Genomic DNA, 115,343 nt, shown 5'->3' with positions numbered 1-115,343 from the left:
CATTAGTATCATGACAAGTTTTGCTGTTTCTGATTCTTTGCAAGCTATTATTAGTAAAAATTTTGGTGCACAATACTTTAATAGAATGAAAAGTTTTTTAAAATTAGGATTAGTAAGTATTTTATGTGTAGAGATAGTTTTAACCCTGTTTGCAATAATCACACCAGAGACATTAATTAATATATTTATAAAAGATAATGATATAAAAACAAAACAGATAACAATAGATTTTATCTCTTATGTATGGCCTGCATTTATTTTCTCAGGATTAAATTTGTTGGCAAGTGCATATCTAACATCAATACAAAAACCACTTTATTCAGGACTAATAGCCATAATGAGAAGTTTGATTTTTCCTATAATATTTATTTTTATATTGCCTCTTATTTTTGGAAATGTGGGAATATTTATAGCTTTATCGTGCGCAGAGATATTAACTTTTATTTTTGCTTTTAGGTTTTTTATGAAAAATAGACCAAGTGTTCTTTCCAAAATTTCTACGTAAAACTTATAATTTACATCATTTTTTTAAAAGAGCAATATCTTACTATTTTGAGAACTTTTAATTTGATATAATATGAAATGAATAGCTTATTAAATAATACACTTATAGAAAATGTTAAACTTTCAAATAATGAGTTTAATAAACATTACCACGATACTTATACTATTGGCTTAACCTATAGTGGTGTAATAAAACTTAATTATATGAAAAAAAGTATAGAATCTTACAAGTATTCAATAAGAGTGAATAATCCAGGTGATGTACATGGTGGAGAAGCTAAACAATGGTCTCATTCAAACTTTTATCCAACAGTTGAATTGATTAGTAGTTTGTATGAAGATATATATGATGAAAAGAAAGTACCTTTTTTTGAAAACTTTATAATTAATGATAAGGTTCTTTTTTTTAAGCTTCATAATTTTTTTAATTCATATTTTAAAAAAGAAGATATTTTAGTAATTGAATCAAATCTTATTGATGCTACTTCATATTTAATCACTAATCATACAATTTCCACTAAAAAATATAAAGATATATATGCTGATAAAAGAATTATAAAAGAGACATATGCTTTTATAAATGATTCAATAGAAATGAATTTTTCCCTTGATATTTTAGCTTCAAATGTTAATTTAAGTAAGTATCATTTTTTGCGAACTTTTAAAAAACAATTTGGTTTAACTCCTTATGATTTTATACTTAATGAAAGGGTAAATCGTGCTAATAGTCTTATTCAAAAAGGCTTATCTATTAGTGAAGCTAGTTATACAGTTGGATTTACTGATCAATCTCATTTTTCAAAAAATTGTAAAAAATTCTTCAATCATACCCCCTCATACTTACAAAAAAATAGCAATATCCTCCTATAGATAAAATACCAAAGAAAATATACTTCAAATAAAAAGAGTATATTATGAAATCTACAAATAAAAATATTTTTTATCTATTATTAGTTTTAGGTATGGTTGGATGGGGAGCATCTTGGGTAAATGTAAAAGTATTATCAAACTATATGAATGAATATGAAACTATGTTTTTCAGATTTTTAATAACATCTATTACCTTATTACCTGTAATTATCTATTTGAAAAAATCTTTTAAAATCACTCTAAAAAGTTTCATACTTATATTTACATCTTCTATAGTATTTATAGCTTATATGAAATATTACTTTTTGGGTACAAAGTTTGGTACAGCTGGTCTTGGTGGTGCTTTTGTAATGACACTTATTCCAATAAATACTTTTATAATATTAGCAATATTTACTAGTAGAAAAATTTCAAAAAAAGACACTTATGCTTTAAGTATTGGAGCAATTGGAGTTTTAACTATGTTAAATGTTTGGAGTTTTAATATTGATGATATTTTTGCACTTCATAATATTTATTTTATTTTAGCCTCAATTCTTTGGCCACTTGTAACAATAATAAGTTCAAAAGCAACTGATGTTTCACCTATTGTATTTACCTTTTACCTATATATTTTTACTTGTATTTTAAACTTGATATTTTTTGTAGATTTAACTAGTGTAAAATATAATAATTTTGACTCTATCTTTTGGATAAATATGCTGTGTTTATCTATTTTTGCTTCAACTTTTTCTTATACAATTTATTTTTTAGGAATTGAAAAATTAGGAGCAAGGGATATTAGCTCATTTTTATTTTTAGTTCCATTCTTTGCAATTATATTAGGTGTAATATTTTTAGAAGAGAAAATCAATTTTTCAATAATTATTGGAACAATATTAACTATATATTCTGTGAAAATGTTAAATAATATAAAGTTATTTAACAAATTTAATTGTTAGTATACAAATTTTGTTGAGATTTTTCTTTACGTGATTTTGGAAATGCTAACATTTTTTTGTCTTCAATATAACTTTTCTCTTCCAACGCAGAAGATGCGTGAAAGATTAGATTTTAAGAACTGCCATGAAAGCTTCTTGTGGCACATTCACTTTTCCTATGGCCTTCATTCTTTTCTTACCAGCTTTTTGTTTCTCTAAAAGCTTTCTTTTTCTTGTAATATCCCCACCATAACATTTAGCAGTTACATTTTTACCTGTAGATTTTACAGTCTCTCTTGCAATAATATTACTTCCAATACTTGCTTGTATTGCTACTTCAAATAATTGTCTAGGAATTAGTTCTTTTAGGGCTTTTATAAATTCTCTACCTTTGCTAAGGGCTTTATTCTCTGGAACAATAATCGATAAGGCATCAACAACATCTCCAGCAACTTTAATATCAAGTTTTTGTAAAACGCCTGGTCTAAAACCTATTGGTTCATAATCAAAAGATGCATAACCTTTTGTTGTAGATTTTAATTTATCATAAAAGTCCATTACTATTTCATTCATTGGAATATCATAGTCTAAAAGTACCCTTTTACCTAGATAATCCATTTTATTTTGAACAGCTCTTTTATCATTTAAAAGTTTAATTACATTTCCTAAAAATTCATCTGGAACTAATATTGTAGCTTTTACATATGGTTCAAAAATAGTATCAATATGGTTTGGTTCAGGTAGTTCTGATGGGTTTTGAATAGTGATTTTTTCACCATCATTTTTAAGTACTTCATAAATAACTGTTGGCGCTGTTGCTATTAAATCAAGATTAAATTCTCTTTCTAGTCTTTCTTTAATAACTTCCATATGAAGCATACCTAAGAAACCTGCTCTAAATCCACTTCCAAGCGCAGCAGAAGATTCTGGTTCAAAAGAGATAGAAGAGTCATTTAGTTGAAGTTTAATTAAGGCTTCTCTTAAGTCTTCAAATTTATCTGTTTCTATTGGGTAAAGTCCTGCAAATACAAATGGTTTTGCAGGTTCAAATCCATCAATAGCTTCTAGTGTTGGATTTTTTGCATCAGTCATAGTATCACCAACTGCAATTCCATCAAGTGTTTTAAGTCCTAATACAACGATACCAATTTCACCAGTTTCAATCTCTTTTGTCTTTTCTCTTTTAATAGGATGAGGATACATTAAGTCTAAAACAGGGTGTTCAACTTTTGTATTCATCATCTTAAGAACTTGACCTTTTTTGATACTTCCTTCATAAACTCTTACAAGTGCTAAAGCCCCAAGGTAGTTATCAAACCATGAATCATAGATAAGTGCTTTTGTTGGAGCATTTTCATCACCTTGAGGTGCTGGTACTCTATCAACAATTGAGTCGATTAAGTTTCTTACTCCAAGACCTGTTTTAGCAGAGATTAAATTGTGTTCTGTACAATCTAGACCAATTGCTTCTTCTGTTTCTTCTAAAACTCTCATTGGGTCAGCACTTGGCAAATCAATCTTATTTACAACAGGTAATAGTTCTAAGTCATTATCAAGTGCAATGTAAACATTTGCGATAGTTTGTGCTTCAACACCTTGTGTTGAGTCAACAATAAGTAAAGCACCTTCAGATGAAGCTAAAGATCTACTTACTTCATATGAAAAGTCAACGTGACCTGGAGTGTCAATAAGATTTAAGACATACTCTTCACCATCTTTTATATATTTTAATCTTACACTTTGAGCTTTAATCGTAATTCCACGTTCTTGTTCAATATCCATTGTATCCATCATTTGTGAAGAAAGTTCTCTATCTGTAACAGCTCCACACTCTTGAATTATTCTATCTGCAAGAGTTGATTTACCATGGTCAATATGAGCAATTATACTAAAGTTTCTAATATTTTTTTGCAAGGTTATTCCTATATGTTTATTAAGTTCGCGATTATATCTAAAAAAATGTTAGTAATGAGTTAAGAAAAAAAAGTAAGTTTTTTCAGATTTTAAGCTTTTGCCTAAAATCTGAAATTTGAAATAAATTATTGTTGAATAGAACCTTCAACTCTTCTGTTTTGTGCTCTACCTTCAGCAGTATCATTAGATGCTTTAGGTTTAGTTTCACCATAACCAATTGCATTTAATCTATCAGTTTTTACACCGTAAGCTTCAATAGCTTTAACTGCAGATGTTGCTCTTCTTTCTGATAATTTTTGGTTATATTTTTCAGAACCAACTGAGTCAGTATGAGCTTCAATTTTTCCTTTTACAGATGGGAAAGCTTTCATAAAGTCAGCAAATTTTTTGATTTTTGAATCATAAGAATTGTTAATTACTGCAGAGTCAGTCTCAAAGTTAATATTTAAGTCAACTTTTAAAGAACAACCATTTTCATCAACAATATTACCTTTTGGAGTATCTGGACATTTGTCTTTTGAATCAACTACACCATCTCCATCAGTATCAATTTCACAACCTTTTGCATCAACAACTGCACCTACAGCTGAATTTGGACATTGGTCATTTGCATCAATTACACCGTCATTATCAGAATCCATTGGTTTTGGTTCTGGTTTTGGTTCTACTGGAGCAGGTGCTGCTTTTTTACCAAATGGAATTGCTAAACCAACTGTATAAAGAAGGTTGTTGTCTCCACCATCAAAAGAAACTAAGTGTCTTACGTCAGCTTTTAAAGCCATTTCTTCAGAAATTTTATATTTGATACCAACACCGTAGTTAGCAAATAATCCATTTTCATTATTAAATTGTTCATCATCAAACCATTCAACACCAGCACCAACTAATGCGTATAAAGAAGTTGAATCATTTAATCCATAATCTTTTACTAAGTTTGTAAAGAATCTAGTAACACCAGTATCATCACCATTATCATAATCAACATCTTCAAAAGATCTTAAAAGACCTAATTCAACTTGATCAAACATAGAATCATCTAAATTGAACCCTAATCCGATACCTGCATTTGCATAATTTTGATCATCAAAGTTTAAGTTACCCTCTGAATAAGTTCCACCTATCATTGGAGTGATTTCATACTTATAATCACTGTTTGCTGCGAACATCATAGAAGCACAAAGTGCTGCTGATAAAACAATTTTTTTCATAATTTGCCTTTGTTTTTTTGTGTGTTTTATTATTATAACTAAAATAAATTAAATATTAATTTATTATTAAAATTAATCTATAAAAATAGAATTTACTGATTCATTATTAGTGATCCTTCTAATTGTTTCACCAATAATTTTTGTTGCACTTAAAATAGTGATTTTATCACATTTCCCATGCATAGGTATTGTATCAGTAATTATTAACTCATCTAATGTCCCGTTGTTTATTCTTTCAAAAGCTGGTCCACTTAGTACACCATGTGTACAACATGCCATAACTGAAGTTGCACCTTTTGCTTTTAAAACTTCAGCTGCTTTAACTAAAGTTCCTGCTGTATCAACCATATCATCAACTAAGATAACGTCTTTACCTTTTACTTCACCAATGATATTCATAACTTCAGCAACATTAGCTTTTTCTCTTCTTTTATCAACGATAACTAAGTCATATCCTAATTTCTCAGCATAAGATCTAGCCCTTGCAACACCACCAATATCTGGAGATGCAATAATTGGATTTTTTAAGTTTTTTGCTCTTAGGTAATCAACAAATAAAACTGAACCATAAAGATTATCTACTGGGATATCAAAGAAGCCTTGAATTTGAGCAGCATGTAAATCAATAGTAATAATTCTATCAATTCCTACAGTTTCAAGCATATCTGCAACTAATTTCGCCGTAATTGGAACTCTTGGTGCTGCTTTTCTATCTTGTCTTGCATAACCAAAATAAGGCATAACTGCAGAAATAGATTTTGCACTTGATCTTTTTAATGCATCTACTATAATTAGTAGTTCCATTAAATGATCATTTGTTGGTGCACAAGTTGGTTGTACGATAAACACATCTTGTCCCCTAACACTTTCATGAATTTGAACAGATATTTCTCCGTCACTAAACTTATTTATAGATGCCCCACCAACATTTACATTAAGATACTTTCCTACTTTTTTAGCAAATTCAGGATTGGCAGTACCACTAAAAAGTTTAAATTTCGCCATTAGATTATTCCTTGTGTGATTGTGTGATTCCGGTGATTTTATCTAAATTTATCTTATACAAAATTTAGTTGCTTTATTTTGTACCTTTGATCCAACCACTACCAATTACTTTTTCACCTTTATAAAACACTGCAAGTTGACCAGCAGCTACACCAAAAGCGGGTTCTTTTAAGTAGATTGTTCCATTGTTTTCTTCAAGTTTAACTTTACATGCAGTTGAAACTGCTCTATATCTTAGTTTTACAGTACAGTTAAACTCTTTTTCATCAGTAAACATATTTAGATTTTCAATTTTAACTTCATTTATCTCTAATGCTTGTTTTTTACCTACCACAATAGTGTTATTTTTGGGATTTAGTTTTGTAACAAAATGGGGTTCTTGTGCACCACGAATTGTAAAGCCTCTTCTTTTCCCAATTGTATAATGCATATATCCTTTATGTTCACCAATCTCATTGCCATCTTCATCTAAAACTTTCCCTGGAATATCAATATTTGCATGTCTTTTTACAACATCTGTATAAACTGTTTCAACAAAACATATCTCTTGAGATTCATTTTTTTCTGTTATTCTTTTGTAAGCAGAATCTAGTTTAGCTGCAAATTCAATAATATCTTCTTTTTTTCTTTCGCTTAATGGAAACATCATATAGGGCAATGCTTCTTTATCAACTTGAGACAAAAAATAGCTTTGGTCTTTTGTTTTATCTTCTGCTTCATAGAAAAATTTACCATCGGTTTTTACATAATGACCTGTTGCTAAATAAGAAGCTCCATGTTCTTTTGCAAAGTCTAACATCTTTCCAAATTTGATTTGTCTATTACACTTAACACATGGATTAGGAGTTGTTCCTTCTAAATATGAGTCTACAAAATATTCATAAACTTCTTTAGAAAAATTATCTGATAAATCTAAAATATGATATTTAATCCCAAGAAATTTTGCAACATCTTCAATGTATTGTATATTTTTTTCATGATAACCATCTGTTCTATCATGAAGTTTTAAATAACAACCTTCAACATCATATCCATCTTTTTGTAACATATAAGCAGTAACAGAAGAATCAATTCCTCCACTCATACCTACCATTACTTTCTTTTTTTTTACACCCATTTTAATCCTAATTAATTATAGTCACTTATAAATCCACCACCTAGACAATAGTCACCATCGTATAAAACTAGACTTTGTCCTAATGTTACAGCCCTTTGTGGAGTATCAAATTTAACAAGCACTCTATCCTTACTAGCTTCAATTACAGTACAAGCTTGTTTGTGTTGTCTATATCTAATTTGTGCCATAAATTTATCACCAACTTTTGGTGCTTCTTCTAAAACCCAATGCATATGACTAGCTTCTGTATATTCACTCATAAGTAAAGGATGATTTGTATCTTGTACAACTGTTAAGGTGTTGTTTTCAATATCTTTTTTAGCAGCAAACCATGGTTTATGAGTATTGTTTTCACCTTCGTTATCTTTTATCCCACCAAGACCAATACCTTTTCTTTGACCTAATGTGTAACAAATAAGACCTTTATGTTTTCCTAAAACTTTTCCATTTTCATCTATCATATCACCTGGAATTGCTTTTAAATGTTGTGTGATAAAATCATCAAATCTTTGATTACCAATAAAACAAATTCCTGTACTATCTTTTTTATCACTAACAGGAAGATTATGTTCCCTAGCTATTTCTCTAACTTCTTTTTTAGTTAAATCTCCAAGGGGGAACATAGAATGACTTAATTGCTCACTTGATAATGCATGTAAAAAGTAACTTTGGTCTTTTGAGCTATCTTTTGGAGTATCAAGAACATAGTGGTCTTTATAAAAGGCAATTTTTGCATAGTGTCCAGTTGCAATCATATCTGCACCCATTTTTTTAGCCTCATTTAAAAATACATTAAATTTTATTTCTCTATTGCATAAAATATCTGGATTAGGAGTAAGCCCTTTTTTTAAACCTTCTAAAAATACATCAAAAACTTTTGTTCTATATTCTTCGACAAAGTCTTTACCTTTTACTTCGATTCCAATAAGTTCACCAACTTTTTTTGCATCTTCAAATTCGATACGATTAGGGCATTGGCTACCTTTTATTCCATATTCCCAATTTCGCATAAATAGACCAACTACATCATATCCTTGTTGTTTTAATAATAGTGCTGTAACCGAAGAATCAACACCTCCTGACATTCCAACAACAATTTTCTTTTTATTCATTTTTTACCTTTAAAAAAGTTCTATTTTAAGAACTGTATTTACAACAATAAGTTGTTTTTTATAAATGTTTTAAAGGAATAAGCACAGACTCTCTATTTGCCCAATCTTTATGAGGGATAATAAGTTTTTTAGTATTAATTTTTTTATTATCAAAAAAGATTATATCTATATCTAAGGTTCTAGGCGCATCTTGAAAGGATCGCTTTCTTCCAAATCTTTTTTCTAATCTATGCATGTTTTTTAAAAACTCATTTGGTGATAGATTAGTTTTAAGTATTATTATACCATTTAAAAACTCATTTTGCTCTAGATAACCAAAAGGAGGATTAAAAAGTAAGGGAGAGGTTATAAGTAAATCAAATCTTGAATCACCTTTTAGGCATAAGATTAGCTTATCAAATATTTTTTTTGTATCTCCAATATTTCCCCCAATCCCAATAGTTACACTATATTTTTTATTTGATTGTGATTTAAATTTTTTTGGAAAATTAGAGGTCTTAAAAAGAGTTAAATCATCTCGTAATTTTTTTTTCAAATTTCTCCTTGAAAAGTAAACTTATTTAATAAGTTGGGTATAAATACTGTAAATTTTAAATTTACAGTATTATTGCTTTACCATTTTTCATAACAACAGTATCTTCTATTCTAACACCAAATTCTTTTGGTAAATATATACCTGGTTCGATAGTAAAAACCATATTATCTTCGATAATTACATCACTTCTAGAGTTGATATTTGGAAACTCATGAATATCAAGTCCAACTCCATGTCCTGTGCTATGAACAAAATATTTTCCAAAACCTGCTTTTTCAATTACATCTCTAGTTAATGCATCTATTGTGGAAGCTTTCATTCCAACTCTTGCATTATTTATAGCATTTAATTGGGCTTTATAAACTAAATCATAGATTTTTTGATGTTTTTTATTTTTGAATTTTTGCTCTCTTTTAAAAGAAATTTTTTCAAAGTTTACATTCGAAGTACATGTTCTATCTGAACAATATCTTTTGTACTTTACCCCTGCATCAACAAGTATTAAGTCATTTAATTTCAATTTTTTTGAAGTTGGTAGGGCATGAGGTTTTGCTGCATTTTCATTTATTGCAACAATTGGATCAAAGCTTAAGTCATATTTTCCAAATGAACTCATTTTTTCTATAGCTTTAAAATGTAAAAAGTTCTCTTTTCCATTAAAGCCATTTTTAGCAATATATTTTGCAAGTTGATTAAATCCATCTCTTCCAATAGACGCAGCTTTTTTTAAGTATTTTATCTCTTCATCTGTTTTTATAATTCTTTTTAGTTTGGAAAAGTTCTCTTTTGCTTTAAACTCAGTTTTTAAATCATTAGACAATTTTTGGTAAAAACTTAGTTTAAAATCATTTGGATCAAAAACAATTTTTTTGATTTTATTTTTCTTTAGCAATAATCTTGTATCTTCAATTAAATTTGAGCTTTCAATCACTTCACAATTTTTTGTGAATTCTTTTGCTTCAACTGTATATCTTGCATCTGTTATAAAATATTTTTCATTATTTAAATTTAAAAATACAACATTGTCACAAGAAAAACCACATTCATAAAAAACAGCATTTTCATTTAGTAATATATAGTTTTTCATAGTATTCCTTTTAAATAGTCCCTATTTAAAAGGGACCTTATTTGTTTAACTTCTTTTATCAGCAAAAGTAAATTTTGCTTAAAGAAGGAAATTCTAAAGAGAACAACGAGTTGTACTTGTGTTACTTTAACTAAAATTTCAATATAATCTTACCTAAAATTTATAAAAGGAAAATATAAAATGAAAATTGCAGTTATCCAAGGTCCAAATCTTAATATGTTAGGTGTAAGAGAACAGCATATTTATGGTCCAATGACTTTAGAACAAATCCATGAACAAATGAAAGGAAGTGCACAACAAAACGGTGTAGAATTAGAGTTCTTTCAATCTAATTTAGAGGGTGAAATTGTTGATAGAATCCAAGAGTCTTTAGGTACAGTTGATGGTATTTTAATTAATCCAGCAGCATTTTCTCACACATCAATTGCTATTAAAGATGCTTTAAGTGCAGTAAACCTTCCAACAGTAGAAGTTCATATTTCAAATATCTACAAAAGAGAAGAGTATAGACAAAAATCAATTACTGCAGGTGCAGCAACAGGTGTAATTACAGGTTTTGGACCTTTTAGTTATCATATGGGTCTTATTGCATTAACTCAAATCATCTCTGAAGTTAAGGCTGTTGAAGCTCAACAAAAAGAACAAGCTGAAGCACAAGCTCAAGCTTAATCCTTTTTTTAATATAAAAAAATGAAAATATTAAGTGCATCTTGGGTTATTACTTGTGATGCAAATAGCACCATCATCAAAGATGGTGCCATTGTTTATGATAAAACAATCATAGATATTGCTTCAAAAAAAATTATCCAAGAAAAATATAAAAATATTGAAATTGAAGATTTAGGTGAGAACTCTGTGTTAATGCCAGGTCTTATTAATTCTCATGTTCATTTAGAATTCTCATCAAATAGTACAACATTAAAATATGGTAATTTTATGTTGTGGTTAAACTCTGTTATAAAAAATAGAGAAACATTGATTGAAAAAGCAAATACAAAACTAATAAGCAAAAAATTAGCAAGGATGAAAAAAACTGGAACTACAAGCATTGGAGCAATCTCTTCATATGGATTGGAGATAGATGCTTGCCTTAAAAGTTCTATTAATACTGTTTTTTTTAATGAGGTTATTGGAAGTAAAGCAGAGATGATTGATAATCTTTTTGCAGATTTCAAAGCAAGATTAAACTCTTCTAAGAAAAATAAAAAGAAAAATTTTATTCCTGCAATTGCAATACATTCACCATATTCAGTTCATCCAATATTAATTAGAGAAACATTAAAAATTGCAAAAGAAGAAAATCTAAGTGTTAGTGCTCACTTTTTAGAATCACCAGAAGAGTTTGAATGGTTACATAAAGACGAGGGTGGTTTTTTAGATTTTTTTAAAAATTTTTTAGGTCAAGAAAAAGCTGTTACTAAGCCAATGGATTTTTTAGAACAATTTAAAAATCTTGATAATCTTTCTTTTACTCATTGTGTAGAAGCAAGTGAAAATGATTTAGAGAAAATTAAAAAATTAGGGGCAATTATAAATCATTGTCCAACATCAAATAGATTTTTGAATAATAATAAACTTGACTTAAATAAGTTAATAGATAAAGAGATACCTTTTTCAATAGGTACAGATGGACTTAGTTCAAATAACTCTTTATCTATGTTTGATGAGTTGAGAAATGCTCTAATGGTTCATGAGAATATTAATATACTAGAGTTATCGAAAATATTAATTAAAGCTGCTACAAAAAATGGTAGTGATGCTTTGGGTTTAAATAAAGGTGTTTTAGAAAAAAATAAAGATGCAGATATGATTTGTATTAAATTACCAGATATGATAGAGGATGAAGAGGACTTATATATGAATGTGATTCTTCATACTAAATTTGTGGAAAAAACAATTATTGGAGGTTTAGATGATTAGTATAATAAAAAAACTTTTTTACCCGATTATTGCTATATTAGATTTTATTACTAAATATTTTAAAACAGTAGTATTTTTAACTATAGTTTATTTCTTTGTTTCAAGTTCAAATGAGTCAGCAATAAACGGTGAAAGCTTTGAGATGGCAAATCTACAAAAAATAGAACTTGTTGGACCTATTTTAAATGTTGATAAAGTTTTAGAACAAATAAATCAGGCAAAAAAGAATGACAATATAAAAGGTGTTCTTTTAATAGTAAATTCTCCTGGTGGTGCTGTTGCTCCTTCTGTTGAATTAGCCTATGCAATTAAAGAATTAAAACAATTGAAACCTGTTGTGGCATATGCAAGTGGAGTTATGGCAAGCGGTTCATATTATGCTTCAATTTGGGCAAATAAAATTATTGCAAATCCAGGAGCTATGATTGGATCTATTGGTGTGATTTTTCAAGGAACAAATGTAGAAGAACTTATGGAAACAATTGGTGTTAAAACACAAACTGTAAAAGTTGGAAGATACAAAGAAGTAGGAACCCCTACAAGAGCTTGGAAAGATTATGAAAGAGAAGAGTTAGAAAAAGTTATAAATGATACATATGACATGTTTATAACTGATGTAGCAAATGCAAGAAAATTGAAAAAAGAAAATCATACTCAATTTGCTGATGCTCATATTTTTACTTCAGGACAAGCAAAAAAACTTGGATTAGTTGATGAGGTATCAACCCTCAATTTTGCGAGAGAAGAGATAATAAAACTTTCTGAAGTTGAAAATCCAATTTGGAAAAAACAAGATAAGTTTGATAAATTCCTTGATAAAATAATGCAAGAAGCAGTAACAAATTTTAGTGTTTTATTTACAAGTGGATTAAAAGCTTATTAAAAAGGTTAATTGTATATGAGAAAGCAAGATATAATTGCAAATAAATTTAAACGTGAAAATTTAATTAATATAATGGCTAAATATCAATTATATTATCAAATTGCCTTGGGTGAGATAATTGAAAAAAGTAGTTTTGACAAAGAAAAAGTTGAAGATTTAAATTTAGATATTGATCCAGAAAATGTGTTAAATACTATGACTGAAGTTATTAATACATTTAGAAAAGAAAAAGATTTTGATTCTATTTTTGAAGATAATATGAAAGTCAATGCAATGATTCATGCTTTAAAAGATTTTACATTAAAGTATGAAGAATTAAATAAAAAAGAGAGTATTTATGATATTTTTTATGAAAAAATTATCAATGATCAGTTTTTTACTTTAAGTATGCAAGTGTTTTTTTCTGAAGAGTTAAAAAGTAGAATCGATTATTGGAAGAAATTAATTAGTAGTGAAACTGCTAAAGAGTTAAAAGAATCTGCTTTAAAAATTATATAAAAAAAGGGGCAAGTTTTTCACTCCTTGCCCCTTTGTCTTTCCCTAGATTAGATATTGAGTAATTTTTACTCAACACCCTTAACGATTTTATAAGTATCGTTTGCAATAACATATTCCTCATTTGTAGGAATAACAAAAATTCTACCTCTTGAACCATTTGTTGAAATATCTCTAGCATTACTAGATCTTTTGTTGTTTTTTACTGGATCAATATTTAATCCCATATAATCTAAACCAGCACAAACTTTTTCTCTGATTAATGCAGCATTTTCACCAATACCACCTGTGAAACATAATGCATCAACACCATCAAGTGCTGCTGCGTATGCTCCTACATAATGTTTGATTTTATAAGCAATCATATCAACAGCTAATCTACATCTATCATCACCAGCTTCAGAACCTTCTAATACTTCTCTTAAATCTGGAGATTTACCAGAAATTCCAACAATACCAGATTTTTTGTTTAATACATCTAGCATTTCTTTGATATTCCAACCTTCAGTTTCCATCATATATTGAATAGCACCAGCACCAATATCACCAGCTCTTGTTCCCATCATTAAACCTTGAACAGGAGTAAGACCCATTGATGTGTCAATACATTTACCATCAAATACAGCTGAAACAGATGAACCATTTCCTAAGTGACAAACAATAATTCTTGTATTGTGTTTTTTATCTAACATTTTAGATGCTTCATTTGATACGAAGAAGTGTGATGTACCATGGAAACCATACTTTCTTACACCATTTTTAGTGTATTGATCATGTGGTAATGCATACATATAAGCATAATCAGGCATAGTTTGGTGGAATGCAGTATCAAATACAGCTACATTTGGTTTTCCTGGCATTAATTCTTGACAAATTTCCATACCCATAATATTTGCAGGGTTATGTAAAGGAGCAAGTGGAATAAGTTTTTTCATAGTTTCAATAACTCTGTCACTTACCATAACAGAACCAGCAAATTCTTCCCCACCATGAACAGCTCTGTGTCCAATTGCCTCAATATCATCAATTGAGTCAATAACTTTACCTTCCCCATCAGTTAAAGTTTTTAAAACTAATTCAATAGCTTCTTTATGAGTTGGTAAATTAGATTCAATTTTAATTTTTTGATCTTCACCAAATTCATGTTTTAATACACCATCAATACCAATTCTTTCACAAATACCTACTGCTAAAACTTCTTTATTAATTGGATTCATTAATTGATATTTTAATGATGAACTTCCCGCGTTTAAAATAAATACTAACATATGTCTTTTCCCTCTTTGAAATTAGTTTTTTTAATTAACATTGTGTTGCAGTAATAGCAACTAAGTTTGAAATGTCTTCAACTGAACAACCTCTTGAAAGGTCATTTACAGGTTTATTTAATCCTTGTACAATTGGTCCATGAGCTGCTGCTCCTGCAAATCTTTGAACTAGTTTATACCCAATGTTTCCTGATTGTAAATCAGGGAAAACTAGTACATTTGCTTTTCCAGCAACTGAAGAATCTGGTGCTTTTTTAGCTCCAACAGCTTCAACGATAGCAGCATCAGCTTGCATCTCCCCATCATATGCAAAATCAACTTCTCTATCTTCTAAAATTTCGCAAGCAAATTGTACTTTATCTACTAATGGATGTTTTGCACTTCCCATAGTAGAAAATGATAACATTGCAACTCTTGGTTCTAATCCAACAACGCTTTTTGCAGTTGCTGCTGTTGCACTTGCAATGTCAGCTAATTGTTCAGCATTTGGTTCTGGATTTACTGCACAGTCTGCAAATAAAATTAAACCATTGTCTCCAAATTTACCATCTGCAGTTTCCATAATAAATGTAGATGATACTGTGTTAATACCAGGTGCTGTTTTAATTACTTGAATAGCAGCTCTTAAAACATCTGCAGTTGGTGAATTTGAACCAGCAACTAAACCATCAGCATCCCCAAGTCTTACCATCATACAACCAAAAAATCTTGGTTCTGTTGTCATAATTTCAGTTGCTTCTTCTTTAGAAAGACCTTTTTTCTTTCTAAGTTCAACTAATTCATCAATATAAGCATCAATTTTATCAAAAGATTTAGGGTCTATAATAGTTGCACCCTCAATGTTTGCACCACATGAAGTAGCATCATTTTTGATTGTATCTTCATTCCCAATCAAAATAACATTTGCAGTTTTTTCCTCTAGAACAATTTGAGCAGCTTTTAATACTCTTTCGTCCTCAGATTCTGGTAGAACTATTGTTTTTAGTTCTTCCCTTGCTTTCTCTTTTATACTCTCAATTAAACCCATTCAAGCTTCCTTTTTTGTAAAAATCATAAAATTATATTATTCAAACATAGCAAAAACATAGCATTAGTGTAGCATTTTGTGAAAAAAATTGTTCATATTATAAGACTATGTATAAAAGTGGTACATATCCAAGTAGTTAAGTATAGAATTTGGATATTATTTGTATTTACCTATTTTATAAAAAGTTTTTTTTGTCAATAATATGATTCTATAAAATAGCTATATTTTAGTCATGATTGATTAGAAAATATAAGAAATAAAATTGAAGAAGTTTTCTCCAATTTTATTTAAATAAGTTTTTTAACTCAGCGGAAAATGGAAAAACAATTGTATTTGTTTTATCATTTGAAATATCACTTAATGTTTGAAGATATCTTAATTGAATCCCTTGAGGATTTTGACTTAATATATTAGCTGCTTCTAGCAGGTTTTTACTAGCTTCTAATTCCCCTTTAGAATTTATTACTTTTGCTCTTCTTTGTCTTTCTGCTTCAGCTTGTCTTGCAATAGCTCTAATCATACTTTCATCTAAGTCAATATGTTTTATCTCAACATTTGAGATTTTTATACCCCAAATATCTGTTTGTTTATCTAATATTTCTTGAATATCAGAATTAAGTTTTTCCCTTTCCCCTAGCATCTCATCTAAGTCATGACCACCTAAAACAGAACGTAATGTAGTTTGTGCAAGTTGACTTGTAGCATCATGGAAATTTTCAACTTGAATTATCGCTTTTTGAGAGTCTATAACTCTAAAATAAACAACAGCATTAACATGAACGGATACATTATCTTTAGAGATTACATCTTGAGTGGGTACATCTAAAACTATAGTTCTCAAATCAACTTTTACAGCTTGTTGTATCAATGGAACTATAATAATTAATCCAGGGCCTTTAATACCTGAAAACCTACCTAAGGTAAATACTACTCCTCTTTCATATTCTTTTAGAATTCTAATTGAAAGAGCAAGTATAATTATTAAAAAACCTATAATATATAAAATTGTAAATGAAATCATTTTTAACTCCTTATATTTAGAGTAAGTCCTGAAACTGACTCTATTTTTGCTATATCATTTACACAAAAAGTTTCATCACTTTTTGCATTCCAAATCTCTCCTTTGTATTCAACTTTATAACTATTTTTTATTATTTTTAGAACTTTAACTTTTGATCCAGCCATGTTGTTAAAATCAATTATTGATTTTTGTTTTCTTACTTTAATTAAATATCCTAGAAGATAAATAAAAAATCCAAATGAGACTAATGAAATAGCTAAAACTAAAGGTATTGAAATAGATGTTCCTAAAGTTTTTTCATCAAATAACATAATTGAGCCAAAGGCAAAGGAGACAACTCCAATTATCCCTGAAATACCAAATCCAACAATAAAAACTTCTAAAAGCATTAGAGCTATACCTAAAAAGATAAAAAGAAGTCCAGCATAATCAAAAGGTAGGATATTTAATGAGTATAAAGCTATAGAAGCTGAAAATAATCCAAGTACTCCTGGAAAAATTGCTCCTGGGTTCATCATCTCAAAAAGTACCCCATAAATTGCAATAATTAAAAAAATATATGCAATATTTGGATTTGCAATTGTTCTTAAAAGTTCAATTTTCCATGAAGGATTATAAGGTACTATATTGGTATTTTGTGTGTCTATGATAATCTTTTTCTCATCAATTATAATCTCTTTTTTATTTATCTTTTTTAGTAGTTCATCTATATTATTTGCTATGAAATCAATTACATTTTTTTCTTTTGCTTCTTTTGCTGATATACTATTTCCCTCTTTTACTGCACTTATTGCCCAGTTGATATTTCTATCTCTTAGTTCGGCAATACTTTTTAAATATGCTATAGAATCATTTAAAACTTTTTTTTCCATTTTAGATTCTGATGTTTTTTTATTTGGTTCTTCATTAATCTTTGGATTAGGTATTAAATTAACTGGAGTGGCTGCACCTATATTTGTTCCAGGAGCCATAACTGCAATATGGGATGCATACATTAAATATGTTCCTGCACTTGCAGCTCTTGCTCCTTTTGGATAAACATAGATTATTATTGGAATTTTACTTTCTAAAATTTTTTGTATCATTTTTCTCATGGAAGAGGATAATCCACCAGGGGTATCAAGTTTGATTAAAATTAAGGATGAATCTATTTTTTTTGCATAATTAAAACCATCATCTAAGTATTTAACACTTGCAGGTGAAATGGCATTATCTATTTGTAGCTGAACAATACTCTTACCAGATGCAAAAGTATATAAGATTAATAAAAGGAATAAAGAAAAAAACTGTTTCATTACACATCCTTTTGTTGTACCTATGATACAACAAAAGGGAGTATAAATCAAGTTTAATAATTAAATAAATTTTTTAATTAAAATTATAAATAAATACTTAAGTAAAATAAAAAGTTTATTAACCTTTTACTAACTCATAAGTGTCATGAGCGATTACATATTCTTCATTAGTAGGGATTACATAAATTTTAACATTAGAATCAACACTATTTATCTCTCTTGCTTCACCTGATCTAATTGCATTTCTTTCATCATCAAGTTTTATTCCCATAAATTCAAGATTTTCACAAACTTTTTCTCTAACAAGGTTTGCATTTTCTCCGATACCTGCAGTAAAGCAAATTGCATCAACTCCACCAAGGATTGCAGCATATGATGCAATATATTTTTTAATTCTATTTGTCATCATCTCAATTGTTATAATAGCTCTTTCATTACCTTCTTCTGCTTCTTCAATAATCTCTCTTAAATCTGAACTAATTCCAGATACTCCTAAAAGACCTGATTTTTTATTTAGATAATTATTAACTTCATCTCCAGTCATACCTTTCTTTTCCATTAAGAAATTTACAACTGTAGGATCTAAATCACCAGATCTAGTACCCATTATTAAGCCTTCAAGTGGAGTAAGTCCCATTGATGTTTCAACTGATTTACCATTTTTAATCGCACAAACAGAAGATCCATTTCCTAAATGGCAAACAATAATTTTAGACTCTTCTTTATTTAATAGTTTTTGTGCTTCATTTGAAACGTAATAATGAGAAGTTCCATGGAAACCATATTTTCTTATTCCAAAATCTTTATAATCTTCATATGGTATTGCATACATAAAAGAAGAAGCAGGCATTGTTTGGTGAAATGCAGTATCAAATACAGCAACATTAGGTTTTGTTGGCATTAGCTCTCTAGCTATTTTCATACCCATGATATTTGCAGGATTGTGTAGTGGTGCTAAAGGAATAATTGATTCAAGTTTTGCAATAACATCTTCATCTACTATCACTGATCTATCAAAGAACTCTCCACCATGAACAACTCTATGTCCAATTGCTTGAATATCATCTATTGAGTCAATTACTTTATCATCACCATGAGTTAAGATATTTACAACATTTAAAATAGCTTCTTTATGTGTTGGCATATTATAATCATTTTTGGTTTTATGACCATTTGCTATATGAACTATTTTACCATCTATACCAATTCTTTCACAAAGTCCAGTTGCTTTTACCTCTGCTGTTTGTGGATTCATTAGTTGATATTTTAGGGAAGAACTACCCGAGTTAAGTACTAAAACTAACATTTTCCTACCTTTAAAAAAATTTAGAATTATTATATCACAGAAATACTAAATTAGTATATTAGTTTGAAATTTTTATTTTATTTTAACTTTTGGTTGATTTTTCAGTTTAAGGAACATAAGCGCAGTCATAGTTGCATCATTATAAGCATCATGTTTGCCCATAATAGGGATTTTTAAGTCATTCATTATAGTATCAAATCTCAAGTCAATATTACTTTGAGGGATCATTTCCATTTTATAGTCATGATATATAGCTGAAACTTCATATGCTTTATTTGGTAATTTTATACCTAATTTTGGCTTAAGGTATTTATTAATCATTGCAATATCAAACTCTAAATAGTACCCAACTAGTTTTTTATTTCCTATAAATTCTAAAAAATCTTCTATCACTTTATCAATATCTTCTGCATTTTCTAAATCTATTTCTCTGATGTGATGAACTTTAATAGCTTCAATTTGAAGTTTTGTTTTGGGTTTAACAAATCTAACAAATTTTTTACTTGTTACTATAGTATTGTCCTTGATTAATACTGCACCAATAGATATTATATCATCCTCTTTAGGATTTAAGCCTGTTGTTTCACAATCAAAACAAATATACTCATTTTCCATTGGCTTATCAAAAAGATATTGGTATTTTAAGTCTTTTAAATTTTTTTTATTAAAATGATTTTTGATTTTTCTAAACATAGTTCAACTTATAATGCATCTCTAATTTTTTCTTTAATTTATTTACAATTTTAAAACTATCTTTCAATAGATCTTTTTCCATTGTTGTTAAATTATCAGGGTTTATAAAGTTATCTATTTTTTCTCCACTATCAAGTTTTTGTAAATTTGATTTTAATTTAATTGTTAGAAAAAAGTTAAATGCTTGACTAAGCTCTGAGGCAAACTCATCATCTAAAACATTAAGTTTATTTAACTCTTTTATTCTTTTTTGTGTACTTGATCTTAAAACTTTATTCTCTAAAGATAAACTTCTAATACTTTGAACAAGTATAAATATTCCACCTTTTTTTATATCAATCTCATTTTTATGCTCTTTATCATCTGAGTTAAAAACAAAGCCATCAAAAAAACCTAAAGGAACATCAAAGTCCATGATGATTTTTGCAAAATGCATATAAAATGTTTTTGATGTAGATCCTATTTTAAATAGGTACTCTTTTAGATTATCCAATAAACTTCTGTCATCTGTTACAGCTAAAGCATCATAAAAAATTGCAAGATTCATAAAGTTATCACCACTTGGTTTCATAATCCATTCATAAATCAAATCTTTGAAATCTTTTTCTCTTCTACACCAATAAGGGTTTGAAACCATAATATTACCTTCACATCTAGGAAAACCAAAATCAACTAAATGTTCAGTATATTCATGGGTGTATTTTAAAATCTCTTCATCACTTAAAGTACAATCATCTGAAATAATAAGTGCATTATCTTGGTCAGTTTTTAAAACCTGTTCACCTCTACCTTCACTTCCCATTACTACTAAGCAGGCTTTCTCTCTTAGTTCATCAGGTGCAGTTATTTTAAAAAGTTTATTCATCATTTTTCTATTTAATTGATTAATTAATTTAGAAATAAACTCTACTTTTACCCCTTTTGCATTTAAAGATTTAATAATCTTAATAAATGACTTAGAAGCATTTCTTAATTCTTCAATAGTTTCAGCTTTATCAATTTCATTTGAAACAGAAAATGTATGTGTGGCAAAAAATGATGATAAGGAAATCTGGTCAATTATTCCAACAATCTCATCATTATTGTTAACAACAACTAATCTTTTTAATCCATGTTGGGACATTATTAATTGGGCATTAAATAAAAAATCATTTTCATTTACATATTTAATTCCTGAATTTGAAATTTTACCAACTATTTCATCAAAGTCCATTCTATTTAATATTACTTTTTCTCTAAAATCTGAATCAGTAACAATATGAATTTGTCCCCCATTATCTCTTAGAAGTAAGGTAGGGACTTTTTCTTTTTTTATGGTTTTAACAGCTTCAAAAATTGAAGTTTCAAAGGGAACAACTACTGCTCTGTGAACATTTGCATCTTTAACCTTTGCAACCATAATATTTGCAAGTTCTTTATTCTTTTCATAATTTATATTTGCATTTAATTTCTGAGAAATAGATTGGAAGAAAAAACTCTCTAAGTTTCTATTTTTTCTAAGGGTTTTAATAAATATATCTTTTGGTAGAGAATAACAAATAGTTTCTTGTGCAGTTACAAAACTATGTTTTGAGAAGTTCTCAATTAATGAAATAGGGTCAAAAAACTCTTTATTTGAGTATATTGAAATAACTTCATCTTCATCAAGTTCTTGAATTAAACCTTTTATAATAAAGTATAAATTTTTAGGCTCCTCTTTTTCTTTTTGAAGAACTTCACCTTTTTTTAAATATATAATATCAATATTATTAGAGAACTCTTCAAGTTCAGCTTTTGTTAGATTTTCAAAAGGGTGTATTTTTTTTATAAAATTACTTTGTTCATGTATACTCATACTGACTCTTTATATGTAGATGATAAATTTTAACAGATTATTTATAAAATTATATTATTGTTAAGTTTTACTAAAGGGAGTAAATCCCTTTAGTGTTTAAAGTTTTTAGTAAAAGTACTAAAAATTTAAGTTTAGTGATCAACTGCTCCAGCTGAACCAATACCTGTATTTGCTCTAACATTTTGAGCTCTAAATAATTCTTTTTCGTTTTTTCCTCTTTCGCTATTATCAATTTTAGAGAAGAACCATATTGAAACAAAAGCAACTGTTACAGAGAATAAAGCAGGGTGCTTATAAGGGAATAATGCTTGCTCATTTCCTAAAATTTGTACCCAAACAATTGGTCCAATAATTACAAGTGTAACTGCAGTTAATAGTCCACATAATCCACCTAAAAATGCACCTCTTGTTGTTAACCCTCTCCAATAAATTGATAAGAAAAGAATTGGGAAGTTTGCCGATGCTGCAATACCAAATGCTAATCCAACCATATATGCGATATTTTGTTGTTCAAAGGCAATTCCAAGTGTAACTCCAACAATACCAACAACTACAACTGTAAATCTAGAGATTTTAACAACTTGCTCATCAGTAGCATTTGGATTAATTACATTTGAATAAAGGTCATGGGCAATAGCTGATGAACCAGCTAATGTAAGACCAGATACAACTGCTAAAATTGTAGCAAAGGCAACAGCTGAAATAAATCCTAAGAATGCATTTCCACCTAACATATGAGATAAGTGAATTGAAGCCATATTGTTTCCACCAAATAATTTACCATCTGTGAAATATTGAGCACCATCTGCACTATTTAAAAATGCAATTGCACCAAATCCAACGATTGTAATAATAACCCAGAAGTAACCAACAAAACCTGTAGCATAAACAACAGATTTTCTAGCTTCTTTTGCATTTCCAACTGTAAAGAATCTCATAAGAACATGAGGTAACCCTGCTGTTCCTAGCATTAAAGCCATACCAAGTGAGATTGCTGAAACTGGGTCAGAAATAAAACCACCAGGTGCTAGAATTGATTCTCCTGAAGCATGACTTTCACTTGCTTTTACTGCTAAAGATTCAAAAGAAAAACCAAAGTGATATAAAACCATGATTGCCATAAAAGTTACACCAGTTAACAGTAAACATGCTTTGATAATTTGAACCCAAGTAGTTGCAAGCATACCCCCAAAAGTTACATATATAATCATCATTACACCAACTAAGATAACTGCATATTCATAGTCAAGTCCAAATAGTACTTGGATAAGTTTTCCAGCCCCAACCATTTGTGCAATAAGATATAAAACAACAACAGAAAGTGTACCAAATGCAGCTAAGGTTCTAATCTCTTTTTGACCAAGTCTATAAGCTGCAATATCTGCAAATGTAAATTTACCTAAGTTTCTTAACTTCTCAGCCATAAAGAAAAGAATAATTGGCCATCCAACCAAGAAAGAAACAGCATAAATTACTCCATCATAACCTTTTAAATAAATTAAACCAGAAACACCAAGGAATGCTGCTGCTGACATGTAATCCCCAGCAATTGCTAAACCATTTTGAAATCCAGTGATTCCTCCACCAGCTGTATAAAAGTCAGATGCAGATTTTGTTTTTCTTGCAGCCCAAACAGTTAAACCTAAAGTAAAAACAATAAATGCAAAGAACATAACAATAGCAGGAACGTTAAGTTCTCTTTTTGTTGCTTCAAATGTAGCATCTCCCGCTGCAAATGCACTTAGTGCAACAATAAAAATCAGTGCTAATATTCTCATTATATTAGATCCTTTACATCTTCTTTAATCTCATTATTTAAGTCTTCAAACTCACCATTTGCTCTTCTAACATAAATTAATGTTGTTAAAAAGCTAATAATTAAGATTGCAAGTGCAATAGGAAATGCTATTGTAGTAACACCTTCACCAATTTTTGTAGCTAATACTTCTTTATTAAATGCAATTGTTAAAATATATGCATAAAACATTACAAGTACAAAAATACCTAACTTAATTCCAAAGCTATTTTTCTTTGAAACAAGCTCTTGATACTTAGGATTGTTTTCAATCCTTTCAACTAGTTCATCCTTCATCTTTTCCCCTTCTATCTCTTATATTTTCACACTACAAGAGAGCTTTTGATGATATAAGTCAAAATATAAGCTATTTTTCTGCGACTATATAGCACAGAAATAGCAAATTAGACAAAGTATTATTGCATAAAAAAATCAGTTATGAACAAAAATTATACGGAATATGTAAAAAATATGTAAAATATGTAAAAAAGTAACAAGTAATAATATTTATAAGTAGCCCTAATAATGGGGCTTTGTGAGCATTTTTTGTTCAAAGAGGGTAGCTTTACCCTCTTTGATGTACAATAATTGTACAAAATGTATTTTTAATGGTCAACTGCTCCAGCTGCTCCAAAACCAGTTTCAGCTCTAATGTTTTGAGCTTCGAATGCTTTCTTCTCATCTTTTGCTCTTTGTGAATTATCAGTTTTAGAAAAGAACCAAATACCAATAAATGCAACAGTTACAGAGAAAAGTGCAGGGTGTTTATATGGAAATAAAGCTTCTTCATTTCCTAAGACTTGAACCCATACAATTGGTCCAATAATTACTAGAACTACAGCTGTAATAAGACCTAATAAACCACCTAAAAAAGCACCTCTTGTAGTTAATCCTTTCCAATAAATTGAAAGGAATAGAATTGGAAAGTTTGCAGATGCAGCAATAGCAAAGGCAAGACCAACCATAAATGCAATGTTTTGTTGTTCAAAGGCAATACCTAAAATAACTCCAACAATACCAATAACAATTACGGCATATTTAGAAATTTTAATTTCTTGTTCTTCTGTACAATCTGGATTAATAACTGATGCGTAAAGGTCATGCGAAATTGCCGATGCTCCAGCTAATGTAAGACCAGACACAACTGCTAAAATTGTAGCAAAAGCAACGGCTGAAATAAATCCTAAGAAAATATTTCCACCAACCACATGTGACAAGTGAATAGCGGCCATATTATTTCCACCAAATAGTTTCCCATCTACAAAATATTGAGCTCCTGCATCAGAATTTAAAAATACAATTGCGCCTAAACCAATTACGGCAATTACTAAATAAAAATATCCAATAAATCCAGTGGCATAAACAACAGATTTTCTAGCTTCTTTTGCATTTCCAACTGTAAAGAATCTCATAAGTACGTGTGGTAAACCTGCCGTTCCAAGCATTAATGCTAGTCCCAATGATATAGCAGAAATTGGATCTGAAATGAAACCACCAGGTGCCATAATATCTTGACCTAACTCGTGGCTTTCTACAGCTTTTGTAGCAAGTGCTTCAAAACTAAATCCAAAATGACTTAGTACCATGAACCCCATAAATGTAACACCTGAAAGAAGTAGTATAGCTTTAATGATTTGAACCCAAGTAGTTGCAAGCATACCACCAAAAGTTACGTAGATAATCATCATAATACCAACTAATATTACAGCATATTCATATTCTAAACCAAATAGTACTTGAATAAGTTTTCCAGATCCAACCATTTGTGCAATTAGATATAAAGTTACAACTGCTAATGAACCAAGTGCGGCTAATGTTCTAATCTCTTTTTGAGCAAGTCTATAAGCTGCAATATCAGCAAAGGTAAATTTACCTAAATTTCTTAATTTTTCTGCCATTAAAAATAAAATAACAGGCCATCCAACTAAAAACCCAACTGCATAAACTAAACCATCATATCCTTTTAAATAAACAAGTCCCGAAAGTCCTAAGAATGATGCTGCTGACATGTAATCCCCAGCAATAGCCATACCATTTTGAAATCCACTGATTCCTCCACCAGCTGTGTAGAAATCACTTGCAGATTTTGTTCTTTTTGCTGCCCAATAAGTGATAACTAAAGTACCACCAACAAAGATAAAGAACATAATAATTGCTGGTATATTAAGCTCTCTTTTTGTAGCTTCAAAAGAAGCCTCACCTGCTGCAAATAATGCAACAGAAAATATTGTAATAAGTGTTATTAATCTTATCATTATAATTCGTCCTTTACATCATTTCTTACTTTTTCTGTTAATTCTTCAAACTCACCGTTTGCTCTTTTTACATAAATAAGTGTAGTAATGAAACTAATTACAATAATAGCTGCTGCTATTGGAAAAGCAATTGTCATAACACCATCACCTGTTTTAATACCTAAAATACTTGGTTCAAATGCGATAGTTAAAATAAATGCATAAAACAAAACAAGTACAAAAATACCAAGTTTTACTGCAAAACCAGTTCTTTTTTTTACTAATTCCTGATAATTAGGATTAGCTTTAATTTTTTCAACCAATTGGTCATTCATATACGCCCCTCTTTTAATAAATTTTCACCTACTTTAATACAAAAATAGCATTAAAGTAGCACCTAGAAAACATTTGTGATTATAACAGCAATTAGTTTTGTTTATAGTGAAAACGAATAGTTATTCATTAAATAATAAGAGAGATTTTTTCATAAAGTAACAGTTATGAGAAAAATGCTACGTTAATGCTATTTTTCCCTATTCTTAGCCTGTATAGAAGGTAGAATTAGCTGGGGACATATCCCTAAGTTTTAGAAAAATCATTGAGGTCATAAGTGCGTCATTTAATGCATCGTGTTTTCCTAATTCTGGAATATCAAGTTCTTTCATAATAGTATCAAATTTTAAATCTACAAATTCATAATCAGAACTTCTTTTTCTTGTTTTAAAATACATAGAGCTGACTTCAACTTGATGGTTTGGTAATGAAATACCAATATATTTTTTTGTATATTTTGAAATTATAGCAATATCAAATTTTATGTAATAACCAACTATTGGTCTATTTCCTATAAATTCAAGTAGTTCCATAATAGCAACTTTAGGTTCAACTGCATTTTCTAAATCTATGGGTCTTATTTGATGGATTTTTATTGATGCTTCTGTCACTTTTTGTGAAGGCTTTACAAAAATATTAAGTGTCTGTCTCATTAATATTTTGTTCTTTTTTATTATAACTGCTCCAATTGACAAAATCTCATCTTTTTTGGGATTTAATCCTGTTGTCTCGCAATCTAAACAAACATACTCATCAACTGGTGGCTGATTAAAAAGATAAAGATATCTTTCATCTTTTAGATTTCTAAGACGCCATTTGTTCATTATTTTCTTTAACATTATGAAATCTTATCTATTTTAAATGTGTAAGTTATAAATTTTTTAAAATCGTTAACTATTTTAAAACTATCTTTTAGTAAATCCCTTTCAATTTTACCAAGTTTATGGGTATCTATTTCATTATTTATTTTTTGATTATCTTGAGCTTTTTGTAAATGGGCCTTAAGTCTTAATGTATTTAATACATCAAAAGCTTCTAGTAGTTCATTTGCCATTTCAGATTCTAAAATTTTCTTTTGTTCAAGTATTCTTATTCTATTTGTTGTTCTTGTTTCTCTAATTCTTTCTCTTAAAGCTAAACTTCTAATACCTTGAACTAAAGGAAAAACACCAGTTTTTTTGATATCAATAGTATGGGATTTTGTCATAAAATTAGCAACTGTGCTTGGGGTATCAAAGGTTAAAGTTGCCTTTGCAAAATATGCCATAAATACATCTTTATCATGAAGTTTATTAAACAAATCATCTTTTAAATTAATTAAAAGTTCTTTATCCCCTGCAACTGCAAAGGCATCAAAGAAAATTGCTAAATCCATATAGTTTTGCATATCGGGACTTTCAATCCATTTTTTAGTTTCTGCTTTGTATTCACTAACAGTTTTACACCAAAATGGATTTGAAACCATAATATTCCCTGGACATGGAGGATAACCAAAATCGATAAGTGACTCAGTCATTTGTTGCATAAAAGGTCTATATTGTTCAATATCAATACCATCTTTTACAACCAAGGCATTGTCTTGGTCAGTTTTCATTATCTGTTCATTTCTTCCTTCACTTCCCATTACAATAAAACATGCACTTTTTTGAAGCTCTATAGGAACAATAAACTTAAATAGTTTTTTATAAACTTTTGTGTTTAATTGACCAATTAAATTTGAAATATGATTAACTTTTACACCTTTTGCATTTAAGGTTTTAATTGTATTTATAAATTCACTACTTGCTTCTTTTAACTCTTCAATTGTTTTTGCATTTTTTATTTTAGAATCAACCACATAAGTATGATTTGCAAAGTGTGATAAAACATCAATTTGTTCTAAAACACCTATCATTTGACAATCATTATCTACTACACCAACTCTTTTAATATTCTTTTTTATTAAAAGTGAAAAGGCATCAAATAAATAATCATCCTGATTTACAGCAAGCAGTGGGAAAATAGCAATATCTTCAACAAGAATATTTAAGTCTCTTCCTTGAAGTAAAACTTTCACTTTTAAAAGTGAATCTGTAATAATTCCATACTCTCCATTTTGTTTTTTTACAATTATTGTTGAAGTATGGAACTGCATTGATTTCTCAATTGCATCAATTAATTTTGTTCCCTCTTCAACTATACATGGAGGGTGTAAAACTGTATCTGCAACCCTTGCAATCATAAATGATGACAGTTCTGAGGTATATTTTTTTTCTTTTAGAGTTTGAAGTTTATTTACAAGATTATTTAAAAAGAAGTTTTTAAAACCTTCACTTTCTTCAAGTAATTCTAAAAAAGCTTTTTTCTCTATTTCATAACAAATTAAATCTTCATATACTTTAAAATGGTTTTTTGTTTTTCCATAAATTAATGAGTTTGCATCAAATGAGTCTTGTTGATGAAAGTCTACTAGAATCTCTTCATTTTCATTGTATTCATGAACAATACCTTTGATAATAATAAAAAAGTGTTCAGGGATTCTTTCTGGTGTGATTAAAATTTCATCTTTTGGATAATATGCTATATCCATATGTTTTATACATTTGTCCATTTGTTTTTCATTTAATAATTCAAATGGATGAATTTGAGATAAAAATTCTTTTTGGTCTCTAAGACTCATTGCTAATCCTTAGTATTTGTTAAATTAATTATAGTGAAAATATATATTAAAAAAGTATTAATTGAGAGTAAGGTTTTAAATAAATTCATATATAAACTTTTTTTAATCAAAATGCTTATATTAAAATTTAGATAAAAAAAGCCAACCCGAAGGTTGACTTTGATTTTTTAGTGATCTTGTGCATCACCAGCGTTGTTAGGTAATCTAATAGACTCTACTAGATCTTGAATCTCTTGAGGAGGCTCAGGAGTCATTCTAGATACTACTAGTGCAACCACTAAGTGTAGGATTGTACCAATTGTACCGAACGATGCCGGAGCAATTCCCATGAAATAACCATCAGGAGTACCACCACCCCAGATAAAGTACCAAGCATAACCAACAGTTACAATAAGACCAGTTAAAATACCAGCGATTGCACCTTCTTTATTCATTCTTTTGTCAAATACCCCAAGGATAATTGTTGGGAAGAATGCAGCTGCAGCAATACCAAATGCTAATGCAACAACTTGTGCAACGAAACCTGGAGGGTTGATACCCAAGTAACCGGCTACACAAATTGCAGCGATTGCTGAGATTCTTGCCCACATTAACTCAGTTTTCTCATTTAAAGTAGACTTTCCAGTCTCTTTATCTTTAAAGATTACTTGACCCATTAAGTCATGTGAAATTGCAGAAGCAATTACAAGTAATAGACCTGCTGCTGTTGATAATGCTGCTGCAAGACCACCAGCTGCGATGAATGCGATTACCCAGTTAGGTAAGTTTGCAATCTCTGGGTTTGCAAGTACCATAATATCTCTATCAACATAAAGCTCATTTTCAATTTTACCAGAATTTCCTGCTGGTTTACCATTCGTAGTCGCTCTCTCTCCGTTTGGTCCAGTGTTAGTTCCATCAAATTGTGGTTTACCTTTAGCTCCATCAAATGCTGCACCTGGAGCATATTGAATTTTACCATCACCATTTCTATCAGTCCAAGCTATTAGTCCACCTTCTTCCCAAGTTTTGAACCATTTACCACTGTTTGGTGTTCCATCTGCATGTTTAGTCTCACCAGCAACAAATGCTTTATATTCAACATTTTGAACATTTTTAATTAAGTTAACTCTTGAGAATGCAGCAACTGATGAAATAGTTGTATACATAATAGCAATAAATACTAATGCCCATCCAGCAGAACTTCTTGCATCTTGTACAGTTGGAACTGTAAAGAATCTAACAATAACGTGTGGAAGACCAGCAGTACCAAGCATTAATGCAACAGTTAATAAGAACATATTTGTTAAGTTACCTGGATTAGTATACGCAGTAAATCCTAAATCAGTAACTGCTGTATCCAATGCATGTAACAAGTAGGTCCCTTCTGGGATAACTTTAACTCCATCATGGAATGCAAATGAAGTTGAACCAAATAATCCTAACTGTGGTAAGAATGTATCAGTAACTTGTAATGAAATGAAAATTGCTGGAATCATATAAGCAAAAATCATAACAACATATTGTGCTACCTGAGTATAAGTAATACCTTTCATACCACCAAGAACTGAGTAGAAGAATACAACAGCCATACCAATAAGTACACCTGTGTTTACATCAACTTGTAAGAATCTTGAGAATACGATACCAACACCTCTCATTTGTCCAGCAACATATGTGAACGATACGAAAATAACTGATACAACTGCAACAAGTCTTGCAGTATCTGAATAATATCTATCACCAACGAAATCAGGAACTGTAAATTTACCAAATTTTCTTAAGTATGGAGCTAATAACATAGCAAGTAGAACATATCCACCAGTCCATCCCATTAAGTAAGCACCACCAGATGATCCCTTAAATGAGATAATACCAGCAAGTGAAATAAATGATGCAGCTGACATCCAGTCTGCAGCAGTTGCCATACCATTAGCTACTGGGTGAACCCCACCACCAGCTACATAGAAATCTTTAGTAGATCCAGCTTTTGCCCAAAGTGCTATACCAATGTATACTGCAAAAGAAATACCTACGAATAAATAAATTAATGATTGTAATTCCATTCTTCTCCCCTTCTATTCGTGAACGCCGTATTTCTCATCAATACCGTTCATTAATTTCACATAAATAAAAATTAATGCAACGAATACATAGATAGAACCTTGCTGTGCAAACCAGAAACCTAATTTAACACCACTGATTTCGATAGTATTTAATTCATTAATGAATATAATACCGCACCCATACGAAACAACAAACCAAACTATTAATAGTTTAAGAATTGTTGAAATATTTTCTTTCCAATAAGCCTGAGCTTTTTCTGGACTCATATAGTACTCCTTTTTTAAGTTAACTAAAAAGATTAATCTTCTTAGTCATTCAACATTGAAAGTTTAATAGCTTAAGGTTGCAAAAGCGTAGCAATGACATTTTTTTTACATAAATTTATTTGAAGAGTAGTATTAGAGTAGCAAATAAGCTCTGAAAGAGCCTATTTAAGGGATTTATTAAGATGAATAAAATCTGTCAATTTTATAACCAAGACCTCTTATATTTTTAATAAAGTCTTCTTTTAATGCTTTTTTTAGTCTTGAAATTTCAGCTCTTATAGTAGGATTGTCAATATTTTCACCTCTCCAGATGTCAATTCTAAATCTTTCGAAGTCAACAATCATGTTTATATTAAGTGCTAAGATATGAATAATCTCAAGTTGTTTTTTTGTTAAAGTTTGTGGTTCACCATTAAAATATAGGGTTTGTTTGTCTTTAGCATATGAATAATTTTCAGAAAATCTTATATGAGAAGTATTACTTTGGTCTTTTTTAAGGATTTGATTGATTTTAATGCCAAGTTCTTCTAAGTGAAAAGGTTTTTTAATATATTCTCTACAACCTAAGTCATAAGCTCTTGTAATATCTTCTATATCATTTAAAGCTGTAATATAAATAGTTGGAATATAAACTTTCTTCTCATTTAATTCCTGAAGTATTTCAAAACCATCTTTTTTGGGAACGTTAATATCAAGTATAAGTAAATCAAAACTCATATCAACTGTATTAACAACATCTTCACCATCTGTGAAACTTACTACCATATGCCCAATATCTTTCAGATACTCTGAAATTGCATTATTAAGCATTAATTCATCTTCAAGAAGTAATATCTTCATTTATTTTAAACCTATAAGTGAATTTTGTATATTTATCATTAGAATCCAAATTAATTATAACTAAATTCTTATCACAAATCTCTTTTACAATCCTCAAGCCTAATCCAAAGCCACCTCTAGCATTATTTTCCCTATAAAAGTCATCAAAAATCATATCAATTGATTCAATTTTATCAGAATTTGTTTTTACACTAAACTCTACATATTCATCATTAAAATATGTTAGTCTTATATAGATTGCTGATTTAGCATATGAATATTTTATTGAGTTTGAAATATTATTATCAACTATTCTTTGCAATTCTGTTTTATTAAATTTAATATAGATATCTTCATCAATATTATTAATAAACTCTAAGTCATTTGCAGTAGCAATTCCATCAAAAAAGTTTAGTCTTTCTTCTAAGTATTCAGAAAAGTTTATATATTCTTTTGGATAATCTACTCTATCTTTTTTAATTAAATATGACAAATCATCATAAATATATTGAATGATTTTTGCACCACTTTCAATATTTGAAATATATTTGTTATCTGGGGTATGCATTTTAAGAAGATCAATATTTGTTCTGATAATTGCTAAGGGTGTATTTACCTCATGTACTGAGTTTTTTAAAAACTTTTTTTGTGATTCAACTAAGTAAGTTAGTTCTTTTGTTTGGTGTTCAACTGTATCTTGAAGATTTTTATTTAAATGTTCTAACATATGCGTTTTATCTTTGATATTATGCATTGCATCATAGGCATAGTTTGCAATTACTTTAAATTCACCAAAGATAAGTCTATCTTGACTAATTCTATAATCATCTGTTTGTGTCTCTTTAAAATACTTACCTATCTCTTTTACATCATTTACAATTAAAAGTGTTGCATTTTTATAGATAAATATAGAATATAAAACTAACATTATTGTTAAAGATAAAATTTGTAAAACATAATTTGAGATTTTTTCATCATATTCTATTTTCTTTTGTTTAACGATCTCTTCAATCTCATCTAAATAAATACCAGTACCTATTGTCCAATTCCAAGGTTTATAAGAAAGAGCATATGATATTTTTAGTGCATCATCTTTAATTATTGGTTTATACCATATATATTGTACAAATCCACCTTCTTCTTTTTGTGATACCTCAATTATCTCTTTGATAACTTTTTTACCAGAGGGGTCTGTGAATTCATATAGGTTTTGACCAATTTTTGCATTTGCTATTGGGTAGTAAAGTAGAGTACCCTCAAAATTATATACAAAAATATAATCATCTACATCTTTAGTATCTCTCATTAATTCTATTGCATTTAATAAATCGCTTTTAATCTCTTTTTCTGGTTTTATGTCTTTAAATTTCTTATGGTAGTATTCTATAAACTTGAGTGTTTTTTTAATATCTTCTTTTATAAGTTCTTTTTTCTTACTAGCGTGATCAGTTTTTATAATTTCAATTTTTTCTTGAAACTCATCAAAAGCATTTTCAATAATAATAAAAGTAAATGAAGAGGTTAGTATTACAATAAAAATAATACTATATAGAATCAAGTGATATAAAGATTTTGCTTTAATCATAAATTAAATGCCTTAATTAAATTAGTATTTTAATATAACTAAAAAAAGTTGAGATAATTATAAAATAAAGGTAGGGATAAATAAAAGTAAGTAAATGGCGCGGTTGACGAGACTCGAACTCGCGACCTCCTGCGTGACAGGCAGGCATTCTAACCAACTAAACTACAACCGCAACATTTTCAAATTGATGGTGGTCGATATAAGACTCGAACTTATGACATCTACCTTGTAAGGGTAGCGCTCTACCAACTGAGCTAATCGACCTGAAAAGCGTAATCTTTTCTAAACTGTTTTAGAAAAGTAGCTTTGGAACCGTAGGTGATATTCTAAAAGAATCACCGAAGGCATTTGCAAGAATCTTTCGATTCGAAAAATGGTGACCCGTGAAGGATTCGAACCTTCGGCCACCTCCTTAAAAGGGAGATGCTCTACCAGCTGAGCTAACGGGTCGCTCATAAAATAAGTGTATAAAAGTGGCGCGGTTGACGAGACTCGAACTCGCGACCTCCTGCGTGACAGGCAGGCATTCTAACCAACTAAACTACAACCGCACACTTATACATATTGGTGACCCCTAGGAGACTCGAACTCCTGTGATTGGAATGAAAATCCAAGATCCTAACCGCTAGATGAAGGGGCCAATTTGTTAAACAATAAATTTTTAGTAAATGGTGGTCGATATAAGACTCGAACTTATGACATCTACCTTGTAAGGGTAGCGCTCTACCAACTGAGCTAATCGACCTTTATATGATGGTGACCCCTAGGAGACTCGAACTCCTGTGATTGGAATGAAAATCCAAGATCCTAACCGCTAGATGAAGGGGCCAATATCGATATAAAAAATGGTGACCCGTGAAGGATTCGAACCTTCGGCCACCTCCTTAAAAGGGAGATGCTCTACCAGCTGAGCTAACGGGTCGCTCTAACCAATTAACTGCTTTAGTTAAATTGGAGTGGAAGTATACTTATTTATTTTTTATTTGTCAAGGGTTTTTTGAAAAAATTTCAAAATTTTTTTCAAAGAGTATTTTGCACTTTGATTTTGCACTTCTTTTCTACTTCCTTCAAAGTGGCAAACCTCGATATTTTTCTCTAAATTTTCATCACATATACCAATTACAACAGTACCAACTGGCTTATCTTTTGTTCCACCATTTGGACCTGCAATTCCACTTATTGCAATGGCATAATTAGCATTAAATTTTTTTATTACACCATCTAACATCTCATCTACAACCTCAATACTAACTGCTCCATGCTCTTCTAAAGTAGATTGTTTAACCTTTAATTCTTGTGATTTTATTTCATTTGAATAACTAACTATTGCACCATTAAATATATCAGAGGAACCTGAAATCTCTGTAATCATAGAAGCAACTAATCCCCCTGTACAGCTTTCAGCAGTTGTTATAGTCTTTTTGTTGTCTCTTAGGAGGTTTTGCAATAATATGAGTTCTTTTTGTGTAATAAATTGAGTTTCTTGCATTTATACTCTTTATATAATGTATAAGGAAAATTCCTTATACATATTATTCTTGATTGTCGTCTGTTAATTCTTCTTTAAATTTCTTTTCATTAAATGTTAAATTTAAATGTTCACAAATGTATTTAATATCTCTTTCTGCATTTCCTAAACATGATGTTGCTCCTGGAGATGGTGTCATATTAAATAAGATTCCATCACCTGGATTGATTGATGCTTCACCAAGCATTAGTTTTTGTTCATCTTTATCTAGAACTTGTGGTCTAACTCCCCCAAATCCTTTTGCATATTCAATATCATCAACACTTAGAGATGGAACAATTTTTCTAGCATCTTTTACAAATAATTTTTTATTTATTCCTGGAACTTCAAATAAGAAGTTTCTAAATACATAATTTCTAATATCAGAATCTTTTAATAAATCCCAGAAAATTTTAATTGTATTACCATCAATATTCATTGTTTTTAAACATTGACCCAAAGATTTAAAAACACCTTTATATCTTTCAAGAACTAATAAAGCTAAAGCTGTAGGGCCAAATCTAGTTTTACCATCACAAAGAATATCTGGATCACCATGTAATGCAGCAAATGGTAGTTTTGGATTTTGTACCATATATACTTTACCATTTAAAAATTCACCACTTGTAATATAAAATGATCCGGCCATAGATAAAGATCCCATATGTTTACCATAACCCATTTTATGAGCCAAATATAGTGAGTGAGCTCCTGCATTTACAACAACATAGTCAGCTGTGAATATTGAACCACTTGTAGTCGTTAATTTAAATTTACCATTAACTTTTTCAATCTCTTCTACTTCTGCATTATAAAAAATGTCAGTTTTTATATCTTCTTCTTGACCAGCTTTTGCTAATTCTTTTGTCATTGCACCAAAATCAACTGTCGTATATTCACTTTGTGTACCCATAGCAACTATTGGTTCAGGTCTATCTTTTGTTTGTTCTTTATCTGCATAAACAAGTTTTGGTTCAAGTTCTCTTAATTTTTCTTTGTCCCATAACTCTAAATAAGGAAAAAGTTCTTTAAACTCTTCATATCTATTTTTAATAAATTCACATTCTTTATCACCAACACCTAATGCCATTTTTTGATGAGCAAACATAACTTTATCTTGTAAACCTCTCATTAAGTTAAACTTAACAATCATATTTGCTGCTCTTTTTGTAATTTTTGCTTTGTCAAGTGTGTAGTTAGTCTCAATATCACCAACGTGAATTGTTTGAGAATTACTAGTCCCTTTTGAATTCAAAGTTGCTAAATCTTCATATTTTTCTAACATACAAATACTCTTTGTATCTGTATATCTTGCTAGTTCATAGAATAAAGCAGCACCAGAAATACCACCACCTACAATAACTACTTCATAATGTTTAGTATCCATCTATACCGTCCCTGTTGTACATATTTTTTTGATTTCAAAGATGATTTTAGCAGAATATCGAGCAATTATACTTAGAAGAGTAGCTTAATTTTCTTTTCATGCTAAAATTATGTGTTATGGTAACATTTTGTTCATTTTTCATCAATTAATCTTATACACAATATGTGTACAAATGAAACAAATACATATTCATTTTAACATTAATTTCAATTTTGTACAACTATTGTACAAATACGTAAACTTTTGAGTATAAAACAATATAAACTTAACTTAACTAAGTGTTAGATATAATCTGCGATTTATAATATTAAGAACAAAATACAATTTAAGGTATTAAATAATGGATTACAAAGATAGTTTACTATTACCAAATACAAAATTCCCAATGAGAGGGAATTTGCCTCAGAATGAACCAAAGAAATATAAGCTTTGGGATGAAAATCAAGTTTACAACAAAATGAAGGATAATAGAAAAGGAAAACCTTCTTTTACACTTCATGATGGTCCTCCATATGCAAATGGTCATATTCATATTGGACATGCATTAAATAAAATCTTAAAAGATATAATTGTTAAGTACCACTATTTTGATGGTAAATCAGTTAGATATGTTCCAGGTTGGGATTGTCATGGTCTTCCAATTGAACAAAAAGTTGAAGAGAAAATTGGATCAACTAAGAAAAAAGAGCTTCCTAAATCTAAAATTAGAGAGTTATGTAGAGCTCATGCTAGTAGATTTATTGATATTCAAAAAGATGAGTTTAAAAAACTTGGAGTTTTAGGTGATTGGGAAAATCCATATTTAACAATGGATTTTAAATTTGAAGCTAATATTTACAGAGAGTTGTGTGCAATTGCCAAACAAGGTTTATTAGTTCAAAGAAGTAAACCAGTTTATTGGTCATGGGCAGCACAAACTGCACTTGCTGAAGCTGAAGTTGAATATGAAGATAAAACTTCACCATCTATTTATGTTGCCTTTAAACATAAAGATTTAGATGCGAGTGTTATTATCTGGACAACTACACCTTGGACATTGCCTGCAAATACAGGAATTTCACTAAATGGTGAGGAAGAGTATGTTCTAACAACTGATAAATTCATTGTTGCAAAAAAACTATATAACCAACTAATTGAAAAAGAAGTAATAAAAGGTGAAGTAGCAGAGTCTATTAATCCAAAAGATTTAGAAAATACCCATGCAGTTAATCCATTAAATGGAAGAGAATCTAAGATTATCTTAGGGGAGCATGTTGAGATGGATGCTGGTACAGGTGCCGTACACACAGCTCCTGGCCATGGTGAGGATGACTATAAAGTTGGTCTTAAATATGGTTTAGATGTTATTATGCCTGTTGATGCTGAAGGTAAATATGATGAAACTATAGTTAGAGAAAAACTATTTAATGATACAGAAAAATATCTTGGAATGCATGTATTTAAAGCTAATGAGATGATTTTAGAAGAGTTAACAGCAAATGAGGCTTTATTAAGTAGAGTTGATATTAGACACTCTTACCCACATTGTTGGAGAACTCATAAACCAATTATCTTTAGAGCAACAAAACAATGGTTTATCTCTATTGACGATGAGTATGGAAAAGAGAATAAAACACTAAGACAAAATGCACTAGAAGTAGTTGAAAATTTAACTTTTTACCCAGAATGGGGAAGAAATAGATTAAAAGCTATGTTAGAAGGACGTCCTGATTGGTGTATCTCTAGACAAAGAGATTGGGGTGTACCTATTGCATTTTTTAGAAACAAAAAAACTGATGAGATTGTTTTTGATGAAAAAGTATTAACTTATACAGCTATGATTTTCGAAGAAAAAGGTTGTGATGCTTGGTATGACTTATCAATTGAAGAGTTATTAAATCCAGAAAGTGGACTAAACCCAGATGATTTAGAAAAAACTATGGATATTTTAGATGTTTGGTTTGATTCTGGTTCTACTCAAAATGCAGTTTTAAGAAGTGGAAATTATGATGCAGGAACTTTCCCTGCTGATATGTATTTAGAAGGAAGTGACCAACATAGAGGTTGGTTCCAATCTTCACTTTTAACAACTTTAGCTTCAAGTGAAGTTGCACCTTATAAATCGATTTTGACACATGGATTCACTGTTGATGAAAAGGGTGAAAAAATGTCAAAATCAAAAGGAAATGTTGTTGCTCCTGAAAAGGTTATGAAGCAATATGGTTCTGAAATTTTGAGACTATGGGTTGCTATGAGTGATTATCAATCAGATTTAAAAATCTCTGATAATATCTTAAAACAAAATGCTGAACTTTATAGAAAGATTAGAAATACAGCAAGATTTTTACTTGCAAATGTTAGTGACCTTGAAGAGATCGTTTCAATTGATAAAATGGGGCCACTTGATAAATGGGTATTAAGTAAAGCTAAAAAAACTTTTGATGAGATTGAGAGTTCATTTGCTGTATACGAATACTCTAAGGGATTAAATAAATTAAACAATTTCTTAGTTGTAGATTTATCAGGTATCTATTTAGATGTTTGTAAAGATAGATTATATTGTGATAATAAAAATGATATTCATAGAATTGCATCTCAAAGTGCAATGGCAATTATTCTTAAAAAATTAATCTCTACACTTGCTTGTATTTTAACTTATACAATGGATGAATTAATTGAGTATGCACCTTCATTTATTAAAGGTGATACAAAAGATATTTTTGACTTTGAAAAAGTTATTTTACCTGAAGTTGAAAGTAATCTTAATGAAGAGGTTTTATTATTAGCTAAAGAAAAGTTTAGTGAAGCTATAGATACACTAAAAAAAGACAAAGTTATTAAATCAACTTTAGAGTTAGAAATTTCTACTACATCAAAAGATATCTTAGATTTAGAAAGAGTTGAAGCTGAAGACTGGTTCTTGGTTAGTTCTATTACAAGTGAATCTCAAGAAGATATTTTAGCAAGCTTTGAAATTGAAGATGTTAAGTTTACTGTAGCACGAGCAAAAGATGCTAAGTGCCCTAGATGTTGGAAATTTACTTCAAAAAGTGAAGAAGAGCTTTGTTCAAGATGTGAAGAAGTAATAAATTAGTATGTTTGAACAAGAAGTTACATTAACATTTATTTTTTCTACAATAGCAGTAATTTTAATTTTTACTGCTATTGGAATAGTTTATGTAAATAAAAAAGCAAAAGAGGTAAAAGAAAAAAATGATACCATTTAGCGATGAAGACCTAAGACCACCAGTTAGTTCTATAGTTGAGAATAAAATAGCGCCTATGCTAGCACGAGATGGGGGAGCTATTCAACTTTTAGATATAATTAATGGAAAAGTATTTATTCAACTACAAGGTGCGTGCGTTGGTTGTAGTGCAAGTTCTAGTACTTTAAAATTTATAGTTGAAAAAGAATTAAAATCAGCAATCCATCCCGATTTGGAAATAATAAGTGTTCCTCAAGGAATGGAAAACAATTTACAGGAGCTTTAATGATAAATGAGAGTAGATTATTGAATGAAGCAAATTCATTTTTTCTAGAAAAGAAATTTGATAAGGCTTTATTTTTATATTCACAACTATCATCAAACTTTCCTAGCAATAAAGAATATCCAGTTTATGCCTTATTCTGTGATATTGCAAGTGAAGATGAAGATAAAGCTTTGTCTTTATTTGATTATTTTAGTGTTGCTAAGGATGAAAATATTGAAGAAGCACTTGCTTATGTAGAAGATACAATAAATGCATATGATGGTGATGTAGATAAGATGATGGAAATCCTCTCAGACTTAACTAATTCGACAGTTGATAATTTGGATGCAATTAGATATGAAGATTTTAAAAAATTGATTGAATCACGTGGTTCTTTTAAAGTAGCTTTTGAAGATATAATGTTTTCTACAAAGGTTGCAATTGAATCAAAAGAGGATTTTTTTGATTTTGTTAATAAATTAATTGATAATGATTTTCGTAGCACTGCATATTCATATTTAGATGGTTTCAATGAATATTTTGCATATGATACAAAAATTGAAGAGTTATATAAGAAATTAGAAGAGAAAAAATTTGCAACTAACCATAAACAATAAGATTTATACTGATAATTCACAAGAAGTTGATGAATCAAAAATATTTGTCATCTCAAAACAAAACGAGAAGTTTATTGAATCTGCAAAACAAAATGGATGCAAAGAGTTTGTTGAGGCTAAAGACTTAAATAATCATCTTGATATGAGTAGTATCAAAGTTATTGGTATTACTGGGACAAATGGAAAGACTACTACAGCAGCAGCTATTTATTCAATACTTCTTGATCTTGGATATAAGGTTGCTTTACAAGGAACTAGAGGTTTTTTCATAAATGATGAAAAAATGGAAGATTATACTCTTACAACTCCAGTTCAACTTGGAAACTTTGCACACATAAAAAAAGCTATTGACAATGGTTGCGAATATTTTGTAATGGAAGTTAGTTCCCACGCAATTGAGCAAAAAAGAATAGAAGGCTTAGAGTTTGAGCTTAAAATTCATACAAACATAACTAGAGACCATCTAGATTATCACAAAAGTATTGAAGAGTATATCAATGTAAAAAACTCTTTTTTAAGTGATGAAACAAAAAAACTTATTAACAAAGATGATCCAGTAGTTAAGTTTAATCCTAAAAATGGATACTCTTATGGTATGGAAAATCCATCAACTTATAATGTATCAGCATATTCATTTAAAAATGGAATGAATGTGATGTTTTCAAAAATTGAAGAGATGTACTCTTTTTCATCTTCAATGATGGGTATTTTTAATATCTATAACCTTCTAGCTGCAGTTGCTGCAGTTGACATTGTAAGTGAAAAAAAACTTGAAGAGATTTGTGAAGTAGTTGATAGTTTTGCAGGTGTAAGTGGAAGAATGGAAACTATAAGTGAAGAGCCTTTTGTTATTGTTGATTTTGCCCACACTCCTGATGGTATGAAAGAGGTTTTACAAAGTTTTAACCATAAAGATATCATTGTAGTATTTGGAGCAGGTGGAGACAGAGATCAAGAAAAAAGACCTCTTATGGGACAAGTAGCTTCTAATTTTGCAAAAACTATTATTGTAACAAGTGATAATCCTAGATTTGAAGACCCTGATTTAATCATTGAAGATATTTGTAAGGGAATTAAAAATAAAGATAATCTAATAATTGAAATAAATAGAAAAGAAGCTATTAAAAAAGCTATAGATTTAGGAAAAGAAAACTCTAATAGTGTAGTTTTGATTTTAGGAAAAGGTGATGAACCTTATCAAATAATTTATGATAAAAAGTTTCCTCTTGTTGATAAAGAAGAGGTTTTAAAGCATATCTAATGGTATGCTCTAATTAAAACCCCTTTATTATTCTCTTTTGATTTTACATAATAGTTTGTAGGGGTTAAAACTATATCTTCCCCTAAAATCTCTTTTATTTTCCAAGATACTTCAAGAACTCTTTGTCTTGAAAGTCCCCTTAACATATATTCTTTTACTTTTTCAACATAGTTTTTGTTATCAGTATTTAAAACTTTTTTCATCCCTTCAAATAATTGATTATCATCTTTTGCCATAACTGGAATCACTTCAAATCTTATTGCATCTTTATTTTTATCTAAAAAAGGTTTTAGTTGCTTTAGACATGTTTCATCAGGTTTAGAGTTAGCTTTCTCAAAGTCGTAGCATTTTAAGGTAGCAAATTTTAAGGAGTTATAGTATTTCTTGAAATTTCCTTTTTCTAATATAACCTCTTTTTCAACAATTTGTTTTTGAACAACTGTTTTTACAATCTCATTTGGCTCTTTAATATTTTCCACAATAGTCTTAGAGTCATCCTCTTTTTCAGCTTTTTTTTCAATTTCATCACCAAGTTCTTTTACAACTTTATCAAGTTCTTCTTTTACAACTTGCTTGATTTCATTTGATTTTGGTTCTTGTGTGTCAGCAGTTTCTACATTGATTGTTTTTGTATTGAAGTTATCACTTGTAAATAAATATACTGTTAATATTAAAAGTAAAGCTGCAACAATAGAAACTAGATAAAGTAAAAGATTTGATTCCTTCTCCTCATCATGCTCTTTATCTTTTATAAAAGGTATTTTTACCTCTTCTTTTGTTTCATTCTCTTCTTTTTTATTTGCCTCTTTTTCATCAGAATCTTTTTCTTTTGTATTCTTTTCTTCTTTTATATTTTTTGTTTCTTCTTCTAATTTTTTTTGAATATCATCTTTACTTAAAGTTTTTGTTAAAGCCTCTTTTAACTGTTCTTCTTTATTTTTTTGCATTAATTATCCTATTACTAATAATAAGCCTTTAATATAAATCCACTATTGTCTTGTTTTGATTTTACATAATAGCTATTTGAAGTTAATATTATATCATTTCCTAGAATTTTTTTCATTTCCCATAAAAGTTCAGAAACTCTTTTTATAGATACACCATTTAGTAGTAGGTCTTGAGTATTTTCGTCAAATTTTTCAAAGGCTTTTATATCCTTTGAACTTAAAACAGGAATAACTTGAAATCTTAAAGCTTTTTGGTTTTCATTTAAAAAATCTTTAAATTTAGTAGAACAATTATTTGGAATAGTTGTTGATGCACTTTCATATTCATAACATTTTAAAATTTGCGAGTTTTCACTAAAATAAAGTTGTTTAAAATTTTTAGCTTCAACTTTTGTTACAGGGATATTTTGTTGAGTATTTTTCAATTTTTCAATTTTAAGTTTTAATTGTTTATTCTCTTGTTTTAGTTGTTCTAAATCTTGGGTATTTTTAATTTCAACTTTTTTTTCTACAATTTTAATAGGTTGTTTTTTTGTTTTTAATTCATCAAGTTCTTTTTGAATTTTTTTATTATTCTCATTTAATACAATATTTTCTTTTATGATTTTTTCGTATTTTTTTGTATCATTTGAATTGTTTTTTTCATTTTTTATATCAAAATACATCACTGCAAAATAGATTGCTACAACAGCAAAAATCAATAGTAAGATAAAATTTAAAGGTGAATGCTCTTCCTCAACAGGGTCTTTATTTTCATTTAAAATTGAATTTAATTCATTACTTATTTTTGCCATATTATTGCCTATTTTTTAAATATATAAAAAGTATCAGTGAAATGATAGCAAAAAATAATGGAAAAAAGAATAAATAATTTTTCAATGTGATTTTATTGTTTTCAATTTTACTTTTTTCTAAGTTATCAATCTCTTGGTATATTAAACTTAAATCATCTTTTGAATAGGCGATATAAGATTTTCCATTTGTTTGTTTTGCAATTGTATTTAACATAATTCTATTAGATCTTCCAATTCCAACAGTATAAACTTTTATTGAGTATTTATTTAATAGTTTTATAACCACTTCTAAAGGGATTGTACTAGAATTATCTTCTCCATCACTAAGTAATATTATAATTCTTGATTTTGCTTTTGAAGATTTTAATACTTTAACTGAGGTTGCAAGGGAATCAAGTAAGGCTGTTTTATCTCCAACAATTCCAACTTCTAAATAATCAATTATTGATTTTTGGGCTTCTTTATCAAAACTTAATGGAGTAGCCATCATAACTGAGCTTCCAAAAACTACAATAGCGACATTGTCATTGGCTCTTTTAGGTAAAAAATCCTTTACAATATCTTTAACTACTGTAAATCTATTTTCATTTTTATTATCTTTATTTAGCCCTAACTCTTTCATAGAACCACTTGTATCTAAACTTAAAACTATATCTATACCATCATTTTTTATGATTTGAGTATCTAATTGTTTATAAGGTGAACTAAGAGCTATAACAGAGCCAATAACAATAAAATATTTTAATAAACTTATTAATAAAGCACTTTTGTGTTTACTATTTTCAAAAATTGCTAAATGGGGAATTATATATGTAGGAATCTTTGCCTTACAATATATTGAACAGATTATAAATAAAGGTATTAAAATTAAAAAGAAAGGAAATTCAAAACGTAAATTAGTAAAAAAATCAAACATCAACATTATCCATAAATCTACCAAATAAGATCTTTACTTCATCACTTAAAGGTTCAACCTTCTTTTTATATTTAAATGATTCTAACTCTTCAATAAGTTCACTTGATAGTTTCTTGTCCCTTTGACTAATTGCTAATAATCTAGCATATTTTGTAATAATATAAGCACTATTTTTAGAATTATTTAAATCTAATTCTTTTAAGATTTTATAATAGTGCTTTCTTTTATCTTTTTTTCTATATTTAAAATATTTAAAAAGTAAAAAAACTATTATACAAAATAAAATGACACCTAAAATCCATAAAGTTAAATAGATATACAATGAAAAATCAGGAATATCAACAAGTTGTTTTATATCATGTATTTCAATTTCATTCATTATTTCATTAACCTTAGTAATTTAGGTAAAGGGTCTTCATTTGTATATATTTTTACAAATTTTATTCCGCACTTTTGGAAATGTTCATATAGGAAATGGTCATTGTTTTTTATCTCTTTTTTATATTTCGAAATTGTAGATTTATCTAATAGACCTTCAAATGTTTTATTTGTTGTTGGATCAATTAAATTTACATTTCCTAACTCAAAGGGGTCTTCTTCAAAGGGATCTCTTAGTATTATCGAAATAATCTCATGTTTTCTGCTTAAAACTCTTAAATCTAAACCTTTAACATTTAAAAAATCTCCAATTAAAAAAATAATAGATTTTTTTCTAATCTTTTTAAGAAGTTCACTACAAATATTTTTGTAACTAAGGTTTTCTCCTAAACTTGGATAGTTGAATATTTTATCACACATTAAATCAACAGAAAAATTCCTTTTTGATTTTTTTGTACAAAGTTGCAATTTTTCATTTGCTATAAAAGAGCTAAATGGATCACTTTGTTTTACACATGAATACCCTAAAATTGCACAAACTTCAGTTAATAAATCTTGTTTAAATCTTTTTGAACCAAAATACATAGAACCATTTAAAATAGGGATAATATTTATATTTAACTCTTTTTGAGAATGAAAAACTTTTACATAAGGTTTTCTAAATTTAGCACTTATAACCCAATCGATTTTCTTGACATCTTCCCCATACTCATACTCTTTTAACTCCATAAAGTCATAACCTTCACCTTTTAATAAAGATGAGTTATTTCCAATAACTTCTGAAAAGATATTTCTTCTTGTCTTAATAAGTATTTTTTTTAGGTGATAATTCATATATTACTATTATGGAATGTCAATTTTTTCTAAGATTTTTTGAATTAAATCATCAACTTTTATATCCATAGCTTCTGCTTCATAACTTAAGATTATTCTATGTCTTAAAACATTTTTAGCAACTAAAGCAATGTCAATTGGACTTACATAATCATTCCCTCTTATAAAGGCCATAGCTTTTACTGCTTTAAACATATCAATAGTTGCCCTTGGACTTGCTCCAAATTGAATATAATCTTTTATCTCTTCAAGTCCGTAGTTTTCTACTTCCCTTGTTGCACAAATAATATCAACAATATACTCTTCAAGTTCTTTATCTATATGAACTTTTAAAACCTCTTTTTTTAAATCTCTTAATGTATTTTTATCAATAACTTTATTCATCTCAAAGATCTCATTTGCTGAAACCCTCTTTGCTATTTCATACTCTTCCTCTTTTGTATTGTATCCCACAACTATTTTAAACATGAATCTATCTAGTTGTGCCTCAGGTAAAGAGTAGGCTCCTTCTTGTTCTATGGGGTTTTGAGTTGCTAAAACTAAAAATGGCGCTTCAACTAAAAAAGAATCATCAGCAATAGTAACTTGTCTTTCTTGCATAACTTCTAGTAGGGCAGATTGAACCTTTGCAGGAGCTCTATTTATCTCATCTGCAAGTAAAAGGTTTGTAAAAATCGGACCTCTTTTTATTTTAAATTCACCAGTTTTCATATCATAAATTTGAGCACCAATAATATCACTTGGTAATAAATCAGGTGTAAACTGAACTCTTTTAAAGTCTAAATCAATTACATTTGCCACAGTTTTGACAGTTGTTGTTTTAGCAAGTCCAGGAACTCCTTCTAATAATATATGTCCATTTGTTAAAAGTCCAATTAATATGGCATCAACCATATCCCCTTGTCCAATAATTACTTTTGAAATCTCATTTTTTATATTTGAAATTATATTGTTATCCATTAGTTCTCTTTTTTATTAATTGAGCGTATTTTATCAAAAGCAAAATTTAAAAGCAAAAAGATAAAAAGTTCATAAGTAGCAATTTAAAAAGAGATGATTAAAAAGTAGACAAAAAAAGTCCTATTTAACTTTTCATTCAGTGTATAATTAAAAAAATGATTAATAGGTTTTACTACTTTTAATAATTGTAGTATTCGCAATTGTTCTTAAAAAAGAACCACCCTTTAGGAGGATGACATGAATAGAATTTATGACATAGCCGTTATTGGTGCGGGACCTGCAGGGATTGCAACTTCATGTGAAGCTGTAATCTTTGGTTTAAAAAATATTTTGGTTTTAGAAAAGAGTGATAACCACTCAGATACTATTAGAAAATATTTTAATGATAATAAACCAGTTGATAAAGACTGGAAAGGAATTCATGTAGATCTTGAAGGTCATATTAATTTTGAAGATGGAACAAAAGAGAGTACCTTAGATCTTTTTGATGATGCTTTAGAAAAAAATCTTATAAATGCAAAATTTAATACTGAAGTTTCTAAGGTTAAAAAATATGGTAATCTTTATAAAGTTATTACTACAAACAAAGAGATGTATTTAGCAAAAAATATTGTTGTTGCAATTGGTAAGATGGCAAAACCAAATAAACCAAGTTACAAAATCCCATCATCTCTTAGAAAAAAAGCAAATCATACGATAGCAGACTGCAAAGGAAATGAAGAGGTTCTAGTTGTTGGTGGAGGAGATAGTGCCTGTGAATATGCATATTTTATCCATCAAGATAATATGGTTACATTTAATTATAGAAAAAAAGAGATAACAAAAGCAAATCCAAAAAATGTAAAAAATTTAATGACCTGTGCCCAAGATGGTGAAATTAATCTGATGCTTGGAGTTGATATTGAAAAAGTTGAAGATGAAAATGGACAATTCAAAGTATTTTACACAAATGGTGAGATTAAAAAATATGATAGGATAATTTATGCATTAGGTGGTATGACACCAAAAGAGTTCTTGAAAAATTGTAGTGTTCTTTTAGATGAACACGATAAACCATTAGTTGATGAGCATAATATAAATTCAGAAGGTATTTATTTAGCAGGTGATATCGCCGGTGACATTGGAGGGTCTATTGCTTTAGCCTTAAACCATGGGTACAATATTATTAAAGATTGTGTTTATGAAGATGAAATACGCCATGCAATAAGTGCATAATTTTCACTATCCTTTAAGGATAGTGTTTATAAGAAGAAGTTTTTAAGCTCTTCGATAACTTCTTTTGGTTTTTCTTCAGGTAAAAAATGTCCACAAGGAAGTGTTTTTCCTTGAACATTATTTGCATAATCTTGCCAAACTTTTATAACATCATAGGTTTTATTTACAAAACCTTTCTCTCCCCATAAAACCAATAATGGGGTATTTAATTTCCTATTTCTTGTCTTTTCATCATCATACATATCTATAGTTGCACCTGCTCTATAATCTTCACAACTTCCATGAATTGAAGCTTCATCATAAGATATTATATATTCATTTAATGCTTTTTTATCAAACTTATCTTCAAAAGGAATGTCTTTATCACTCCATCTTTTAAGTTTCTCTTTTAAATAATACGCTGGGTCATCTCCTATCATTTTTTCAGGTAAACCATTTGGTTGAATAAGAAAAAACCAATGGTAATATCCAGTTGCAAAATTTTGATTTGTATTTTTAAACATGTGATATGTAGGAGTTATATCCATAACACAAGCCTTTAAAATTTTATCTTCATAATCTAAACACATTCTATGAACTACTCTAGCACCTCTATCATGACCTGCAAGATAAAATTTGTCAAATCCTAAATAACTTATCACTTCAATTATATCTTTTGCCATAGTTTTCTTTGAGTAATTTGAATGATCATCTAAACCTTTTGGTTTAGAACTTTTCCCATAAGCTCTTAAATCAGGACAGATTACATAAAAGTGTTTTGAAAGTTCATTTGCAACTTTATGCCACATAACATGGGTTTGTGGAAAACCATGTATTAGTACAAGAGGATTACCTTTTCCTCCATGTTTAAAATTTATTTCAATATCATCAACTTTTATTTTTTCTTCTTTAAAAGTTTCATTAAAAAGCATACAAATCCTTTTTGGAAAATTTTACTTAAAAATCATAAAAAGTACAAAATTATGGATTGGATTATAAGATTTTATTTAGTTCTATTGATTCTTCGTTCTAAATATTTAGAGAAAATAGCTATTGTGTATGTCATTATAAAATAAAAAACTGCAAGTGTTAAATATATTTCAAAAGGTTCATAAGTTCGTACATATATAAGTTGTCCGGCCCTAGTAAGTTCAGTTATTGAAAGAACTGAAACTAGTGAACTGTCTTTTAAAATAGATGCATATGTATTTGTAAGTGGGGGTAAAACTATTTTAAATGCTTGTGGATAGATGATATGAATAAACATCTGTAATCTACTAAGTCCTAAAGAGTTAGAAGCTTCATATTGTCCTTTTGGAATAGCTTGAATTCCAGCTCTTACAATTTCAGCCATATATGCACCAAAATTTAAAGACAAACCTATGATAGCAGCTTGATGACTTGACATCGTAATACCAACTTGAGGTAAACCATAATATATAAAAAATAGTTGAACCAGTAGTGGTGTACCTCTAAAAATTTCAATATATGAGCCTATTAAAATATTAAAAAACCAATTGGTTTTAAAACTCCTAAAAGTGCCAACTATTACACCAATAATTAATGCAATAATAAAAGATACAAAAGATAAGTATATAGTAAGCCATGAGGCTTCTAAAAGAAACCCCAAGTTATCATAGACTGCTGAAAAATTCAATTATTTTACTGCTAACCATTTGTTGATTAATTTATCATAAGTACCATTATCTTTTAAAGTTTGTAAAGCTTTATTAACTTGCTTTGTTAAATCATCTTTACCTTTTTTCATAACAACTACTAATTGGGCTGGTGCAAGTTTATCAACAATTTTATACTCTGTGTTAAAATCTTTTTGATTTACAGCATAAGCATAACCAACAACAACTGCATCAATACGACTGTGTTTTAAGTCTAAAAATGCTTCTGGGTTATAGTTATATCTAGCAACTTTTCCAAGTCCAGTTAGTTTGTCAACAACTTGTTCGCTTCCACTTCCAAGTTGAACACCAATAGTTTTACCTGCTAAATCTTTTTGTGAATTGATTTTATTATTATTTTTTTTAACTACTAAAACATCATTTAATAAAAAATAAGTATCTGATAAATTTACATTATTTTTACCAGCTTCTTGTTTACTCATAGCACTAACTATCATATCATAGTTATCGTTTTTAAGTCCACCTAATAATGCTTGCCATTCAGCATCTTTAATTTCAACTTTTTTACCTATGATTTTACCAATCTCATTTGCTAAATCAATATCAAAACCAACAATTTTTCCACTCTTTTCATCTCTTGATTCAAATGGTGGATAAGCTGCGCATAAACCAACTGTAATAACATCTTGTTGTGCATTTGCAAATATACCAAATGTCAACAATAATCCTGCAAAAATTTTTTTCATAAAAGCTCCTTCAATATATTCTGCACTGAGGCAGTTGGGTTATCTTCATCTAAAGCATAAAAAGATAGTTCTATACTATTTTTTTCAAGTAAATCAAAAAACACTTCCATATAAACGCCTGCTTGGTTAACTGTTTTTAAAGAGTTAAGATTTTTTTCTAAATCAAAAGATTTATCAATCTCACCTTTCCAATCAGCGCTACAAGTTTTATTAATACCACAATTTGGACTTCCATCAATGCCTATACAAGCAGATATTTCATATCCATTATTTTTATAATCAATTAATTGATTGATTATTGGAAGTAGCATATTTTTAAATTGTTGTTTATATATTGGTGTTTCATATTGTTCTTTAACCATTCCCCATCTGTTAACACCACAAGTTAACATCTCTGGACAAGGTAATTGCAAAATTCCGTAACCTTTGTCACATAAGGGAGTAATAAGTTCAGATAAACACCCATTGTAGTTTGCTAAGGAATGAACTTTTGCATTTGCATTAAGAATACAATGACTTAAAAGTATAATTTTTTTGCTTCGATTCATGAAAACCTCTATTAATAGTTTTCCTAAAAAGCAGTAGTTGACAAATAAAGCTATTTTGTCGTTCCAAACCTTGGAACTTGCTTAATTTTAGAATATAGAATTTTAGTTAATATAAACTTAATACTAGTTAAATTAATGACTCATTAATATATTTTTTATATTAATCTATTTTATCAAGTTGATATTAAATCCACTTTTAATAATCTTCTACAATTTAAAGAAAAAAACGGAAAAAAGATGAAAATTCTAATTAAAAGTGTATTGATTTTAATGTTAATCTTCACATCAACTTTACTTTTAATAAAATTTAGTGGAGTATTAACTATTTCTGATATAAAAGAGATTTTTGAAACTTTAAAATCTCAACCATCGTATATTTTAGGCTCGTTGATTGTATTCTTACTTTTAGTAGACTTATTTATTGCAGTTCCTACAATGACAATAATTATTCTTGCAGGATATTTCTTAGGTTTTGAATTGGCTTTTTTATATACTTTTACAGGACTTCTACTAGCCTCTTTCACTGGATATTTTTTATCAAAAAAATATGGTCTAAAAATTTTAAATAAATTAACTTCAGATCAAGAACAAATTGAGCAAATGAAAGAATTATTTAATAAACACGGAATTTTAGTACTAATTTTATCAAGAGCAGTACCTATGCTTCCAGAGATTTCAGCTTGTTTAGCTGGAACTTGTAGTATGTCAATAAAAAGATTTTTTACTGCATGGTCATTGGGAACAATACCATATTTATCTGTAATTGCTTATGCGGGATCAATAAGTAATTTAGAAAATCCTATGCCTGCTATTTATGGTGCTATTGGTATTACAATAAGCTTTTGGTTTTTATGGATGATATTTTTAAAAGCTAATAAAATAAGATTAAAAAAGCAAAGAATTTAATTTTTTGAATATACTTACTTAAAGCTTAATTAAAGCTAATTTAGATAAAATCACGTCTCTATTTTAAATAGAAACCTCACATGTGTCAATCCTGGTACGGGTTGTGTCAAGTAGATTGTACTTGTCATTAAGGGGCACAGAGGCTAAACCCTAAAAAATTAAAAAACAAGGAAAAACTATGGTTACAATGAAAGACCTATTAGAATGTGGTGTACACTTCGGACACCAAACAAGAAGATGGAATCCAAAAATGAAAAAATACATTTTTGGTGTTAGAAAAAATATTTATATTATCGACTTACAAAAGACGTTAAGATATTTCAGATACACATATAATGTGGTTAGAGACGCAGCAGCTCAAGGTGAAACTATGATCTTTGTTGGTACTAAAAAACAAGCTAGTTCAGCTGTTAAAGATGCAGCAATCAAATGTGGAATGCCTTATGTAAACCACAGATGGTTAGGTGGAATGTTAACTAACTACGGAACAATTAAAAAATCAATTAGAAAATTAGAAGTTATTAAAAAAATGAGAGAAGAAGGTCAATTAGATCTTTTAACTAAAAAAGAAGCTTTAATGCTTACTAGAAAAGAAGATAAATTAGAATTATATCTTGGTGGAATCAAAGAGATGAATAAATTACCAGATATGATGTTCGTTCTAGATGCAGTAAAAGAAAAAATTGCTATTCAAGAAGCAAGAAGATTAGGAATCAAAGTTGTAGCTCCTTTAGATACTAACTGTGACCCTGATGTTGTTGATTTCCCAATTCCAGGAAACGATGATGCAATTAGATCTATTCAATTATTCTGTAACGAAATGGCAGAAGCAATGAATGAAGGTAAAGCTGCATTAGCTGAAGAGAATGGAGAAGAAGCACCAGTATCTGAAGACGAGCAAGCAGAAGTAGTTGCTGAAGCAGTAGCTGAAGGTGAAGCTGAAGCAGTAGAGACTGAAGAAAAAACAGAGGAAGCATAATTATGGCAGGAGCAACTCCAAAATTAATTAAAGAGTTAAGAGAAAAATCTGGTGCAGGGATGTTAGATTGTAAAAAAGCATTAAATGAATGTGAAGGTAACATCGAAGAAGCACAAAAGTGGCTAAGAGAGCAAGGTCTTGCTAAAGCTGCTAAAAAATCTTCTAATGTAGCTGCAGAAGGTATTATTACAATTTTAGTAAATGAAGATAATACAAAAGCAACTATGACTGAAGTAAACTCGCAAACTGACTTCGTTGCTAAAAATGAGCAATTCCTTAACCTTACAAAAGCAATTACTGAGCATGCTCAAGTAAATGCAATTGCAGATGCTGAATCTTTAGCATCTTCAAGTATTGAAGGTCAAGATTTTACAACATATTTAAATGAAAAAATTGCAGTTATCGGTGAAAACTTAGTAGCTAGAAAAGTTGTTAATGTTGAAGGAACTGTAGTAAATGGATATGTTCATTTAGGTAAAGTTGGAGTTATTTTAGCTGCAAAATGTGATGATGCGGCTAAAGAAAAAACTGCAGATTTATTAAAAAAAGTAGCAATGCACGCTGCTTCAATGAAACCAACTGTTATCTCTTATAAAGATTTAGCTGCTGATTTTATTGAATCTGAAAACAAAGCTATCATTGCTGATATTGAAAAAGAGAATGAAGAGTTAGTAAGACTTGGTAAACCTCTTAAAAATATCCCTGAGTTTGTTTCTAAACAACAATTAACTGATGAAGCTATTGCTGCTGCTGAAGCTGCTATGAAAGAAGAGTTATTAGCTCAAGGGAAACCAGAGAAAATTATTGGAAACATTGTTAAAGGTAAAATTAACAGATGGATTGAAGATAACTCTCAATTAGATAAAACTCATGCTTTATTATCACAAACTTACGTTATGGATGACTCAATGACTGTTGAAGAAGCTATCAAAGCTTGTGACGCATCAATTGAATTAGTAGAATACATAAGATTCGAACTTGGTGAAGGTATCGAGAAAAAAGAAGAAGATTTCGCTGCAGAAGTTGCTGCACAAATGGGTAACTAAAAAGAAATCTAAAAAAGTGGAAGTAATGGGTGAAGATCAAAAAACAATCAAACCCATTACTCAAGCACAAAAAATACTCTTAGAAGCTAAAAATTTAACTCACGAATTTGATTATAAACTTTTTGAAAACATAAACTTAATATTAGAAGAAAAACAAACTATAGCTATTATTGGAAAAAGTGGAAGTGGTAAGTCAACTTTATTAAACATTTTATCCTCTTTACTAGAACCAAAATTTGGTGAAGTTAATTTTAATAATCAAAATATATATAAACTAAATAAAAATACTCTCTTAAAGATTAGAAGAGATGATTTCGGTATAATATTTCAAGCGCATTATTTATTTCGTGGTTTTTCTGCAAATGATAATTTAAAAATTGCAACACTTTTAAGTGGAAATGAGATTGATCAAACGCTATTAAAAAAGCTTGAAATCGATTTTGTAATCAATCAAAGCGTTGGGGAATTAAGTGGTGGACAACAACAAAGATTGTCTATTGCTAGGGTTTTAACAAAAAAACCTAAAATTATATTTGCAGATGAACCCACAGGAAATTTAGATAAAACTACTGCGCAGATAGTTATGGATAGATTACATGAATATGTTAGAGAAAATGATTCAGGGATGATACTTGTTACTCATGAAGATGATTTAGCAATGCAGTGTGATAAAGTTTATAATCTTGAGAATTTACAATTAAAAGAGTTAAAATAGATGAATTTAATATTAGTAACAAAAACTCCTATTATTGAAAAAATATTTACTTTAGTTTGTAAAAAACTAAATATAGTTTTAAGTGTTCAAGACTCATCGCCAATAAATGAAACTGCAGATTTTATTATTATTGATGAAGAGTTTGTGGATGATGATTTCAATAGACTAAAGCAACATACAAAAAAGCTAGCAGCAATTGTAAGTGAAGAATTGCCATTTGATAAATCAAGGGATTTTATCATTCAAAGACCTTTTTTACCAAACCACCTTGAAAGTTTATTAAAAGAACAAGTAGAGTTTATAAAAGAGGATTTAAAAGAAGAAAACAAGCCTAAAAAGCTTGAATTTGATGAGGAAGAAGTTATTTCAAGTTATGTGGAATCATTAGCAGATGATATTGCTGATACTATAGAAGAAGATAATGATGAATCAATAGTTACAATTGCTTCATTAAACAATGGCGGTGTCTTAGACAATCAAGAATTACATAAAATTACTGATTTATTAGAAGAAAAAGAATTAGATTTTTCAGAAGTGGTTTCTCAAAATGATTGGAAAGATATAAATCAAATAATAGATGATGCTTTAAATGAAGTTGAAGAGTATGAGTTTAATCTTGAAGAAAATAAAGAGGATCCAATAAAATTGATTTTAAATAATTACAATATCTCTGAACTTAAACCTTTTTTACAAAAGTTTGATCAAGGTGTAATTGACAGACTTTCTAATGGAGAAGATGTAAATGTTACTTTATGTTTAAGGGTGAATAAATAATGGAAAATAAGGGTGCTATTTTAATTCTTTCAGGTCCTAGTGGATGTGGAAAGTCAACACTTTTAAAAAATGTTTACAAAGAAATTGATCAGTATTATTTTTCAATTTCAACTACTACAAGAGAACCAAGATCTGGTGAAAAAAATGGAGTAGATTATCTTTTTACATCTAGAGAAGAGTTTCAAGAAGATATTAAAACTGGAAATTTTTTAGAGTGGGCAGAGGTTCATGGAAACTACTATGGTACGTCACTTAAACCTATTAAAAAAGCTTTAAAAGAAGGAAAAATTGTAATCTTTGATATTGATGTTCAAGGTCATGACATAGTTAGAAAAAAGATGGATAAAGTTGTAACTTCTGTATTTATAACAACTCCAAGTTTAGAAGATTTAGAAGATAGATTAAAAAACAGGGGTACAGATTCAAAAGATGTTATAGATAGAAGAATCCAAAATGCAAAAAGCGAAATAAGATTCTTCCAAAAATATGATTATTTTATAATAAATGATGACTTAGAAAAAGCAAGTAAACAGTTAATCTCAATTGCGAATATTGCTAGGGTAAAATCAAAACTTTTTGATAAAGAAGAAACATTAAATAACTGGCTTGACTAGTTATTTAATCTGATCATAACTTAGGGGTGCATCAAAGTAGTACCCTTGAGAAAAGTCAACACCAATATTTTTTATAACTTCATAAATCTCTTCACTAGATACAAATTCTGCAACAGTTTTAAAACCAAATTTCTTTGCAAACTCATCAATAGTTTTCACAATAATTTTTTGATTTTCAGATTTATCTATACTTCTTATTAAGGAACCATCAATTTTTACATATGAGATATTGAGATTTACTAACATATTAAAATTTGAATATCCCGCACCAAAATCGTCAACACCAACTTTACAACCATATTCATTTACTGTTTTAATAAACTTAAATACCTCTTCAAAATTTGATATCTCTTCCGATTCTAAAATCTCAAACTCTAATAAATTTGTGTATTGGGCATTTTCTTTTAAAACTTTATTTATATGTTTCATTGTTACTGCACTAGCGATATCTTCAAAGGAGATATTAACTGCAACTCTTTTATCTTTTGTTTTTATTAAGTTAAAAGCTTCATCTAACATGATTTTAATAATATGAGGATAAAGCTTAGCTTTTTTTGCAATGTTTAAAAAAGTATAAGGAGAGACAACCGTTCCATCCTCTTCTATGTATCTAATCAAAGCTTCATATTTATAAATCTCTTTTGTTTTAGTATCTACAATTGGTTGGAAATACCCTTTGAAATCTCCATTTTTTACACCAGTTTTGATTTTTTTAATCCATTTGATGTTTTCTTCAAAGGATTCTTGGATATTAAAAGAATCATTATAAATTAAAATAGGCTCGAATTTCTTTCTAGCATAAGTTACAACTCTTTGGGCATATTTATAGGCATTATTAGCATCACTCTTTGCAATACCAATGGTTATATTTAAATCAATCTCATGCTCATCAATATAAACAGGGTCTTGTTCTATAAACTCTTCAAATTTTTTACATAAATCATAGAAGCTATCAACATCCATTTCAAAATTTTTAGAAATTACTGCGAACTTATCGGCTTCAATTCTATATAAGATAAATTCATGACTTGAAAAATACTCTTTTAGCGCATCTGCAAATTCGATTAAAACTTTATCGCCATTGTGTTCACCGAAAAGATCATTAATAGTTGAAAACTTATCAATATTTATAATTGCCATTAAATCTTCACTTGAGTTTTCTAAGTCTTTTTTTAGCTTATTTCTATTTGGAAGATGTGTTAGGTTATCTGTATATAAATCTTTTAATTCATGGTAAAGTAAAGATTGACTCATAAGTTGTAAAAGTTTCTTCATATCGATTGGTTTTAATACATATTTATCTACACCAATATCAATAGCCTCAAGCAAGTATTCTGTATTAGAAAATGCTGTTGCAACGATAATTGGAATATGAGGATTTATTTTTTTTATCTCCCTAATCATTTCCAATCCATTCATTATTGGCATATTTACATCTGTAATTATTAGGTCGATTTCAGATTCGTTTTGTTTAAAAAGATCAAGTCCTTGTGCACCATTTTCAGCTACAAATTGTTTCTTTGTAAAACCTCGAAGGATATTTAAGGTAATTTCTCTTAATGCTACTTCATCTTCAGCATATAGAATTGTGATATTTTTTAGAATTGATACATTGTTAATCATTAAGAGTTACTCCAAACTTATTAGGATATAATATTATACTATCAATTAGATATATATTAAATTATCAAATATTAGTTATTTAAAAATTATTTAGGAAATTTAGTGGGTAAAGTTAAATGTAATCACTGTCATTTATCATTTGATGATGGTGTAATGATTAAAGAGGGAGATTTAAACTTTTGTTGCAAAGGTTGTCAAGGTGTTTACCATCTTTTAAAAGATGATGGACTTGAATCATTTTATGACAAGTTAGGGAACAAAACAATCTCTCCCCCAATTGAAACAAATGACGATGTACAAAGGTTTGATACAAAAAGTTTTGAAGATATATTTATTTCTGAAACCGACAATGGATTTAAACAAATTGATTTGATTATTGAAGGAATACATTGTGCAGCTTGTGTTTGGTTAAATGAAAAAGTTTTATATGAAACTGAAGGAATAATTAGCGCAGATATAAATTTTACAAACAATAAAGCAAAAATTATTTGGGATAATGAAAAGATAAAATTATCTGAAATAATCTTAAAAATTAGAAGTATAGGATATAACGCTTATGCTTATGATGCAAGTGTAGCTGATGAACAAGCTGTAAAATCAAAAAGAGAATATTTTATTAGAATGATGATTGCAGTTTTTGCAAGTATGAACATAATGATGCTTGCAGTTGCAAAATATACTGGTTTTTTTACAGGTATTGATGATAAAATTAGAGATTATATCCATGTAGCAGAGTTTATTTTAGCAACGCCTGTTTTGTTTTATTCTGGTTGGATTTTCTTTAGAGGTGCATTTTTTGGATTAAGAAACAAAATCTTAAATATGGACTTTTTGGTTAGTTCCGGGGCATCTTTAACTTATATCTATTCAGTATTTGTGATGTTTGGAGCTAAAGGAGAAAGTTATTTTGACTCTGTTGTTATGATAATCACCTTTGTCTTAGTTGGAAAATATCTTGAAGTTATTGGTAAAAAAAGTGCCGTTGATACTTTAGATAAAATAAAAAGTTCCATTCCCCTTGAAGCTACAATTGTGGAAAATGGAGTTAAAAAAACTATTGCACTAAATAATATCAAAGTTGGTGATACTATTGAGATAAGAAGTGGAGAGAAAGTTTGTATTGATGGTGTTATAACTTCAGGAGAAGGAAGTTTTGATGAATCAAGTTTAACTGGTGAATCAATTCCTGTGTATAAAGAAATGGGAGATACTATTTTTAGTGGAACTATCAATAATGATTCACTTATTAGATATGAAGCAACAAAAACATACAAAGATTCAACACTTAGTTCTATTGTTACATTACTTGAAGAATCATTAAGTTCTAAGCCTGAAATTGAATATAAAGCAAATGAAGTTTCAAAAAGCTTTACAGTTTCAATTCTAACTTTATCTATTTTAACTTTTTTAGTTTGGTATTTCTTTGGAATTGATTTAGGTTTTGATTATGAAGGAACTGATCATTTTGAGAAATCATTTATTGTTGCAATTTCAGTTATTGTAATTGCTTGTCCTTGTGCCTTAGCCTTAGCAACTCCAATTGCAAGTTTAATTGGTATTTCAGAACTTGCAAAAAAAGGTTTACTTTTTAAAGAAGCAAAATTTATTGAAACTTTAGCGAAAGCAGACACTTTAGTATTGGATAAAACAGGAACTATTACTAAAGGTGAATTAAAAGTAAAAAAAGCAAAAATAAAAGATGAGAATATACATAAATTAAATCTTTTATATTCATTACTTGAATCATCAACTCACCCAATCTCTAAATCTGTAAAAAAATATTTAGAATCAAAATATAATAATCTTCAATTAAAAAATATCAATGGTGTTAAAAATATTCAAGCAAAGGGAATGATTGGAAAATATGAAAATATTGAAGGGAATACTTTTCATCTTTTAGGCGGTAATATTGAACTTCTAAGGGAAAATAAAATTAATTATAAATTTGATAGTTCAAACTCTATTTATATTTTTGCAATAAATAGAAGGGTTATTGCTACTTTTGAGTTATCTGATGAGATTAAAGAAGATGCAGAAGAATTAGTTTCTTATGCAAAGGCTAATGATATTGATGTAATTATGTTAACTGGTGACAATGAAGATGTTGCAAAAAAAGTTGCATCTAAAGTTGGCATAAGTGATTTTGTAGCAAATGTTGACCCAATTGGAAAAGCAAAGTATATAAAAAAATTAAAAGAGAAAAATAAGACAGTTATTATGGCTGGTGATGGAATAAATGACTCTGTTGCCTTAGCTAGTTCTGATATTTCCGTAGCAATGGGTAATTCAGCAGATGTAACAATTTCAGTTTCAGATGTAGTTCTTTTAAATAATTCCTTAACAAGTTTAAAAGAAGCCTTTGAAATATCAAAAAGAACATTTAAATTTATAAAACAAAACTTACTACTATCTTTAGTGTATAATATGCTGACTATTCCTTTAGCAATGGCAGGATTAGTAATACCTCTTGTAGCAGCAGCTTCAATGAGTTTAAGTTCACTTTTAGTTGTCGCAAATTCAATGAGAATAAAAATGAAAAAATAGGAAAAAGAATGATTAATGATACACTTTTTATGATGCTAATGGTTGGACTTATTGTCTCTTTTGCAGTTTTAGGTATGTTTATTTGGGGTGCAAAAAAAGGGATGTTCGATGATAGTGAAAAGATGATGGGAGGACTTTTATTCGATAGTGAAGATGATTTAAATGATGCTAGAAGAAAAGAGGATAAGAAAAAAGAGAGTAAGACTTCAGTAAAAAAAGAGCAAAAAAAAAGTGAACTACAATAATAGTTCACTTCTTTTTAGGAATAACCGCTAATTAAAATGCAGCGATTTGTTTTGCTAAATCTTCAATGTCAGCATCAGAAAGTCTTGCAACTTGACCTTTCATAACACCTTTCATAGCTCCACCATAAGATCCATCTTTATAACCTTTTAAAGCAGCAACAGTTTTTTCAACTGGCCAACCTTTAATGATTTGTGATTTACCTAAAGCAGCTTTTTCAGCAGTAGCTCCGTGACATGCAGCACATGGTGCAAAACTTGCAGCCATTAAAGATGCAGCAGCAATCATTGTTCCTAAAACAATCTTTTTCATTCAATCTCTCCTTAAATATAAAAATAAGATTTTAGCACTTTTAGCTTTTATTTAACTTACATTATCGATTTAATCGGGTATCTATAATGATAATCTTTTTCATTTATAGCTTACTTATCTTTTAAACTATTTTTTAATATAGTATCATCTACTTAATGGGAAAAATGATGAAAAATAACACAGTATTAGAAATAAGAAATTTAAATTTTGGCTATAACAAAGATAAATTAATTTACAAAGATTTTAACCTTTGTTTACAAAAGGGACAACTTGTATCGATAGTTGGAAGTAGTGGTAGTGGTAAAAGTACACTTTTTGAATTAATAAGTGGAAATTTAAATCCTTTAAAAGGAACTATAAGTGTCTCAAATATTAGCTCAATTTATCAAGATCCATATAGTTCTTTTCATCCCTCTTTTAAAATAATTGAGCAAATAAAAGATGTACTAAATCTAAAAAACTTAAATTTTGAAGAGGAAGTTAATAGTAAATGTAAACTTTTAACTTTAGAAAAATCACTTTTGGAGAAAAAACCCCATGAACTTTCTGGGGGACAACTACAAAGGTGTTCAATCTTAAGAGCATTACTTATGAAACCAGATTTACTTTTGGTTGATGAACCAACTTCGGCCTTGGATAATATTATTGCAAGGGAAGTTATGCAGTTGATAATAAAACAACTTGAAAATTGTGCTATTCTTTTAATAACACACGACATGTCACTTGCAACTTGGTGCAGTGATGATATAATTAATTTAAATAAGATTTTGGAGAAATAGATGACTAAACAATGCACTAAAGCATTAATACTTTTAAACATGGGTGGAGCTAGAAATAAAAATGAATTAAAAATGTTTTTAACAAATATGTTTAATGATAAAAATATTTTGACTGTAAAAAGCAACTTTTTAAGATCAATTATTGCAAAATTTATAGTAAGCTCAAGATTAAATAGTGCTTGGAAGAACTATGAAGAGATTGGAAATCAATCCCCAATTAACCCTTTAACTGAAAAGTTAGTAGATAGATTAAATGAAGAGTTTGAAGATATTTGTGTTTATCAAGCTATGAGATATACTCCACCTTTTGCAAGTGAAGTTGTAAAGGATTTAGAGCAAAAGGGGATAAAAGAAGTGGTTTTATTGCCTTTATATCCACAATATTCAACTACAACAACAAAATCATCTGTTGAAGATTTTGAAGAGGTGGCAAAGGGAAAATTTAATATTAAAGTTATAGATCCTTTTTACCAAAACAAAATTTTTAATGAAGCTTTAGTAGATACTATTAAAAATACGGTTGAAAATCCAAATGAATATAATCTAATTTTTTCTGCCCATGGATTACCTCAAAAAATTGTTGATTCAGGTGATCCTTATGAGAAACATGTAAATGAACATGTAAAAATCTTATCAGAGATTTTAGCCAATCAAGATATAAAATTTAAATCTATCTCTTTAGCTTATCAATCTAAAGTTGGTCCTATGAAATGGCTTGAACCATCTCTTGATAGTGAACTTGAAAAATATAAAGACCAAAAGGTATTAATCTATCCAATCGCCTTTATTGTTGATAATTCAGAAACAGATTTTGAATTAAGCATTGAATATAAAGAGGAAGCTGATAAAATAGGTATAGTAGATTATAAAGTTTGTAAGTGTTTAAACTATGATGATAAGTTTATCAATGCAATTAAAGATATAACAAAATTATAAAAAAGGAATAGTTTATGAATGAGGCTTTACTTTTAGAAATTGCAAAAACTGCAATTAATTCAAATTTCCATGATGAGGTAAAAGTTGATAAAGAGAAACTTTTAAAAGAAAATCCTTTTTTAGGTGAAATACAAGCTTGTTTTGTAACTTTAACAATTGATCATAGATTAAGGGGGTGTATAGGTTCCCTAGAAGCAAGAAGAAGTTTAATAGATGATTTAATAGCAAACTCAATAGCAGCAGCTTTTGGTGATCCACGTTTTTTAGAACTTACACAAGAGGAGTTTGAAAAAACTGATATAGAAATCTCAATCCTAACAAAACCTGAACCTTTAGAATATGATAGTTTTGAAGATTTAGAAACAAAATTAATCCCAAATAAACACGGTGTTATTTTAGAATTAGAAGGTAAAAAAGCAACTTTTCTTCCTCAAGTTTGGGAACAGTTACCAATTTTTAATGATTTTATGGTTCATTTGTGCCAAAAAGCTGGATTATCTCCCCATAGTTTACCGGCTCTTCCTAAAATCCATACCTATGAAGCAATCAAAATAAGTAGTTAGAATGAATTATTATGAGAAAAAAGACAATGGAAAATATATATGTCTTCTTTGCTCATATTATTGCGAAATCGATAAAGATAAAGTAGGGATTTGTGGGGTAAATAAAAACACAGGTGAAGAGATTGAGTGTTTGGTTTATGGACATATTAGTGCTTTTAATATTGACCCTATTGAAAAAAAACCTTTATACCATTTTTTGCCAAATTCAAACTCACTTTCTTTGGGAACGGTGGGGTGTAATTTTCATTGTAATTTTTGTCAAAATCATGGTATTTCCCAAGAAAAAAATATTGATACTTCAAACTATATAGACCCAAAAAAAATAGTTGAGATAGCATCTTTAAATGAGTGCAAATCTATTTCATATACTTATAATGAACCAACTATTTTTTATCCATTTGCAAAAGATATTGCCTTAGAAGCTAAAAAGAAAGGTATTAAATCGGTTTTTGTTAGTAATGGTTTTGAAAGTGTTGAAGTAATAGAAGATATGAAAGGTATTATTGATGCAATAAATGTTGATTTAAAATCCTTTGATGAAAAATACTATAAAACGAAACTTGGTGGGAATTTAAATCAAGTTTTAGAAAATCTAATCACTTTTGATAAAAATGGTATACATTTAGAAATCACTACACTTTTAGTCCCAACTAGAAATGACTCAAAAGAAGAAATAATAAAAATGGTAAAATGGATAAAAGAAAATTTAGGAGTTGATATACCTTGGCATATCTCAGCTTTTCATCCTGATTTTAAGGAGTTGTCTCTTCCTAGAACTTCAATTGAGAGCTTATTTATGGCAAAACAAATTGCACAAGAGTATGGATTAAATTATGTTTATATTGGAAATGCAGGACTTGATAATATAACTTCTTGTCCCAAATGTAATGAAAGTTTAATTAGTAGAAAATATTTTGAAGTGCAATCTTCAAAACTAGTTGATGGCAAATGCCCAAAGTGTAATCAAGAAATATATGGAGTGTTTAAATGACCCAAAGAAAAACTGTAGTAGCAGGCTCTTTTTATCCAAATTCAAAGGAAGAGATTTTAAAGTTTATAGATGATTTCAATAAAAGTTTTAAACTAGAAAAACCAATCAATATTAAACCTAGGGCAGTGATTGTTCCCCATGCAGGTTATATCTACAGTGGTTTTACTGCAAACTTAGCTTATAATTTATCTTCTTGTATATCTTCAAAGCAAAACTTTAAAAGGGCAATTGTAATTGGGCCATCCCACAGAACTTTTATAGATGGTGCTTCAATTGCTTTATATGATGAGTTTGAAACACCCATGGGAAATATAAAAATAGACAAAGAGTATTCTTTAAAACTAAAAGAAAAATATAATTTTTTACATTTTGAGGAGGAGTTACACTTTGAACATTCAACGGAAACACAAGCTCCTTTTGTAAAAAACTATTTTGAAAATTCAAAGATTATAGAGATTGTTTATGGGAAATTAGATTTTAACAAATTATCACTTTTAACAGATTTCCTTCTTGAAGACGAAGAAAATTTTATTATCATTAGTACCGATTTAAGTCATTTTTATTCACAAGATGAGGCAAAAAAGTTAGATAATATTTGTTTAAATGCAATTGTTGAAAAAAACCTTGAGATGTTTGAACAAGGTTGTGAAGCATGTGGAAAGGTTGGAGTTAAAGCTATAATTAAATCAGCCATTAAAAAAGATTTAAAAACACAACTTTTACATTATTGTACAAGTTATGATATAACTAAAGATGATAAGAGTGTAGTTGGTTATACATCTGCATTAATAGGAGTTTAGGGTTTGTTATTTAGTTTAAAAAAATTAATATCTATTTTTTTGATGCCATTGTCTATTTCATTGATTTTATTTTTCATGGGTCTTTATTTTCTTTTTTCAAAAAGTTATAAAAAAGCAAAACTATTTTTAAGTGTCTCTTTTCTCTGGCTTTTTTTGATCTCATATTCACCTTTTTCCAATGCACTTATTAAACCATTGGAAAATGAGTACAAAGCTTATTTAGATATTGATTCAAGTATTGAATATGTATTAGTTTTAGGAAGTGGACATAATACAAATAAAGAGATTTCACCCCATTCTCAACTTTCTTCTTCTGCACTTATGAGATTAACAGAAGGGATTAGAATATTTAAAAAACTTGATAATGGTAAACTTATTGTTTCAGGATATGGTGGAGATGACGAAACAGCTCATGCTATTATCTCAAAAGAGGTTGCTATTTCAATGGGAATAGATGAAAAAGATATCTTAACTCAAGAGGAAGTAAAAGACACTTACGAAGAAGCACAGTATGTAAAAAGTTTTGTAGGCAATAAAACTTTTATTTTAGTAACTTCTGCATATCATATGCCAAGGGCCATGAAACTTTTTAAACAAAATGGTTTAAATCCTATTGCTGCTCCAACAGATTTTTTGCAAGAAAAAGAACCTAAAATATTAAGTAGTCCAAATGCGAATAATGTAAGAAAAACCCAATTGGCAATGCATGAATATATAGGTACTCTTTGGGCAAGTATTATTGAAAAATATAGATTTTATGTAAATTGAGTAATGATTATTGTATAATTCCCGAAATTACAATACTTAAAGAGTTATATGAATAAAATTATTGAGATAAAAAATCTTTTCTTTACCTATGATAAAAACTATGTTTTAGAAGATATAAATTTAGATATTTTAGATAATGATTTCTTAGCTATTATTGGACCTAATGGTGGGGGAAAATCTACTCTTCTTAAATTAATACTTGAATTGTTAAAACCTAAAAAAGGGCTGATAAAAAGAAATGTAGATATTAGTTCTATTGGTTATGTTCCTCAAAATACAAATTTAAATACAGATTTCCCAATTACAGCCTTAGAAGTTGTTTTAATGGGACATGTAGGTAAGAAAAAAACCTTTTTTGGACATGGGAAAGAGGATGTTTTATGTGCAATGAATTCTCTAAAACAAGTGGGGATGGAAAATTTTGCAAGTAGTAAAATTGGTGATTTAAGTGGAGGTCAAAGGCAAAGAGTATTTATTGCTAGGGCACTTTGTTCAAATCCAAAGCTTATGTTGCTTGATGAACCAACAGCAAGTATTGACGTAAAAGGTCAAACTGAAATCTATGAACTTCTAAAAGAGTTAAATAAATCTATTTCCATAGTTGTTATTAGTCATGATATCTCTGTACTTATGAATTATGCAAAAAATGTTGCCCATGTAAATAAGAATCTTGTGTATCACCACTTAAAAAATATTGAACAAACCTTTGATACTCAAAATGAGCATCTATGTGAAGTTGAACTTTTATCAGCTTTAGGGAAAAAACAAGTTTGTTGTAATCATACCCATGGAGAGGTATAGATGATAGAAGCTTTACAATATGATTTTATTCAAAATGCAATAATTGCTGGAGTTTTAGTTTCAATTGCTGCTGGTATTATTGGTTCATTAGTTGTAGTAAATAAAATTACATTTTTAGCAGGAGGAATTGCCCATAGTTCTTATGGTGGAATTGGTCTTGCAATTTTCCTTGGTCTTCCTGTGCTTTTTGGAGCAACAATTTTTGCAGTTACTACAGCATTTATAATTGCCGCAATTACTTTAAAAAATCGAAGTAGGATTGACTCTATCATTGGCATAATGTGGGCTTTTGGTATGGGAATTGGAATTATTTTTGTTGATTTGACCCCTGGATATAATGTAGATTTAATGAGTTATTTATTTGGTTCTATTATTGCTGTTTCAAATGAGGATATAATATATTTAAGTATACTAGATATGTTTATAGTCTTTTTAGTTTTAGTTTTTTATAAACAAATTTTATCAGTTTCTTATGATAGTGAATTTGCAAAATTAAGAGGTATAAATGTAAGGTTTTTTTATACACTTATTTTAATTTTAGCTGCACTTAGTGTAGTTGCAGCAATCAAAGTTGTTGGGCTTATTTTAGTAATTGCTCTTCTTACCATACCCACATATCTAGCTGAGATGTTTGCAAAAAAACTTTCAACTATGATGGCTTTAAGTGCTTTACTAGCTACAAGTTTTACCCTTCTGGGACTTATGATATCATATCTTTATGATATTAGTTCAGGAGCATCAATTATTATGGTTGGAGTACTAACTCTATTCATAGCAAAAATTTTAGGAAAAAAATGAATAATAATATAATCTTAGGAGAGTTAAACTCTTTAAAAGTAAATCGTGTGTCTGAACCAGGTCTTTATTTGATTGCAGGGGATGAAGAAGAAGTTTTATTACCAAATTGTTATGTAAATTCTACTATGCAAATAGGTAATGAGATTGAAGTTTTTATTTATACAGATAGTGAAGATAGATTAGTTGCTACTACACAAAAACCATATGCTATGAAAGATGATTTTGTTTCTTTAGAAGTTGTTGATATTACAAAATTTGGTGCTTTTTTAGATATGGGGTTGCCAAAAGATTTATTAGTACCAAAAAATAAACAAAGATCAACATACCAAGTTGGAAATGAAAAAGTGATACAAGTTGTTGAAGATGAAAAAACACATAGACTAATTGGAACAGAAAAATTCAAACTTGAAAAAGCTATAGATGGTTTTAACCAAAATGATGAGGTTGAGGTTTTAGTTTTTATAAAAACACCACTTGGATTTAAAGTTATAGTAAATAATAAGTATGAAGGTCTTATTTTCCATAATGAAATTTTTGAAAACATTCAAATTGGAGACAAAAAAAGAGCCTTTGTTAAATCTTTGAGAGAAGATGGCAAACTTGATATTTCTTTACAAAAAATTGGTGCAAAAAATAGTGATGATAATCCAAATAAGGTTTTATCAATCTTAGAACAAAATGGTGGAGAAGTAGGTTTTACATACAAAAGTGATTCTGAAGATATTAAAGAGGTTTTTGGATTAAGTAAAAAAGCTTTTAAAGCAAGTCTTACAAAACTTATAGAAGATCAAAAAATAGAGCTTTTAGAAAATAGTATTAAGATTAAAAAGTAGTTAATTTTCAATTTTTTCTATAATAACTTAATCTTATTTTGTTATACTATTTTTCAAGTTTTATTAAAAACTCAAATTTATAATAATAGGGAGAAGAAATATGGCAACAACTAAATTAAAAGGTAATATTGTTAATTTAGCGGGTACTGAAGTAAATGTAGGTGATAAAGCTCCAGTTGTAAATGTTGTGGCACAAGACTTATCAGAAGTAACTGTTGGTGGAAAAGCTCAAGTTATTGTAGTAGTACCATCACTTGATACTCCAGTTTGTGCAGCAGAAACAAGAAGATTTAATGAAGAAGCAGCAAGTTCAGATGCTGAAGTTGTAGTAGTTTCTATGGACTTACCTTTTGCAATGGGAAGATTTTGTACAACAGAAGGTATTGAAAACTTAAAAGTTGGTTCAGATTTTAGAAATAAAGAATTAGCAAATGCATATGGTGTTTTAATTGCTGATGGACCATTAGCAGGTGTTACTTGTAGAGCAATTTTTGTTACAGATGCAAATGGTGTTGTAACATATAAAGAGATTTGTCCAGAGATTACTGAAGAGCCTAATTATGAGGCTGCTTTAGCTGCAATATAATAATTTAAAAAAAAGAAAAGTGAAGGATAACTCCTTTCTTTTTCTTTTTAATTTATTTTTCTTACAATTCTAATACTTCAAAAAATAATAAAATTTTACATATAAACTAGAGAAAATAGAACCTCTTTTATAACACTTTATATTTCAAGTATAAAATAATTATAATATTAATTATTTAATAAAGTTCAATAGTGTTTAATATGCAATTAATTTGAATTTAAAGTTTGTCTTAAATTGAAACTTTAAAATAGATAAAAAGTATATAAATTTAATCTATATATTATAATAATATTTTAATTCTAAAAAGGTATACTTTTTTATTAAATAATTGAGGAAATAGTTTATTTCATGGGAGAAGATAGTATGAATAATCTTACAATAGGTAAAAAAATAGGGCTTGTAGTTACAATTGTTTCTGTAATTGCATTGATTATAGGAATTGTAGTTTTACAGTATCAAAAATCACACCTAAAAGATGAAGTTTATGAACGGGATACATTGAGTCTTCAGCATATGTCTGAAGATAATATAAATGCAAAGTTTGGTGTAGGTATTTCAAATGCAGTATCTATTGCTAATGATGGTATGTTAAAAAAATCATTAAAAGAAAATAATAGAGAAATTGCTATTAAAGCCTTGTCTAAACTTAGTAAATCAATGAAAGATTCAACTGATTTTAAAAATATAAAAGTTCATATTCACACAAAAGATAATAAATCTTTCCTTAGGGCATGGAGACCAGATAAATTTGGAGATGACCTTAGTAGTTTTAGACATAGTGTAGTTCAAGTAAACTCAACAAAAAAAGCTGTTAATACTTTTGAACTTGGAAAAGCTGGATTATCTATTAGATCTGTTATGCCAATTATGGATGAAGGAACTCACTTAGGTTCTTTAGAATTTATTCAAGGCTTAAACTCTGTTGCAAAAATATTTAATAAACAAGATAAAGGTTTTTTACTTTTAATGGATAAAAGAAAATCTTCAGTAAAACTTTTTAATGAGGAGTTAATATATAAGACTAATTATGTAATCTCACAAAAATTTATAAACAAAGATTTCTTTAATGATGCAAAAAATATAAACTTGGATGAACTATTAAAAAACAAAATATATCTTACAGATAAATATCTTTACACATATGAAATTATTAAAGATTTTAGAGGAGAAGAGTTAGGTATAGTAATTTTAGCAGATACAATGAAGCATGTAAACTCTGCTGTTGAAGATGCAGAAACTATTATTAACACTGCCTTGGTTTTAATAATAGTACTTTTAGTTTTCATTTTAGTTTTTATAACCTTATCAATCAGAAAAATTGTAATAACTCCTTTAACTGAGTTAAAAAATGGTATTAATGAGTTAACAAAAAATTCAAATAGTTCTTCTATGAAAATTACAAAAAAATCGAACGATGAACTTGGTGATGTCGTTGATAGTTTTAATAATTATTTACAATTTATTGAAGATGGTATTAAACAAGACGGTGTTGTTATCAATGAAGCTATAGATATTATAGAAAAAACAAAAAATGGTTTTTATTCATATAATATCAAAGAAAAAGCAAACTCTCCACAAGTTGAAGATTTTAAAAATAAAGTTAATGAGATGTTGGATATTACAAAAGATAATCTTAGCATGGTTACAAAGGCACTTATTGAATTTGGTAATGCTAGATATGATTATACAATTGATGCAAAAAGTTCTGGAAATATAGGCTCATTAATTAAAGGAACAAATGCTTTAGGAAGTTCAGTTTCTGAAATTTTATCTATGATTGATAATACAAGTAAAAGAGTTTCAAATAATGCAGAAGAATTAGCCGCAACTTCTGAGCAATTATCAGCATCTTCAACTGAGCAAGCTGCATCATTAGAAGAAACAGCAGCTGCTGTTGAAGAGATTACGTCAACAATTACTCAAACAGATGAAAAGACAAAAAAGATGTTAGAAATTTCAAGCGAATTATCTAATACAAGTAAAAAAGACAATGATTTAGCACATAAAACTGGTAGCTCAATGGAAGAGATTAATAAAGCTACAAATGATATCGTTGATGCAATTACAATAATTGACCAAATTGCTTTTCAGACAAATATTCTTTCACTTAATGCAGCTGTTGAAGCAGCAACGGCAGGGGAAGTAGGAAAAGGTTTTGCTGTAGTTGCACAAGAGGTTAGAAATCTAGCAGCAAGAAGTGCAGAGGCAGCTAAAGAGATTAAAGATATTGTTACATTTGCCCAAGAAAAAACAAAAGAGGGTAAAGAAACAGCTGATATTATGGTTGAAAGTTTCAAGCTTCTAAATACAAGAGTTCAAGATGTTACTGCATTAGTTGGTGAGGTATCTACAGCTTCTGAAGAACAAAAACAAGGAATGATTCAAATTAATGATGCAGTAAATCAATTGGATAAGGCTACTCAAGAAAATGCAAATGCCTCTGAAACTGTTTCAGGTAAAGCTATGGCATTAAGTGAATTATCTGCGCAGCTTGTAGCTATTATTAACAGAACTTCATTTGATAAATCAAAATCAAGTGGTGTTTGTGATGTGAATTTGGTCTTTGATACTACAAAATTAAAACTTGATCATGTAAACTTTAAAGAAACAAATTTTGTAAAACTTGGAAATGGAAAAAATTGGACAGTAAAAAATCACCATGAATGTGACTTAGGTAAATGGATTGAAACCCACAAGAATGAACCATATGCGAACAATTCTGATTGGCAAGAGTTCTTAAAAGCCCATGAACAAGTCCATTCAAATGTTCAAGAATATATTAATGTTGATAGTGCAAACAAAAGAGATGAAAGACTTCCATTAATTGCCAGAAATATAGAAGATAGTACAACAAAAGTGTTTGATTATATTGACAAAATAAAAGTTCATAAATGTGAAGAGCTGAAACTTGAAAGAGGGCGTGAGGTTTATAACAAAAAAAAATAAATCAACCCCTGTAGCTAAAAAAGAGTATTCTAAAACTAAAACTATAGAACCTCAAAATAGTAATAATGATGAATGGGAAAGCTTTTAAGCTTTCTTATTCTTTGTGATTAATTATCTATTAACTTTTCATTACTTTATGATTAATACAAATCTATTATAATTTCTTTATGGAAAGAGAAAGGACGTGCGAAATCCTTTCTCAGTTAATTTAAAAATTGCGAATTTTTAAGTTTTCCGAATTTGTTTCCTTGTGTGTGAAAAGGTTCCTTAGGGAGCCTTTTTTTTTACCCAAAATAAAGTAGATTACTGCTAATATTCGCCCCATGAAAAACTACCTAAGACTTATTATCAATGCCTTTATCTAATCTAAATGAAGACCAACTAAGTGCTGCAACATGTGAAAAAGGGTTTAACCTTATTATTGCTAGTGCTGGTACGGGAAAAACTTCTACAATTGTAGGAAGAATTGCAAACTTAATTAATAATGGCGTAAAACCTGAAGAGATATTACTATTAACTTTTACAAACAAAGCAGCTGCTGAAATGGTTACAAGGGTTGCTAAATTTTTTGGAAAAGAAACAGCAAAAAAGATTATGGCTGGAACTTTTCACTCTGTTTCTTATAAACTTTTAAAAGAATTGAGTATAAATATTACATTAAAGCAACCAAGTGAATTAAAAACATTATTTAAATCTTTATATGAAAAAAGAGTTTTTTATGATAGAGATGACGAAGCTAATCCGTATGATGGAGGTTATTTATATGACCTTTATTCTTTGTATCTAAACTCAAATGATGGAGAGGATTTAGGAACATGGATTAAAAATAAAAATGAAGCCCATGAAATTTATACTCCAATTTATGAAGATGTTGTTTTAGAATTTAATGAGCTAAAAGTAAAGTATGGTTATGCAAATTTTGATGATTTATTAACTATTATGCTTGATACTCTAAAAGAAAATGAGTTTCCTTTTAAAGAAATACTTGTAGATGAATACCAAGATACTAACCCTTTACAAGGAAGGCTTTTAGATGCATTTAAACCAAAATCTTTATTTTGTGTAGGTGATTATGACCAAAGTATTTATGCTTTTAATGGTTCTGATATAGGAATTATCTCAACTTTTTCAACTAGATATAACAATGCAAATGTTTTTACATTAAGAAAAAACTATCGTTCTTCTAAACCCATTTTAGATTTAGCTACAAAAGTTATAGAACATAATGAAAGAATTTATGAAAAACATCTACAAGTTATGAGAAATGATGTAACAATTCCACCAAAACTTTTAGCCTTTAATGAGCTTTTTGCTCAATATCATCATATTTCTGATTTGATTTCAAAAAGTTCAACCCCTCATAATGAAATGGCAATTATTTTTAGAAATAACTCAAGTGCCGATGGGATAGAAGCAAATCTAAGAGAATATGGAATTCCAGCTAAAAGAAAAGGGGGAATGTCTTTTTTTGATTCTGTAGAGGTTAAATTTGTTTTAGATTTACTTGTTATGCAATTAAGTCATAATGATATGATGGCCTTCATTCATATTTTAGAACATGGTAAAGGTATTGGAAAGGCAATTGCAAAAGATATCTTCGATGCCTTAATTAAATTAGGTCATGGGGATATTATTAAAGGCTTATTTCATCCAGATGATTCAATCTTAAATCCATATGAATCAAATAGAGTCAAAAATATTCAACTTGGTCTTTTTGATGATTTTGTTGAGTTAGGTTCAGTTTCAAAATTTAAAGATTGTGGTTTTGAAGAGTCATTTTTAGGAAACCCAATCTTAAAACACCCAAAACTTTCAGTTGATAGCGCAAAATATATTTATGATTTTTATCTATTGATAAAACAAATTAGAAGAACTAAAAATCCAAATTCATTAATTACTTCTATTACAGGGTCTATGCTTTATTCAAGACTTAAAGATTTTCTATCTATAAAAAGAGCAACCCAAAAAGATGGAACAATAAATGCTGTGCAGAAGGCAAAAGCATTAGCTAAATTAAATCGAAAAGTAATGCTTTTAAAACAGCTTTCAAGAAACTTTAATGACCTATCAAAGTTTGTAAACTCAATGATTTTAGGTGGTGGTGAGATGAGTGAAGGGGAAGGGGTAAATCTTCTTTCTGTGCATGCTAGTAAAGGTTTAGAGTTTAAAGAAGTTTTTGTAATTGATTTGATGGATGGAAGGTTCCCAAATAGAAAACTAATGAGTAAAGGTGGAAGTTTAGAAGAGGAAAGAAGACTTTTTTATGTTGCAGTAACTAGAGCAAAAGATGTACTTTATTTAAGTTATGCCAAGTTTGATAAGATCAAAAAAATGGATTTTATCCATTCTCCTTTTTTAAAAGAAGCAGGATTAATTAGAACAGAATCTGAAGAAAATTAGAAAATAAACATAAATGAGACACTATTGAGACACTTTTGTGTTAGTATATTAAATCTCACATTAGGAATTTATATGCAAAAGATTGAAGTCTCAAAGTTAAGTAAAGTTATTGAAAATAAAGAAAAAGAAGACTTAAGAGAAATTAATTTTGCAATTGAGGAAATAAATCAAATTCTTAAACTTGAAAAGGTAAGAGAAACTCAAATAAAGCATAAACTTAATGAGGTTTTTAAACCTAATACTATTTCTACTTTAAAGACTCATTTAGTAAATATTCAAAAAAATATTGAACATCTAAATATTTTTTTACTAATGCTAAAATCGAAAATTCAGATTGAAGTTTCAGAAAAAATAGATTTTTCAAAAGCAACTTCAATATCAAAATTTTTATAAATCTACTGCCTTAACTTATATAAATCAATATTTAGATATAATCGCACATTTTAAAGATATAACAATCAACATAATAGGAATATAAATGAGTAATAAATATGAGCCATCAAAAGTAGAAGATAACTATTACAAAATCTGGGAAGATAGAGGTTATTTTGAAATAGATGGAAACAAAGATATTCAAGAAGAGGGTAAGAATTTCGCAATTATGATGCCACCACCAAATGTAACAGGAAGTTTACATATTGGTCATGCTTTAACATTTACACTTCAAGATATTATTACTAGATTTAAAAGAATGGATGGTTTTAAAACTTTATGGCAACCTGGAACTGACCATGCTGGTATTGCAACACAAAATGTTGTAGAAAAACAATTATTAGCAGAAGGTACCACAAAAGAAGAAATCGGAAGAGAGAAGTTTTTACAGAAAGCTTGGTTACAAAAAGAAACTTCAGGTGGAAATATTGTTCACCAAATGAGAAAACTAGGTGTTACTCCAGCTTGGAAAAGAGAAAGATTTACTATGGATGAAGGGCTTAAAGAAGCTGTTAAAGAAGCCTTCGTTTCATTATATAATGATGGATATATTACACAAAATAATTATATGGTAAATTGGTGTACACACGATGGTGCCTTATCTGATATCGAAGTAGAACATGAAGAGGTAAATGGAAAATTTTATCATATGAATTATCACTTTGCAGATGGTTCTGGACATGTAACAGTTGCAACAACTAGACCTGAAACATATTTTGGGGATACAGCTATTATGGTTCACCCAGATGATGAAAGATATACAAATATTATTGGAAAAGAGGTTATTCTTCCACTAACTAATAGAAAAATAAAAGTTATTACTGACTCTCACGTTGATATGGAATTTGGAACTGGTGTTGTAAAAGTAACTCCAGCCCACGATCAAAATGACTACGAAGTTGGGAAAAGACACAATTTAGAGTTTATTACTTGTTTTGATGATAAGGGTATTTTAAATGATTATTGTGGAGAGTTTGCTGGATTAGAAAGACTAGAAGCTAGAGAACCAATCGTAAAAAAACTTCAAGATGAAGGGTTTATTGTAAAAATTGATGAGCATGTTCACCAAGTAGGGCATTGTTATAGATGTAAAAATATTGTTGAACCTTTTATTTCTCAACAATGGTTTTTATCACGAGAAGTAGCACAATCTTCAATTGCAAAAACAAAGGCACACAATAATTTTCATCCACAACATTGGATAAATTCATATACAGCTTGGATGGATGAATTAAGACCTTGGTGTATCTCAAGACAATTATGGTGGGGACATAGAATTCCAGTATTTACTTGTGATTCATGTAATCACCAATGGGCAGACACACAAGATGAGCCAGAAGCTTGTCCTAAATGTGGAAATAAACACTATACTCAAGATCCAGATGTATTAGATACATGGTTTAGTTCAGCTTTATGGGCTATGAGTCCACTTGGTTGGGGAAACAAAGGGAAACTTTCTGAACTTTATAATCTTGAAGAGGATATGAAAAACTTCTATCCCAATTCATTACTTATCACTGGCTTTGATATTATGTTCTTCTGGGTTGCTAGAATGATGATGATGGGTGATCACTTTATGGGTGAGTTACCATTTAAAGATATTTATATGCATGCCCTTGTTAGAGATGAACATGGTGCAAAAATGTCTAAATCAAAAGGAAATGTAATCGATCCACTTGATATGGTTGAGGAGCATAGTGCTGACATTATCAGATTTACACTTGCTTATTTAGCAGTTCAAGGAAGAGATATAAAACTTGGAGCAAAAAATTTAGAGCAATTTAGAAACTTTACAAATAAGCTTTATAATGCTTCTAACTTCTTAACTTTAAATGTTGATACATTCCCTGATTTAAAAGATGTTGAAATCAAAACTCCACTAGGTATTTATATGCAAAGTAGATTATCTCATGCAGTTGATGAGGTAAGAGATACTTTAGAAAATTTCAAATTTAATGAAGCAGCTTCAACATTATATAGATTTGTTTGGACAGAGTTTTGTGATTGGGGTATTGAGTATTCAAAAGCTAGTAAAGAATCAATTGTAGAACTTGGAGCAATCTTTAAAGAGACACTTAAAATGGTTTCACCATTTATGCCTTTTATTGCAGATTATCTTTACCACAAATTAAGTGGTACATCTTTAGAAAATGGAGATAAATCATTAATGGTTTCTAATTTTCCAAAAGAAGTTAAAAAAGATGAAAAAACTGAAGAGATGTTTGCAATTATTGAAGAGGCAATTACAGCATTAAGAAGAGCAAAAGTAGTTATAGATATGGGTAATTCTAAAATTGCAAAAGCTTATATAAAATTAGATAAACAAATTGATGTTATTGTTGCAAAACCATTTATTGAAAAATTAGCAAAAGTTGAGAATATTGAGTTTGTTGACAAAAAACAAGAAAATTCAATTACCGATGTAAGTGATAACTTAGAGGTTTATTTACCAACTGGTGAGATTGATATGACACCAATTTTTTCTAAACTTGAAAAACAAAAAGAGAAAGTTGAAAAAGAAGTAAATAAACTAAATGGGATGCTTTCAAATGAAAGATTTGTAGCAAATGCTCCTGAAGCAGTTGTGCGTGAAAACAAACAAGCATTAGAAGATGCTAAAGTAAAATTAGAAAAAATCGAAAATGAATTAAAAACACTTGGTTTATAAAGGCTTAAGATGGCAGTGAAAAATATATTAATCATTTTTATAACTTCACTGCTGTTTACAGCATGTGTACCAAAACAAGATGATGTAAAATCAGTTTTTCAAACAAACTCTGCAACTATAATAAAAAAAGACTATAAAGATATTCAAAAGCATCTAATCTCTTTAAAAAAGAAGCTAGACCTTAGAAACCCAAAAGCCTTTAGTAAAAAGTATGAAAAAAGAATTTATACACTACTAAATGAGATGGATGGTAGCTTTGTATTAAAATATAGAAATCAAGTTTTAACAAAATATAAAGATTACCTGCAAATTGCTTTTAGTAAAGATGATATAGCAAATAGAAATGACTATTTGATTTTGGGTATTTATTATCTAATTCATGATACTTATAATTTAAATGATTCACATAAACTTGGAGCTTTTGAATATGATGAAGAGAAGCTTAAAAAAATGCATGGGAATCTTCAAATTATAAGATGGAAGATTAAGCATGAAAAAGATTTAGATGGAAATTACTTATTTTTAACTTGGCAAAATAATTGGCAAGTTGAACTTCAAAAAATCTTTAAAGAAGAAGAAATTATTGATTACTCTAAAATTAAAGATTTAAAATATATAAAAGAAAATAAAGAGACAATTTTTAGTTCATCAAATTTTTCATTTGAGGTTTTATTAACTCAAATGATTGATGATGTTGAAAACTCTTTACAAGCTTTAGGTGAAGAGCCTAAAGAACTTACAGTAAAAACTTTATTTTTATTCTTATAAAAAAGACAAAGCAATTAAACTTGCTTGTCTTTTTTTAGTTTATGGGAAATTGAATATATAACTGGTAGATAGATTAGATTTAAAATTGTTCCCCATAAAAGTCCAAATCCAAGTCCAATAGCAATAGGTTGGAAAATAACCGCCTGACCTGTCGGGAAGAATATAAGTGAACTCATACCAATAAGTGTCGTAATTGTTGTAAGAACAATTGGTCTAAACCTTTTTGTTGCCCTAACAAATACATCGTGTAAGGTTTTTGCTTTTTTAAGATAAGTCATCATAATAATACCATCATTTATAACAACACCTGCAAGTCCTAGCGCTCCAATCATTGATGGCATAGATAAATTAAGCCCCATAACTTTATGACCTATTAATACCCCAAGAAGTGAAAATGGAATAACACTCATTAAAATAAATGTTTCCCTAAATGAGTTGAATAAATAAAGCATAGAAAGCATAATAAGTGTTAATGCTAAAGCTGTCGCTAATAACATATCATGTCTTAGTGATTTTTGCTTTTCTGCCTCACCTTTTAGGATAATTTTTACGTCATTCTCGCTTATCTTATCTAGTATAGGTTGGATTTTTTCTAAAGCTTCACCTGCTGTTAATATTTCTGGGTCAACATTAGCAAAGACATAAAAGTTTTTCTCACCATTATCTTTTATAAGCTGTTCAAATCCTCTAATTACATTAAAATCAACAACTTGATTTAAAGAAATAAATGTTCCATCACTAAGTGGAACACTTAAGTTTTTGAAGTTTTCAAAGTTATCTTTATTGATACTTTCTATTTTTATATCAAGCATATCTGTTGCATCAAAGGTTGTTCCTTTTTTCTTTGAAAGATACATATTTGATAGATATGAACCAATAAAGGCTTCATCAATACCTAATTGTTCACCATAGGCATTTACTTTTAGTTTAATCTCATCAATACCAAATTTTAAAGAGTTTGATACTGTTTTAATCCCTTTCATATTTGAAAGTTCTTTTTGGAGCATCTCAATACCATTTATGATTTTTGTATTGTCATTTGAAACAAGACCTATTTTAAGGTCTGATTTAACTGGACCAACTCTTCTTTCTAATACGATTATCTCTTCAAGGTTAAATTTCTCTTTATAGTTTTTCTTTTCTATAAAATTTTTTAATTTTTTTGCAATTTGCCTTGATTTCTCTGTTCTTGTTCTTCCTTCATCATCATAATAAAATGATAAATAAGGAGTTACATATTTATCTAAGAAGTTTGCTTCTTTTAGTTTTTGAAGTTCAACAGTCATATACATAACATATGGGTATCTTTCTGTATTCCCTCCATTATCTCTTCTAAATCCAGCAACAGAATCTATACTTCTTACAAAAAACTTATCACCTTTTTCCATAATATCAGATTCAATTGATTGAACAATTTTAAATGCATCTTCCAATTTTGTATTTTCATTTGCTTTAATTGATATTTTTACATCTGTTCCATCAAATTTTGGAAACATTTGGAATTTTGAAGTTTTCATAGCAAAAAAAGTTGCTACTGGAACACCAATTATAAATATAATCAAGAAAGTCTTTTTCCAATCCATGAAAAAATGCAATATAGTATTATAGATTTTATTTGCTCTTTCCCATGATGTAACTTTAGCACCATTTTTAAGTGTATGAGCTGCATGAATTGGTAAGAATACAAATGACTCTATTAATGAGGCAACAACAAGAGCAGAAAGGGCAATAGGAATAAGTTTCATAACTTCACCCATAGTTCCACTAATCATTAAAATTGGAAGAAATGAAAATAATGTTGTAATTGAAGCAACCGTTACAGGTTTAAACATCTCCTTTGCACCCATAATAGCAGCTTCTTTAGGAGGATATCCCTCTTCAATGTGTTGTTGAATATTTTCACTTACAACAATAGCATCATCAACAACAATACCAATTGCAATTAAAACTCCAACTAAAGAGATCATATTTATGGTATATCCACTAAAATACATATAAACTGCTGCAATTACAAATGAAGTAGGTATTCCTACTGCTATAATAAATGACATTCTAAAGTTAATTAAAATCATTACTAAAATAGTAATAAGAATAATCCCAAGCATGATATTTGACACAACAATATTAAGTCTATCTAGAATTCTTTCAGAGTTATCATCTGCAATTGAGATTTTGATATCTGGATTTTTTTTATTCATCTCTGGGAGAATTTTTTTAATATTTTGTACTATTTTAATAGCATCTGCACTATTGCTTTGTTCTATTGCTAAAGAAAGTGCATTTTGACCATTGAATGAGTAGATTGTTGAAGAATCTTCATATTTTTTTGAAATAAATGCAATATCACTTAAATATAAGTTTTGATTGTTGATTCTAATTTGAGTATTGGCAAAATCTTTGGCCGTTTTAGCTCCATTGAAAGTGGAGATATAGTAGTGTTTATTTCCCCCTTCAATTTTTCCAACAGGGAAAATATATGACAAAGTTGAGATTGCAGAAAAGACACTATTCTTATTTAGATTTAGAGCATCTATTTTTCTATCATCTAATAAAATCTCAAAATACTTATCTGAATCCCCATAAATAGTAATATCATTAATCCCACCTAGACCAAGAAGTCTACTTTTTAGATTATCTGCAAATGGTTTTAACTCATCTGTTTTATACTTTTCTGATGTTAGCGTGATATCAATAAGAGATCTTGATCTCTCTAAAACATTTACAGTTGGCTCATCCATATCAGATGGTAAATTTGATTTAACATTTGCAATTGCATCTTTTATTTTATCTGCTTCGTTAAATCTATTTTTACCTTTTTTTAATTCTAAGACAATAGAGAAACTTCCTGGACTAATCATTGTAGTCATAACATCAACACTATCGATATTTTTTAAATTATCTTCTATCTCAGATACTGCCATTTTATCTAGAATATCAACTGAAGCACCTGTGTATGAACCTCTTACAGAAATCATATCCATATCAAAACTTGGAAAAATCTCCTTAGGTGTATTATTATATGACCAGACCCCAATGGCAAAAACCAACACAAAAAGTGTATAGTTCATTCTTGAGTTTTCAACAAAAAACTTTATAAATTTTTCAAACATATATTTCCTTAATAAAAAAAGAATTATAGTATACCTTCATTAATGAAAGTTTAATCCTTGTAATTTTAAAAAATTTGCTATAATAAATAATCAAATAGGATGCTAAATGGAAAACTTAAAAGAATTAAAAGAGATATGTAAAGATTTTAAGGTATTGTATGTGGAAGATGATGAATCAATCGCTTCTACGTTAGTTAATTATTTATCAAAGTTTTTTAAAGAAGTTATGTACCTAACAAATGGAAATGATGCTTTAGATTTTTATCAAAATAATAGAGACTTTGATATTGTAATTAGTGATATAAAAATGCCTGGAATTGATGGTTTAGAGTTAACTGAAGAGATTAAAAAAATAAACCCAAATCAGAATGTTATTATTGTTTCCGCTTATTCAGAAATGGATAATTTCTTAAAATCAATAAAACTTGGTGTTGATGGTTTTATTACAAAACCTGTAGATTATGTAAACCTAAATAAAACACTTTTTAAAACTGCAGAAAAATTAAAAGCATTTAGAGATAATAAAATTTTTGAAGAAAGATTAAAAGTAGAAAACAATAAATTGAAACAGTTTTCTGAGGTTTTTGATAAGGTTGCAAGTGTTTCTAAAACTAATGCGAACAAAGAGATTATTTATGTGAATGATTTTTTCTGTGAGCTTTCAGGATATTCAAAAGAGGAACTTTTAGGAAAAGAACATGAGATTGTAAGACATCCTGATATGCCAAAATCTGTTTTTAATAAAATGTGGGAAGAACTAGAAGAAGGTAATACTTGGGAAGGTACAATTAAAAATAAAGCAAAAGATGGAAGTTCTTATTTCTTACATTATGTAATTATTCCTTTAAAAGATTTTGATGAGAAGATTTATGAACATATTGGAATAGGTTTTTTAACAACTCAAGAGGAACTTGAAAAAAGAGAATTCAAGAAAAAGGTTATGACAAATTATCTTGAATTCAAAAAAACAAATTTAAATGCAATTGAAAGAATCTCATCTTTAGACAAAGAGCTAGAGATTATAAAATCAAAAAATGAATCTTTAGTACTTTCAACTTCAAATGCTGAGAAAAGATTAAAAAAAGCAAATAGTGAAATTGACTTTTTAGAAAAAAAACTAAAAGAAAGAGATGGACATTATAAGAGAATTCTTGAAATGCAAAAATCTAATTTAGTAAATATTACAAATGCCCATCAAAAAGCTCTGGCATTAAATGAAAAATATGAAAATGAGATTAGAAAAATCAATGATATTGTTGAAGTTAAAACACAAGAGATATTAAATTTAAATGGAAAGTTAAATGAACAATCTAGTGTAGTTCATGATTTAAGGGATACTATTAAAAATATCAATCCATCAAATTAGATTCTTTTTTATATTTATAATAAATTGGGCACCATCTTTTTCATTTGTAACTTTTAATGTTCCTTTTAGATTTTTTTCAATAATCATTTTTGACATATATAAACCAAGGCCTGTTCCATTCATCTCTTTTTTTGTTGTGAAATAGGCTTTGAAAATTTTATCAAGGTTTTCTTCTTTTATTCCACCTGCATTATCTTGTACAGTTATTTGAATATTCTCACCTTCTTCTTTAAAAAATAGTTGTATTATTTTATTATTGTCTTTGTTTTCAAGAAGAGCTTCTTTTGCATTTTTTACAAGATTAAGTAAAACCTGTAAAAGCTCCCTTTTGTGAGTACTTATACTTAGATCTTTATCGTATTCAACTTTATAAATTATATTATTGTTTTTAATTGAAGCTAGTAAAATAGTATCTAATTCGTTTATTAGTTCACTAACTTTAAACTCTTCAATCTTTTTATCTTCTTTAAAAAAGTTTCTAAAATCATCTATTGTTTTTGATAAAAATTGAGTTTGTTCTCCAATATTGTGTGCAATCTCTTTGATAACATTTTCATCAAATTCATTTAATTCAATATCTGCAATGATATTATTAGCACTCATAGATATCGTTGTAATTGGTTGTCTCCATTGGTGAGCAATCATACTGATCATTTCACCCATTGCTGCATTTTTTGATTGGGCTAACATCATTTGTTCTTTTTCTTTTAACTCTTTTTCTAAATAAACTTCTTTTGTAACTTCCCTCATAATCCCTAAAAAATTTACAATTTCACCCTTACTATTTATAATTGGAAGAACAGTAATTGTAACCCAAAAATCTTTATTGTTTTTTGTTTTATTTTTAAATATTCCACCCCAAGTTTTTTTGCTAGTAATTTTATCCCACATATTTTTTATTTTAAGTTCTGTTTCTTTACTAAAATCACCTCTGAATATTTTTGGATTTAGTCCTATTAACTCTTCCTTTGAATAAGCACTTAACTGACAAATATATGGATTTACATAAGTCATCTTTCCTTCAATATCTGTAATTACAATTGAAACTGGAGCACTTTCAATTATAAATTTAAACTCTAAAAGTTCTTTTTTTGTATTTTTTAAATCAATCTCTAGATTTTTTAATTCTGTAATATCAGAGTGAAAACCAACCATTCTTATTGCTTTCCCCTCTTCATCATAGTAGGTTTTCCCTCTATCGAGTATCCATACAAAAAAACCATTTTTATGTTTCATTCTATGGATATTTTTATAATAAGTAGTTTTTTTATTTTGGTTATCTTTTATATCTTTTATAGCTTCATCAATATCATCCGGATGAACTCTTTTTGTCCATTCATCAAGTTCATTTGGTAATTCATCATCTTCGAAGCCTAGCATTTTTTTCCAGTTTTTGGAGAAAAAAACCTTATCATTTACTAAATCCCAATCCCATAAACCATCTCTACTTCCCTCTAAGGCTCTGTCATATCTTAAAAGAAGTTTTTCTTTATCTCTTTCTAGTCCTTTAATCTCTTTTTGATTTTTAGTTATTTCTAAATTATTTCCACTTAGTTTTTTGAATATTTTTATAAAAACTAAAATCAGTATAATTGTTAAAAAAGAAAAAAGGGCAATTAAAGTATGGCTTTTTTCTTTTATTTTATTAAAGGTTTTATAATACTCTTTTATGGGAATAGAGATTCTAATTCCACCTCTTATATCTCCAATTTTATAGCCTTGATGAGCATGGCATTGAAGACATGATTCTGTTACTTTTAAAGAACCCATAAAGTCAAACTTTGTGAAATCCTTTTTTAATTTCGAATAGAAAGGTTCCATTTTATTTTTTTCAAAATAGTTTAGTGCTTCTTTTTCAAAATCATCGGGGGCATTTTTTGGATTTATTGGATTTAAACTTGTTAATTTAAAATAGTTTTGGTGGTCTTTATTTGAAATTTCTGAAATCTGTCTTGTCATCCATGCAGGGTTTATTTTAATAAGTGTTTCCCCATCTTTTGTCTCAAGGGTTTTGTCTTTTAAGTATTTATTTGGTTTTACAGCTTCATTTTGTTTAACATAAACTCCACCATGTGAAGCGTTCCATTTTCTTGTATCTATTATACTGTTGTAATTTGAAACGGCTTCATTTATAATCATCTTTTTTAAAAAGGTTTCATTGTTTTTTGTGTTATCAAGTATTATATAAATTACAAATATTGAAAATACCATTAACATAAAAATTAAAAGATTACGAATATTTTCTATTTTTTTCATAAAAACACTTTTTAATAAATTATAAATTAAAGAATTTATTTCTTACATTTACTTGATGCAAAAAGTTTAACTTTTTTTAAAATAGCTAAATCTTTTTCACTTTTTACATTTTCTGCAAAAATTTGGATATTTAGTAGATTTGCTAAATCACAAATAGAATCTAAGAACTCTTGTTTAGATCTCTCCTCTTCAATATCTGTTGTATAATCCCTAGCAAGTCTAATATAATCAACATTGAACTCTTTTAAATTTTCTGTTGGTATAAATTTGCTTTCAAATCTTTTTATAATAACTTTAGCATCACAGTCATGCATTGAATCACAGAAATTTTTAAATATATCCATATCTTTTGCAACAGAATAAGCTGTTAATGAGAACACAAGTTTGGATGCAAGCTCTTTATTTCTTGATATTCTATTTTGAACCCATTTTACAAAATCTTTTTTCCCAATTGAATCAATTGATAAGTTTATACAGATTTTGTGGTTTATATTGTTTAATATCATATAAGTAATAACTTTTTCAATAACAGCTTTATCAAAACTCTCAATCATCTCATATTTTTCAGCAATAGAAACAAAGGTACCAATTGGTATTTGGTTATTCTCTTTATCTTTTGCCTTTGTAAATGCTTCTTGCATAACTATCTCGTTTGTGTCATCATCAACTTTATATGCATCATTGATAAAGTCGATATCAAAATCATTATCAGTAATAATTTGCTTGATTAGTTCTCTCCAAAGATTCATATCCCTTGAATGTTCATTCTTTGCACCAATAAAGAATTCATTTGGACCAATAAGTTTTGCTTTTTCATAGGCTTCATTTGCACCTTGTAAAAGTTCGTCAATTGAAGCTAGTTCATTAAATGGTGCTGCACCAATATGAGCAAGCTCTGTTAATTTTAATTCATCACCTAATGTTTCAAAGGCAAGTTTTAACCTTGAACAAATACCTAAAGCACAATCTTTATCACAAGTTTTAGCTAAAAGTGCAAATTCAGAACCAAATACTCTATATGTATTAATATTTAAACTATTATCTGATTTAAGATTTTTTAATATTTTTGAAAAACTAATCAAATATGAGTCAACTTCTTCTTTTGTATGGGTTTTAGCATATGCTGCAAGATTGTCAATCTTTATACTAAAGATAAATCCATCCTCTTTTTTTATAAACATTTGTTTAATATCAGTTTCTAAAGTTTGTTTTAAATCTAATCCTGTTAACTCATCCTCTGATAATTTTTTTGATAAAACATTTATATTGTTTGTAAGTTTATTGATCATTGATTCAATTTTTCTTGACATGTCATTCATTGCAATGGAAACATTTTTAATCTCAATTGTCCAAGGTAGTGGGTCAATTACATCAAATCTTGCTTGGGCGATATTTTTAGCTAAGGCTTCAATCTTTTTAAGGGGTCTTAGTAAGAATTGAACAAAAACTAAAAGAAAAATCATTGAAATAATAAAGGCAATAAAAGCATAGATAATCGAATTTTTAGCTTGTTCAAAAAGTTTTGCATATGCTTCCCCAGGATTTGGACTTACATAAATTACTGCACTTGTATTCCAACCATCAGAGATTTCACTTCTTTTTTCTTCTAAGTTAATTGGAATTAAATTTATAAACCAGTTAGGAACATATTCAAATTTAATATCTCTTTTTTCTTCAATTAAAACTTTTTTCATATTTAGTTTTGCTGTTGTAATAATTGTGTCATTAGGTTTTTTAGCTTTTATATTAAAAATTATATTTCCACCTTGTTTATAAGCATTTGATGGAATAAATCTATACTCTTGATTTTTAACCTCTTCAACAAAACCTAAGTCTTCACTTTCACCTTCAAGTTTTAAAAGCTGTTCATTTAAAGAATTGTCATCACCAACTTTTTCTACACTACCAAATTTTGAATCAACACTTACAGACACAATTTCCCAATTTGAATCATCTAATTGTTTAGCTGCACCAATCAATTCACTTGATTTAATTGTAAAGTCAGCATCTTCAAGTCTAATCTCCTTGTAAAAACCACTATTTGAAATTACTTTAATTATAGATTCAATCTCTGGATCATTTTTATCTTTAATTAAAGGTCTTAAGCTCATCCCTATAGATGTAGCTGTATCTTGAGCTTTTGTTGCAGATTCTACTTCAAGGTACTCTTTCATATTTTTTACACTTATTAAAAAATTTCCACTAAAAATAATGAAAAAGATAATAGCGATAATTAAATATAGTTGTTTAGATAGTGACATGAATTTCCTTTTTATATTCTACTTAACATAGATTTCCAATTTCTTAAATTGTTTGAACCAACTCTAACAGAAGTTTTACCTCTGTTTTTTGCTTGCCAAAGTCCCGTTGCATTGAAGCTGTAAATTGGTCTTAAATCTGGCCTTTTACTAGCTAATTTTAGTTTTTTGTTTACATTATCAAGAACAATAGGGGTAGCTCCAGGTTTATGGTAATAGGTTAATACCATATGAGCCTCTTCATATTTTGTTCTTAATCGTTTTAATTTTACATAGGTTATCCTAAGTTTACTATCAGGAACACCTAATTTTTTTAAACTATAATATTTTGCAATAGCATAATCTTCACAATCCCCAGCTCCTGTACCTAAAAACTCAAAAGGTGTTGCCCAGTAATCATTCTTTTTCCAATGGGCAATATCCCTTTTATATCTTAATTTATTCCAAAAATCATTTACATCTTTTAACTTATGTAAGATATCTTTTGATTTTGCATTTTGGATTACATTATCCCAGATTTCAACTCTTCTTTGAGCTTTTTCTCCATATTTAGCGATTATTTTGGATAATTGATTTTCAGTGATATTATAAGTTTTTTGTGCAGAACTACTTGTTAAGATAGAAGAGAAAAGAAAAAAAGATAAGAAAAATATTTTTTTCATATTCTCTCCTAGTGAGTTTATTTACTATTTTAAGGTATTTAAAATTGTATCTTCCTGAAGTTTTTCACTATCATATTTTATAATAACTACATTTTCAGTTTTATTTATGTACCACTCATCAATCCCCACAATAGAATCTAACTTAGAAGTATTACTTAAAGTAGTATCATCTATTGGTATATAAGATAGTTTTTTCTTAGCTGGATTTGGCATAGTTAAGATTAAAATAATCCATAAAACACAAATTACTGCAATAACAATAACAAGTGATGATAATGTAACTTTTTCAAAAAATAGACCACCTAATAGACCACCTAAGAATGTTCCAAAATATCCAAAAGAGTTAAATATACCTAGTACTAATCCCCTTTGATGAACTTTAGCAAATTTTGAAGCAAGAGATTGCATAATTGGTTCATGCATGTTAAATCCAATAAAGAAAATAACAACACCAATAACAAAAAACGTTGCAGATGAACTTAATCCAATAATTAAGTATGAAACAGCAAAGAAAACAATACCAATCATAAGAATTTCTTTAAATTTACCTTTTTTCTCAGCTAAAATAGCAGCGGGTGCCATAGCTAAAAATCCAAATATCATAGAAGGAAGGTAAACTTTCCAAAGTTCAGACATCTCCCATTGGAAGTTTTTGATTAAAACCATTGGAATAATCATAAATGCAAATGTCATCAAACCTTTTTGTAAAAAGTTTGTTATGTTCATTTTCATTAAGTTTGCATTTCCTAAAACTTCTGGAAGTTTTGATTTACCATTATAAGAGTGTTCGATTTTTGGTGGATTTGGTACGGCTTTTAATAATACAACAATTGAACCAAGTGCAATTACTGTAGTAATATAAAATAGACTTTCAACACCAGCAAATGAACCTATTGTTGGTCCTAAAATCATAGATGCAGCAAAACTTACACCAATAGCCATACCCATTACAGCCATAGCTTTTGGTCTTTGTTCCTCTTTTACTAAATCACTAATCATAGCTGTAACTACTGCTCCAATAGCTCCAGCACCTTGTAAAAACCGTCCTAACATAAGAGTTAAAATATCAGTTGCAATGGCACAAAAAATTGAACCAATAGCAAAAAGTAAAAGGCCTGTTATAATAGTACCTTTTCTCCCTAATTTATCACTCATTATTCCAAATGGAATTTGAAAAATCATCTGTGTTAATGCATAACCACCAACAACTACTCCTACAAGTGTTGTTGTTGCACCATGAAGATTTATCGCATAAACTGAAAGAACAGGTAAAACTAAAAATAGACCAAAGAATCTTAGTGCAATAATTGAACTAAGAGGTAAAATAGATTTAATCATATATAATCCCAAGTATTTTAAAATAGAGCAGATTATAATTGATTTAAGTTAAAATTACTGTTAAAGTGTGAAAGTAAAGGATATTTATGAAAATTGTTTTAGCTAGTGGCAATAAAGGGAAAATTGAAGAGTTTAAAAAGCTTATGCCAAATGATGAGGTTATTGCTTTTAAAGAGTTAATTGGTGATTTTGAAGTTACTGAAGATAAAGATACTTTTCAAGGAAATGCTATAAAAAAAGCTGTTGAGATCTATGAAAAAATTGTTTTAGAATATCCAGATGACAATATTGTAGTAATCTCAGATGATAGTGGAATTACAGTTCCAGCAATTAATAATGAACCAGGAATTTACTCAGCTAGGTACGCTGGAGTTGGTTCTAGTGATAAAGAAAATAATGCAAAGTTAATCTCAAAGTTAAAAGAAAAAAATTTATCAAAGACACCAGCTTATTATACAGCTTGTATAGCAATTGTTTATAAGAATGAAACTTATACTGTTCATGGATGGATGCATGGAAATGTTATACATGAGGAGAAAGGTGAGGGTGGTTTTGGATATGACCCTATGTTTATAGCAAATGGTTTTGATAAAACATTAGGAGAGTTAGGTTATGAAGTAAAAAAAGATTTCTCCCATCGAACAAAGGCATTAAAATTGGCAAAAAAAGTTTTAGAAGTGATTTTATAAAAGTAGAGTTTTCTCTACTTTTATTTTAAAATACGTATACTGCAGCAATCCATCCAAATATAACTAGTGGAATATTATAGTGTAAAAATGTTGGTACGACTGAATCCCAAATGTGATCATGTTGTCCATCAACATTAAGTCCTGAAGTTGGTCCTAATGTACTATCTGAAGCAGGACTTCCAGCATCACCTAATGCAGCAGCAGTTCCAATAATCGTTATTGTTGCCATAACTGAAAAGTCTAATTGTAAACATAATGGTGCATAAATAGTTGCAATAATTGGAATAGTTGAAAAAGATGAACCAATTCCCATAGTAATAAATAATCCAACAAGAAGCATCAATAAAACTGCCAATGATTTATTATCCCCAATAATATCTACAACTGATGAGACTAATGTTTCAACTGCTCCTGTTGAGTTGATAACACTTGCAAAACCATTTGCTGCAATCATTATAAATCCAATCATACCCATCATTTTTAAACCCTTTGTAAAAAAATCTTGGGTTTGATTTGCCTTAATTACTCCTGCAACAATGAAAATTATAAAACCTGCTAAAGAACCTAAAATAATCGAATTTGTGTAAACTTGTAAAGCCAAAGCAGTAATAACTGAAATTAAAGCAACAAAGATATGAAAAAAATTAATCTCTTTTTTTTCTGATTCAATTTCTAATATTTTACTTATGTCATAACTTCTTTTTTCTTTATATGAAAAGAAAATAGCAACTAATAAACCTAAAAACATACCAAATACAGGAATTGCCATAGCTGTAGGAAGCTGAGCTGAAGTTGCTTTAACACCATTATCAACTAGGCTTTTTAATAATATTTCATTTAAGAAGATTCCTCCAAAGCCAACAGGAAGTAACATATATGTAGCAACTAAACCAAAGGTGATTATACAAGCAATTACTCTTCTATCTAATTGTAGTTTTGCCATTGAGTGAAGTAGAGGTGGAATTAAAATCGGAATAAAAGCAATATGAACTGGAACAAGATTTTGAGATGAGATTGCAGCAAATAAAATAAGTGCTAACATTAAGTATTTTACATAAATAAATCCTAAAGAAGATTCATCTGAAGATACTTTTTTAATTATCATATTTGATAATAAATCAGTTATACCAGACTTTGAAATAGCAACAGCAAAGGTTCCTAACATTACATAACTTAAGGCAATTGTTGCACCGTTACCTAATCCACTGTTAAAAGCTTTTATTGTTTCATTTAAATCAAGTCCTGCACTTAATCCCCCAACTATAGCTCCAACAATTAAAGCAATAACTATATTTACTCTTAAAAGTGAGAGTAAAACCATTAAACTAACTGCAATAATTACAGAGTTCATATCTTGTCCTTCTTAATAAGTTTTATTAAAATTACATAAATATTTTATATAAATTATATTTTTAAGGTGGAAGTTTACTCAAAAGCTTGTAAAAAAAACCTAAAGTTAGATTATTTGCTTAAGAAAATAGATTTATATACTCTTACATTAAAACCAATTGCCCTTACAGACATTTCGATTTCATATTTTTCTTCAGATACTTTTTTAAATAAAGCGATGATTTCAAATTTTGTATTTTCAATTTGAATCTTATCTAAAGTTTCAATATCTTCTAAAGTTTCAATAAATTTTTCTAAAAAATGTAGATGGTTGTTTGCTTGAATATATTTGTACTGGTTTTGAGTATTCACAGAGTTTATAGATTTTAATTCATATAAATTTATAGAGATTATTGAAAAAATAAATACTAAAATAATAGTTGAAAAAAGAGTAAATGACTTAATCATTTTGTATCTTCCAAACTTGAGATATTTTATCTTTTAGATTAATTTTAATAGTTATTAAATCAGTTTCTTTGTTTAAGGAAAATAATTTTACATTTGTTAATAATGTAGAATTTTCAAAATATAGAGTATTGTTTTTAAATTTCAAATTGCTTGACAAGTTGCTTTTATGTTTTTCTAAAAAAATCTTTGTGGCATTTAAATCAATTTTTAATATTGCTAATTCTTGATTTTCTATTTGTAGCTCTTGAATATTTTTAGCAAAGGATAGTGATGAGATAATTACAAGCGAACTTATAAAAACTACAAGTATTAGTTCAAATAAAGAAAAACTTTTTCTCATTTAGTTTATCTCATATTTGTAAAGATTTATCTTTTTATCTTTATATTCAATTTTCTTAACATTTAGATTTTTAATCTCTGAATCATTTATAATGATTTTTATAATGGAGTTTGTATTTGTAAAGTTTGAAGAGTAAAAATCTGTATTAAATGAATTTTCCAATTCATTTAATCTCATATACTCTTCATCAAAATTGTCATAGCTGGAAACTTTTGAAAAGCCAACTATAACAATAGATAAAAGAAATACGCTTACTAAAGTTTCAAATAAAGTAAAGCTATTTTTTTCCAATTTCGCAAGCTTTTTCATATGATGCTTCAATTGTTTTAATCATCGCATCCCTCACCGCTCCCTCTTCAAGTTTAGCAAAACCAGCTGCCGTTGTACCACCTGGACTCATCACAGAATCTTTAATAAGTGCAGGGTGTGATTTATCAAGAAGTTTTGCAAAACCTTCAAATAAGCCTTGAACAAGCTCATTACTAATCTCTCTTTCTAATCCAGCTTTAACAGCCCCATCACTTAAACTTTCAGCAATTAAACTTAAAAATGCTGGACCACTACCTGCAACAGCAGTTGCAATATCAAGCTGTTTTTCTGTATTTACCCAAACAGCTTTACCTATATAAGAAAACAATTCAATTGCAAGATTTTTAGCCTCCAAATCACCTGTTATAGTTGTAGTTGAACTAGAAACTGAAGCTGCTACATTTGGCATAGTTCTTACATAATATTTAGATTTAATTTGTTTTTTTAGTGTGTCTAGTTGAGTACCAGCTAATATTGAGAATAAAATATTTGCTTCCCCCTCAAGACGTGCCGCTACACTTTGAAGCGCATAGGGTTTTACACATAAAATTATGTTTTTATCTGTCATATCTTCATTATCAGATATTTCTCTTACTTCAATACCTGGGATCATTTCTTTTAACTGATTTAATTTATTTAAATCCCTTCCAATAATTTCAACTTCAAAATTATTTATTAAACCCTTTGCAAGAGCTTGTGCCATAAAACCATTTCCTATTAGAGTTAATTTCATTCTTATAAACCTTATTTAATTATTTAGTTTATTATAGCTAATTGATAAAATTAGGTCAAAAAAAGTAAGTAAGTAGCAAGGATTTATTAGATAGAATATTGCTTTTACGATATAAGGATTATTAAAATGAGATATCTTTTTAAATTTAGAAATTTACTTCTTGTCGCAGGAATAGCGTTTACATTCACTGCTTGTTCACAAAAATCAGAAAAAATTCAAGAATATGGAAAGCCTGCATTATACTGGTACAACAAAATGATCACTGAGATTAGTACTGGATATTTAGAGGATGCTGATGATACATATACTTCTTTAGAGAGTGAGCATAGAAATTCACCTTTATTGCCTACTGCACTGCTTATCCTTGCAAATGGACATATGGATGAAGAAGAATATCAATTGGCAAATTTTTATCTTGATGAATATATCAAAAGATATGCTTTAAGTAAAAATATTGATTATGTAAGATATTTAAAAATTAAAGCAAATTTTATGGGATTTGCATATGATTTAAGGGATCAACAATTAATTGAAGATACAATTGTTGAGATTGACAATTTTAAAAAGACTTTTCCAAGGTCACCATATATGCCATTAGTAAATACAATGAGTGGAAGACTATTTATGGCAAAGGCATCTTTAGATAAAGATATTTCTGATTTATATAATAGATTAGGTAAAGAAAAAGCAGCAATCTATTATTTAAAAAAAGCTAAAGATTCTTGGGTTGAACCAAAAGAGATAGAAGAAGTAGATGTTCCATTCTACAGATATCCATTTGAAAGAAATATGTTTTTAGATAAAGTTTATTTTAAATAGAAAATTAGGAGTTAGAATATATGGAATTAGAAAATTATGATTCTTTCCCACAACAAATACCATTAATTATTGAGGATGATGTATTTTTATATCCTTTTATGATTGCACCTTTATTTTTAAGTAATGAAGAAAATATTAAAGCAGTAGAAGATGCAATTGAATTTAACAAACTTGTAATAGTTAGTGTTAGTAAACCAGGGTTTGAGGGAAAAAGAGAAGAGGGTAGCTTCTATGATGTAGGCGTTATTGGAAATATTATGAGAAAAGTTAGTTTGCCTGACGGTAAAATTAAAGTACTTTTCCAAGGTTTAGCAAAAGGAAAAATAGAAAGTTTTAATATTGAAAGTCCTATTTATGTTGAAGTTGATAAGTTACAAGATGAAGAGTATTCAAAAGAAAGTGTAGACTCAATAGTTGATGTATTAAGAGAACAAGTTAAGAAATTATCAAGAATCAACTCAAAGTTTCCAGCTGATTTAATAAAAACAATTGAAGAAAATGATGATGCAACTAGAATTGCAGATTTAATTTCATCAGTTTTAAGGGTAAAAAAAGAGGATGCTTATAATCTTTTTTCTGAAACAAATATTGAAAAAAGACTTCTTGAAGTAGTTGAAACAATTAAAAAAGAGATTGAAAGCTTTAAAATTCAAAAAGAGATTACTCAAAAAGTAAATTCAAAAATTGAAAAAACACACAAAGATTATTTCCTAAAAGAACAAATTAAAGCTATACAAAAAGAGCTCGGTGGGGATAACCAAAAAGAAAATGAGATTAAAGCTTACAAGAAAAAGCTTAAAAAACTTAAAAAACATATGCCAATTGATGGTTATAAAGAAACAAAAAAACAAATTGAAAAATTAAGTAGAATGCATCAGGATTCTCCTGATAGTGCCTTACTTCAAACATATATTGAAAATGTTTTAGATATACCATTTGGTGAATTTTCAGATGAAAAAATCACTGTAAAAAGTGTAGAAGATCAATTAAACAATGACCATTATTCATTAAAAGTACCAAAAGAAAGAATTTCTGAATACTTTGCTGTAAAAGAGATGTTAGAGCAAAGAAAGATTGAAAGCTTAAAATCAAAAGGGACAGTTTTATGTTTTGTGGGACCTCCTGGTGTAGGTAAAACTTCATTAGCAAATTCTATCTCTTTGGCATTAAAAAGACCACTTGTAAGAGTTGCTCTTGGTGGGATGGAAGATGTAAATGAATTAAGAGGTCATAGAAGAACTTATGTTGGAGCAATGCCAGGTAGAATAGTAAAGGGTTTAACCGATGCTAAAAAAATGAATCCTGTAATTGTTCTAGATGAGATTGATAAGTTAGGTGCTAATCATAGAGGTGACCCAACTGCTGTTATGCTTGAGGTTTTAGACCCAGAACAAAACCATGAATTTAGGGATTTATACTTAAATTTTGCGATTGATTTATCTCAATGTATTTTTGTATCAACTGCAAATGATGCTAGAAGAATCCCACCAGCTTTAAGGGATAGAATGGAGTTTATTGAGATTAGTTCATATACTCCAAATGAGAAGTACTATATTGCCAAAGATTATCTAATCCCTCAAGAGTTAGAGAAGCATGGTTTAAAAAGAAGTGAAATAACACTTTCAAAAACAACTATAGAAACAATTATCTCTAAATATACTAGAGAAGCTGGGGTTAGAAACTTAAGACGAGTATTTGCAAAACTATTTAGAAAAGCAGTAAAAAAACTTCTTAAAAATCCAGAATGTAAAAAAGTTTCAATAAATACAAAAAATCTAAAAGAGTATTTAGATAATCCTATTTTTGAAATAGATCCAGCTGAAAAGAAAAATCAAATTGGTGTTACCAATGGTTTAGCTTGGACTGCAGTTGGGGGAGATGTTCTTAAAACTGAAGCTGTTAAACTAAGAGGAAAAGGGATTTTAAATGTAACGGGAAATCTTGGAGATGTTATGAAAGAATCTTCAAGAATCTCATATTCTGTTGTTAAACTTCTAATTGATTCTAAGAAACTAAAAATCAAAGATTCAATTATTCCTAAAACAGCAAAAGAGGAAGAGGAGAAAACTAAAGTAGACCCAAGTGAGGTTTACAAAAGATATGATATCCACTTGCATATTCCAGAAGGTGCAACTCCAAAAGATGGACCAAGTGCAGGTATAACTATGGCTGTTACAATTGCTTCAATTTTAAGTGAAAGAGAAGTTAAGTCTGATGTTGCTATGACTGGAGAATTAACTTTAACGGGAAAAGTATTACCAATTGGTGGATTAAAAGAGAAATTAATTGCTGCTTATAAAGCAAAAATGAAACTTGCTTTAATCCCTAGAAAAAATTATCAAAGAGATTTAGAAGAAATCCCTGATGAGGTTAAAGAAGCTATGGAGATTAAAGCAGTAGATACAATTGAAGATGTATTTAAAGAGACTTTAATCTAAATAAAAATGAGACGTGGGGCAAGAGATAGTCAAGTTATCAATAACTTTTTTTCTTTTGCTACCATAGTTATAATATCTGTTGTTTTAATTTTATATAAAACTTTTATACTCAAAGATGAATCTCCAAAGATAGAAAAACTTCAATGTCAAAAAGAATCATACACGACAGTTTTTGCCAATAATTTAGAAATATTAGAAAAATCATTCAATGGTATGGCTAAAGGTTATTACAAACTTGATGGCGGTATGATTGAATCTTCTTTAGAAAGTTCAAATTTAAAGAAAAATATCTCATTGGATGAGATTGATGGTTTTTATATTGAATCAATTGGTAATGAACCTAAAAAGAATATAAAAAGTTTTTTGAAAATAAACTATGAAATAGTTGAATTTGATAAAAAAGAGAGCGAAAAATTAGATTATGGAGTTCTGATGACCTCATTTAGAATAAATTCAAATGAAGTTTTTAGGGTAAATACGAATATAAAATTTATGTACAGTAATGGTATTAAAAAAAGAGTAGATTGTACAATGAAGGTTTTTAAAAATTATGTTGAATATTCAAGAAGAAAATAAATGGACACTTACTAATATAATCATTGGTATAACGATTGCTTTATATTTAGTTCAAACTAATGTTTTTACTTATGGTCCTCTTTTAATGGGATTAAATATCTATTTTACTGAAGCTGGTTTTCTTTGGCAACCTTTATCTTCGATGTTCGCCCATGGAGGCTTAGGACACTTAGCTATGAATATGTTTGTTTTATACCAATTTGGTAACTTAATAGAAAAATATAGAGGAAAAAAAGAGTTAGCAATAATATATTTTGTTGGAGGAATACTAACCTCTTTATTAAGCTACTTATATATTTATTATCTTGACCATCAAGTTAATCTTGTGGGAGCTTCTGGAGCTATTTGTGTATTACTAGGATATATTGCTTATTTTGATAAGTATCAAAGAAAAGGGATAATAACTTGGATATTAATTATCTCAGTAGCCCCTCTAATAATTGGTCTTCCTATTGCTTGGTATGCACACTTTATTGGATTAGGCTTAGGTTTTGTATTTGGAATTATTAGAAAAAAAACTTTAATTAATAGGTAACATAAAAAACGAAACAACATACATAACCGCTAAAACAAAAAATATTCCTATAAAGATATCTTTGATTTTAACTGTGGGGTTTAATATCCCACAATACGGGCATCTTCTTATTTTAGGTTGAATATCTCTTTTACAGTTTCTACAAGGCTCTAAATCTATTTTTTATCCTTTAAAATATTTGTTTAAAGTTTCATATAAGTTATCAGCTTGAATAGGTTTCTAATCCATCCATAACTGGCATATTAATATCAAGTAAAACTATATCATAAAAATTGTTTTTATATGATTCAACAGTAAGTTAACCATCTACAATTATTGCAAGTTTATTGAAGCTTAAAAATGCACTAGAAATAATTAAAAATAATAAAATTATAATTTTTTTAGTTTTCCTAGTATTTCAGCTTTTTAGAGAATTTAAAAATATTATTTATTATATATTAAGGCAAATAAATAATATATATACTATTAAGTTCAATGATTATAGAATATTGTATTTTAACTAAGGTAAAAGCTAAATGAATTTTTCAAATATGCAAATAGTATCAGTTGATGATAATAAAAATAATCTTTTTTTAATTGAATCAATATGTCAAGATATGGATTTAAATATAAAAAGTTTCTCCCAGCCTTTAGATGCACTTCTTTATTCACTTCAAAACAATGTAGATTTAATTATTACTGATTATATGATGCCAGAGCTTGATGGTTTAGAGTTTATTGAAGAGTTTAGAAAAAAGAAGAAAAATATACCTATTATTATGATTACAGCTGCTGGCTCAGATGAAAAAATTCACAAAAAAGCCTTTGAATTGGGTGTTAACGATTTTCTTAGTAAACCTATTAATGCAACATTATTTGAAGCAAGAGTAATAAATTTATTAACAAATCATCAAAATAGAATTTTAATAGAAGATAGGGCGAAACATTTAGAATCTGAAGTTTTAAAAGCAACTAAAGTATTGATAAAAAGAGAGCATGAGACATTAAGGATTTTGGGTAAAACAGCAGAGTATAAAGATCCTGAAACTGCATCCCATGTTGCAAGAGTAGCACACTATTCAAGAATGCTTGCAAGGGAATATGGTCTAAGTAAAGAGGAACAAGATATCATTTTTTATGCTGCACCATTTCATGATTTAGGGAAAGTTGGTATAGAAGATAAGATTTTATTAAAACCAGGAAAATTAGATTTTGATGAATTTGAGATTATGAAAACCCATGCCAAGATAGGTTATGAAATATTAAAAGATTCTCAAAGTGATTATTTAAAAGCAGGGGCTATTATTGCAATAACGCATCATGAAAAGTTCAATGGCAGTGGCTATCCAAATAAAATTAATGGTGAAGATATCCATATTTATGGAAGAATTGTTGCAGTAGTTGACGTTTTTGATGCCTTAACCTCCCATAGACCTTATAAAAAAGCTTGGAGTTTTGAGGAAGCATTAAATCTTTTAAGAGAGGAAAAAGGTAAACACTTTGATCCTAAAATAATAGAATTATTTGAAAAAAATATTGATGAAGTGAGTGAAATATATAATTCCTTTAAAGAAGAGTTATAATAAAGGTTTAATAATGAAAAATCTAAGTATCAAAGTAAAATTAATACTTCTTTTTATTTTTGTAAAAATTATTCCTTTATTGATTATTGCATATATCGCATATGTAGGCGTTTTAAAACTAGATAAATATATTCAAGATAGTACAAGATACTATTATAATAAAAACAAAGAAATTATTCTAAATACTGCAAATGAGTCTATTAAAGATAGTGTAAAGTTTTTAGATAAAAAATCACAACATGCCTTAGAAAGACTAACTTTTGAAACAGCAAATAAGATTGCCCAATTTCTATATGAAAGGGATGATGATATTCTTTTCCTTTCAAAAGTACAGTTAAATGATGAAATAATAAAAACTTTTTTTGAGAGTAAACAAAAAGAGATTTTAGTCCATGAAGATTTTATCTTTAATGATAATACAAATAAATGGGAATCAACTAAAAAGCCTAGCAAAGATATTAGAAATTCAGTTAATGCAGATTTAAAAGATAATGAAAAAGAGTTTAATTTTATTGATCCTTTGAAATTTACAAAAAAAATGATTCCTTTATATAAAGAGATAAACTATTTTGATTTAGATGGAATGGAGATTTACAAAACTTCATTGATAAATCAAGATCTTTTAGATGTTTCAAAAAAAGAAAATACGTATGTTAATTCTGAAAACTATTTTAATGAGATTTCAAATCTAAAAAAAGGTGAAATCTATGTTTCTGAAGTAATTGGTGAATATGTAAAATCAAATATAATTGGAACATACACAAAGAAAAAAGCCTCTAAAGCCAATATTGATTTTGAGCCAGAAAAAAGTGCCTATGCAGGAAAGGAAAACCCTGTTGGAAAGAGCTTTGAAGGTATTATTAGATTTGTAACTCCTGTATTTAAAAACAATATAAAAACAGGTTTTTTATCTTTAGCTTTAGACCATGAACACCTAATGCAATTTACAGACACTTTAAATCCTACCCAAGATGACCCAGTACAAAATATCTCTGATGCAAGTGTTGGAAATTATGCTTTTATGTGGGATTATCTAGGGAGAAATATTTCCCATCCTAGGGATTATTTCATCTCAGGATTTAATAAAGAATCAGGTCAACGAGAGATTCCATGGTTAAGTAGTGATTTGGCATCTAAGTTTAAATCTTCACAAAAACCTATTAATGAGTTTTTAAAAGATTATCCAACTTTTGAAGAACAATCACTTAGTAAAAAACCAAATTTATCACAAATAAAAAAAGGAACTTTAGGATTAGATTGTAGATACTTAAATTTTGCACCACAATGTCAAGGATGGATGCAATTAACAAAAAATGGAGGATATGGTTCTTTTATTATATATTGGAGTAAGGTTTGGAAACTTACAACAGCTGCTGCAATCCCATATTATACGGGCAGATATAAAGATTCTAAAAGAGGTTTTGGATTTGTTACAATTGGAGCAAATGTAGATGAATTCCATTCTGCTGCAAATGAAACAAAAAAAAGTGTAAATAAGATTTTAGATGAACAAACTGAACATATGGAAGAGATTATTAATGAGAATAAGACTGAAGTAAAAGCGTATATTAAATCATTAATTAACGAACTTACAATTATAACTTTATTGATGGTTCTTATTGTAATAGCAATAGCAATTGCAGTTTCAAACTATATAAGTGGGAAAATAAAAAAACTTTTAGTTGGTACACAAAAATTTATTAGTGAAAAGTTTGATTATAGAATTAAAGTTGATACAAATGATGAGATTGGTAATTTAGAACAATCATTTAATAAAATGGCTGATCAGATAGAAAACTTAATAAATGAACAAAAAATATTAAACGAAAATCTTGAAGAAAAAGTTGAAGAGAAAACAAGAGAATTAGTTGATATAAATGAGAATTTAGAAAATAAAATCACACAAAGAACAGAATATCTAAAACAAACACTAAAAAGGGCACAAAAAGCAGATGAAGCTAAATCTACATTTTTAGCTAATATGTCCCATGAGATAAGAACTCCACTTAATGCAATTATTGGTTTTTCTGAATTATTAAGCCAAAGAGAGGAATTAGAAACTCAAGTAAGAAAACAAGCTGATGTAATTCATTCAAGTGCAAATTCGCTATTAACAATAATAAATGATATTTTAGATATTTCAAAAATAGAAAGTGGTAATTTTGATATTACAATTGAAGAATCTGATATATATTTTATTAGTGAACATGTAGTTGAGCTTTTTTCAAAAAGAGCTATTGAGAACAATATAAGATTAGTATTAAATCTTGATCATAAAATCCCACCTTGTCTTATGACCGATGGAGTAAGAATTAGGCAGGTCTTATCAAATCTTTTAAGTAATGCAATTAAATTTACTCAAAGTCATGGAACAGTCGAATTAAATATTTTTGTTGTTAAAACAAAAGATAGTGAAATAATAATTAGATTTGAGGTTATAGACAATGGTATTGGAATTCCAGATGATAAATTAAAAAATATTTTCCAACCTTTTGTTCAAGTTGATCATAAAACAAATAGACAATATGAGGGTACAGGTTTAGGTCTTAGTATTTGTAGTCATATTATAAATGCTTTTGGGGCACAGTTAAATGTACAAAGTGAAATTGGAAAGGGAACTAAATTTTGGTTTGAAATGGATTTTACGATATGTCCTAATACAATTTTTGATGATAAAAATTATCTAAGTAGTTTAAAATATACAATTGAAAAAGATAATAGTGACCTTTATCATTACTCAAAAAAATATCTTGATATCTTTGGAAAATCAACTTCAAATTTAAGTAGTGAGAATATTATCGTTTATCCATATGAAGACAAACTAGAATTAGATTCAATAAGAAAGAAATATCCAAATAATCCAATTTTGATTCTTTTGGAATATGAAAAAGACTCAAGACAATTTGGTCTAAGAAGTGACGAATTTTATGTTGCATTACCTTTTTATCCTTCAAAGATAAATGATGGATTAATGGAACTTCTTAGAAAAAAGAATAAAAATATTCCAACTGGGTACAATGAAAAAAAAGATAGTTATGACGGAAAAGTTTTAGTCGCTGAAGATAACTTTGCAAATCAAGAGTTGATTTCATATATCTTGAAATCTTTAGATATTGATTTTGCAATTAAAGAAAATGGAATTGAAACTTTAGAAGAGTATAAGAAAAACTCTAATTATGATTTGATTTTTATGGATATTAATATGCCAATTATGGATGGAGTCAAAGCCTTTAAAGAAATTAGAAGTTATGAAAAAGAAAAAGATTTGGAACAAACTCCAGTTATTGCTCTAACGGCAAATGCAATTAAAGGAGATAAGGAAAAATTTTTAGATTTAGGTATGAATGATTATTTAAGTAAACCTATTAATTCAAATGAATTAACAAGGGTATTTAAAAAGTTTTTAGGAAATAAACCATTAAAGATTTTAGAAGACAAAAAAGTAGAAAACTTTGGAATAGACTTAGAAAAAGTAATTGATAAATTAGGTGTAAATGAAAAAATAGCAAAAATGGTTGTTGAGAAATTTTCAAAAGATATTATCAAGGATATAAATGAACTAGAAAGATTTATTAAAGAAAATGACAAAGATAATATAATATTAAAGACCCATTATATTAAAAATTCATGTTTAAATGTTGTATTAGTTGATGTTTGCAATATTTTACAAGATATAGAACTTGGAAATATAGAAGATGATTTACTAGAGGAGAAATTTGAAGAAGTAAAAAAATTATTAGGAATTTAAAAGGAGATAAAATGAGGGGAGTCATTTTTACAGAGCTTATTGAGTTTGTTGAAGAGGCGTTAGGTTTTGAGGTTGCTGAAAAGATGATAGAAAAGGCACACTTAGGAAATGAAGGTGTTTTTTCTCAAGGGGGAAATTATCCTTTTAAGGATATGCAGAAGATGTTAATGGCTCTTTCTGAAATTACAGGGAAAAAGCCAAATGAACTATTATATCTTTTTGGTGAGCATCTATTTAGTATCTTAGTAAGGATCTACGGGCACAATATAAAAAATATTGGCAATTCTTTAGATTTTATTGATTCAGTGGAAAATTTTGTTCATGTTGAGGTGAAAAAACTTTATCCCGATGCAGAATTGCCATCTTTTGCAAGTATTGAAAAAAATAATAGTTTATTGATTATGATTTATAAATCAGAAAAGCGTCTTGAAGCTTTTGCACATGGATTGATTGTTGCTTGTGGGAAATATTTTGATGATAAATTAGATGTAAATTATGAAGTTATAAATCAAAATCCATATGAAGTAAAATTTATAATAAAGAAAAACTAATATGAATGAGAATTATAATCCTTAAAACCATAAAAAATTTCATATTGTAATTTTATTGCAAATTGAAATTTATTATGATAAGATTGCACTATGTTTATTCATATTGATATCGATTCTTTTTTTGTGTCAGCCCATAGAATCAAAGATAAAAATCTAAGAGGTATTCCCGTTGCAGTTGGAGGAAGAAGTAACTTAAATATCTTTTCAGATAAAAAAGAGATTCGAAAAATAAGTGAAAATAGTGGTGCCTTTGTAAGCACCATATTAACAAATGAAGGTGAAAAAACCTTTAATGACTATTTTGTAGATAAAGATGGAAGAATAAGAGGTATTATAACAACTTGCTCTTATGAAGCGAGAGGATATGGTGTTAAAACTGCCATGAGTGTAAATGAAGCTTTAAGATTATGTCCACATCTAAAAATGGTTCCTCCAAATTATCCTTTGTACCATGAACTTTCCCATAAGATGTTACTTATATTAAAAGAAGAGATTCCTTTAGTTGAACAGTTTTCTATTGATGAGTTTTTTTGTGATTTAAGGGGATACATAAGTAAAGATGAAATTGTAGATTTTGCTACGAAAATAAAAAAAAGAATCAAAAATGATTTAGGTTTACCTGTATCAATAGGGATAGCCCATTCTAAATATCTTTCAAAACTTTTGACTGAATTTGCAAAACCTGATGGAGTAAAATATGTTTCTAAAGAGCATATGAAAAGTTTTATAAAAGATATCCCAATTGGAGAATTCCCTGGGATTGGGAAGGGATACCAAAAAAGACTCAATGGATATGGGATAAAAACTTTAGGGGATATAGAAAGAAGAAAAGCCTTGTTTTTTTCTTGGAAAAAACCTGGAATTGAGCTTTATAATAGAATTGTTGGTGAAAATGATACAAATATTGTTGAACACAGAGATAAAAAATCCATTGGAATTGGAAGAACTTTTGATTGTATTTATGATAGGGAAGAGTTAAAAAGAAGAGTTATGATTTTAAGTCGTTATCTTTGTTTTTTAGTTAAAAAAGCTGATGTAAATCCACAAACATATCATATAAAAATAAAGTATGATTCAAATATAAAATCAAAAGATTATATAAATGTTAATAGAATTTTTAATGAAACTGATTTTAAAAAAGCTATGGTTGAACTTTTTAAAAAAAATGATATACACATGAGTCATGGGGTTATCCAATTAAATCTCACAGTCTCAAATTTTGCTGATCAAAATAGTTTTGTTTCTGATATCTTTGAATATGAATCAGATATAAAAAAAAGAAAGCTAACACAAAGTTTACAAACTTTAAGGGAAAAGTATGGAGTTGATATTATAAAGAACTTTAGTGAACTTCAAAGTAAAGATAAAAATAACCATTAATCTAAAGATGATATAATATTCCAAATTTTAATTTTGGAATAAAAATGGGTTTAAAAAATAGAATTAAACAAAATACAACTAAGTTATTTGACTATCCTTCTTTAAAAGGAAAAGAGTTAAAAGCTGCAGTTAAAAATAAGATAAGAAAAAAAGCTATATTAAGAACTAAAGCAAGACTTGCAGAACACCACAAAACTTTTGATGATTATACAGATGAAGAACTTGAAATAATAATTGTCGATGAAGAGAATAAAATAAAAGATGATTTAAAAACTAAAAGTTTAATTGGTGCTTTGGCTATTTTGGGTTTAGATTTTTTTATATAAGAATACAATATGTTTAAACAGATAAAATCAGCACTATTTTGGTACTACTTATATAAATTTAGAAGAAAAGTTATATTTATTGCATTTTTCTGGATAATTGCAATTTCTGCAAATGCAATATACTCTGATGTTGTAGAGTACTTAACTTTAAAAGAGAAATTAGAGTTTTTAGAGATAGCATTAATCTCAAAGTGGATAATAATAATTTTTAGTCTTTTAGCTTCCGTCTATCTAATAGTTTCGATTTTTAGTATCTTTAAACCTAAAGAAGAGAAGTTGAAAAGACAAGATAATCAGAAAAATAATGATATACTTTCACCCAAAGAAAGTAAAAAATCTAAATTTTCTAAAAGAGAAGAAGAGTTTTTAAAAAAAGATTTAAAAAGTAAAGCTGATTTACTTGTTGAAAGATAATTAATGCCAAACGATTTTGAAAATTTAAATACAATTATAAAAGAGCAAAAAAGTGTAATTGATAATCTAAGTAGACACTATAATACTTTATTTGAAGATTCAAAACTTGGTATTGCTTATCTTGATAAAAAAGGTGGCTTTGTAGATGTAAATGAAAGATTTTGCAAAATTTTTAAGTATAAAAAAAATGAATTATTAGACTTAAGTTTTCAAGAAGTAACTCACAAAGATGATAGATTTTATCATAGTGAAACAATCGATTCCTTATCAATTACTAATTTCGAAAAAAAATGTGTAAGAAAAGATTCTAAACACATATGGATAGAAATTTTTATAAACCATATTAGTGATAAAAATGGAGAATATTTATACTCCCTTGTCTTTATAAATGATATATCTAAAAGAAAAAAAATACAAGATACAATTTTAGAACAAACAAAAACGATGCAATTGTATTTAGATATTGTTGATGTTATTATAATTGCCTTTGATATAAATGGTCATGTAACTTTAATAAATAGAAAAGCTTGTGAAATATTAGGTTTTGAAGAGTATGAAATTATTGGTAGAAATTGGTTTAAAAATTTCATACAAGAAGAGAAAAGTGTAGAGAATTTTGAGTATTTTAAAAAACTTTGTAATAACCCTAGAGGTTTTGATGATAAGTTTATAAATAGAATTAAATGTAAAACAGAAGAAAGAACAATATCTTGGCGAAATAAAATATTAGAAGATAGTGACAAAAATGTTATAGGGATTCTATCTTCAGGGGAAGATATTACTGATATTTTAAAATTAGAAGAAGAGAACAAAAGAACAGAAGAGGCTTTATATAACCAATCAAAGTTAGCTTCAATGGGTGAAATGATAAGAAATATTGCCCACCAATGGAGACAACCTTTAAGTACAATCTCAACAGCTGCATCGGGTTTAAAAATTCAAAAAGAACTAAATGTTTTAAAAGATGAAGACTTAACTAACTCATTAGGTGTGATTATTGATACAACAAAATATCTTTCACAAACAATTGATGATTTTCAGAACTTTTTCAAAATAGATAAAGATAGTTCTATTTTTGATTTATATGAGTTTACAAGTAGAATTAATAATCTAATCACAAGTAGTTATAAATCAAATAATATAGAACTAAAAATTGAAGTTAAAACTAAAAGAAAATTTACAGGCCCTTATAATGAAATTTTACAGACAACATTAAATATTTTAAATAATGCAAAGGATGCTTTTAGTAATAAGACTTTTGATGAAAAAATTGTAGAATTAATAGTTGATATAACAAAAGAAAATAATCTAGAAGTTCAAATAAAAGATAATGCTGGAGGAATTCCTGATGACATTATAAATAGAATATTTGAACCATATTTTACAACAAAACATGAATCCCTTGGAACTGGAATTGGTCTTTATATGGTAAAAGATATTGTAGAAAATAGATTAAATGGAAAAATAAAGTTTAAAAATGACTTTTTAGTGTTTAATAATATAACAAGAAAAGGAGCTTTTTTTAAACTTACTATCCCAAGTACTTTAATTAATGATTAAATCATTACTTTTTTAAATGTAATGTTTGTGTTGGATATGCAAAGTCACAATTATTTTTTTCAAATAATTGATGAATTTTTACAATTACATCCTCTTTTACTTCTAACCAATTTTCCCAGCTTGGACTTCTTGTAAAACAATAAACCATAATATTTATAGAACTAGCACCATACTCATCAACATAGACCATAAGATTTCTTTTTACACCATTCAAGTCATCTCTAGAGATTCCCTCAAATCTTTTACTTTTTCTTACAACACGCTCTTTTTCTGTAGCAATTCCAGGGTGGTTTGTAAGCATTTCATAAATATCATGTTTTAAATTTACTATATCTTCCATGTTGTTTTCATAGGTAGCACCTAGAGTCATTTTTATTCTTCTACCAATTTTTCTTTTAGTATAGTTTTTAATATGAGCATTTGCAATTTCTGAATTTGGAACTGTAATCATTGCATTATCAAAGGTTCTTATTCTTGTTGTTCTCATTCTAATATCAACAACTGTACCTTCTATATCATTTACAACTATCCAATCCCCTTGAGAAAAAGAGTTATCAATCATAATACTTAAGGAACCAAAGAAATTAGCTAAAGTATCTTTAGATGCTAAAGCAATAGCAATACCCCCAACCCCAAGAGAGGCTGCAATAGCTTTTATATCAATTCCCAACTGAGTAAATAAAAATAAAATTACAAGTAAAATCAAGATGATTTTTATAATTCTCATTATAAAAACAATCATTTCACGTCTTACATTAGGGTGCGTTTCAACTAAATGTTGAGCATAATTACTAATACTATTTGTAAGAAGTGAATAAACTGCCCAAGTTGCAATACCTAAATAAAAAGTGTTTATCCATGGGATAATTTTGTTTAAAAGTTCAGGGTCTTTTATAAGAATATATATTGAAATATGAATAGATAAAGTATATAAAGCTATAAGTAAAGGTTTTTCAATAGATTCTTCTAAGTATGTTTCTAATCCAAGACTTTCATCCTCGTCTGTATCTTCATCATCCTCATTATCATCTTTTTTATTTTTTCTACTTTTAACAATTATATAATTTATAATAGTAATTAAAATATGAATAATTTTTGCAATAAATAATTTAAATATTAACAATATCGCTAATACTATGACAATATCCCCAATTGAAATCTTTAAATAATAAGAACTAAAATCTGTAATTGTAGATATTACAGGGTATGAGTCTATTATAGAACTTAAATATTGAAGGTTGAATTTATCCACAAAAAAGTTTGAAACTCTAATTGATGATAAGTTTTCTTTCAAATAGTTAAGTGTAAAAAGTTGTTGTGAACTTTGTTCAAGTAGGTCAAAATAGTTTTTAACTAATTCATTTGAGATATAGTTATTATTGTTTTTTTCATTTTCATAATATGTTTTAAATTTATCAGCTGAATTTTGATTAAGAAGTTCAATATTGTTGTTTAAGACATTTACAAAGTATTGTTTTTCTTTAAAAAGTTTTTTTGCATTTGTTAATTCTTTTAAAGTATTGTAAAAAAATCTCTCCTCTTTTATTTTTAAAACAGCAATCATGTCTCTTATCATGGCAAGTTCATTGTTTGCACTTTGGTTTGCATTAATTTTTGTCTCTAAGTAGTTTATTTGTGATGAATAATTTATTTCATTGAAATTTGAACTTAAATAAAATTCATCATTTATATTTTTTAAAACATTTTTAGCAAATTCTATTTGCTCACTTAGTTTTTCTTCTCCACTATCTAATGGCTCTGAAATATTTTTAATGTTTTCAATATTACTATTTTCAGTTGTTTGGGCAGTATTAGTATTTTCCTGAGAAAATATAAATAAAGGTAATAAAAGAAGTAAAAATAGTATTTTTCTAGTTTTCATAATCTCTCCAATTTAAAAATCACATTATATAAAAAATGAACTTATTTGTAGTTTTATGATAATAGTTATCAAAATTAGCAAACTTTAAGGTAAGTTTCTTTAATATACTGATATTCATTATCATTAAGGAGTATTTATGTCAGTTTTAATAATTGGTGGGGATAAAATTAATACTATCAAAAATATATTAGATAGTTTAGGAAGTTTTTCTGTTACCCATTGGGATACAAGAAAGAAATCAAGTGCGTGTAAAAAAGAGATTCCTCAAGATTCCGATTTTGTGTTGATGATCACAGATTTTATCAATCACAATGCTATGTATAAATATAAAAATGAGGCTAAAAAGAAAAATATCCCATTAATTTGTACTAAAAGAAGTGCAAGTTCAGTTCACTGTGAAGTTTGTAAATTTTTAAAAATGAACAAATGTGAAGGATAAATTATGAGCGAAATAATAGTTGATGAAATCAATAAATTCAAAAATTATAGATATGAGCCAAGTACAAAAAGAGTTGTTAATCTAAAAGGTTGTGAAAATGCTGATTTGGAAGAGTTTTTAGCAATAGCACATATTTTAGATAACAATTATATAAAATATAAATTTACTACAAATATAGATATTAGAATTCTTGATAGAAGAAGATAAAAGGAAATAAAATGAAATATTTTGGTTTTTCAAGTGAAAATGAATACTTACCATCTTTTGATAAGTTTCAAAGTGAGATAAGTAAAAGACTTATGTTTTTAAAGTTTTTTAATCAAGAGGTTGATGAAAATTATAAATTTTCAAAGGATGAAATAAAAGAGTGTAAGAGAAATACACTTTTTGAAGTTTTTCTTAAAAAGATTATAAAAAATCTAAAATATGGTGCTTATTCGTTTTCACCAATAAAAAAAATAGATGTTGAAAAAACAAAAAAGATTAATACTTTTATAAAAGGTTTAAATCAAGAACTAAAATTTGAGTTTAAAAAATTTGACATAAAAAACTCATTGGAATTTACAGATATAAACAAAGCGTATTTCTTGATTAACATTTTAGAAAATAAAGATTTTTCATTGTTTTTAGAAGGTGAAAAAATCTTTAAAAACTTTGTAAGCAATAAAATTTTAAAAGGTGGAGAAAATAGGGAAGTTCATATCAATGATGATTCTATTGATATAAAATCTGAACTTCACAGTTTTAGTACTAAAATCTTTACATTTTGGGAATTTATTGATGCTAAGAATTTAAATATAGATTCACATATAAAAAAAGCAGTTGAGTGTATTAAAACTACAGAGTTTAAGCAAGTTTATTTGGTATATCCTAAAAATGAAAACTTCAATAAACATATACAAGTAAAAACTAATGATGTAACTTGTGGTGAGTATGAGATTAAGTTAATTCCCTATTCATTACGTTCAACTTTAAGATAAATTTAAAATAAACAAAAGGATCAATATATTATGAAAGCAATTTTCTTTGCAACAAGTACTGGAAATACTGAAGAAGTAGCAAACAAAATACATGAGAAGTTAGATGGATTTGAAATTGTAGATATTTCAAAAGATGGTATAGATAAATTAAATGATTGTGAACTAGCAATTATAGGAACTCCAACATGGGGAGATGGTGAGCTTCAAGATGATTGGGAAGATTGTTTTGCCGAATTCAAAGAAATAGACTTTAGTGGAAAAACAGTTGCCTTATTTGGTTTAGGGGATCAAGATTCTTATGGTGATGAGTTTGTAAATGCTTTAGGAACAATGTATGAAACACTAGCAGATAAAGGTGCAAATGTTATTGGATTTACTTCAACCAAAACTTATGATTTTGAAGAATCAACCGCGGTTGTTGGCGAAGAGTTTGTGGGACTTGTAATAGATGAAGATAATCAACCTGAACTTACAGATGAAAGAGTTGATTCATGGTGTAAAAATATCTCTTCATCTTTTTAATTAAAGCCCGTGCCAAAATATTATAATTCGTGTTTTCTTTATGTTTTGGCACACCTTTGAATTTTTTCGATTTTTCGCTAAGATATACGAATTTTAATTTTAGGAAAATAATGGGAAATATTAAATTTCTTTTTTTAGCACTTGTATCTTTAACTTTTATCTCTTGTACAAAACAAGTACCAAGTGATAACTTAACAAAAAAAATAGACCAAGCAAAACAAAAAAACAATCAAACAGTAGAAAAAAAACAAATAAAAATCAATGAATATAAATTATCAAAAAATGAGTTAGAACTTTTAGATATTTTAAAAGATGACAAATACGCTTCTTTATGTTCACAACAAGATAATTATATCTCAATTTTAAAAATGGAAAACTCAAAAGAAAAATCAAAAGCTTTAGAAAACTTGTTTTTAGAATATGTGAGTAATTTAGAAAACTCTTGTATTGATCAAATCTCATTTAATAGTGTATTAAAATCACAAAAATTCAAAAAAAGAAAACAACATTATGAAATATATAATAAGAAAATAAATAAAGAAGAGATTTTAAAAAAGTTTAATGATAATTCAATCTCTGTAGAAAAAATTTTATCAAATTATGCTCCTAAACATCCAGGTTTTTTTCAACTTGTAGAAAAACTTGATATTGATAAATTAAGTGCTAATAATTACAACAAACTAAGATTAAACATAGAAAGATTAAAGCTTTTAAAAGATTATGATGATGAGTATTTTATTAAGCTTAATATCCCTTCACACAACTTCACTCTTTATGAAAATGGTGAAATTGAAAGAACTTTTGGAACTGTTGTTGGTGAAAAAGAGAATCAAACTCCTATTCTATCAAGTGAACTTTCATATTTTATAATAAATCCTCAATGGAATATCCCCGATTCAATTGCAAAAAACACTATTATTCCAAGAGCTTTGAAAGATAAAAACTATTTAAGAAAGAAAAATATAGTTATTAGAAAAAAGATCTATGATATAGATGCTCCTAAAGTTAGTTTCAATAGTATTAATTGGAAAAAATATTTAAAGAAAAATGTAAAATATATACCTTATAAGTTTATTCAACTTCCTTCACGTGCTAATGGCATGGGAAAGGTTAAATATATGTTTAAAAATGATTATGCAGTTTATATGCATGATACAATTGGAACTTGGAGATTTAAAGATAATAGAGAAAAAATTAGATTTGCAAGTCATGGATGTGTAAGATTAGAACATCCAATTTCACTTATGAAACACCTAACAACTTATTATACACCCCAAAGTTATAAAAAGATTAGGAAAACATATTTAAAAGGGCAAATGGATGCTGTAAATCTTAGTAAAAAAATGCCTTTACATATTACATATTTAACTGCAAATGTTGATGAAAAGGGAAAGTTAAAATTTTATAAAGATGTTTATGAATATGACAAAATTCAAAAATTAAATTTTATTCCCCATAAAAATGCAATTGAGTTAGCAAGTTTAAAAAAAGAAGAAGACTTCACAAGTTTTTAAAAAACTTAAAATATTTTTAACTTAAATTTGACTACTCAGTCTTAATAACAAAAATTATCGTTTAGTATATAATACCCTATGAAAAAAATTATTTTAATTTTATTTACAATATTTATTTGTAGTGCAAATGCAAAAGAATCAACAATTCTTTTTTTAGGTGATTCATTAACTGAAGGACTTGGAGTTAATAAAAAAGAGGCATATCCATCAATTGTTGAAGATATGATTCAAACTAATCTTAAAAAAGATGTTGAAATTATAAATGGTGGTGTTAGTGGTTCAACTACTAGTGATGCACTTTCACGTTTAAATTGGTACTTAAGAAAAAAACCTGATGTGGTATTTATTGCCCTTGGGGCAAATGATGGACTTAGGGGATTAGATTTAAATCAAAGTCAAAAAAATCTTCAACAAATTATTGAAACTGCACAAAATGCAGGCTCAAAAGTATTACTTGCAGGTATGTTAATCCCTCCAAATTATGGAGAGGAGTATTCAGAACAATTTAAAAATATGTTTAAAACTGTTCACGAAAAGTATAAACTAAAATTTATGCCTTTTCTGCTTTTAGATGTTGCAGGAGTTCAAGAACTTAATCAAAGTGATGGGATTCATCCAAATACAAAAGGGCATAAAATTATTGCAAAAAATGTATTTGAATTTTTAAAAAAAGAAATTTGGGGAAAATTATGATGTTACAACTAAAATCATTAAAAAAAACATACCAACAAGGTGATGAGAAAATAGAGATTTATAATGATTTAAATTTTTCTTTAAAGAAAGGTGAACAAGTTGCCATCATGGGAAAATCAGGTTCTGGGAAATCAACTTTTCTATCACTAGTTTCTGGAATTATAAAAGCTGATAGTGGAGATATTATTTTAAATAAAACCTCTTACAATGATTTACAAGAGGGTGAATTAAATGATTTTAGGGCTTCAAATATTGGTTTTATTTTTCAAAATTTTCATTTGGTTTCATATTTAAATGCCTGTGAGAATGTAATGTTACCTGCAAAGGTATGTGGTATTTCAAAGCCAAAGGAAAAGGCAGTTGAATTATTAAAAGCTGTTGGCTTAGAACACAGATTAAATCATATACCTTCACAATTGAGTGGAGGAGAGAAGCAGCGTGTTGCAATTGCAAGGGCATTAATTCATAATCCAAAAATTATACTTGCCGATGAACCAAGTGGTAACTTAGACGAAGAAACAGGTATTGCTGTCATGGATAAGCTTTTTGAACTGATAAAACAAAATAATACCACATTGATTTTAGTAACTCACTCAAAGGATGTTGCTGCAAGATGTGAAAAAATTTATCAGTTAGCCCATGGAGCTTTAAACTTATGTTAATTTTAGAACTTGTATCTAAAGCCTTAAAAAGATCGAAATCTTTTTCTATCATTTTTATTTTAAACTTTTGTTTGGCTATTGCTTCTTTGTCATATTTACAATTTTTCAAACAAAGTGTTGATATTTCCCTAGATAGTAAGGCAAAGAGTTTATTGGGTGCAGATTTAACTGTTAATTCAAGATTTACAATCACAGATGAACAAATAGAAGATATAAAAACTAAACTTCCAGAGATAAAAAACTTTTCAAAAGGGATATCAACTGTTAGTATGGTAAGTTCTGGCAAAAGAGCTAGACTTATGGAACTTGTAAAAATAAATGAAGCTTTTCCTTATTATGGTGGGATAAAATTTGAAGATAAAACAACTTATCCCAAGGGTAATTTAATACCAAAATCAAATGAAGTATGGGTTTATAAAGAGGTTTTGGAACTACTTGGTTTAAAAAAAGGTGATAGCTTAAAAATAGGGAAAGAAAATTTTCTAATCAATAAGGTGATTTTAGAAGATAGTTTAAAAGCTGTTAGCTTTAGTGGTTTTATGCCAAAAATTTATATGAGTAAAGAGGCTTTAACAGCAACAGGCCTTTTACAGTTTGGCTCAACTGCAAGATATAAATTAAGTTATCAATTTAAAGAAAACTTTTCAAATGATAAATTAGAAGAGATAGAAAATAATTTAGAAAAAACTATTGATAAAAACTTACGAGCCCTTTCTCCCAATGATGGGAGGGATAGACTTCTTAGGGTTTTAAACTTTATTACAAACTTTTTATCTCTTGTTTCTTTGGTGTCTTTTTTCCTTGGATTAGTTGGACTAATTTATTTATATTCTGGTTTTTTAAAAAAACATCAAGAAGATATAAATATATTAAATGATTTAGGTTTAAAAAAGTCAACAATCTCTTTAACCTATCTTAGCCATTTATTTGTTTTGATTTTAATCTCTAGTGTTATTGTTTTTTCTTTAATACTTTTAAGTGCAAACTTTTTAGCTCCAATTGTACAAAAACTAATAGGTTTTGAGTTTGATTTCACTTTTGATTTTTCATTCTTTCTAAAATCTGCACTTTTACTTATATTGGTAAGTTTAAGTGTTGGTATACCATTAGTTAGACCACTTTTACAAAGAAAAAGCACAAAATTTTTAAAGATGATTTTTTGGTTTACTCCTTTTATTGTATTGTTATTAATAATATCTCATTTTGTAACACCAAGTAAAAATATAGGTTTATTTTTTGCATCAGCAGTATTAATTTTGATTTTTCTATTTTTTGTAATTGGTTCTTTTATCCTAAGAAAATTTGATTTTTCAGGACATTTAGAAAATCTTTCATTAAGTCTTGCTATGAAAAATATTACAAGGGAAAATAAAACTTCTTTGACTTTATTTACTGCGATTTTATTGTGTACTATTTTCTTTTCTTTAATCCCTCAAGTTGGTTCTTCCCTTTCATCTGCTTTAACACAAAGTGCAAATGAAAGACCAAGATTTTTTGTAATTGATGCAAAAGAACAGCAATTGAAAGATATTCAAAAAAGTTTAGATGGTTTTGGGGCAAAATTAGAAAATACTGCACCAATGATAAGAGCAAGAGTTCTTAAAATCAATGATAAAGATATAACTGAAAACTCACAAAAATCTAATGAAGCAAATAGATCAGCTGTTAATCTTTCTTATAGAAAACAATTAAAGATAAGTGAAACTATACTTGAGGGAAGGGGATTTAGTGGAGTATATGATTCAAGTGATTTTTCTAAACCAATTGAATTAAGTGTTGAACAAAGATATGCTTCAAGAAGTGGAATAAAACTTGGGGATACAATTGTATTTGATGTTTTAGGATTAGAACTTGAATCAAAGGTTGTAAATATAAGGTCTGTAAATTGGATTGAATTTACACCAAACTTCTTTTTTATAATGCAAGATGGAGCTATAAATGATGCTCCAAAAACTGTTTTAGCAACAATCTCTCAAGGTGATTATGATGCTTCTAAACTTTTATTAAAACTTACAGATACTTTTCCCTCTTTAACCATCTTAGATGTAAAAAGTTTGTTTGAAACCTTTGCTAGTTTAGTTAAAAATGTTACTAAAATAACTGATAATATGAGCTTCTATTCTATAATTATT

At 28.3% G+C, this 115,343-nt stretch carries 106 protein-coding genes and 8 tRNA genes (2 of these 114 cut by a window edge); 57 read left to right on the top strand and 57 right to left on the bottom strand.

What is annotated here, in order from left to right:
* The 3 genes from AC2TY9_RS15695 to AC2TY9_RS15685 all read left to right on the top strand — a co-directional run.
* Positions 1 to 505 carry the end of an MATE family efflux transporter gene (locus tag AC2TY9_RS15695; RefSeq protein ID WP_489778539.1) on the top strand. 824 nt of this gene lie to the left of the window's left edge, so 505 of the gene's 1,329 nt are visible here — the last part of the coding sequence; the start codon falls outside the window, past its left edge; the stop codon is at positions 503 to 505.
* A 77-nt stretch (positions 506 to 582) separates the two neighbouring features.
* The gene (locus AC2TY9_RS15690; protein ID WP_489778537.1) at positions 583 to 1,374 is read left to right on the top strand and encodes a helix-turn-helix domain-containing protein; all 792 of its coding nucleotides are present in this window, start codon (positions 583 to 585) and stop codon (positions 1,372 to 1,374) included.
* Positions 1,375 to 1,418: 44 nt separating this feature from the next.
* Entirely contained in the window at positions 1,419 to 2,315 is an 897-nt protein-coding gene (locus AC2TY9_RS15685; RefSeq protein ID WP_489778536.1) for a DMT family transporter, read from the top strand.
* Positions 2,316 to 2,420: 105 nt separating this feature from the next.
* Here AC2TY9_RS15685 and lepA read toward each other — a convergent pair whose 3' ends face one another.
* From lepA to AC2TY9_RS15650, 7 genes are all read right to left on the bottom strand, one after another.
* Entirely contained in the window at positions 2,421 to 4,208 is a 1,788-nt protein-coding gene (gene lepA, locus AC2TY9_RS15680; RefSeq protein WP_489778535.1) for a translation elongation factor 4, read from the bottom strand.
* 125 nt (positions 4,209 to 4,333) lie between these two features.
* Entirely contained in the window at positions 4,334 to 5,416 is a 1,083-nt protein-coding gene (locus AC2TY9_RS15675; protein ID WP_489778533.1) for an OmpA family protein, read from the bottom strand.
* Between the two features lie 72 nt (positions 5,417 to 5,488).
* Entirely contained in the window at positions 5,489 to 6,421 is a 933-nt protein-coding gene (locus AC2TY9_RS15670) for a ribose-phosphate pyrophosphokinase (protein WP_489778532.1), read from the bottom strand.
* A gap of 73 nt (positions 6,422 to 6,494) precedes the next feature.
* Positions 6,495 to 7,538, bottom strand: a complete 1,044-nt coding sequence (mnmA, locus tag AC2TY9_RS15665) for a tRNA 2-thiouridine(34) synthase MnmA (RefSeq protein ID WP_489778530.1) — start codon at positions 7,536 to 7,538, stop codon at positions 6,495 to 6,497.
* An 11-nt stretch (positions 7,539 to 7,549) separates the two neighbouring features.
* Entirely contained in the window at positions 7,550 to 8,650 is a 1,101-nt protein-coding gene (gene mnmA / locus AC2TY9_RS15660) for a tRNA 2-thiouridine(34) synthase MnmA (RefSeq protein ID WP_489778528.1), read from the bottom strand.
* Positions 8,651 to 8,708: 58 nt separating this feature from the next.
* Complete coding sequence (gene folK, locus AC2TY9_RS15655; RefSeq protein WP_489778527.1) at positions 8,709 to 9,185, bottom strand: 2-amino-4-hydroxy-6-hydroxymethyldihydropteridine diphosphokinase; 477 nt, start codon at positions 9,183 to 9,185, stop codon at positions 8,709 to 8,711.
* A gap of 61 nt (positions 9,186 to 9,246) precedes the next feature.
* Positions 9,247 to 10,272 carry a M24 family metallopeptidase gene (locus tag AC2TY9_RS15650; RefSeq protein ID WP_489778526.1) on the bottom strand — a complete coding sequence of 342 codons (1,026 nt, stop codon included), beginning with the start codon at positions 10,270 to 10,272 and terminating at the stop codon, positions 9,247 to 9,249.
* A gap of 180 nt (positions 10,273 to 10,452) precedes the next feature.
* On the opposite strand from AC2TY9_RS15650, the gene aroQ reads away from it, so the two are divergent.
* From aroQ to AC2TY9_RS15630, 4 genes are read left to right on the top strand one after another with little or no spacing between them, the layout of a single operon-like run.
* Positions 10,453 to 10,941 carry a type II 3-dehydroquinate dehydratase gene (aroQ, locus tag AC2TY9_RS15645; RefSeq protein ID WP_489778525.1) on the top strand — a complete coding sequence of 163 codons (489 nt, stop codon included), beginning with the start codon at positions 10,453 to 10,455 and terminating at the stop codon, positions 10,939 to 10,941.
* A 21-nt stretch (positions 10,942 to 10,962) separates the two neighbouring features.
* Positions 10,963 to 12,192, top strand: a complete 1,230-nt coding sequence (gene mqnF, locus AC2TY9_RS15640) for an aminofutalosine deaminase family hydrolase (RefSeq protein ID WP_489778523.1) — start codon at positions 10,963 to 10,965, stop codon at positions 12,190 to 12,192.
* Positions 12,185 to 13,075 carry a signal peptide peptidase SppA gene (gene sppA, locus AC2TY9_RS15635; protein WP_489778521.1) on the top strand — a complete coding sequence of 297 codons (891 nt, stop codon included), beginning with the start codon at positions 12,185 to 12,187 and terminating at the stop codon, positions 13,073 to 13,075. Before mqnF ends, sppA begins: the two co-directional genes overlap by 8 nt.
* A gap of 15 nt (positions 13,076 to 13,090) precedes the next feature.
* Positions 13,091 to 13,573, top strand: coding sequence for a hypothetical protein (locus AC2TY9_RS15630; protein WP_489778519.1), 483 nt, complete (start codon positions 13,091 to 13,093; stop codon positions 13,571 to 13,573).
* A gap of 65 nt (positions 13,574 to 13,638) precedes the next feature.
* Here the strand turns inward: AC2TY9_RS15630 and AC2TY9_RS15625 are convergent, their stop codons facing one another.
* The 27 genes from AC2TY9_RS15625 to AC2TY9_RS15495 all read right to left on the bottom strand — a co-directional run bounded on the left by AC2TY9_RS15625 (position 13,639) and on the right by AC2TY9_RS15495 (position 36,645).
* Positions 13,639 to 14,838: an acetate/propionate family kinase gene (locus tag AC2TY9_RS15625; protein ID WP_489778517.1), complete on the bottom strand. Its 1,200-nt coding sequence runs from the start codon at positions 14,836 to 14,838 to the stop codon at positions 13,639 to 13,641.
* 34 nt (positions 14,839 to 14,872) lie between these two features.
* On the bottom strand, positions 14,873 to 15,865 hold the full coding sequence (gene pta / locus AC2TY9_RS15620) for a phosphate acetyltransferase (RefSeq protein WP_489778516.1): 993 nt from the start codon (positions 15,863 to 15,865) through the stop codon (positions 14,873 to 14,875).
* 283 nt (positions 15,866 to 16,148) lie between these two features.
* Complete coding sequence (locus AC2TY9_RS15615) at positions 16,149 to 16,886, bottom strand: slipin family protein (RefSeq protein ID WP_489778515.1); 738 nt, start codon at positions 16,884 to 16,886, stop codon at positions 16,149 to 16,151.
* Positions 16,887 to 16,888: 2 nt separating this feature from the next.
* Positions 16,889 to 18,181 carry an NfeD family protein gene (locus tag AC2TY9_RS15610; protein ID WP_489778513.1) on the bottom strand — a complete coding sequence of 431 codons (1,293 nt, stop codon included), beginning with the start codon at positions 18,179 to 18,181 and terminating at the stop codon, positions 16,889 to 16,891.
* Positions 18,182 to 18,299: 118 nt separating this feature from the next.
* Entirely contained in the window at positions 18,300 to 19,487 is a 1,188-nt protein-coding gene (locus AC2TY9_RS15605) for an acetate/propionate family kinase (protein ID WP_489778511.1), read from the bottom strand.
* Positions 19,488 to 19,559: 72 nt separating this feature from the next.
* Positions 19,560 to 20,180, bottom strand: a complete 621-nt coding sequence (locus tag AC2TY9_RS15600; RefSeq protein ID WP_489778509.1) for a 3'-5' exonuclease — start codon at positions 20,178 to 20,180, stop codon at positions 19,560 to 19,562.
* A complete protein-coding gene (locus AC2TY9_RS15595; protein ID WP_489778507.1) occupies positions 20,173 to 22,014 on the bottom strand; it encodes a putative nucleotidyltransferase substrate binding domain-containing protein in 1,842 nt (613 codons plus the stop codon). Before AC2TY9_RS15595 ends, AC2TY9_RS15600 begins: the two co-directional genes overlap by 8 nt.
* A gap of 131 nt (positions 22,015 to 22,145) precedes the next feature.
* Positions 22,146 to 23,795, bottom strand: a complete 1,650-nt coding sequence (locus AC2TY9_RS15590) for a cation acetate symporter (protein ID WP_489780439.1) — start codon at positions 23,793 to 23,795, stop codon at positions 22,146 to 22,148.
* Complete coding sequence (locus tag AC2TY9_RS15585; protein ID WP_489778506.1) at positions 23,792 to 24,106, bottom strand: DUF485 domain-containing protein; 315 nt, start codon at positions 24,104 to 24,106, stop codon at positions 23,792 to 23,794. Before AC2TY9_RS15585 ends, AC2TY9_RS15590 begins: the two co-directional genes overlap by 4 nt.
* A gap of 308 nt (positions 24,107 to 24,414) precedes the next feature.
* Positions 24,415 to 26,064: a cation acetate symporter gene (locus AC2TY9_RS15580; RefSeq protein ID WP_489778504.1), complete on the bottom strand. Its 1,650-nt coding sequence runs from the start codon at positions 26,062 to 26,064 to the stop codon at positions 24,415 to 24,417.
* Positions 26,064 to 26,378 (bottom strand): DUF485 domain-containing protein, encoded by a 315-nt coding sequence (locus AC2TY9_RS15575; RefSeq protein WP_489778502.1) that lies wholly within the window; start codon positions 26,376 to 26,378, stop codon positions 26,064 to 26,066. The genes AC2TY9_RS15580 and AC2TY9_RS15575 overlap by 1 nt, the downstream gene beginning before the upstream one ends.
* 204 nt (positions 26,379 to 26,582) lie before the next feature.
* The gene (locus AC2TY9_RS15570; RefSeq protein ID WP_489778500.1) at positions 26,583 to 27,215 is read right to left on the bottom strand and encodes a 3'-5' exonuclease; all 633 of its coding nucleotides are present in this window, start codon (positions 27,213 to 27,215) and stop codon (positions 26,583 to 26,585) included.
* Complete coding sequence (locus AC2TY9_RS15565; RefSeq protein ID WP_489778498.1) at positions 27,215 to 29,035, bottom strand: DUF294 nucleotidyltransferase-like domain-containing protein; 1,821 nt, start codon at positions 29,033 to 29,035, stop codon at positions 27,215 to 27,217. The genes AC2TY9_RS15570 and AC2TY9_RS15565 overlap by 1 nt, the downstream gene beginning before the upstream one ends.
* Before the next feature lie 167 nt (positions 29,036 to 29,202).
* Entirely contained in the window at positions 29,203 to 31,080 is a 1,878-nt protein-coding gene (locus tag AC2TY9_RS15560; protein ID WP_489778497.1) for a sodium:solute symporter family protein, read from the bottom strand.
* 12 nt (positions 31,081 to 31,092) lie between these two features.
* Positions 31,093 to 31,347 (bottom strand): DUF4212 domain-containing protein, encoded by a 255-nt coding sequence (locus AC2TY9_RS15555; RefSeq protein WP_489778495.1) that lies wholly within the window; start codon positions 31,345 to 31,347, stop codon positions 31,093 to 31,095.
* A gap of 177 nt (positions 31,348 to 31,524) precedes the next feature.
* Complete coding sequence (locus AC2TY9_RS15550) at positions 31,525 to 32,187, bottom strand: response regulator transcription factor (RefSeq protein ID WP_489778494.1); 663 nt, start codon at positions 32,185 to 32,187, stop codon at positions 31,525 to 31,527.
* Positions 32,168 to 33,751, bottom strand: coding sequence for a sensor histidine kinase (locus AC2TY9_RS15545; RefSeq protein ID WP_489778493.1), 1,584 nt, complete (start codon positions 33,749 to 33,751; stop codon positions 32,168 to 32,170). The genes AC2TY9_RS15550 and AC2TY9_RS15545 overlap by 20 nt, the downstream gene beginning before the upstream one ends.
* 95 nt (positions 33,752 to 33,846) lie before the next feature.
* Positions 33,847 to 33,923 (bottom strand) — tRNA-Asp (locus AC2TY9_RS15540).
* Positions 33,924 to 33,939: 16 nt separating this feature from the next.
* Positions 33,940 to 34,015: transfer RNA gene (locus tag AC2TY9_RS15535), tRNA-Val, on the bottom strand.
* A gap of 110 nt (positions 34,016 to 34,125) precedes the next feature.
* A tRNA-Lys gene (locus tag AC2TY9_RS15530) sits at positions 34,126 to 34,201 on the bottom strand.
* A gap of 24 nt (positions 34,202 to 34,225) precedes the next feature.
* Positions 34,226 to 34,302 (bottom strand) — tRNA-Asp (locus AC2TY9_RS15525).
* A gap of 14 nt (positions 34,303 to 34,316) precedes the next feature.
* Positions 34,317 to 34,391 (bottom strand) — tRNA-Glu (locus AC2TY9_RS15520).
* Between the two features lie 29 nt (positions 34,392 to 34,420).
* Positions 34,421 to 34,496, bottom strand: a tRNA-Val gene (locus AC2TY9_RS15515).
* Positions 34,497 to 34,505: 9 nt separating this feature from the next.
* Positions 34,506 to 34,580 (bottom strand) — tRNA-Glu (locus AC2TY9_RS15510).
* 17 nt (positions 34,581 to 34,597) lie between these two features.
* Positions 34,598 to 34,673, bottom strand: a tRNA-Lys gene (locus AC2TY9_RS15505).
* A 57-nt stretch (positions 34,674 to 34,730) separates the two neighbouring features.
* A complete protein-coding gene (locus AC2TY9_RS15500; protein WP_489778492.1) occupies positions 34,731 to 35,240 on the bottom strand; it encodes a CinA family protein in 510 nt (169 codons plus the stop codon).
* A 43-nt stretch (positions 35,241 to 35,283) separates the two neighbouring features.
* Entirely contained in the window at positions 35,284 to 36,645 is a 1,362-nt protein-coding gene (locus AC2TY9_RS15495; RefSeq protein ID WP_489778491.1) for an FAD-dependent oxidoreductase, read from the bottom strand.
* Between the two features lie 340 nt (positions 36,646 to 36,985).
* Between AC2TY9_RS15495 and ileS the strand changes: the two genes are divergently transcribed.
* Genes ileS through AC2TY9_RS15470 form a run of 5 tightly spaced genes read left to right on the top strand, consistent with a single transcriptional unit; the run spans position 36,986 to position 41,973 of the window.
* Complete coding sequence (gene ileS, locus AC2TY9_RS15490) at positions 36,986 to 39,718, top strand: isoleucine--tRNA ligase (RefSeq protein WP_489778490.1); 2,733 nt, start codon at positions 36,986 to 36,988, stop codon at positions 39,716 to 39,718.
* Between the two features lies 1 nt (position 39,719).
* The gene (locus tag AC2TY9_RS15485; protein WP_489778489.1) at positions 39,720 to 39,851 is read left to right on the top strand and encodes a hypothetical protein; all 132 of its coding nucleotides are present in this window, start codon (positions 39,720 to 39,722) and stop codon (positions 39,849 to 39,851) included.
* Entirely contained in the window at positions 39,838 to 40,116 is a 279-nt protein-coding gene (locus AC2TY9_RS15480; RefSeq protein ID WP_489778488.1) for a NifU family protein, read from the top strand. Before AC2TY9_RS15485 ends, AC2TY9_RS15480 begins: the two co-directional genes overlap by 14 nt.
* On the top strand, positions 40,116 to 40,712 hold the full coding sequence (locus AC2TY9_RS15475; RefSeq protein WP_489778487.1) for a hypothetical protein: 597 nt from the start codon (positions 40,116 to 40,118) through the stop codon (positions 40,710 to 40,712). Before AC2TY9_RS15480 ends, AC2TY9_RS15475 begins: the two co-directional genes overlap by 1 nt.
* Positions 40,690 to 41,973, top strand: a complete 1,284-nt coding sequence (locus AC2TY9_RS15470) for a UDP-N-acetylmuramoyl-L-alanyl-D-glutamate--2,6-diaminopimelate ligase (protein ID WP_489778486.1) — start codon at positions 40,690 to 40,692, stop codon at positions 41,971 to 41,973. The genes AC2TY9_RS15475 and AC2TY9_RS15470 overlap by 23 nt, the downstream gene beginning before the upstream one ends.
* Here the strand turns inward: AC2TY9_RS15470 and AC2TY9_RS15465 are convergent.
* From AC2TY9_RS15465 to AC2TY9_RS15440, 6 genes are read right to left on the bottom strand one after another with little or no spacing between them, the layout of a single operon-like run.
* Complete coding sequence (locus AC2TY9_RS15465; RefSeq protein WP_489778485.1) at positions 41,970 to 42,920, bottom strand: hypothetical protein; 951 nt, start codon at positions 42,918 to 42,920, stop codon at positions 41,970 to 41,972. The two genes, AC2TY9_RS15470 and AC2TY9_RS15465, sit on opposite strands and share 4 nt — an antisense overlap.
* Positions 42,921 to 42,934: 14 nt before the next feature.
* Positions 42,935 to 43,714, bottom strand: a complete 780-nt coding sequence (locus AC2TY9_RS15460) for a hypothetical protein (protein WP_489778484.1) — start codon at positions 43,712 to 43,714, stop codon at positions 42,935 to 42,937.
* Position 43,715: 1 nt separating this feature from the next.
* A complete protein-coding gene (locus AC2TY9_RS15455) occupies positions 43,716 to 44,630 on the bottom strand; it encodes a vWA domain-containing protein (protein WP_489778483.1) in 915 nt (304 codons plus the stop codon).
* Positions 44,623 to 45,009 carry a hypothetical protein gene (locus tag AC2TY9_RS15450; RefSeq protein WP_489778482.1) on the bottom strand — a complete coding sequence of 129 codons (387 nt, stop codon included), beginning with the start codon at positions 45,007 to 45,009 and terminating at the stop codon, positions 44,623 to 44,625. The genes AC2TY9_RS15455 and AC2TY9_RS15450 overlap by 8 nt, the downstream gene beginning before the upstream one ends.
* On the bottom strand, positions 45,009 to 45,842 hold the full coding sequence (locus AC2TY9_RS15445; RefSeq protein ID WP_489778481.1) for a DUF58 domain-containing protein: 834 nt from the start codon (positions 45,840 to 45,842) through the stop codon (positions 45,009 to 45,011). The genes AC2TY9_RS15450 and AC2TY9_RS15445 overlap by 1 nt, the downstream gene beginning before the upstream one ends.
* 9 nt (positions 45,843 to 45,851) lie before the next feature.
* Positions 45,852 to 46,802, bottom strand: a complete 951-nt coding sequence (locus AC2TY9_RS15440; protein ID WP_489778480.1) for an AAA family ATPase — start codon at positions 46,800 to 46,802, stop codon at positions 45,852 to 45,854.
* Between the two features lie 237 nt (positions 46,803 to 47,039).
* On the opposite strand from AC2TY9_RS15440, the gene AC2TY9_RS15435 reads away from it, so the two are divergent.
* Entirely contained in the window at positions 47,040 to 48,017 is a 978-nt protein-coding gene (locus AC2TY9_RS15435; protein ID WP_489778478.1) for an NAD(P)-binding domain-containing protein, read from the top strand.
* A 26-nt stretch (positions 48,018 to 48,043) separates the two neighbouring features.
* On the opposite strand, the gene AC2TY9_RS15430 is transcribed toward AC2TY9_RS15435, so the two are convergent.
* The 4 genes from AC2TY9_RS15430 to AC2TY9_RS15415 form a co-directional block, all read right to left on the bottom strand.
* Positions 48,044 to 48,928, bottom strand: coding sequence for an alpha/beta fold hydrolase (locus tag AC2TY9_RS15430; protein WP_489778476.1), 885 nt, complete (start codon positions 48,926 to 48,928; stop codon positions 48,044 to 48,046).
* A 71-nt stretch (positions 48,929 to 48,999) separates the two neighbouring features.
* Positions 49,000 to 49,653: an amino acid ABC transporter permease gene (locus AC2TY9_RS15425; RefSeq protein WP_489778474.1), complete on the bottom strand. Its 654-nt coding sequence runs from the start codon at positions 49,651 to 49,653 to the stop codon at positions 49,000 to 49,002.
* Positions 49,654 to 50,379 carry an ABC transporter substrate-binding protein gene (locus tag AC2TY9_RS15420; protein ID WP_489778473.1) on the bottom strand — a complete coding sequence of 242 codons (726 nt, stop codon included), beginning with the start codon at positions 50,377 to 50,379 and terminating at the stop codon, positions 49,654 to 49,656.
* Positions 50,376 to 50,927 (bottom strand): CD3072 family TudS-related putative desulfidase, encoded by a 552-nt coding sequence (locus AC2TY9_RS15415; protein ID WP_489778471.1) that lies wholly within the window; start codon positions 50,925 to 50,927, stop codon positions 50,376 to 50,378. Before AC2TY9_RS15415 ends, AC2TY9_RS15420 begins: the two co-directional genes overlap by 4 nt.
* A gap of 237 nt (positions 50,928 to 51,164) precedes the next feature.
* Between AC2TY9_RS15415 and AC2TY9_RS15410 the strand changes: the two genes are divergently transcribed.
* The 6 genes from AC2TY9_RS15410 to gmk all read left to right on the top strand — a co-directional run bounded on the left by AC2TY9_RS15410 (position 51,165) and on the right by gmk (position 55,961).
* Complete coding sequence (locus AC2TY9_RS15410) at positions 51,165 to 51,833, top strand: TVP38/TMEM64 family protein (protein ID WP_489778470.1); 669 nt, start codon at positions 51,165 to 51,167, stop codon at positions 51,831 to 51,833.
* A gap of 178 nt (positions 51,834 to 52,011) precedes the next feature.
* A complete protein-coding gene (rpsB, locus tag AC2TY9_RS15405) occupies positions 52,012 to 52,812 on the top strand; it encodes a 30S ribosomal protein S2 (protein WP_489778468.1) in 801 nt (266 codons plus the stop codon).
* A 2-nt stretch (positions 52,813 to 52,814) separates the two neighbouring features.
* Complete coding sequence (gene tsf / locus AC2TY9_RS15400; RefSeq protein WP_489778467.1) at positions 52,815 to 53,858, top strand: translation elongation factor Ts; 1,044 nt, start codon at positions 52,815 to 52,817, stop codon at positions 53,856 to 53,858.
* A gap of 25 nt (positions 53,859 to 53,883) precedes the next feature.
* A complete protein-coding gene (locus AC2TY9_RS15395) occupies positions 53,884 to 54,573 on the top strand; it encodes an ABC transporter ATP-binding protein (protein ID WP_489778466.1) in 690 nt (229 codons plus the stop codon).
* Positions 54,574 to 55,347 carry a hypothetical protein gene (locus AC2TY9_RS15390; RefSeq protein ID WP_489778464.1) on the top strand — a complete coding sequence of 258 codons (774 nt, stop codon included), beginning with the start codon at positions 54,574 to 54,576 and terminating at the stop codon, positions 55,345 to 55,347.
* On the top strand, positions 55,347 to 55,961 hold the full coding sequence (gene gmk, locus AC2TY9_RS15385; RefSeq protein WP_489778462.1) for a guanylate kinase: 615 nt from the start codon (positions 55,347 to 55,349) through the stop codon (positions 55,959 to 55,961). The genes AC2TY9_RS15390 and gmk overlap by 1 nt, the downstream gene beginning before the upstream one ends.
* Here the strand turns inward: gmk and AC2TY9_RS15380 are convergent, their stop codons facing one another.
* The gene (locus AC2TY9_RS15380; RefSeq protein WP_489778460.1) at positions 55,962 to 57,584 is read right to left on the bottom strand and encodes an EAL domain-containing protein; all 1,623 of its coding nucleotides are present in this window, start codon (positions 57,582 to 57,584) and stop codon (positions 55,962 to 55,964) included.
* 102 nt (positions 57,585 to 57,686) lie between these two features.
* Here AC2TY9_RS15380 and AC2TY9_RS15375 point away from each other — a divergent pair, with 102 nt between their 5' ends.
* On the top strand, positions 57,687 to 60,128 hold the full coding sequence (locus tag AC2TY9_RS15375) for a heavy metal translocating P-type ATPase (protein WP_489778459.1): 2,442 nt from the start codon (positions 57,687 to 57,689) through the stop codon (positions 60,126 to 60,128).
* Between the two features lie 8 nt (positions 60,129 to 60,136).
* A complete protein-coding gene (ccoS, locus tag AC2TY9_RS15370) occupies positions 60,137 to 60,373 on the top strand; it encodes a cbb3-type cytochrome oxidase assembly protein CcoS (RefSeq protein ID WP_489778457.1) in 237 nt (78 codons plus the stop codon).
* A gap of 31 nt (positions 60,374 to 60,404) precedes the next feature.
* Here the strand turns inward: ccoS and AC2TY9_RS15365 are convergent, their stop codons facing one another.
* Complete coding sequence (locus tag AC2TY9_RS15365) at positions 60,405 to 60,683, bottom strand: c-type cytochrome (protein WP_489778455.1); 279 nt, start codon at positions 60,681 to 60,683, stop codon at positions 60,405 to 60,407.
* Positions 60,684 to 60,850: 167 nt separating this feature from the next.
* Here AC2TY9_RS15365 and AC2TY9_RS15360 point away from each other — a divergent pair, with 167 nt between their 5' ends.
* The 15 genes from AC2TY9_RS15360 to AC2TY9_RS15290 all read left to right on the top strand — a co-directional run bounded on the left by AC2TY9_RS15360 (position 60,851) and on the right by AC2TY9_RS15290 (position 77,752).
* Positions 60,851 to 61,462, top strand: a complete 612-nt coding sequence (locus AC2TY9_RS15360) for an ATP-binding cassette domain-containing protein (protein ID WP_489778453.1) — start codon at positions 60,851 to 60,853, stop codon at positions 61,460 to 61,462.
* Entirely contained in the window at positions 61,463 to 62,398 is a 936-nt protein-coding gene (gene hemH / locus AC2TY9_RS15355) for a ferrochelatase (protein WP_489778451.1), read from the top strand.
* A 14-nt stretch (positions 62,399 to 62,412) separates the two neighbouring features.
* On the top strand, positions 62,413 to 62,961 hold the full coding sequence (gene amrA, locus AC2TY9_RS15350; protein WP_489778449.1) for an AmmeMemoRadiSam system protein A: 549 nt from the start codon (positions 62,413 to 62,415) through the stop codon (positions 62,959 to 62,961).
* Position 62,962: 1 nt separating this feature from the next.
* Positions 62,963 to 63,952: an AmmeMemoRadiSam system radical SAM enzyme gene (amrS, locus tag AC2TY9_RS15345; protein WP_489778448.1), complete on the top strand. Its 990-nt coding sequence runs from the start codon at positions 62,963 to 62,965 to the stop codon at positions 63,950 to 63,952.
* On the top strand, positions 63,949 to 64,752 hold the full coding sequence (gene amrB / locus AC2TY9_RS15340; protein ID WP_489778447.1) for an AmmeMemoRadiSam system protein B: 804 nt from the start codon (positions 63,949 to 63,951) through the stop codon (positions 64,750 to 64,752). The genes amrS and amrB overlap by 4 nt, the downstream gene beginning before the upstream one ends.
* A gap of 3 nt (positions 64,753 to 64,755) precedes the next feature.
* Positions 64,756 to 65,520 carry an ElyC/SanA/YdcF family protein gene (locus AC2TY9_RS15335; protein ID WP_489778446.1) on the top strand — a complete coding sequence of 255 codons (765 nt, stop codon included), beginning with the start codon at positions 64,756 to 64,758 and terminating at the stop codon, positions 65,518 to 65,520.
* 48 nt (positions 65,521 to 65,568) lie between these two features.
* A complete protein-coding gene (locus AC2TY9_RS15330) occupies positions 65,569 to 66,321 on the top strand; it encodes a metal ABC transporter ATP-binding protein (RefSeq protein ID WP_489778445.1) in 753 nt (250 codons plus the stop codon).
* The gene (locus AC2TY9_RS15325) at positions 66,322 to 67,119 is read left to right on the top strand and encodes a metal ABC transporter permease (RefSeq protein WP_489778444.1); all 798 of its coding nucleotides are present in this window, start codon (positions 66,322 to 66,324) and stop codon (positions 67,117 to 67,119) included.
* On the top strand, positions 67,116 to 67,952 hold the full coding sequence (locus tag AC2TY9_RS15320; protein ID WP_489778443.1) for a CvfB family protein: 837 nt from the start codon (positions 67,116 to 67,118) through the stop codon (positions 67,950 to 67,952). The genes AC2TY9_RS15325 and AC2TY9_RS15320 overlap by 4 nt, the downstream gene beginning before the upstream one ends.
* 100 nt (positions 67,953 to 68,052) lie before the next feature.
* The gene (tpx, locus tag AC2TY9_RS15315) at positions 68,053 to 68,538 is read left to right on the top strand and encodes a thiol peroxidase (protein ID WP_489778441.1); all 486 of its coding nucleotides are present in this window, start codon (positions 68,053 to 68,055) and stop codon (positions 68,536 to 68,538) included.
* A gap of 363 nt (positions 68,539 to 68,901) precedes the next feature.
* Positions 68,902 to 71,484 carry a methyl-accepting chemotaxis protein gene (locus AC2TY9_RS15310; protein WP_489778440.1) on the top strand — a complete coding sequence of 861 codons (2,583 nt, stop codon included), beginning with the start codon at positions 68,902 to 68,904 and terminating at the stop codon, positions 71,482 to 71,484.
* A gap of 351 nt (positions 71,485 to 71,835) precedes the next feature.
* Positions 71,836 to 73,884, top strand: coding sequence for an ATP-dependent helicase (locus AC2TY9_RS15305; RefSeq protein ID WP_489778439.1), 2,049 nt, complete (start codon positions 71,836 to 71,838; stop codon positions 73,882 to 73,884).
* 72 nt (positions 73,885 to 73,956) lie between these two features.
* On the top strand, positions 73,957 to 74,277 hold the full coding sequence (locus AC2TY9_RS15300; RefSeq protein WP_489778437.1) for a hypothetical protein: 321 nt from the start codon (positions 73,957 to 73,959) through the stop codon (positions 74,275 to 74,277).
* Positions 74,278 to 74,362: 85 nt separating this feature from the next.
* Positions 74,363 to 76,984, top strand: coding sequence for a valine--tRNA ligase (locus AC2TY9_RS15295; RefSeq protein ID WP_489778436.1), 2,622 nt, complete (start codon positions 74,363 to 74,365; stop codon positions 76,982 to 76,984).
* A gap of 9 nt (positions 76,985 to 76,993) precedes the next feature.
* On the top strand, positions 76,994 to 77,752 hold the full coding sequence (locus AC2TY9_RS15290) for a hypothetical protein (protein WP_489778435.1): 759 nt from the start codon (positions 76,994 to 76,996) through the stop codon (positions 77,750 to 77,752).
* A 14-nt stretch (positions 77,753 to 77,766) separates the two neighbouring features.
* Here AC2TY9_RS15290 and AC2TY9_RS15285 read toward each other — a convergent pair whose 3' ends face one another.
* Positions 77,767 to 80,862, bottom strand: coding sequence for an efflux RND transporter permease subunit (locus AC2TY9_RS15285; RefSeq protein WP_489778434.1), 3,096 nt, complete (start codon positions 80,860 to 80,862; stop codon positions 77,767 to 77,769).
* 106 nt (positions 80,863 to 80,968) lie between these two features.
* On the opposite strand from AC2TY9_RS15285, the gene AC2TY9_RS15280 reads away from it, so the two are divergent.
* Positions 80,969 to 82,228, top strand: coding sequence for a response regulator (locus AC2TY9_RS15280; RefSeq protein WP_489778433.1), 1,260 nt, complete (start codon positions 80,969 to 80,971; stop codon positions 82,226 to 82,228).
* On the opposite strand, the gene AC2TY9_RS15275 is transcribed toward AC2TY9_RS15280, so the two are convergent.
* The 4 genes from AC2TY9_RS15275 to AC2TY9_RS15260 are packed head-to-tail and all read right to left on the bottom strand — an operon-like array spanning position 82,220 to position 88,742.
* Complete coding sequence (locus AC2TY9_RS15275; protein WP_489778431.1) at positions 82,220 to 84,484, bottom strand: PAS domain S-box protein; 2,265 nt, start codon at positions 84,482 to 84,484, stop codon at positions 82,220 to 82,222. The genes AC2TY9_RS15280 and AC2TY9_RS15275 overlap by 9 nt on opposite strands.
* 35 nt (positions 84,485 to 84,519) lie before the next feature.
* Positions 84,520 to 86,745 carry a bifunctional diguanylate cyclase/phosphodiesterase gene (locus AC2TY9_RS15270; RefSeq protein WP_489778430.1) on the bottom strand — a complete coding sequence of 742 codons (2,226 nt, stop codon included), beginning with the start codon at positions 86,743 to 86,745 and terminating at the stop codon, positions 84,520 to 84,522.
* 11 nt (positions 86,746 to 86,756) lie between these two features.
* Positions 86,757 to 87,404: a transglutaminase-like cysteine peptidase gene (locus AC2TY9_RS15265; RefSeq protein ID WP_489778428.1), complete on the bottom strand. Its 648-nt coding sequence runs from the start codon at positions 87,402 to 87,404 to the stop codon at positions 86,757 to 86,759.
* 24 nt (positions 87,405 to 87,428) lie between these two features.
* On the bottom strand, positions 87,429 to 88,742 hold the full coding sequence (locus AC2TY9_RS15260) for an MFS transporter (protein ID WP_489778427.1): 1,314 nt from the start codon (positions 88,740 to 88,742) through the stop codon (positions 87,429 to 87,431).
* Between the two features lie 86 nt (positions 88,743 to 88,828).
* On the opposite strand from AC2TY9_RS15260, the gene AC2TY9_RS15255 reads away from it, so the two are divergent.
* On the top strand, positions 88,829 to 89,431 hold the full coding sequence (locus AC2TY9_RS15255; RefSeq protein ID WP_489778426.1) for a non-canonical purine NTP pyrophosphatase: 603 nt from the start codon (positions 88,829 to 88,831) through the stop codon (positions 89,429 to 89,431).
* Between the two features lie 25 nt (positions 89,432 to 89,456).
* Here AC2TY9_RS15255 and AC2TY9_RS15250 read toward each other — a convergent pair whose 3' ends face one another.
* The 5 genes from AC2TY9_RS15250 to AC2TY9_RS15230 all read right to left on the bottom strand — a co-directional run bounded on the left by AC2TY9_RS15250 (position 89,457) and on the right by AC2TY9_RS15230 (position 92,610).
* Complete coding sequence (locus tag AC2TY9_RS15250) at positions 89,457 to 90,782, bottom strand: Na+/H+ antiporter family protein (RefSeq protein WP_489778424.1); 1,326 nt, start codon at positions 90,780 to 90,782, stop codon at positions 89,457 to 89,459.
* Between the two features lie 110 nt (positions 90,783 to 90,892).
* Positions 90,893 to 91,228, bottom strand: coding sequence for a hypothetical protein (locus AC2TY9_RS15245; RefSeq protein WP_489778423.1), 336 nt, complete (start codon positions 91,226 to 91,228; stop codon positions 90,893 to 90,895).
* Positions 91,221 to 91,568, bottom strand: coding sequence for a hypothetical protein (locus AC2TY9_RS15240; RefSeq protein WP_489778421.1), 348 nt, complete (start codon positions 91,566 to 91,568; stop codon positions 91,221 to 91,223). The genes AC2TY9_RS15245 and AC2TY9_RS15240 overlap by 8 nt, the downstream gene beginning before the upstream one ends.
* Positions 91,569 to 91,859 carry a type IV pilus modification PilV family protein gene (locus AC2TY9_RS15235; protein ID WP_489778420.1) on the bottom strand — a complete coding sequence of 97 codons (291 nt, stop codon included), beginning with the start codon at positions 91,857 to 91,859 and terminating at the stop codon, positions 91,569 to 91,571.
* Positions 91,846 to 92,610 (bottom strand): pyrroline-5-carboxylate reductase, encoded by a 765-nt coding sequence (locus tag AC2TY9_RS15230; protein ID WP_489778418.1) that lies wholly within the window; start codon positions 92,608 to 92,610, stop codon positions 91,846 to 91,848. The genes AC2TY9_RS15235 and AC2TY9_RS15230 overlap by 14 nt, the downstream gene beginning before the upstream one ends.
* A gap of 126 nt (positions 92,611 to 92,736) precedes the next feature.
* Between AC2TY9_RS15230 and AC2TY9_RS15225 the strand changes: the two genes are divergently transcribed.
* The 11 genes from AC2TY9_RS15225 (at position 92,737) to AC2TY9_RS15175 (ending at position 106,519) form a co-directional block, all read left to right on the top strand.
* Positions 92,737 to 93,429, top strand: coding sequence for an outer membrane protein assembly factor BamD (locus AC2TY9_RS15225; protein WP_489778416.1), 693 nt, complete (start codon positions 92,737 to 92,739; stop codon positions 93,427 to 93,429).
* Positions 93,430 to 93,449: 20 nt separating this feature from the next.
* Positions 93,450 to 95,867 carry an endopeptidase La gene (lon, locus tag AC2TY9_RS15220; RefSeq protein ID WP_489778414.1) on the top strand — a complete coding sequence of 806 codons (2,418 nt, stop codon included), beginning with the start codon at positions 93,450 to 93,452 and terminating at the stop codon, positions 95,865 to 95,867.
* A 6-nt stretch (positions 95,868 to 95,873) separates the two neighbouring features.
* Positions 95,874 to 96,443, top strand: a complete 570-nt coding sequence (locus AC2TY9_RS15215) for a hypothetical protein (protein WP_489778412.1) — start codon at positions 95,874 to 95,876, stop codon at positions 96,441 to 96,443.
* A complete protein-coding gene (locus tag AC2TY9_RS15210) occupies positions 96,418 to 96,978 on the top strand; it encodes a rhomboid family intramembrane serine protease (RefSeq protein WP_489778410.1) in 561 nt (186 codons plus the stop codon). Before AC2TY9_RS15215 ends, AC2TY9_RS15210 begins: the two co-directional genes overlap by 26 nt.
* 515 nt (positions 96,979 to 97,493) lie before the next feature.
* Entirely contained in the window at positions 97,494 to 98,540 is a 1,047-nt protein-coding gene (locus tag AC2TY9_RS15205; RefSeq protein ID WP_489778408.1) for an HD domain-containing phosphohydrolase, read from the top strand.
* Positions 98,541 to 98,553: 13 nt separating this feature from the next.
* The gene (locus AC2TY9_RS15200; protein WP_489778406.1) at positions 98,554 to 102,288 is read left to right on the top strand and encodes an ATP-binding protein; all 3,735 of its coding nucleotides are present in this window, start codon (positions 98,554 to 98,556) and stop codon (positions 102,286 to 102,288) included.
* Positions 102,289 to 102,299: 11 nt separating this feature from the next.
* A complete protein-coding gene (locus AC2TY9_RS15195) occupies positions 102,300 to 102,839 on the top strand; it encodes a heme NO-binding domain-containing protein (RefSeq protein WP_489778404.1) in 540 nt (179 codons plus the stop codon).
* 90 nt (positions 102,840 to 102,929) lie between these two features.
* Positions 102,930 to 104,219 (top strand): Y-family DNA polymerase, encoded by a 1,290-nt coding sequence (locus AC2TY9_RS15190; protein ID WP_489778403.1) that lies wholly within the window; start codon positions 102,930 to 102,932, stop codon positions 104,217 to 104,219.
* A gap of 44 nt (positions 104,220 to 104,263) precedes the next feature.
* Positions 104,264 to 104,545: a hypothetical protein gene (locus tag AC2TY9_RS15185; protein WP_489778401.1), complete on the top strand. Its 282-nt coding sequence runs from the start codon at positions 104,264 to 104,266 to the stop codon at positions 104,543 to 104,545.
* Positions 104,546 to 104,554: 9 nt separating this feature from the next.
* Positions 104,555 to 104,959: a hypothetical protein gene (locus tag AC2TY9_RS15180; RefSeq protein WP_489778400.1), complete on the top strand. Its 405-nt coding sequence runs from the start codon at positions 104,555 to 104,557 to the stop codon at positions 104,957 to 104,959.
* 3 nt (positions 104,960 to 104,962) lie between these two features.
* Positions 104,963 to 106,519, top strand: coding sequence for a sensor histidine kinase (locus tag AC2TY9_RS15175; RefSeq protein ID WP_489778398.1), 1,557 nt, complete (start codon positions 104,963 to 104,965; stop codon positions 106,517 to 106,519).
* Between the two features lie 4 nt (positions 106,520 to 106,523).
* Here AC2TY9_RS15175 and AC2TY9_RS15170 read toward each other — a convergent pair whose 3' ends face one another.
* Positions 106,524 to 108,401 carry a mechanosensitive ion channel family protein gene (locus tag AC2TY9_RS15170; protein WP_489778397.1) on the bottom strand — a complete coding sequence of 626 codons (1,878 nt, stop codon included), beginning with the start codon at positions 108,399 to 108,401 and terminating at the stop codon, positions 106,524 to 106,526.
* A 136-nt stretch (positions 108,402 to 108,537) separates the two neighbouring features.
* Between AC2TY9_RS15170 and AC2TY9_RS15165 the strand changes: the two genes are divergently transcribed.
* From AC2TY9_RS15165 to AC2TY9_RS15130, 8 genes are all read left to right on the top strand, one after another.
* The gene (locus tag AC2TY9_RS15165) at positions 108,538 to 108,840 is read left to right on the top strand and encodes a DUF2325 domain-containing protein (RefSeq protein WP_489778395.1); all 303 of its coding nucleotides are present in this window, start codon (positions 108,538 to 108,540) and stop codon (positions 108,838 to 108,840) included.
* 3 nt (positions 108,841 to 108,843) lie between these two features.
* A complete protein-coding gene (locus AC2TY9_RS15160; protein ID WP_489778394.1) occupies positions 108,844 to 109,047 on the top strand; it encodes a hypothetical protein in 204 nt (67 codons plus the stop codon).
* Positions 109,048 to 109,058: 11 nt separating this feature from the next.
* Entirely contained in the window at positions 109,059 to 109,820 is a 762-nt protein-coding gene (locus tag AC2TY9_RS15155; RefSeq protein WP_489778393.1) for a hypothetical protein, read from the top strand.
* A gap of 30 nt (positions 109,821 to 109,850) precedes the next feature.
* Entirely contained in the window at positions 109,851 to 110,342 is a 492-nt protein-coding gene (locus tag AC2TY9_RS15150; RefSeq protein ID WP_489778392.1) for a flavodoxin, read from the top strand.
* Between the two features lie 110 nt (positions 110,343 to 110,452).
* Entirely contained in the window at positions 110,453 to 111,856 is a 1,404-nt protein-coding gene (locus AC2TY9_RS15145; RefSeq protein WP_489778390.1) for a L,D-transpeptidase family protein, read from the top strand.
* Positions 111,857 to 111,934: 78 nt separating this feature from the next.
* Positions 111,935 to 112,549 carry an arylesterase gene (locus AC2TY9_RS15140; protein WP_489778388.1) on the top strand — a complete coding sequence of 205 codons (615 nt, stop codon included), beginning with the start codon at positions 111,935 to 111,937 and terminating at the stop codon, positions 112,547 to 112,549.
* On the top strand, positions 112,546 to 113,211 hold the full coding sequence (locus AC2TY9_RS15135) for an ABC transporter ATP-binding protein (protein ID WP_489778386.1): 666 nt from the start codon (positions 112,546 to 112,548) through the stop codon (positions 113,209 to 113,211). The genes AC2TY9_RS15140 and AC2TY9_RS15135 overlap by 4 nt, the downstream gene beginning before the upstream one ends.
* Positions 113,205 to 115,343: the 5' portion of an ABC transporter permease gene (locus AC2TY9_RS15130; protein WP_489778385.1), read on the top strand. It continues 339 nt past the right edge of the window; only the first 2,139 of its 2,478 coding nucleotides appear in the window; its start codon is at positions 113,205 to 113,207; the stop codon falls past the right edge of the window. The genes AC2TY9_RS15135 and AC2TY9_RS15130 overlap by 7 nt, the downstream gene beginning before the upstream one ends.

It is taken from the genome of Arcobacter sp. ISO1 (assembly GCF_058105185.1).
Note: the sequence above shows the minus strand (reverse complement) of the source record. Positions and strands in the feature narration are given on the sequence as shown.

Excerpts from the sequence above, each read along its gene's own strand:
- AC2TY9_RS15690 (WP_489778537.1), top strand. The coding sequence starts at position 583 with ATGAATAGCTTATTAAATAATACACTTATAGAAAATGTTAAACTTTCA.
- AC2TY9_RS15685 (WP_489778536.1), top strand. The coding sequence starts at position 1,419 with ATGAAATCTACAAATAAAAATATTTTTTATCTATTATTAGTTTTAGGT.
- AC2TY9_RS15675 (WP_489778533.1), bottom strand. The coding sequence starts at position 5,416 with ATGAAAAAAATTGTTTTATCAGCAGCACTTTGTGCTTCTATGATGTTC.
- AC2TY9_RS15670 (WP_489778532.1), bottom strand. The coding sequence starts at position 6,421 with ATGGCGAAATTTAAACTTTTTAGTGGTACTGCCAATCCTGAATTTGCT.
- mnmA (WP_489778530.1), bottom strand. The coding sequence starts at position 7,538 with ATGGGTGTAAAAAAAAAGAAAGTAATGGTAGGTATGAGTGGAGGAATT.
- mnmA (WP_489778528.1), bottom strand. The coding sequence starts at position 8,650 with ATGAATAAAAAGAAAATTGTTGTTGGAATGTCAGGAGGTGTTGATTCT.
- AC2TY9_RS15650 (WP_489778526.1), bottom strand. The coding sequence starts at position 10,272 with ATGAAAAACTATATATTACTAAATGAAAATGCTGTTTTTTATGAATGT.
- aroQ (WP_489778525.1), top strand. The coding sequence starts at position 10,453 with ATGAAAATTGCAGTTATCCAAGGTCCAAATCTTAATATGTTAGGTGTA.
- mqnF (WP_489778523.1), top strand. The coding sequence starts at position 10,963 with ATGAAAATATTAAGTGCATCTTGGGTTATTACTTGTGATGCAAATAGC.
- sppA (WP_489778521.1), top strand. The coding sequence starts at position 12,185 with ATGATTAGTATAATAAAAAAACTTTTTTACCCGATTATTGCTATATTA.
- AC2TY9_RS15630 (WP_489778519.1), top strand. The coding sequence starts at position 13,091 with ATGAGAAAGCAAGATATAATTGCAAATAAATTTAAACGTGAAAATTTA.
- AC2TY9_RS15625 (WP_489778517.1), bottom strand. The coding sequence starts at position 14,838 with ATGTTAGTATTTATTTTAAACGCGGGAAGTTCATCATTAAAATATCAA.
- pta (WP_489778516.1), bottom strand. The coding sequence starts at position 15,865 with ATGGGTTTAATTGAGAGTATAAAAGAGAAAGCAAGGGAAGAACTAAAA.
- AC2TY9_RS15615 (WP_489778515.1), bottom strand. The coding sequence starts at position 16,886 with ATGATTTCATTTACAATTTTATATATTATAGGTTTTTTAATAATTATA.
- AC2TY9_RS15610 (WP_489778513.1), bottom strand. The coding sequence starts at position 18,181 with ATGAAACAGTTTTTTTCTTTATTCCTTTTATTAATCTTATATACTTTT.
- AC2TY9_RS15605 (WP_489778511.1), bottom strand. The coding sequence starts at position 19,487 with ATGTTAGTTTTAGTACTTAACTCGGGTAGTTCTTCCCTAAAATATCAA.
- AC2TY9_RS15600 (WP_489778509.1), bottom strand. The coding sequence starts at position 20,180 with ATGTTTAGAAAAATCAAAAATCATTTTAATAAAAAAAATTTAAAAGAC.
- AC2TY9_RS15595 (WP_489778507.1), bottom strand. The coding sequence starts at position 22,014 with ATGAGTATACATGAACAAAGTAATTTTATAAAAAAAATACACCCTTTT.
- AC2TY9_RS15585 (WP_489778506.1), bottom strand. The coding sequence starts at position 24,106 with ATGAAGGATGAACTAGTTGAAAGGATTGAAAACAATCCTAAGTATCAA.
- AC2TY9_RS15580 (WP_489778504.1), bottom strand. The coding sequence starts at position 26,064 with ATGATAAGATTAATAACACTTATTACAATATTTTCTGTTGCATTATTT.
- AC2TY9_RS15575 (WP_489778502.1), bottom strand. The coding sequence starts at position 26,378 with ATGAATGACCAATTGGTTGAAAAAATTAAAGCTAATCCTAATTATCAG.
- AC2TY9_RS15570 (WP_489778500.1), bottom strand. The coding sequence starts at position 27,215 with ATGTTAAAGAAAATAATGAACAAATGGCGTCTTAGAAATCTAAAAGAT.
- AC2TY9_RS15565 (WP_489778498.1), bottom strand. The coding sequence starts at position 29,035 with ATGAGTCTTAGAGACCAAAAAGAATTTTTATCTCAAATTCATCCATTT.
- AC2TY9_RS15560 (WP_489778497.1), bottom strand. The coding sequence starts at position 31,080 with ATGGAATTACAATCATTAATTTATTTATTCGTAGGTATTTCTTTTGCA.
- AC2TY9_RS15555 (WP_489778495.1), bottom strand. The coding sequence starts at position 31,347 with ATGAGTCCAGAAAAAGCTCAGGCTTATTGGAAAGAAAATATTTCAACA.
- AC2TY9_RS15550 (WP_489778494.1), bottom strand. The coding sequence starts at position 32,187 with ATGAAGATATTACTTCTTGAAGATGAATTAATGCTTAATAATGCAATT.
- AC2TY9_RS15545 (WP_489778493.1), bottom strand. The coding sequence starts at position 33,751 with ATGATTAAAGCAAAATCTTTATATCACTTGATTCTATATAGTATTATT.
- AC2TY9_RS15500 (WP_489778492.1), bottom strand. The coding sequence starts at position 35,240 with ATGCAAGAAACTCAATTTATTACACAAAAAGAACTCATATTATTGCAA.
- AC2TY9_RS15495 (WP_489778491.1), bottom strand. The coding sequence starts at position 36,645 with ATGGATACTAAACATTATGAAGTAGTTATTGTAGGTGGTGGTATTTCT.
- ileS (WP_489778490.1), top strand. The coding sequence starts at position 36,986 with ATGGATTACAAAGATAGTTTACTATTACCAAATACAAAATTCCCAATG.
- AC2TY9_RS15485 (WP_489778489.1), top strand. The coding sequence starts at position 39,720 with ATGTTTGAACAAGAAGTTACATTAACATTTATTTTTTCTACAATAGCA.
- AC2TY9_RS15480 (WP_489778488.1), top strand. The coding sequence starts at position 39,838 with ATGATACCATTTAGCGATGAAGACCTAAGACCACCAGTTAGTTCTATA.
- AC2TY9_RS15475 (WP_489778487.1), top strand. The coding sequence starts at position 40,116 with ATGATAAATGAGAGTAGATTATTGAATGAAGCAAATTCATTTTTTCTA.
- AC2TY9_RS15465 (WP_489778485.1), bottom strand. The coding sequence starts at position 42,920 with ATGCAAAAAAATAAAGAAGAACAGTTAAAAGAGGCTTTAACAAAAACT.
- AC2TY9_RS15460 (WP_489778484.1), bottom strand. The coding sequence starts at position 43,714 with ATGGCAAAAATAAGTAATGAATTAAATTCAATTTTAAATGAAAATAAA.
- AC2TY9_RS15455 (WP_489778483.1), bottom strand. The coding sequence starts at position 44,630 with ATGTTTGATTTTTTTACTAATTTACGTTTTGAATTTCCTTTCTTTTTA.
- AC2TY9_RS15450 (WP_489778482.1), bottom strand. The coding sequence starts at position 45,009 with ATGAATGAAATTGAAATACATGATATAAAACAACTTGTTGATATTCCT.
- AC2TY9_RS15445 (WP_489778481.1), bottom strand. The coding sequence starts at position 45,842 with ATGAATTATCACCTAAAAAAAATACTTATTAAGACAAGAAGAAATATC.
- AC2TY9_RS15440 (WP_489778480.1), bottom strand. The coding sequence starts at position 46,802 with ATGGATAACAATATAATTTCAAATATAAAAAATGAGATTTCAAAAGTA.
- AC2TY9_RS15435 (WP_489778478.1), top strand. The coding sequence starts at position 47,040 with ATGAATAGAATTTATGACATAGCCGTTATTGGTGCGGGACCTGCAGGG.
- AC2TY9_RS15430 (WP_489778476.1), bottom strand. The coding sequence starts at position 48,928 with ATGCTTTTTAATGAAACTTTTAAAGAAGAAAAAATAAAAGTTGATGAT.
- AC2TY9_RS15420 (WP_489778473.1), bottom strand. The coding sequence starts at position 50,379 with ATGAAAAAAATTTTTGCAGGATTATTGTTGACATTTGGTATATTTGCA.
- AC2TY9_RS15415 (WP_489778471.1), bottom strand. The coding sequence starts at position 50,927 with ATGAATCGAAGCAAAAAAATTATACTTTTAAGTCATTGTATTCTTAAT.
- AC2TY9_RS15410 (WP_489778470.1), top strand. The coding sequence starts at position 51,165 with ATGAAAATTCTAATTAAAAGTGTATTGATTTTAATGTTAATCTTCACA.
- rpsB (WP_489778468.1), top strand. The coding sequence starts at position 52,012 with ATGGTTACAATGAAAGACCTATTAGAATGTGGTGTACACTTCGGACAC.
- tsf (WP_489778467.1), top strand. The coding sequence starts at position 52,815 with ATGGCAGGAGCAACTCCAAAATTAATTAAAGAGTTAAGAGAAAAATCT.
- AC2TY9_RS15395 (WP_489778466.1), top strand. The coding sequence starts at position 53,884 with ATGGGTGAAGATCAAAAAACAATCAAACCCATTACTCAAGCACAAAAA.
- AC2TY9_RS15390 (WP_489778464.1), top strand. The coding sequence starts at position 54,574 with ATGAATTTAATATTAGTAACAAAAACTCCTATTATTGAAAAAATATTT.
- gmk (WP_489778462.1), top strand. The coding sequence starts at position 55,347 with ATGGAAAATAAGGGTGCTATTTTAATTCTTTCAGGTCCTAGTGGATGT.
- AC2TY9_RS15380 (WP_489778460.1), bottom strand. The coding sequence starts at position 57,584 with ATGATTAACAATGTATCAATTCTAAAAAATATCACAATTCTATATGCT.
- ccoS (WP_489778457.1), top strand. The coding sequence starts at position 60,137 with ATGATTAATGATACACTTTTTATGATGCTAATGGTTGGACTTATTGTC.
- AC2TY9_RS15365 (WP_489778455.1), bottom strand. The coding sequence starts at position 60,683 with ATGAAAAAGATTGTTTTAGGAACAATGATTGCTGCTGCATCTTTAATG.
- AC2TY9_RS15360 (WP_489778453.1), top strand. The coding sequence starts at position 60,851 with ATGAAAAATAACACAGTATTAGAAATAAGAAATTTAAATTTTGGCTAT.
- hemH (WP_489778451.1), top strand. The coding sequence starts at position 61,463 with ATGACTAAACAATGCACTAAAGCATTAATACTTTTAAACATGGGTGGA.
- amrA (WP_489778449.1), top strand. The coding sequence starts at position 62,413 with ATGAATGAGGCTTTACTTTTAGAAATTGCAAAAACTGCAATTAATTCA.
- amrS (WP_489778448.1), top strand. The coding sequence starts at position 62,963 with ATGAATTATTATGAGAAAAAAGACAATGGAAAATATATATGTCTTCTT.
- amrB (WP_489778447.1), top strand. The coding sequence starts at position 63,949 with ATGACCCAAAGAAAAACTGTAGTAGCAGGCTCTTTTTATCCAAATTCA.
- AC2TY9_RS15330 (WP_489778445.1), top strand. The coding sequence starts at position 65,569 with ATGAATAAAATTATTGAGATAAAAAATCTTTTCTTTACCTATGATAAA.
- AC2TY9_RS15325 (WP_489778444.1), top strand. The coding sequence starts at position 66,322 with ATGATAGAAGCTTTACAATATGATTTTATTCAAAATGCAATAATTGCT.
- AC2TY9_RS15320 (WP_489778443.1), top strand. The coding sequence starts at position 67,116 with ATGAATAATAATATAATCTTAGGAGAGTTAAACTCTTTAAAAGTAAAT.
- tpx (WP_489778441.1), top strand. The coding sequence starts at position 68,053 with ATGGCAACAACTAAATTAAAAGGTAATATTGTTAATTTAGCGGGTACT.
- AC2TY9_RS15310 (WP_489778440.1), top strand. The coding sequence starts at position 68,902 with ATGAATAATCTTACAATAGGTAAAAAAATAGGGCTTGTAGTTACAATT.
- AC2TY9_RS15305 (WP_489778439.1), top strand. The coding sequence starts at position 71,836 with ATGCCTTTATCTAATCTAAATGAAGACCAACTAAGTGCTGCAACATGT.
- AC2TY9_RS15300 (WP_489778437.1), top strand. The coding sequence starts at position 73,957 with ATGCAAAAGATTGAAGTCTCAAAGTTAAGTAAAGTTATTGAAAATAAA.
- AC2TY9_RS15295 (WP_489778436.1), top strand. The coding sequence starts at position 74,363 with ATGAGTAATAAATATGAGCCATCAAAAGTAGAAGATAACTATTACAAA.
- AC2TY9_RS15290 (WP_489778435.1), top strand. The coding sequence starts at position 76,994 with ATGGCAGTGAAAAATATATTAATCATTTTTATAACTTCACTGCTGTTT.
- AC2TY9_RS15285 (WP_489778434.1), bottom strand. The coding sequence starts at position 80,862 with ATGTTTGAAAAATTTATAAAGTTTTTTGTTGAAAACTCAAGAATGAAC.
- AC2TY9_RS15280 (WP_489778433.1), top strand. The coding sequence starts at position 80,969 with ATGGAAAACTTAAAAGAATTAAAAGAGATATGTAAAGATTTTAAGGTA.
- AC2TY9_RS15275 (WP_489778431.1), bottom strand. The coding sequence starts at position 84,484 with ATGAAAAAAATAGAAAATATTCGTAATCTTTTAATTTTTATGTTAATG.
- AC2TY9_RS15270 (WP_489778430.1), bottom strand. The coding sequence starts at position 86,745 with ATGTCACTATCTAAACAACTATATTTAATTATCGCTATTATCTTTTTC.
- AC2TY9_RS15265 (WP_489778428.1), bottom strand. The coding sequence starts at position 87,404 with ATGAAAAAAATATTTTTCTTATCTTTTTTTCTTTTCTCTTCTATCTTA.
- AC2TY9_RS15260 (WP_489778427.1), bottom strand. The coding sequence starts at position 88,742 with ATGATTAAATCTATTTTACCTCTTAGTTCAATTATTGCACTAAGATTC.
- AC2TY9_RS15255 (WP_489778426.1), top strand. The coding sequence starts at position 88,829 with ATGAAAATTGTTTTAGCTAGTGGCAATAAAGGGAAAATTGAAGAGTTT.
- AC2TY9_RS15250 (WP_489778424.1), bottom strand. The coding sequence starts at position 90,782 with ATGAACTCTGTAATTATTGCAGTTAGTTTAATGGTTTTACTCTCACTT.
- AC2TY9_RS15245 (WP_489778423.1), bottom strand. The coding sequence starts at position 91,228 with ATGATTAAGTCATTTACTCTTTTTTCAACTATTATTTTAGTATTTATT.
- AC2TY9_RS15240 (WP_489778421.1), bottom strand. The coding sequence starts at position 91,568 with ATGAGAAAAAGTTTTTCTTTATTTGAACTAATACTTGTAGTTTTTATA.
- AC2TY9_RS15230 (WP_489778418.1), bottom strand. The coding sequence starts at position 92,610 with ATGAAATTAACTCTAATAGGAAATGGTTTTATGGCACAAGCTCTTGCA.
- AC2TY9_RS15225 (WP_489778416.1), top strand. The coding sequence starts at position 92,737 with ATGAGATATCTTTTTAAATTTAGAAATTTACTTCTTGTCGCAGGAATA.
- lon (WP_489778414.1), top strand. The coding sequence starts at position 93,450 with ATGGAATTAGAAAATTATGATTCTTTCCCACAACAAATACCATTAATT.
- AC2TY9_RS15215 (WP_489778412.1), top strand. The coding sequence starts at position 95,874 with ATGAGACGTGGGGCAAGAGATAGTCAAGTTATCAATAACTTTTTTTCT.
- AC2TY9_RS15210 (WP_489778410.1), top strand. The coding sequence starts at position 96,418 with ATGTTGAATATTCAAGAAGAAAATAAATGGACACTTACTAATATAATC.
- AC2TY9_RS15205 (WP_489778408.1), top strand. The coding sequence starts at position 97,494 with ATGAATTTTTCAAATATGCAAATAGTATCAGTTGATGATAATAAAAAT.
- AC2TY9_RS15200 (WP_489778406.1), top strand. The coding sequence starts at position 98,554 with ATGAAAAATCTAAGTATCAAAGTAAAATTAATACTTCTTTTTATTTTT.
- AC2TY9_RS15195 (WP_489778404.1), top strand. The coding sequence starts at position 102,300 with ATGAGGGGAGTCATTTTTACAGAGCTTATTGAGTTTGTTGAAGAGGCG.
- AC2TY9_RS15190 (WP_489778403.1), top strand. The coding sequence starts at position 102,930 with ATGTTTATTCATATTGATATCGATTCTTTTTTTGTGTCAGCCCATAGA.
- AC2TY9_RS15185 (WP_489778401.1), top strand. The coding sequence starts at position 104,264 with ATGGGTTTAAAAAATAGAATTAAACAAAATACAACTAAGTTATTTGAC.
- AC2TY9_RS15180 (WP_489778400.1), top strand. The coding sequence starts at position 104,555 with ATGTTTAAACAGATAAAATCAGCACTATTTTGGTACTACTTATATAAA.
- AC2TY9_RS15175 (WP_489778398.1), top strand. The coding sequence starts at position 104,963 with ATGCCAAACGATTTTGAAAATTTAAATACAATTATAAAAGAGCAAAAA.
- AC2TY9_RS15170 (WP_489778397.1), bottom strand. The coding sequence starts at position 108,401 with ATGAAAACTAGAAAAATACTATTTTTACTTCTTTTATTACCTTTATTT.
- AC2TY9_RS15165 (WP_489778395.1), top strand. The coding sequence starts at position 108,538 with ATGTCAGTTTTAATAATTGGTGGGGATAAAATTAATACTATCAAAAAT.
- AC2TY9_RS15160 (WP_489778394.1), top strand. The coding sequence starts at position 108,844 with ATGAGCGAAATAATAGTTGATGAAATCAATAAATTCAAAAATTATAGA.
- AC2TY9_RS15155 (WP_489778393.1), top strand. The coding sequence starts at position 109,059 with ATGAAATATTTTGGTTTTTCAAGTGAAAATGAATACTTACCATCTTTT.
- AC2TY9_RS15150 (WP_489778392.1), top strand. The coding sequence starts at position 109,851 with ATGAAAGCAATTTTCTTTGCAACAAGTACTGGAAATACTGAAGAAGTA.
- AC2TY9_RS15145 (WP_489778390.1), top strand. The coding sequence starts at position 110,453 with ATGGGAAATATTAAATTTCTTTTTTTAGCACTTGTATCTTTAACTTTT.
- AC2TY9_RS15140 (WP_489778388.1), top strand. The coding sequence starts at position 111,935 with ATGAAAAAAATTATTTTAATTTTATTTACAATATTTATTTGTAGTGCA.
- AC2TY9_RS15135 (WP_489778386.1), top strand. The coding sequence starts at position 112,546 with ATGATGTTACAACTAAAATCATTAAAAAAAACATACCAACAAGGTGAT.